Raw genomic sequence first — 112,279 nt, forward strand, 5'->3', positions numbered from 1 at the left:
CAGACCTTTCTTTCATTACTGTGTGAGACTTGATACTTTTGCCTGCAGGCAGATTCCTCGGAACCCGCCCACCGCATCGCGCATCAAGCGCCCACACTTATCGGCTGTTAGTTTTTAAAGATCGATCCGCCTCACGTGGCGCAGCACCTGCTTCGACTACCCGGCACCGCGTTCCATTCTGCGTCGCTGCATCTGCAGCAGAGAAACGAGATTATGCAGACTCTTTTTCTTCTCGTCAACGGAATTCTTTGCTTTCGCTTAAAACTTGCTGACGCTCCTCGGCGCGGGTTTCTGCCGCGGCCTCGGTCTAGACAAAAGGCCGAATACCAGGTGAGCTTTGCCTTTTGGGACAAGCGTTTGGCCAAACTTTTGGCAACTCACTTGCGGGTAGCCTGTACAACGGCATCCACCGGAACCGCCGCGGCCATTGCGGCATAGCCCGCATCGCTGGGATGGATATGGTCGCCGCTGTCGAATGTGCGTTGCAGGCGGCTGGGCTGCGTCCGATCCCGCAGCGCTGCGTCGAAATCCACTACGCCGTCGAACGCGTGGCTGGTACGAATCCATTGGTTGACGGCGAGCCGAATGCTTTCCCGCTCCGGCGGCAATGACGCCGGCGTTAATGTCGCGCCGAACACCTCCACGCCCGCGCGACGCGCGGCGGCGATCACCCGCTGGTAGCCAGCGATTAGTTCGGCGGCCGCCACCGGCGTATGCGGGAAGTCGCAGTCCAGACCGCTACGGGCCGGCATCGCCGCGAAGTTGATGTCGTTGATGCCGATCAAGAGGATCACCGTCTTCACGGCGGGGCGCCGAAGCACATCGCGCTCGAACCGGGTCACGAGCGCATCTCCGTAACATGGGGAATCGCTCAACAGCCGGTTGCCGCTGATGCCCAGATTGACGATCGCGATCGAACGATCGCCGGCGCCGGCCAACCGCCGGGCCAAGTCGTCCGGCCAGCGACGATTCTGATTCAAGCTGGAACGCATGCCGTCGGTGATGGAATCGCCGATCGCCGCAACTGCTGCTGATGAAGAAGACGCCTCCACCGATAAGCCGCTCACCCACAGATACTGCGTAAACCGACCGCGAAAAGCTTCCGCGGAGGCGTCCGCAGCATGATTGCCCGGGGCGGAAACGTAGTTGACCTGGTTCGACACCCGGTGCCACGCCGCAATTCGCTGCCCGGGTCCCATGAAGGCGCTGATTGCATACGGCGCCCCTTCTGCGACATCAATCGCGACGGGATCGCTGTCCATCTCTGCGCCGGCCGGAAGGCTGACGGCGCCCGTGCCACTGAAAGTCACGCGCGCCGCGTCGTCACTGGCCGCAGCCGTGCCGCCTGCGGAACGCGCAATGCGCAATTCCTCGATGACGAGCGGCACCTTACCGTATTCGTTGCTCAAGTGGATCCGCACAGACTTCCCGGACAGCGTCGGATAGACGATCTGCCGGACGGTGCGCCCCGCGACTTCCGGCGCACGATACAACGGCGGCAAGTCGGCTTTCTGCGGGAGGGGTTGCAGCGCCGTAGCCCAGGCGACGACCCAGTGCACCGGGGCGCCGGCAGCGACAACCGTCGGGGAAACAGAAAACTGGATAAGTAGCGCCGCGCCAGATGCTGCAGCCAGGTAGCGAATGCTCATTGGGGTGTTCGATTCGAAGCCAAACGCGCATTGTGCCCGATCACAACGCAACAGCCGACGGCGCCCCGACCGCCCATGCCCAGATCAAGCCGCCTGCGCGCCGGTCATTTTCAAGGCAACCGCTTCGGCAACTTCGATTCCGTCGATTGCGGCCGAATAAATCCCGCCGGCATATCCCGCCCCCTCGCCAGCCGGATATAAGCCCTCGACGTTCATGCTCTGATAGTCATCGCGCCGCCGCACGCGAATCGGCGACGACGTTCGGGTCTCGACGCCGGTGAGCACCGCGTCATGCATCGCAAAACCCGCGATTTTCTTGTCCATCTGCGGCAGCGCTTCGCGAATGGCCGCGATCACGTAGTCGGGCAGCGCGGTGCTGAGATCGGTGGGATGCACGCCCGGCTTGAAAGAAGGCACGACCGAGCCGAGCGACGTAGACGGCCGGCCGGCAATAAAGTCGCCGACGAGCTGCCCGGGCGCCATATAGTTGCCGCCGCCCAGCTCGAATGCCCGCGCCTCCCATTTGCGTTGAAAAGCGATGCCGGCCAGGGGGCCGCCGGGATAGTCGTCCGGCGTAATGCCAACCACGATGCCAGCATTCGCGTTGCGCTCCGCCCGCGAATACTGGCTCATCCCGTTAGTAACCACCCGTCCAGGCTCGGACGTCGCCGCCACCACCGTGCCGCCCGGGCACATGCAAAAGCTGTAGACCGCGCGTCCATTGCTGCAGTGATGCACCACTTTATAGTCCGCGGCGCCCAGCTGTTTGTGACCGGCAAATTTGCCAAAACGGCTGCGGTCGATCAAACCCTGCGGATGTTCGATCCGGAAACCAAGCGAAAACGGCTTCGCCTCGATAAATACGCCCCGGTGGTGCAGCATCTCGAATGTGTCCCGTGCGCTGTGGCCGACCGCCAGCACGACGTGATCGCAGCGCAGCGTCTCACCGGTCGAGAGTTGCAGACCGCGCACCTTGCCTGCGTCGATGTCGATGTCGTCGACGCGGGTTTCGAAACGCACTTCTCCGCCTAGTTCATGAATCGTCGCGCGCATCTTTTCGACCATGCTGACGAGGCGGAACGTGCCGATATGCGGCCGGCTCAGATACAAAATGTCCGCCGGCGCGCCGGCACGGACGAATTCGTCGAGCACCTTACGGCCGTAGTGTTTTGGGTCCTTGATCTGGCTGTACAGCTTGCCGTCCGAGAACGTGCCTGCGCCGCCCTCGCCGAACTGGACGTTCGACTCGGGATTGAGCACCGACTTGCGCCACAGCCCGAATGTGTCCTTGGTGCGCTCGCGTACGGCCTTGCCGCGCTCGAGGATGATGGGCCGAAAGCCCATCTGCGCGAGGATCAGTCCGGCGAACAGGCCGCAAGGTCCCATGCCGATTACCACCGGCCGGGGCATGGCCAATTGCGCCGGCGCCCGGGCGACGAACCGATACGCCATGTCAGGCGTCACGCCGCAATGCGGCACGTCCGCGACCCGCGCGAGCGCCGCCGGTTCATCGGTCACTTCCGCATCCACGATGTAGGTAAGTTTGATGTCGGCGCGTTTGCGCGCGTCGTGCGCGCGGCGAAATACGGTGTACCGGATAAGTCCGTCTTCGGCCACACCGAGATCCGCGAGGCGCGCGCGGACGGCGGCTTCGAGGGCGCTTTCGGGATGATCGAGCGGCAGTTTGATTTCGCTTAGACGTAACATGAGGACCGGGGATGCGGGGGCCGCAAATCGCGGCCAATTCGCAATTTTATAGGTTAAGCGTGGGCAGGTGGCGGCGACGCAAGTCGACCGCCGTCGCAATGCGTCCTGCCGAGCGCGAAAAATTTATTAACCGACCGGTCGGTTGGTTTATACTACGCAGACCCAGACAACTTCCGCAGAGAGCGTCCCATGTACACGCAATCCCTGGATATTCCCGGCAATGTCGCCACACTAGATGCGGGCGCCAGTTCGCCCGAACAGGCGCAGTTCGATGCAGTCATGGCCGCAGATGGCAAGATAGAGGCGCAGGACTGGATGCCGGACGCCTACCGCAAGACGCTGGTGCGGCAAATTTCGCAACACGCGCATTCGGAGATCGTCGGCATGCTGCCAGAGGGCAACTGGATCACGCGTGCGCCGAGCCTGAAACGCAAGGCGATTCTGCTCGCCAAGGTCCAGGACGAAGCCGGTCACGGTCTCTATCTGTACAGTGCGGCAGAAACGCTCGGCGTATCGCGGGATCAGCTGATCGCCGCGCTGCATGCGGGCAAGGCCAAATATTCGAGCATCTTCAATTACCCGACGCCCACGTGGGCCGACGTCGGCGTGATCGGCTGGCTGGTCGACGGCGCCGCGATCATGAACCAGATCCCGCTGTGCCGTTGCACCTACGGCCCGTACGCCCGCGCGATGATCCGAATTTGCAAGGAAGAATCGTTTCACCAGCGCCAGGGTTTCGATGCACTCATATCGATGATGTCCGGCACCCAGGCGCAGCGTGAACTGGTCCAGCAAGCCGTGAATCGCTGGTGGTGGCCGGTGCTGATGATGTTTGGTCCGAGCGACAAGGACTCGATCCATAGCAGTCAGTCGTCGAAATGGGGCATCAAGCGCATTTCCAACGACGACCTGCGGCAGAAATTCGTCGACGCTACCGTCGACCAGGCGAAGGTGCTCGGCGTTACGCTGCCCGACCCCGATCTCAAGTGGAACGAGGCGCGCGGCCACCACGACTACGGCGACATCGACTGGGAGGAATTCTGGCGTGTCGTGAATGGCGACGGTCCCTGCAATCGGGAACGCCTCGCCACCCGCGTCAAAGCCCACGACGACGGCGCCTGGGTACGCGAAGCCGCCCTCGCCCACGCCGAAAAGCAGCGCCAGCGCGCACAACAGCACGCCGCCTGACAACCAGGGCACGGCTTGACGAAACAGCAATCGTCTTTCAGGGGACCGGAGTAAGCGCTAAAGCGCTAGCTCCGGTCGACCGCAACGGTTTGCATGGGACCGGAGTAAGCGCTAAAGCGCTAGCTCCGGTCGACCGCAATAGTTTGCATGGGACCGGAGTAAGCGCTAAAGCGCTAGCTCCGGTCGACCGCAACGGTTTGCATGGGACCGGAGTAAGCGCTAAAGCGCTAACTCCGGTCGACACAGGAGATCTGCAATGAACAAGGAATGGCCGATTTGGGAAGTCTTCGTGCGCAGCAAGCAAGGACTCGACCATAAACACTGCGGCAGTCTGCACGCCGCCGACGCGCCGATGGCCCTGCGCATGGCGCGCGACGTCTACACGCGACGCCAGGAAGGTGTAAGCATCTGGGTGGTGCCGTCGTCGGCCATCACGGCATCCGCGCCGGAAGACAAGGCGGAACTGTTCGAACCGGCCGGCGACAAGATCTACCGCCATCCGACGTTCTATACGCTCCCCGACGAAGTCAACCACATGTAAGCGGCCATGGACATCACGCCCCAACATCTCCAATACGTGCTGCGCCTCGCCGATACCGCGCTGATCCTCGGTCAGCGTAATACCGAGTGGTGCGGCCACGGCCCGATCCTCGAAGAGGACATCGCACTCTCGAACATGAGCCTCGACCTGATCGGCCAGGCGCGCCTGCTGTACACGCACGCTGCGTCGCTCGAACAGCGGCTCACCGGCAAGAGCCGGACAGAAGACGACTACGCGTACTTCCGCGCCGAACGCGAGTTCGCCAACTACACGCTCGCCGAGTTGCCACACTACGGCCCGCTGTGCGGCACCGCGCAAGCGGAGAAGGACTACGCGGTCACCATCGTGCGCAATTTTCTGTATTCGACGTTGATGGCCCACCTGTGGACCGCGCTCACGACCTCCAGCGACGAGCAATTGGCGGCAATCGCGTCGAAGTCGATCAAGGAAACCAGCTATCACGTGCATCACGCAAGCGAATGGCTGATCCGCTTCGGCGACGGTACGGAGGAGTCGCACCGCCGCGCGCAACATGCGCTGAACTACCTGCTGCCGTACACGCGCGAGTTCTTCAGCACTGACAGCGTGGAAGAGTCGATTGCGGCGGCCGGCATCGGACCACGCACCTCCGATCTGGAAGCGGCATGGCTCGCCGACGTGCGCGCGACGCTCGACCAAGCCACGCTGACGCTGCCCGAAGCGGTCAAGCACATCACGACCGGCAAGCACGGCGAACATTCCGAGCACATGGGCTTCGTGCTCGCCGAAATGCAGAGCCTCGCGCGCCAGCATCCCGGCGCTACCTGGTAATCACACGATGACGACTTCGACTGCCCCACACACGGCCGACGCTACGCTGGAACGCGCATGGGCTGTACTCGAAACGGTGCCCGACCCGGAGATCCCGGTGGTCTCGATCCGTGAGCTCGGCATTCTGCGCGACGTGCGTCGCGACGCCGACGGCACGCTCGAAGTCGTGATTACGCCGACCTATTCCGGTTGTCCCGCGATGTCGCAGATTGCCGAGGACGTCGCACACGCGCTCGACGCCGCGGAGCTCAAGCCATATCGGATTGCCACGGTGCTCGCGCCGGCCTGGACAACGGACTGGATGACCGCCGACGCCCGCGAGAAGCTGCGCGCCTACGGCATCGCGCCGCCCACCGGCAATTGCGGATCGCCTGCGCCATCGCAGGAAAAAGTCCTGCGCTTCATGCCGCGGGCGCTTCCGGCACCATGCTGTCCCCGTTGCGGCTCGGCGCAAACCGAGCGTGTCGCGCAATTCGGCTCGACCGCCTGCAAGGCGTTGTACCGCTGTCTCGATTGCCACGAACCCTTCGACTACTTCAAACCATACTGATATGGCCACCCCGCAATTTCACCCGCTGCGTATCCGCGAAGTGCGGCCCGAAACCGCCGACGCGGTCTCGGTCGCGTTTGAAGTCCCGCTCGAGCTGCGCGCCCAGTATCGCTTCACGCAAGGCCAGTTCGTCACGTTGAAGACACACATCGACGGCGAGGAAACGCGTCGCTCCTATTCGATCTGCGTCGGCGTCACCGACTACGATCGCGACGGCGAACTGCGCATCGGCATCAAACGCGTGCGCGGCGGCCGCTTCTCGAATTTCGCATTCGATACGCTGCAGCCCGGCCACCTGATCGACGTGATGACGCCGGACGGCCGCTTCTTCACGCATCTGAACGCCGAGCAGGGGCAGCAGTACCTGGCGTTTTCGGGCGGCTCGGGAATTACGCCGGTGCTGGCGATCATCAAGACGACGCTCGAAGTCGAGCCGCGCAGCACCTTCACGCTGGTGTACGGCAACCGTAGCGTCGATCAGATCATGTTTGCCGAAGAGCTTGAAGATCTGAAGAACCGCTTCATGAACCGCTTCGTGCTTTATCACGTGCTGTCCGACGATCTGCAGGATGTGGAACTGTTCAACGGTGTGCTCGACCAGCAAAAGTGCGCGGAATTCATCGACACGCTGTTGCCGGCCGACGCGATCGACGAAGCCTTTATCTGTGGCCCCGGTCCCATGATGGACGCCGCGGAAGCCGCGTTGAAAGCCGCCGGCGTGCCGCCAGAAAAAGTGCACGTGGAGCGCTTCGGCTCCCCGCTGCCGCAGGCAGGCGTGCCGCCAGTCGAGATCACCGAGGACACACCGGCAGCCGACCTCGAAATCGTACTCGACGGAAAACGGCGCAGGCTTCGGCTGCCGTATCAGGGCGTGAGCGTGCTCGACGTCGGACTGCGAGCCGGGCTCGCGTTGCCTTATGCGTGCAAGGGGGGCGTTTGCTGCACTTGCCGTGCGAAGGTGCTCGAAGGCGAAGTGAAGATGGAAAAGAACTACACGCTCGAAGAACACGAAATCCGCGACGGTTTCGTGTTGACGTGCCAATGCCATCCGGTCAGCGACCGCGTGGTGGTGAGCTACGACGAACGCTGAGCCGCCCCCGGGTTGGCCTCGCGTCTCACCGGCAAACGCTTTCTGCAGCATCGCGATCCGCTTACACTAGGGGCCGCTCGCAATCGGACTGAGGTTCCGGTCGCCGAGCGGCCCCTTCTTTTTCGTCATCGCCACGCCAAGCCATCGCCAATGAGCACGATTCACCTCACCAACGGCGACGTCGCCGCCGAGTCCCTGCGCACGGCGCTCCGCGCAGCGGGCCGCGACGATCGCGTGCATGCGCTGCGGGAAGACCTTGCGGTCGGTCCGTTGCGCGGCATCGACGACGCGCCGGTCATCCGCGCCGACTTTTGGGATCGCGTCAGCACGGACACCCGCCGCGATTTCCTGCAGGAATTGCGCGACCAGGCGGCAGCGCTCGACAACATCGCAAACGGCGAATCCACGCTTGTTGTCTGGCACGGCGAAAGCGGCGCAGATCAGTTGACGCTGCGTCGCGTCTGCTATCACCTGCGCAACAGCCCGCAGCGCCTGAGTGAAGTACGCCTGTCGATTCGCGACCTCACCGATCCGGGCGCCTGGGCGCACAGCCGCAGAGATCGCGCAACATCGGTCGGCATGTTTGCGCCCGCGGTGCTGCAGAGCCATTTGTCGCACGCCGCGCCGATCGCCGTGCTGCGCATCAGCCGGCTCGCCCTTGAGTGGCAAGAAGTCAAACAGGCGAACGGCGAGACCCGGCGCTGGCGCGACAACACGTTCACGAGCGGCAGTTTTGCCGAGCTGGACGCGCTGCTGCTCGAACACGCGACCGGCAACTGGCAGCCCGCGGCGCGCGTTGCCGCCGAGCTAATGGCAGCCGACCTCGGCTTTCTGGTCAGCGACGTCATCGTGCTGTGGCGCCTGCGCGAACTAGCCGCGACCCGGCGCATCAGATTGCGCGGCGAGCTCAGCGCGTGGCGCACGCTGGAGCTATGCGCAGCGCTCACCCCCTGCACCCACTAATAGAACACGGCGAAACGACCACCATGGCCCGCACCCGAGCGCCCGATCACGAAACGCAACGCGAGCAGATTCTCGAGCTCGCCGCGGCGAAGTTCGCCCAGACCAGCTATCCGAGCACGTCGATGGCCGAGCTGGCCGCCGCTACCGGTACGTCGAAGGCGCGCCTGTACCACTACTATGCGAGCAAGGAAGCCATCCTGTTCGACCTGCTGGACCGCTACACCAAGCGGCTGATGCTCATCATCGCCGAGGTGGAAGGAGCCAGTCAGCGGCGCGGGCTCAGCGAGCGGGAAACCTTCGCGGAACTGATCCGGGCGTTTTTGTCGGAGTATGAAACATCGCATAGCCGGCACGTCGCGTTGTTGAATGACGTCAAGTATCTGGTCGACAACCAGCGCGAGGCGATTTTGAACCGCCAGCGCGACGTCGTAGCGGCTTTCGCGCGACAACTGGCGCGCGCCTATCCGGAACGCGCGACCCGCGACAATCAGACGGCCCTCACCATGATGGTATTCGGCATGATCAACTGGACGTTCACGTGGCTCAAGCCGGACGGCCGGATGGGTTACCGCGAATTCGCCGAACAGGTTGTCGACATGGTGGAACACGGCTTGAGCGCGGTGCGCCCGCAAGACGCAAACCAACGATAGCGAGACTCACAGCCTCCGCGCCCTCCGGCAGGCCATGCCGCATATAAGACGATCGTGCTTTTTCCCGGGGCGAGCACGGGGTCGCGGACAACGCGTGCACCGTTTAGACGGTCTCCTCTTATTGAGATACGGGTTTTCCCTAGTATGCAATTGCGGTTTCCGCTAGAATCGCGTTGCGGTGCACCAACGCCGCTCGACGATAAGGAGAAACCGACCATGAACCTGATGCACCCACGCGCCGCCCGGCCGATCGTCCCCCACGACGGCTTGTCGCAGCCAACTGGTCGCGCACCCGCTCTGGTCCGTGAGCTCACCGCCGTGGACCGTGAACGGCTGCTGGCCCACTTCCTCGCGCTCGACGAAGACGACCGCCTGCTGCGCTTCGGCCAGATCGTGCCGAACCATGTGATCGAAAACTACGTCCGCGCGATCGACTTCACCCGCGACACCGTTTTTGGCGTATTCAACAGCAAGCTGGAGCTGACGGGCGTCGGGCACCTGGCCTATCTGCCTGCTGAAGGCAACAAGCGCACTGCCGAGTTCGGCGTGTCGGTGCTGGAAAGCGCGCGCGGCCAAGGTATCGGCTCGAAGCTGTTCGAGCGCGCTGCTATCCGCAGCCGCAATACGCACATCACGATGCTTTATATCCACTGCCTGTCGCGCAACGCCACCATGATGCATATTGCGAAGAAGGCCGGCATGAAGATCGAGTACGCGTATGGCGAAGCCGACGCTTATCTGACGCTGCCGCCGGCGGACCAATCCAGCATCATCGCCGAGATGCTGCAGGAGCAAGCCGCCGTGTTCGATTACGCCCTCAAACGCCAGGCGCGCCAGGCATCGAAGCTATTCGAGTCGTTCATGCCGACGGCCGCCGCAGCCTGAAAAGCCGGCGCTCCGGCGAAGTGACAAAGGGCAGCCCGGCGGCTGCCCTTTTTGTTTGCCGTCGTGCGCCATCCGCCAGCTCGCCGTCGTGCGCGGCTCACAAGATCGGCAACGCGGTCGTTTCCTTGATTTTTTCCAGCGAGAAACTGGTCTTCACATCGATCACCGACGGATGGTGCAGCAACTGATTCTGCACGAAGCGCGAAAAGTGGGCCATGTCCTCCACCTGGACGCGCAGCAGGTAATCCATCTCGCCGGTCATCGCGTGGCATGCCACCACCTCCGGCCACGTCTGGACCGCCGCCCGAAACAGATCGGCGTGCGTGGCGTCGCCGCGCGAACTGAGCGCCTGGCCGCCGCGCTTCTCCAATCGCACATTCACGTAGGCAAGCAGGTCGAGCCCGAGGCGCTGCGCGTCGAGCAGCGCGACGTAGCCGCGAATCACCCCACTCTCTTCCAACCGGCGGATCCGCCGCAAACAGGGGCTCGGCGACAGATTAATGCGCTCCGCGATTTCCTGATTGGACAGCCGCCCATTCTCCTGAAGAATCGCGAGGATGCGTCTGTCTATCGCGTCGATCTCTAGGTTCGGCATGTTCTGTCGCCCGCTTCTCGATCTAAGCTAGAAAATAGCGCAAGCGTAGCGGCACGCGACTAACTTCGCAAGTTTTCGTCGCACAGGAGACTTTAAACTTAGCGTCACAGGCTGCAGTGAATTGGCACTCGGTTACGTGGCGCACGCCGCGTAGAAGATCAACTTACCCAGGAAACGTGGCCGCTAATAGGTTGCGAAGGTTGACACGCATGTGATGGCGGAACAGATAGGAGCGGGGGAAGCAAACCTTAAGTTCGTCTCGTCCTTCCAGGACAGACGAGATGAGGCCTTCCCAGGCAGATTCCATCATGCCCAGCGGGCTTGTCGTCCGCATGACAGGCCTGATAAATCCGCAGCCTTCTCCTCTTCGTCACCCATAAATGTCCACTTGGCAAACCGGAAGGCGTCCATAACACTGACATGCAGGTTCCAACTTGGGAAAATCCGCTCGGCACGGACGGCTTCGAATTCATCGAATACACTGCCCCGGACCCGAAAGCGCTCGGCAAGCTGTTCGAACAGATGGGCTTCACCGCCGTCGCGCGGCATCGTCATAAAGACGTGACGCTGTATCGCCAGGGCGAGATCAACTTCATCGTCAACGGCGAACAGGATTCGTTTGCGCAACGCTTCGCTCGGTTGCACGGCCCGTCGATCTGCGCGATTGCGTTCCGCGTCCAGGACGCGGCCAAGGCCTACAAGCAGGCGTTGGAGAAAGGCGCGTGGGGGTTCGACAACAAGACCGGGCCAATGGAACTGAACATTCCGGCGATCAAAGGCATCGGCGACTCGCTGATCTATTTCGTCGACCGCTGGCGCGGCAAGAACGGCGCCGAGCCTGGCAGCATCGGCAACATCGATATTTACGACGTCGACTTCGAACCGATTGCAGGCGCGAATCCGAATCCGGTCGGCCACGGCCTCACTTACATCGATCACCTGACGCATAACGTGCATCGCGGCCGCATGCAGGAATGGGCGGAGTTCTACGAACGTCTGTTCAACTTCCGCGAGGTGCGTTACTTCGACATCGAAGGCAAGGTGACGGGCGTAAAGTCGAAGGCAATGACCTCGCCCTGCGGAAAGATCCGCATTCCGATCAACGAAGAAGGTTCGGAGACCGCGGGTCAGATTCAGGAATATCTGGACGCGTATCACGGCGAGGGGATTCAGCACATCGCGCTCGGCACTCGGGACATCTATCGCACGGTGGACGGTTTGCGCGCGGCGAACATTTCGCTGCTGGACACGATCGACACCTATTACGAACTGGTCGACCGCCGCGTGCCCAATCACGGTGAGCCGCTCGACGAACTGCGCAAGCGCAAGATCCTGATCGACGGTGCCCCGGACGACCTGTTGCTGCAGATCTTCACGGAGAATCAGATCGGTCCGATCTTCTTCGAGATCATTCAACGCAAAGGTAACCAGGGCTTCGGCGAGGGCAACTTCAAGGCGCTGTTCGAATCGATTGAACTGGACCAGATTCGCCGCGGCGTGGTGCAAGACAAAGCCTGACGAGGGGCGGTCACCGGTTGCCCGGAAACTCAGACCCATCAACAAAAGTGAAAGGGCGAGGATCGCAAGATCCTCGCCCTTTTCCCTCGCGCCGTTGCTCGGGGACGAACAGAGGCGGGTTATCAACCGACGCACCGCCTCAGCGACGCGTCACGAATTCTGGCTTTCCCTGTCCGCCTTGGCGGCACGCGAGACGCGCCCGACAGCGATGCGTGCCGGCGCAATCTGCGCCGTTCGCCTGACCGCGTTCGAGAGCGCCCCTGCGCTACCCGGGTTGGCGCGCACCGGCGCGCTCATGGCGAAAAATGCGGCAGAGACCATCAGGAAGGTCTGGATGTTTCTGGTGTTCATGCGTACTCCTTTTCTAACTTCCCTGTTGTCGTGAAGCTCCGCCGAATGCGGAGTGTTGCGTAGACATTGCTCACAGGTGCCGGTTAGACAGGGATTCGCCCTACGGTTCCGCGACCGGATAGTTTTTACGGCTTGTTACATCGGCCAGGCTGCATGGAAACGCGTGCGGGCAGAAAGCTGCCGCGGGCGCAAGCTTTCGAACGCACTGCGGCGGGTTTCCACCAGTGCTACCATCACTTAAAACACGTCAATATGACGGCCCCGGCCCGGTGCATTCACAAGATGCCAGGGCCCAAAAGTAGTTTTGGCGATCCCAAACTGAGTGGAGGAGTACACATAATGAATGCCCCGCTAGACGCAGGTCAGCGAGCCTCGCTTGAAGCCGCGTTGTCTTCCGTCACGCTCGACGACAAATACACCCTCGAACGCGGCCGCGCGTACATGAGCGGCATCCAGGCGCTGGTGCGTCTGCCGATGCTGCAACAGGAACGCGATCAGGCAGCCGGACTCAATACCGCCGGCTTCATCTCCGGCTACCGCGGATCGCCGCTCGGCGGACTCGACCAGTCTCTGTGGAAGGCGAAGAAGCATCTCGCCGCACATCAGGTGGTGTTCCAGCCCGGCGTCAATGAAGACCTCGCGGCCACGGCCGTCTGGGGTTCGCAACAGGTCAATCTGTACCCCAGCGCCAAATACGACGGCGTGTTTTCGATGTGGTATGGCAAGGGCCCCGGCGTCGACCGTTCCAGCGACGTCTTCAAGCACGGCAATTCGGCCGGCTCGTCACGACATGGCGGCGTTCTGGTGCTTGCCGGCGACGACCACGCGGCCAAATCGTCGACGCTCGCACATCAGTCGGAGCACATCTTCAAGGCGTGTGGCCTGCCGGTGCTGTTCCCGTCGAACGTGCAGGAATATCTCGACTTCGGCCTGCACGGCTGGGCGATGAGCCGCTACTCCGGCCTCTGGGTCGCAATGAAGTGCGTGACCGACGTGGTCGAGTCGTCCGCCTCGGTGGACATCGACCCGCACCGCACGAAGATCATCCTGCCGGAAGACTTCGCTATGCCCGAGGGCGGCCTGAACATCCGCTGGCCCGATCCGCCGCTGGTGCAGGAAGCGCGTCTGCTCGACTACAAGTGGTACGCCGCGCTCGCGTACGTGCGCGCCAACAAGCTCGACCGCGTGGAAATCGATTCGCCGCAGGCGCGCTTCGGCATCATGACAGGCGGCAAGGCCTATCTCGACGTGCGCCAGGCGTTGACCGACCTCGGTCTCGACGACGACACGTGTGCGCGCATCGGTATCCGGCTGTACAAGGTCGGCTGCGTCTGGCCGCTCGAAGCGCAAGGCGCGCAGGCTTTCGCGCGCGGTCTCGACGAAATCCTGGTGGTCGAAGAAAAGCGCCAGATTCTCGAATACGCGATCAAGGAAGAGTTGTACAACTGGCCCGACGCGCAGCGTCCGCGCGTGTTCGGCAAGTTCGACGAGAAGGACGGCGCGGGCGGCGAATGGTCGGTGCCGATGGGCAACTGGCTGCTGCCGGCGCATTACGAGCTGTCGCCCGCGATCATCGCCAAGGCGATCGCCACGCGGCTCGACAAGTTCGATCTCCCGTCGGATGTGCGCGCGCGCATCGCGGCGCGCATCGCGGTGATCGAAGCGAAGGAGAAGGCGCTCGCCCGCCCGCGCGTGGAAGCGGAGCGCAAGCCGTGGTTCTGCTCGGGCTGCCCGCACAACACGTCGACCAATGTGCCAGAAGGCTCGCGTGCGATGGCCGGCATCGGCTGCCATTACATGACGGTCTGGATGGACCGCAACACCAGCACCTTCAGCCAGATGGGCGGCGAAGGCGTCGCGTGGATCGGCCAGGCGCCTTTCACCAACGACAAGCACGTATTCGCCAATCTTGGCGACGGCACCTACTTTCATTCGGGGCTGCTGGCCATTCGCGCAGCGATCGCCTCCAAGGCGAACATCACGTACAAGCTGCTCTATAACGACGCGGTCGCGATGACCGGCGGCCAGCCGGTCGACGGCGTGCTGACCGTGCCGCAGATCACTCATCAGCTGGCCGCCGAAGGCGCGTCGAAAATCGTGATCGTCACCGACGAGCCGGAAAAGTACTCGGCGAACGTCGGGCTCGCGCCTGGGATCGACATCCATCATCGGGACAAGCTCGACGAGGTACAGCGCCAACTGCGCGAAATAGCCGGCACCACGATCCTCATCTACGACCAGACGTGCGCGACCGAGAAGCGCCGTCGCAGGAAACGCGGCGCCTATCCGGACCCGGCGCGGCGCATCGTCATCAACGAGGCCGTGTGCGAAGGCTGCGGCGATTGCTCGGTGAAGTCCAATTGCCTGTCGGTGGAGCCGCTCGATACCGAATACGGCACCAAGCGGCAGATCAATCAGTCGACCTGCAACAAGGACTACTCGTGCGTGAACGGCTTCTGCCCGAGCTTCGTCTCCGTTGAGGGCGGTCAGTTGCGCAAGCCGAAGGCGGCCTCGGGCATCGTCGGCGACGCAATGCCGACAATCCCGGAACCGGAGCTGCCGTCGATCGAGCGTCCGTACGGCGTACTGGTCACGGGCGTCGGCGGCACGGGCGTCGTGACGATCGGCGCGCTGCTGGGCATGGCTGCGCATCTGGAGAACAAGGGCGTCACCGTGCTCGACGTCACCGGCCTCGCGCAAAAAGGGGGCGCCGTGATGAGCCACGTGCAGATCGCGACGCGTCCGGCCGACATCCATGCGACCCGTATCGCAATGGGCGAAGCCAGCCTCGTGATCGGCTGCGATGCGATCGTTACCGCGAGCGACGAATGCGTGTCGCGGATGCAGCCGGGCCGCACGCGCGTGGTGTTGAACAGCGCCCATACGCCGACCGCCGAACTCATCAAGAACCCGAACTGGCGCTTCCCGGGCAGCAGCACGGAGGCCGACGTGCGCGCCGGCGCAGGCGACGAGAATGTCGATACGGTCGACGCCAATCACTTCGCAGTCGCGCTGCTCGGCGACGCGATCTATACGAATCCGTTCGTGCTCGGCTACGCATGGCAGCGCGGCTGGGTGCCGTTGACGTATCAATCCCTGATGCGCGCGATCGAATTGAACAACGTGCAGATCGAGAAAAACCGCGCGGCATTCGAATGGGGCCGCCGCGCCGCGCACGATCTCCCCGCGGTACGCAAGCTCGCGCAGGCGCAGGCGCCGGGCCGCGTCGCCGCAGCGGAGGCCGCGGGCAGCAAGATCATCGCGCTCCACACGCCGAAGGCGCTCGACGCGCTGATCGACAAACGCGCCGACTACCTCGCCGCGTGGCAAAACCGCGCGTATGCGCAGCGTTACCAAGCGCTGGTCTCGCAAGTGCGTGCAGCCGAATCCGCGCTTGAATCGATCGACGGCCAGTTGCCGTTGACCGAAGCGGTCGCGAAAAACTTGCACAAGCTGATGGCATACAAGGACGAGTACGAAGTCGCCCGGCTGTATAGCGACCCGGCGTTCATGGAAAAGCTGAACGCGAGTTTCGAAGGCGACTGGAAACTGCACATCCACCTCGCACCGCCGACGTTCTCGAAGAAGGACGCTCAAGGCCATCTGGTCAAAAAGAAGTATGGCCCTTGGGTTTTCAGCGCCATGCATGTGCTCGCAAAACTGAAGTTCCTGCGCGGCACGGCGTTCGACATCTTCGGCAAGACCGAAGAGCGTCGTACCGAACGCGCGCTGATCGTCGAGTATGAAGCGCTGGTGCGCGAACTGATCGGCGGCCTCAGCACGCAAAACCACGAGTTGGCGCTGGAACTAGCGAATCTGCCGGATGGCATCCGCGGCTATGGGCACGTGAAGGAAAACAACCTGAAGGGCGTGCGGATCAAGTGGAACGAGCTGCTGACGCGCTGGCGTTCGCCGCAGGCTGGCAAGACGCAACACGCGGCGTAAAAAAGCGATAAAGCGGCAAGGCGGCAAGGCGGCGGTCCTCACGGATCGCCGCTTTTTTTTCAGCTATGAAAAAGCGCCACGGAATCGCTTCCGTGGCGCTCTCTGTTCTCCGGTGGGCTCGACGGGCGCACGCGGCGCCGCGTCAACCTCGAGCCGTCGCCGTTACTTCGCGTTCGCCGGCTTGCGTGCGTTTGCCGAAGCCACCGCCGTCATGTTGATGATCCGGCGCACGGTCGCCGCCGGCGTCAGAATGTGCACCGGCTTTTCCGCGCCGAGCAGGAACGGACCCACCGTCACGCCTTCGCCGCCGACCATCTTCAGCAGGTTGTACGCGATGTTCGCCGCTTCGACGTTCGGCATGATCAACAGGTTCGCTTCGCCGGAGAGCGTGGTGCCCGGGAACGCAGCCTTGCGGACCACTTCCGACAATGCCGCATCACCATGCATTTCACCGTCGATCTCGAGCGTCGGCGCGCGCTCGACTATGAGCTTGCGGGCCGCGGCCATCCGTTGCGACGACGACGACGGCGCGCTACCGAAGTTCGAATTCGACAGCAGCGCTACCTTCGGTGTGATGCCGAACTTCTCGATCTCGCGCGCCGCCAGCATCGTCATGTCGGAGAGCTGTTCGGCAGTCGGCGTTTCGTTCACATAGGTGTCGCAAATGAACAGGTTGCGGCCCGGCAGCATCAGCAGGTTCATCGCGGCAAAATTCCCCACGTTGTCCGCCTTGCCGAGCACCTGCTCGATGAAGTCCAGATGCGTATGGTACTGGCCGATCATCCCGCAGATCATGCCGTCGGCTTCGCCGAGACGCACGAGGATCGCGCCGATCAGCGTGTTGAACTTGCGCATGGCGGCCTTCGCGACGTCCGGCGTGACGCCTTCGCGCGCACCGAGTTCGTGATACGCCTGCCAGCACTTCTGATAGCGCGGATCGTCTTCAGGATCGACGATCTCGACGTCCTCGCCGCACTTGAGTTTCGAGCCCATCTTCTTCAGACGCATCTCGATCACCGACGGACGGCCGACCAGAATCGGCCTGGCGATCTTTTCCAGCAGCACGAATTGCGCGGCGCGCAGCACGCGCTCGTCTTCGCCTTCGGCGAACACGATGCGCGCCGGCTGCGACTTCGCCGCGGCGAACACCGGGCGCATCACCATGCCCGTGCGATACACCGTGGTGCCGAGTTCTTCGCGATACGCGTCCATGTCCTTGATCGGACGGGTCGCCACGCCCGAGTCCATCGCCGCCTGCGCGACGGCCGGCGCGATCTTGATGATCAGGCGCGGATCGAATGGCTTCGGAATCAGATATTCCGGACCGAATTCGAGCGAGTGGCCTTCATAGGCTTTCGCGACTTCGTCGCCCTGATCGGTCTCTTCGGCCAGCTCCGCAATCGCACGCACGCACGCGAGCTTCATCTCTTCGGTAATCGTGGTCGCCCCGACATCCAGCGCGCCGCGGAAGATGAACGGGAAGCACAGCACGTTGTTGACCTGGTTCGGGTAGTCCGAACGGCCGGTCGCGATGATGCAGTCCGGGCGAACCTTGCGTGCTTCTTCCGGGCGGATTTCAGGCTCCGGATTCGCGAGCGCCAGAATCAGCGGCTGTGTGCCCATCCCGGCGACCATTTCCGGCTTGAGCACGCCGGCGCTGGAGCAGCCCAGGAACACGTCGGCGCCGCGAATCGCGTCAGCGAGCGTGCGCGCTTCGGTGTTCGCCGCGTAGCGTTCTTTGGACGGATCCAGATTGCCGCGACCCTCGAAAATCACGCCCTTCGAGTCGACGACGAGAATGTTCTGCTTCGACAGACCCAGGTTCACCAGCAGGTCCAGACACGCGATTGCCGCTGCGCCCGCGCCCGAACACACCAGCTTCACTTGGTCGAGCTGTTTGCCGACCACTTTCAAACCGTTCAGAATCGCCGCCGACGCGATGATCGCAGTGCCGTGCTGATCGTCGTGGAAAACGGGAATCTTCATGCGCTCGCGCAGCTTCTTCTCGATGTAGAAGCACTCGGGCGCCTTGATGTCTTCGAGGTTGATGCCGCCCAGCGTGGGTTCCAACATCGCGATCGCTTCGACCAGCTTGTCCGGATCGGATTCGGAGAGTTCGATGTCGAACACGTCGATGCCGGCAAACTTCTTGAACAGACAACCCTTGCCTTCCATCACCGGCTTCGCCGCGAGCGGGCCGATGTTGCCGAGGCCCAGCACGGCCGTGCCGTTCGTGATCACGCCGACCAGGTTGCCGCGCGAGGTGTACTTCTGCGCGTCGAGCGGTTCGTCGTAGATCGCCATGCAGGCTGCCGCGACACCGGGCGAATACGCTAGCGACAGATCGAGCTGATTCGACAGCGGCTTGGTGGGCGTAACCGAAATCTTGCCGGGTTTCGGATTCTGGTGATATGCGAGAGCGCTTTGCTTGAGTTGTTCGTCCATTTTTTGGCCTGCGAGACATAAGTAATTGAGCCCGGCACACCGCACGGCTGGCGTCGCCTGACCAGGTCGAATGCATCACCGGCCGAGGCGGTTTGCGCATACACCGAGGGGGCGCGGCATTGAATCGCGACGACGAACAGGACGATGCGGAGTGCTTCGCGGGCCGGTTAGTGTACACCCCGGTGCGTCGATGCACTGAGTGGTTAACAGGACGAGCCATCGGCGAAACGCGGGCTGGCGATGCTGCATTGCCGCATCGCGGGGTGGTTGTGGCGGTCGTCAGAGGCGGGTTAGGCGCAAGCTATGTGCCGGCCTTGCGCGCTCATTGCAGCTCTGCGCCAGGGCGTGCGGGGATCAGAGACAGTGTCGCGAAGATGTCGAGCAGATAGGCGTGTAAGGTGCCGCAGTTTGCTCGCAAGCCAGGCAAAACGGCGTGCTCCGATGTCAGCCCGCTCCCGCCACGGGCGCGGTATGAAACCCGCCCTGCGCGAGCCCTACGTCCCGCGTTCGAGCGAGCCGAGTGCGACAGCCTCGTCCGAAGGGTTGGTTTCGGGTAAAATGTTGGCCTACGCGCGCAGCAAAAAGCAGCAAAAAGCGGCCTGCACTCCACTGACCGGCAGCGTATTCCGCCCAACATGGCGCGGCATACCCCGTTTGCTGCGCCACCGGGCTCGGCGCCCGCTTCTCCCCGCTCATACCCAAGGATCCGCCCATGACAGGCTTCGATCGCCAGACGATCTCCGATACGACCGCAAAAATGCTGCTGGAAGTACAGGCAGTGCACTTCAACGCGGAAAAGCCGTACATTTTCACGTCCGGCTGGGCGAGCCCGGTTTATATCGACTGCCGCAAGCTGATTTCGTATCCGCGCGTGCGCCGCGGCCTGATGGAAATGGCCGAGACCACCATCCTGCGCGATGTCGGCTATGAGCAGATCGACGCGGTCGCCGGTGGCGAAACGGCCGGCATTCCGTTCGCCGCATGGCTGTCCGACCGTCTGATGGTGCCGATGCAATATGTGCGCAAGAAGCCGAAGGGTTTCGGTCGTAACGCACAGATCGAAGGCTTGCTGACCGAAGGGCAGCGCGTGCTGCTGGTGGAAGACCTGACCACGGACAGCCGCAGCAAGATCAACTTCATCAACGCGCTTCGCACCGCCGGCGCCAACGTGAACCACTGCTTCGTGCTGTTCCATTACAACATCTTCAAGGAAAGCGTGTCGGTGCTGAAAGACATCAATGTCGATCTGCACGCGCTTGCCACCTGGTGGGACGTGCTGCGCGTCGCGAAGGAAAACAAGTACTTCGACACCAGGACGCTGGAGGAAGTGGAAAAATTCCTGCACGCACCGGCTGAATGGTCGGCGGCGCATGGAGGCGCAACGTCAGCGCCACAATAAGCACACAATCAGCGCAGCCGCTTCTAGCCGATTGAATTGGAAAAGCCGCCGTCGTAACGACAGGCGGCTTTTTTCTGCCCGCGCATTCGGGCAATAAGGGTGCAACAGAAAGTCAGCCCACGTCACGCGGGCCATCGGGCGAACGCGACGACAGGTTCAGCAAACCATTGCTCTGTGCGTACTGGAACAACTCTGAATCACGGTCCATGCCCAGCTTGCGCATCGCCGTATTCTTTTGTGTGCTGATGGTCTTGATGCTGCGGTTGAGCTGCTCCGAGATTTCCTTGATCGTCATGCCGGACACGAACAGTCGCACGACTTCCAGTTCGCGCCTGGACAACATCACTTCGTCGCCCTTGCCCCCCGAGTTCATGCGCAGCGCATCGAGCGACGCCTTCACCGACGGACTCATGTACTCGAGATTGCGGCTCACGTGCTGCACGGCAAGTCCGATATGGCTGAGATCGTCCGACTTATTGACGACTGAAGTCACGCCAAGCTCGCTCAGCCGCTTGAGCAATGCAGCGTTCTCCAGCATCGTGAGCACGACGATGCGAAGGTCGGGAAAATTGCGGCGCAAATAGCCAATCAGTTGCAGCCCGTCGCCGTACTGGCCGCCCGGCATTGCGAGATCCGTGACGAGCACGTCGCAAGAGGCGGTTTGCAGCATCTTGACCAGTTCAGTCGACTGCCGCGCGCGTCCGACGACCTGCACTCCGGGAAACTTGAGCAGCGCGTGTTCGGCGCCGAACAGAATCACCGGATGGTCGTCGGCGACGACGACCCTGAGTGGATCTTGCATCGCTCTCCTCTCGATTGATGAACCACTCTGCACAACTTCTACCATGGCTTCCTATGCTGGATGTTGAAACGAATGGGGCAAACGCGGGCTTGAGTCGCGCGGACTAATCATCCGACTATAGCCGATTTCTTACCCGTAAATCCTCGGCCATCGCAACAATGATGCATCGCACAGCTAATGTTAGACTGGGTCCGACCTTGGGGCTCAATTAAGGACAATAACCATCGCGAGGACCATCGCCTCGCGCCCTGACAGGAGAACCGGCACATGCGTTCGCGTTGCCTGGTCGTTGCGCTTCCTTTGCTGTCGTGCCGTAAGCCGTTGCTCGTCTGCGCGGTGCTCTCTTTTGCGTTATTCACCGCGCATGGTCCATATGCGTTTGCAGAAGGCGCTTTCACGGTGACCAGTGCCAGTTTCCGTGCGGACGGTACCGTGAATAACGCGCAAGTTTTTAATCAGGACGACTGTAAAGGCGGCAACCGCTCGCCGCAGTTGTCGTGGCACGACGCGCCGGCGGGCACGCGCAGCTTCGCCATCACCATGTTCGATCAGGATGCGCCCGGGCGAGGATGGTGGCACTGGGCGGTCGCCGGCATTCCGTCGAACGTCGACAGCTTGCCGGAAAACGCAAGCGCCTCTGGCTTCCTCACGAAACTCGGTGCAGTGCAGGCGCGCAACGACTTCGATACCGATGGCTACGGCGGCCCTTGCCCGCCGCCGGGCAAACCGCATCGGTACGTCATCACCGTGTATGCGCTCGGCACCACCGATCTGCGCCTCGCGCAAGGACGTCCCGCGCTGATGTTCGATCACGAGATCGGCACGGCCGCGCTCGGCAGCGCGAAAATGGTGGTCAATTACGGGCGCTAGTTCGCGCCGTCGAGCCGGTGGATCACAGGCGTCGGCGTGGCGTGCTGCTGGCATTCCATTGCAGTCTGCGGAATCCCTGAAGTGCGGCGCCGCGCTGCGCGCCATGTGAGTCGGTGCGGGCACCGCTGCCCGCGCGCCTGGCGCGCCGGAACTGTCCCGATTCGTGTTCTGCCGGAGAGTGTCATGTCGAAAATCGTCATCGTCTATCACAGCGGCTATGGCCACACGAAGAAAGTCGCCGAAGCGGTCCTCGCCGGTCTCCTCGAAGCCGGCGCCGAGGCGCGGCTGCTGCCGGTCGGCGACATCGACGACGCGGGCTGGTCCGAGCTCGCCGCGGCCGACGCAATCATCTTCGGCGCGCCGACGTACATGGGCGGCCCATCGGCCGACTTCAAGAAATTCGCTGATGCCAGTTCCAAGCCGTGGCTCGACCAAGTGTGGAAAGACAAGATCGCGGCCGGCTTCACCAACTCGGCGACTATGAACGGCGACAAGTTCTCGACGATCCAGTACTTCGTCACACTGGCGATGCAGCACAGCATGATCTGGGCGGGCACCGGCATGATGCCGTCGAATACCAAGGCGGCGATCCGCGACGATCTGAACTATGTCGGCGGCTTTACGGGGTTGCTCACGCAGTCGCCAGCCGATGCGTCACCCGAAGAAGCGCCGCCTGCGGGCGATCTTGAAACGGCGCGGATGTTCGGGGTGCGCGTCGCGGAGGTCACCGCACGGTGGGTTGCCGCGAGGGGTTAGCGCGTTAAGTGCTTCGCGCGGGGCTGCGCGGCTGCGGGGCTGCCGGGCTGCCGATTTGCCGATTTGCCGATTTGCCGATTTGCCGATTTGCCGAGTTGCCGAGTTGCCGAGTTGCCGAGTTGCCGAGTTGCCGAGTTGCGGATGTGCCGGTTTGCGGATCTGCCGGAAAGGAGACCGCGTCAGCTCGCATCGGCTGCGCATCAGGTCGGAGCCGGTGTCCTGTTGAGACCGTATCGTCGTTTTTTCGCGCCGTTTCGCACGCCGTCGACTATTGAGGTCTTAAAATAACGTTCCGGCGCGGCGTTGCGCCCCCGTTTTTGCAAGCGAGTGAGATCGAGATGAGCACGAAAGTTTTTGTCGACGGGCAGGAAGGCACGACCGGCCTGAAGATTTTCGAATACCTGTCGCAGCGCGCCGACGTGGCAATCCTGCGGATCGATGAAGCGAAGCGCAAAGACCTCGAAGAACGCCGCCGTCTCATCAATGCGTCGGACGTCACGTTCCTTTGCCTGCCGGATGTCGCTTCGCGCGAGTCCGCTTCGCTCGTCGACAACGATCGCACCGTGCTGATCGACGCGAGCACTGCGTTCCGCACTGCCGCCGACTGGGCATACGGTCTGCCCGAACTGGCGCGCGCGCAGCGCGAGCGGTTGCGCACGGCCAAACGCATCGCCGTGCCGGGCTGCCACGCGTCGGCGTTCGTGCTCGCCATGCGTCCGCTTGTCCAGGCTGGCGTGGTGACGCCCGACTTCGCCGCCCACGCTTATTCGATCACCGGCTACAGCGGCGGCGGCAAGAAAATGATCGGCGACTACGAAGCCGGCGGCAACGACAGGCTCAAGAGCCCGCGCCCTTATGCGCTCGGCCTCGCGCACAAACATCTGCCGGAAATGGCCGCGCATACGGGTCTGGTTTCGGCACCGGTGTTCACGCCCATCGTCGGCGATTTCTATAAGGGGCTCGCGGTCACCACCTTCTTCTCGCCCAAACAGCTGGCGAAGAAGGCGACGCCGCAAGACGTGCAGGCGCTCTTCGCCGAGTACTACGCGGGTGAAGCGTTCGTGCGCGTGGCGCCGTTCGACACCGACGCCAATCTCGACAGCGGTTTCTTCGACGTGCAGGCGAACAACGACACCAACCGCGTCGACCTCTTCGTGTTCGGCAACGAAGAGCGCTTCGTGACAGTCGCGCGCCTGGACAACCTGGGCAAGGGCGCATCGGGTGCGGCAATTCAGTGCATGAATCTCGCGGTCGGCGCCGCAGAAGACGTGGGCTTGAAACGCTAAATAAAACAGCGACGGAATTCGTCGTGAAAGCTGCGCAAAGCCGGTCGTTAGCGACCGGCTTTTTTGTCGGGCGCAGGTTTTAATTGCGCGCTGACTCGCACAAGGTTGGCGTGGCTGACGCGCCAGCAGGAGCGAGCCGGCGAGGGGACGCGGGGACCGCTGTTTTCTTTTCGCGAGCCGCGCCAAAAAACGTCTTATGCCGCGAAACGCAGGCAAAAAAAAGCCCGCCTATGTGGGCGGGCTGAATCCATATCAGAGGAGACATGGAGGAGACAGGGACTACTATAGCAAATAGTTTGGTGCGACGCAACATGCGAATTAGGGTTGACCCTGAGCGTTGCTTAGCCGCAACAGTGAGCCTGACATCCTTGGCAACCCGGTCCTTCCTATAGCTTTCTTCGTCAGTGGTGCGCCAAGGCCATCATCGCGCCGAACCCGACGAATACACCGCCCGTCAGACGATTGAACGCGCGCGCCACGCTACGGCTCTTCAGACGGGCGCCGATGCGCGCGCCGAAGCCCGCGTACACCAGATACCAGCTGACCTCGATCGCCGCGAAAGTCGCTACCAGTACGCCGAACTGCGGCAATTTCGGTTGCGCCGGATTGATGAATTGCGGCAACAACGCAGCAGCGAACAGGATCGCCTTGGGATTGCTGCCGGCCACCAGAAAGCCGTTGCGAAACAGCGCAAAGCGGGAACGCGCGGGCTTCGCGACGAGATCGTCGACTGTGCCGGCGGTGACTTCGTCAGCCGGCGCGCGCCACGCCTTGATGCCGAGGTACACGAGGTAAGCGGCGCCGATCATGCGCAGCCCGTTGAACATGGCCGGCCACGCGGCGAGGAACACACCCAGGCCCGCCACCGATACGGCCAACATCAGCACCAACGCCGACAGGCAGCCTGCCATCGTCGCGCTGGAGCGGCGCAAGCCGTGCTGCGCCCCATGAGTCATCACGAGCAGCATGTTCGGACCCGGAATCGCGGACACGACGAAAACAGTGGCGACGAATAGCCACCAAGTATGCAGAGTCATTGAGATCGAAAAGGGTCGCGATGGGTCGCTATTATGCCGGGCCTTGTCGATTCGCGCCGGGTACCGTTGCCGAATGCAATGGTCGCGACGCTTTAGGCCGAGGGCGAGCCGTAAGCCGTAAGCCGTAAGCCGTAAGCCGTAAGCCGTAAGCCGTAAGCCGTAAGCCGTAAGCCGTAAGCCGTAAGCCGTAAGCCGTAAGCCGTAAGCCGTAAGCCATTGTCAACGGCCGCCTTCCAGCCCGTCAATGTCAGCCGAACCGGCCCGCGCCCTTTACCTTCCGGCCCGCCGCGCAGCCACCTGCCCCAGCACCGCGAAATCCTTCTCGCCGTCGCCATGCGCCATCGCTTCGATCAAACTATCACGCACCACGCTGGCAATCGGCATGGGGGTCGTCACCGCGTCGGCTGCGGCCAGCGCGAGGCGCAGGTCCTTCAGTCCGAGACGCGCCTTGAACAGCGCCGGCTCGAAGCGCTGTTCCGCAATCATCTTGCCGTAGCCCGAATAGACCGGTCCCGTGAACAGCCCGCTCGTGATGACGTCGAGAAAATCCTGCATGGCGAGGCCATGCCCCGTAACCAGGGAAGCGGCTTCGCCGAGGGTCTCCACGGCGGCGCCCAACATGAAATTCGCGGCGAGCTTCATCACATTGGCCTGCTGCGGCAGCGAGCCGATGCGCCATGTCTTTTGTCCGATCGCGTCGAAAATCGGCTGAACCCGGTCGATCGACTCGGCCGGGCCGCCCGCCACGATCGTCAGCTTGCCTGCGGCCGCCACATCGGGGCGCCCCAACACCGGCGCGGCGACGTAGTGGATGCCGTGCGACGCATGCGCCGTCGCCAGTTCCTCGGCCAGCGCCACGGAGATGGTCGCCATATTCACGTGGATCAACCCGCGCGGAGCCTGTTCCACCAGCGACGCGGTAATAACCTCGCGCATCGCGCTATCGTCGGCCAGCATCGAGAACACCGCGTCGCCCGCAAACGCTTCGGCCGGCGTGCTGGCGACCCGCGCGCCGAGTGCGGCCAGCGGCTGCGCCCGTTCCGGCGAGCGGTTCCACACACGCACCTGATGCCCGGCTTTCAAAATGTTTGCAACCATCGCGGCGCCCATCTCGCCGAGACCGATAAAACCGATGTCCATCTGTCGCTCCGTCCTTTAAAGAACTCGCAGTAAAGCACACCCATGCGACATCTGCACCACAGCGCGCGACAAAGCACAGTGCGATACTGCTGCGATGGTCACCGCGACATTCCGGTTCTATGAGGAACTGAACGATTTTCTCGCCCGGCCGCTGCGCCGGCGGGCGTTCAGTTGCGCATGCCCGGCCGACGCCACAGCGAAGCACATGATCGAGGCGCTCGGCGTGCCGCATACCGAGGTCGAGCTGATTCTGGTGAACGGCGAGTCGGTCGGCTTTACTCACGCGTTGGCGGACGGCGATCGCGTCGCCGTCTATCCGAAGTTCGAAGCGCTCGACATCCGGCCGCTGCTGCGCGTGCGTGAGCGGCCCTTGCGTGTGGTGCGTTTCATCGCCGATGCGCACCTTGGCGGACTCGCACCGCTGCTACGGTTAGCCGGCTTCGATACCCTCTACGACAACCACTTTCCCGACGCCGATATCGAAGCGCTCGCCGTCGCGCAGCAGCGCATCGTGCTGACCCGCGATCGCGAACTGTTGAAACGCCGCAGCATCACGCACGGCTGCTATGTGCGCACGCTGCGCCCGCGCGAGCAATTGCGCGAAGTGTTCGAACGGCTGGATCTGGCCGGCAGCGCGCAGCCATTCCGTCTATGCCTGATGTGCAATGCGCCGCTGCGGCGCATCGACAAGCAGGAAGTCGGCGCCCGAGCGCCGGATGGCGTGCTCGAACGCCATAACCAGTTCGTCACCTGCGACGTGTGCCGGCGCGTGTTCTGGGAAGGCACGCATTGGCAGCGCATGCGCGCGCTGATGGACAGCGTGGCAGCCGCACCGGAGCGCTCGGGCTGAGCGTCGCTTGCCGCGCGGATTGCGGCCCGGATTGCCGCCGGTATGCCCGCTAGTTCGACGCGTACAATGCGGGATTACCTATCTGGCAGAGGCCTTCCGTATGTCGATGAAAAAAACCGACCTTGAAAAGAACAAGGCGCTGAAGCTGAATAACGCAATGAAGCATGCCACCGCGGAGCGCTTCGGCAAGGCCGCGGCCGCCGAGCCGAAGCTCGATCGCCGCGAACAGCGCAAGCTCGATCAGGCGCAGGGCCTGGTCGCGTTCGCATGCAAGCTGAACGCCGAACTGGTCGAACAATTGAAGGTGCGCGCCGCCTCGCATCCGGAAGGCATGACTGGACTGCTGAACGAAGTGATCAAGCGTGGCCTCGCCGGCTGATCCCGCAAGCCGCGGAAAACGCAGTTGCAAGCAAAAAGGCCAGAGCTGATGCTCTGGCCTTTTTGCTTGCAACCCTGCTTCCGCTGCCGGGCGCATTCGCAGTCTCGCGGCGAATGGCCGCCAACGGTGGCACGTCGGAACGGCTCACCCGATGAATCGGGCATCAGCTTAGTTCTTCTCGCCCTTGTCGTTCGTGCCAGCGGCCGAAGCTGCTGCCGAAACCGGAGCGCGCTTGCCGTGCGTCTTCAACTGCTTGATGTGATGCTTCTTCGGCGCGCTAGCAGCTGCGGCCGGCGCTGCAGCGTCCGATGCCTGAGCGAAAGCTTGAACGGAGACCAGCGCGATCGATGCGGCTGCGAGCGAGACAATAACTTTTTTCATGTGTTGTTCCCCAAACCTGGACGACTGAGTCAATGTGAATGAATAAGCTGCACGGTAAAGCAGGTGCGGCTTCACGCGCCGTCCCGCTCCCCGCGGGAGAGTATTACCCAGCGTAGGCGGTTTGTCATGCGTAAAACTCGATATGTATTTTCCGGGAGACAAACCGCTTTCGACGGGCTTTCAATCGTCGAGCGCCCACACCAGGTCATTCCCTGGGTCCGCATCAGACGAGATTGCGCAGCAGGCAGACGGTTTTCTGCAGGGTCGGCAGCACGCGCTGCAACGCGGACGCGCGTTGCTCCTTGGTGGGTTTGATCGTATGTCAGCTGACGAGGGGCGGGCGACGCAGACACGACCACGTCCTGACGACGTAGCGCACCGTTCCGCCGCAGGGACCGTGGTCGTCCGTGCGTGGCGTTACCGGTGCCCGCTATGCCGCACGGGGGTAGGCAAAGAAACTCGACGTTGCAGGGCTGTCGGCGGTTGGCGGAAACACGCACCAGCAACCGTCGTCGTGACGAAAGAAGAACAAACCGCGTGAGCCTGTAGCGATCGACGAAGTCTCGACGCGCACATACCGCCGGCCTCCGTGACGCGTGCGACTGAACTCAGTGACGTGCAGCGCATCGGACGGCGCCGGCGCGAGCCACTTCTCGACCAGAAAGCGTAGCGACTGCTCGCTCGCGACTCTCATGATTCGCTCCGCACCGGCTTGTCCTGTTGCGTGTCGCGCGCGGACTCGGCGTCGGTGTCGGGGTCGGCGGCTTCCGCTTCACCTTCAGCGCTCGCGAGCGCTATCGCCCGATTGGTAGCCGCCGCCCGCAACGTGCTGCAATGGGTAGCGTGCCGGATGTCCGAGAGAAGCCGGACGAGCTGTCGTGCTGATCTGCGTTTCATACATCCCCCGCACTGCACCAATAACCTCAGAAAACACTTTAACTCTATGCCTCTATGGGGCATTGCTGACACGACTTTGGCCAAAAAGCAACAGTTGCGCTTGCAAAAAGAGAGACGCAAACATCGTACCGTCCGTCCAAATGTGCGCGCCCGGCGGCGAGCGGTCTGTGCGCTGGCGAGCGCTTCGCGCATCGGGAAGTGGCCGCATCGCCGTGTACGGTTCCAGTTGCCGCACCGCTAATCCACCCCATCTTTGAATGCGCCGGGACAGCACAAATCACAGCCCTGCGCGGGATTCCCACAAGGCCGTGCGGCGGCTAGGCCGGTCCAAAGTAACCCCGGTTTGTACTTTTCCTTCGAACTCGCTCGGGCGGTTGTAGATTTTGCAAGACGTCGATGCGGCGGCAGAGATCACCGGGCCGGACCGGCTCCGCTCGCCGGCTGAACTGCGGCGGCCGCTTGATCGACTGCACCCGGCAGATCAGGAACGAGTGTCGGCGTAGTCACTTCCACCGGCCCCGGCAACAGCCGCGTTTCGATGCGATTGCTGGCGACCGGCTGCGTACGTACCACGGTTTGCAGGTAGTGATCAACCAGAGCAAAGAAACGGTCGTAGAACTTGCCCGACGGAATCGTCTCGCTCGAAATCTTGACCATCGCATCGCTGTTGGAGCGGATCGGCAGCGAGAGCGACCCCAGCACGCTGAGTCCGACGCTTGCCGAGGTATCGCTCTTCTTCAGCGCGAAGCCGTTCTGCACGGCGTTGACGTACACCATGCTGGTGTCGCTTGCCTCCTCGCCAGGGGTGCATACGACATGAAACTCCACCACGACGTGGGTATCGCCGGTCGGCTGAAAATTCTTCGTTCCGTCGACGGTGTCGGGGCGCAGCATGGTCGTCAGGTAGCCTTGGCTTAGTAACGCTCGGCGCGCAGCTTCGCAGCTATCGGTGGTGCTCGAGTTGAAGTTGCGGGCGTAAGGACTTGCGCCGGTTTCGAACAATTCCTGCTGGAATTTCGGCTGCGGCGTGCTGCTGCAGGCGGCGAGAGTCAGTAGCCCGAACAGGGCTGCGGTTGTAGTTCTGGAAAGCGTGTTCAACATGGTGGATCGCAAGGGGCGCTGCACGAGCGCGAAAGGAAATGCATTGTAGAGCGGGCCACCAGGCGTGCGTAAAAAGCATGCAGCGAACCCCCATGCGATATCACTGGAAATTACCGCGGCAGACATCGCCTGCGATAAAAGAGACGGATGCGTGCCGCGCTCAGTGCGCCGCCGCCGTCGAACCTGCCGACGCAGCGCCGCTCGCCGCAGCACCGTTGCCCGCGGGCACGCTAAGGGCGTTGGCCCAATCGGCGGGCGCGACGCAAGCGTCGCCTTCACAGGAAGCGTTGTGCGCATCCGGATGCGCGCCGGCGTCGCGTGGCGTCACTACTGGAGCGAAGTCTTCGACGCGCAAGCTCACCTTTTTGGCGTAAGCCTGGGAACCCCCATAACTCTTGAGCGCGGCGTTGAGGTCGCCGTTGGCAGAGCGCATGTAGCCGTACAGGATGGCGGAACCGGCTTCGATGTTGGCGGTCGGCTCGGTGAGGTCTTTGACGTTACGCAGCAGCCCGCGATGGGCTTGCGGCACTACCTGCATCAGCCCGGTGGCGCCGTTGGCGCCCTTGGCTTTTTCCTTGAAGCGGGATTCGATCGAGATGATGGCGAGCAGAAGCGCCGGCGGAAGGGAGTATCTGGAAGCGGCGGACTGGACCGCGTCGGATATCTTTTGAGCTTTTTCCTTTGCCACACCGAACTTGTGCGTGAGATACGCGGACATGCGGTCGGTGTTTTCGTCGGCGCTCGCAGTTTGCATCAGGCCGAGCGAAAGCACGATCAGGCAAAGTAATCGGCTCATAACGGACGGTGGAAAATAGGGAAGGTTCGCGCATTATAGCGCCGGCTCTGGACTACGCTGCCGCGGGCGGGAATTTGTGCTTTGAAATCAAGGAGACAGCGAATCCCGCGCAGCTTGCCTCTATCGCTTCGCGTTCAGGCGCAGACGCCGGTGAGCACGGTAACGAAGGCCGGTCATGCCTTGCGGACGACACCGCGCGAGTTCGTCTACCGCCCGAGGTAGCGCCGGGACGCCGGTTAAACTATCGCCTTGACTCGCTTTTCGCCGTCCGTGATTGAAGAGATCCATCGCACGAGGAGGACGAACGTCGGGTCTGCAATCATCGCGCTCCGGGCGGCAATCAGGCCCTTTTGTCGAAAGGCCAAGACGACCTGCTGGTAGTCGGCGACGTTGGAACCGTCACGAGCTGCTGAAAAGCGTCAAACATCGGCATGCGGCGCTTCGCTTCGACCAATTGGCCGTTCTGAGCCAACTTCGAGCGCGTCACACGCAGGTGTAACCCATTGAACAAGAGATGTTTCAACGTATGAGCAAGACGGCTTTTATTCCCAGCGTACCGGGCACGTCGGACGACGATTTTCAGGTATCGGCGACTTCGAAGCTGGCTGGCTACCGGCGGTTTTTCGGCGTCCTGAAAGTCGTGCGAACCACCGATGGCCGCGTGCTGTTTCCATTCGAGGGCGCACCGGAACTCGGTCCTTACGCGACCAAGCTCGAAGCGATCGCGGCGGCCCAAGTGTACGGTGAGTACATCGTCAGCAGCGATCTGGCGCGTCCAGAGTTGTAGATCCGCAACTGCGCGTAGCTGTTGGTCGATTGCGCCGCGCGATCGTTTCGCGTGAACCGCGGCATCGGCTAGTGCTGCGCGCGGCCAGCGACATTCCGCTCGATGAGTTGCATGTCGGCGAGAGCGTACGCGCCGAGGTCGCTTCGGCGGCGGCGGAGAGTCGGTGAGCGATTGAGCCCCCCAAAAAGACAGAGCCCGGTTTGTTGGACCGGGCTCTATTTGTTCCAGCGGTGAAGCGCTCGGGACGCGATGTCGGCGCGAACAGCGCTAGAGATAGCGAGGGCAAGCTATTCAGGCGAGCCACGCATCGCGGCCACGCTTCACTCCACCGTCACGGATTTGGCAAGATTGCGCGGCTTATCCACGTCCGTACCTCGCGCACACGCCGTGTGGTACGCGAGCAATTGCAGCGGCACCACGTGCAGAATCGGCGAGAGCAAGCCGTAGTGCTCCGGCATCCGTATCACGTGCAGCCCCTCGTCGTTGACGATCTTCGTATCCGCATCGGCGAATACATAAAGCTGACCGCCGCGCGCACGCACTTCCTGGATATTCGACTTCAGCTTTTCGAGCAACGCGTCATTCGGCGCGACCGTCACCACCGGCATCGCTTCCGTCACGAGCGCGAGCGGCCCGTGCTTCAGTTCGCCGGCCGGATACGCCTCGGCATGAATATACGAAATCTCCTTGAGCTTCAGCGCGCCCTCGAGCGCGATCGGATAATGCATGCCGCGCCCGAGGAACAGCGCATGTTCCTTGCGGGAAAACTCTTCCGACCACGCGATGATCTGCGGCTCCAGCGCCAACACGCTATTGAGTGCAGCCGGCAAATGGCGCAGCTGCTTCAAATAGCCGGATTCCTGCTCGCCCGTCAGATGTCCGCGCAGCTTGGCGAGCGTAGTCGCCAGCACGAACAGCGCAACCAGTTGCGTGGTGAACGCCTTGGTCGACGCCACGCCGATCTCGCGGCCCGCATGCGTGAGGAACGACAATTCCGTTTGACGCACCATCGCGCTCGTGCCGACGTTGCACACCGCCAGCGTGTGCTTGTGACCGAGCGATTGGGCATGCTTGAGCGCTGCGAGCGTGTCCGCCGTCTCGCCAGACTGCGAGATCACGACCACCAGCGACCTCGGATTCGGCACCGACTCCCGGTAGCGATACTCGCTGGCAATCTCCACCTGGGTCGGGATCTTCGCGATCGACTCCAGCCAGTACTTCGCAGTCAGACCCGAGTAATAGCTCGTGCCGCACGCGAGAATCAGCAGGCTGTCGATCTGTGCGAACACGTCGGCCGCGCCCTCGCCGAAAATCGACGTGTCGAACGAATCCGCTTGCGGGATCGTGTCGGTGATCGCGCGCGGCTGCTCGAAGATTTCCTTCTGCATGAAGTGACGGTACGGGCCGAGTTCGACCGCGCCGCCGTACGCAGCCACCTGACGCACGTCCCGTTGCGCCTCGTTGCCGTCGCGATCGGCGATCCGCACGCCGTCGAGCGACAGTTCGCACACGTCGCCTTCCTCGAGAAAGATGAAGCGCTCGGTACTACCCGCGAGCGCGAGCGCGTCCGACGCGAGGAAGTTCTCGCCGTTGCCGAGCCCGACCACGAGAGGCGAGCCCTGGCGGGCACCGACCACCGTGTTCGGCTGATCCTTGTGCAACACCGCGATCGCATACGCGCCGTGCAGTTGCGCGACGGTTTCACGCACGGCAGCGAACAGGTCGCCGCGATACACACTGTGGATCAGGTGGGCGATAACCTCGGTGTCGGTTTGCGAAACGAACCGGTAGCCCTTGCCCCGCAGCAATTCGCGCAGCGACTCGTAGTTCTCGATGATCCCGTTGTGTACCAACGCGACCGCATCTTTCGAGAAGATCGGATGCGCGTTGTCCGTCACCGGCGCGCCGTGCGTCGCCCAGCGCGTATGCGCGATACCCGTGCCGCCTTCGAGATGCCCCTCGTGCACCTGCGCGTCGAGATCGGCGACGCGCGCCACGCTGCGCGCGCGGTTGGGCCCGTTTTCGCCCAGCACTGCGACACCGCATGAATCGTAGCCACGGTACTCCAGACGCCGCAGTCCTTCGATAAGGATGGAAACAATATTACGTTGCGCGACCGCGCCGACAATGCCACACATGGCTCATTCCTTTTCAGTGCTAGATTTCAAGGAGCGCGCTGCGCGCGCGTCGTGTCCATCAGCCTTTTTTCTTGCTCGGGCGTACATAGCCCGTTCTGCTGGTTTGCGTCTTGTCATTCAGCACTAGTGAGTCGGCTTCGACGTCCTTCCATACCGTGGTGCCCGCCGCGATCGTCGCGCCGCGCTTCACCCGGACCGGCGCAACCAGTTGCGTGTCCGAGCCGACGAACACGTCGTCCTCGATGATCGTGCGGAATTTGTTCGCGCCGTCGTAGTTGCAGGTAATCGTGCCGGCGCCGATATTCACGCGGGCGCCGATCTCCGCATCGCCGAGGTACGTGAGGTGGTTAGCCTTCGAGCCGTGGCCCAGCACCGCGTTCTTCACCTCGACGAAGTTGCCCACATGCGACTCGTCCTGCAACGACGCGCCGGGCCGCAGCCGCGCATACGGCCCGAGCACGACGTTCGCGCCGACCTCGGCGCCTTCGATATGCGTGAACGCCTCGACGCGCGTGCCCGCGCCGAGGCTTGCATTGCGGATCACGCAGTTCGGGCCGATCGTGACGTTGTCGGCGAGCGTCACGCGGCCCTCGAACACGCAGTTCACGTCGATCGACACGTCGCGGCCACACTCGAGCGTGCCGCGCACGTCGATGCGCGCCGGATCGGCCAGCGTCACGCCGGCGACCAGCAATGTGTCGGCCACGTTGCCCTGATGGATTCGTTCGAGTTCGGCGAGTTGCTGCTTGCTGTTCACGCCGAGCGTTTCCCACTCGTCGTCCGGCTGCGTGGTGACGACTTCGAGCCCGGCCTCGATCGCCATCTCCACCGCATCGGTCAGATAGAACTCACCTTGCGCGTTGTCGTTTTTCAATGCCGCGAGCCAGCCCGCGAGGCGCTCGGTCGGCGCGACGATGATGCCGGTGTTGATCTCACCAATCAGCAACTGGTCGGCGTTTGCGTCTTTCTGTTCGACGATGCGCTGCACCTTGCCCTGCGCATCGCGCACGATGCGGCCGTAACCGGTCGGATCGGCCAACGTGACCGTGAGCACGCCATAGCCGCCCTTCCCCGCGCGTTCGGTCAACCGGTGCAGCGTGCTTGCGCGCGTGAGCGGCACATCGCCGTACAGCACCAGCGTGGGCACGGATGGATCGAGCAGCGGCAGCGCCTGCTGCACCGCGTGGCCCGTGCCGAGCTGTTGCTCCTGCACGGCGAACTGGACGTCCGGCGCCGACATTGCTTCGCGCACCGCTTCGGCGCCATGACCGATTACGACGACCAGACGCGCAGGCCCGAGCGCGCGAGCCGTGTCGATGACATGAGCAAGTAGCGGCCGGCCGGCCAGAGGATGGAGCACCTTGGGAAGCGCGGACCGCATACGCTTGCCGGTGCCTGCCGCCAAAATCACGATGTTCATGGCGTCGGCGAATTAGTCAGTTTGTGGCCGACGATTCTATCACGCACCCCCTGGCGACAAAGGCGCGCTGGCGCTCACTTCGCGCCAGTCCGGTCGCGCGCAAACGCCCGTTTTGCGGGCCTTTTCGTCACAGGTCGTCGAACTGGACGATCGAGATCGGCTTCGCCGCGCCGAGCGTTGCGGCGTCATCGTTGCCAGTCGAACACGGCTCCTCGTCGAACGCGATATCGCCTTGCGGATCGGCCTGGCCGGTCGCGCGCAGGTCCGCGAACGGAAACAGCTTGTGGTCCATCAGATGCGACGGCACGATGTTCGACAGCGCGTTGAACATGTTCTCGATGCGGCCCGGAAAACGCTTCTCCCAGTCACGGATCAGCGCCTTCATTTCGGCGCGCTTGAGGTTCGGTTGGCTACCGCACAGATTGCACGGGATGATCGGGAATTCGCGCAACTCCGCGTACTTTTCCAGATCGGTTTCCTTCACGTAGGCAAGCGGGCGGATCACGATGTTCTTGCCGTCGTCCGATTGCAGCTTGGGCGGCATGCCCTTCAACTTGCCGCCGTAGAACATGTTCAGCAGCAGCGTTTGAAGAATGTCGTCGCGATGATGGCCCAGCGCGATCTTCGTCGCGCCGAGTTCGCCCGCGACGCGGTACAGGATGCCGCGCCGCAGCCGCGAGCACAGCGAGCAGGTGGTCTTGCCTTCCGGCACGAGCCGCTTGACGATGCTGTAGGTGTCCTGATTCTCGATGTGAAACGGAATAGCGAGTTGCTTCAGATACTCGGGCAGCACATGCTCGGGAAAGCCCGGCTGCTTCTGGTCGAGGTTCACCGCGACGATGTCGAAGTTGATCGGCGCGCGCTCGCGCAACCGCATCAGGATGTCGAGCATCGCGTAGCTGTCCTTGCCGCCCGACAGGCAAACCATCACCTTGTCGCCTTCCTCGATCATGTTGAAGTCGCCAATCGCCTCGCCGACCTGGCGCGCGAGGCGCTTGAACAGCTTGTTGTTCTCGTACGCTTCCTTCTGTTCGCGGCGCGTGAGCGGCGACTTGGCCTGCGCGGCGGGCGCGGCGGCCAGCCTGGCGTCGATGGCGCCGGCACTCTGCACGGCCACGCGGTCATTCAGGATTTCCGGCGCGCTCATGGCTCAATCCTCTTTGATTCGGAACACTTCGACGCCCACTGCGTCGCAATCGGGATAGACGTCCGGCTTCTCGGTCGACACGCGCGCAGCCCGCACCTGCGGATGCTCCAGCATGGTCCTGACGAGATCGTCGCACAGCGTTTCCTGCAAGTGGATGTGGCCTTGTTCGACGCGCCGCGAAATGGTTGAGCGCATGAAGTCGTAGTCGACGACTTCGTTCAGCTTGTCCTGAACCGGCGTGGACAGCGCGAGCGGCACGAACAGTTCGACGTTGATCACGACACGCTGTTCGCCGCGCTTTTCGAAGTCATGCACGCCGATGTTGATGTTCACTTCGTAGTTGCGCAGAAAGAGCCGGCGGCAATCGCCGAGCCGGGGGTGCGAAAGAGCGGCAAACATGTTCGTTCCAGTGGAAAAAAGTGTGCGGAGCACGCAAAGAAGCGCTTCACTGCGCGGTGGCCGTCCCTGCAGGCAGGCCGCGCGCGTTTCAGGCGCCCGTCAAAAACATCACGTCGCGCGGCAGCGGCACGAGATGCTGCCCGCCGTCGACGACCAGCGTCGTTCCGGTGACTCCGGCTGCATCCGCGAGATACAGCGCGGCGGCCACGACGTCCTCGGGCCGCGACGCACGGCCCAAGGGCGTCATGCGGTGAGCGGCTACAAAGGCGTCCTCGGTCTGATCGCCGGATTGCATCGTCAGGCCGGGCGCGAGCCCGACCACGCGCACTTTCGGCGCGAGCGCCTGCGCCAGCGCGACCGTGGCGGTTTGCAGCGCCGCCTTCGAGAGCGTGTACGACAGGTAATCCGGATTCATGTTGTACAGCTTCTGATCCAGCACGTTGATGACCACCGCGCGCTGGCTTTCGTCGGTGCGCGCGGCCTCGGGCGTCGCGTCGAACAGCATGCGCGCGAGCACGAGCGGCGCGCCCAGATTCATCGCGGTCAGTCTCAGCAGCAGGTCGTAGCCGACATTGCGCGCCGTGTCTTCCTCGAAGCGTGACGCGTTGTTCACGATGCAGACCGGCCGGCCCAAAGCAGCGGTGCACGCCGGCAAAAGCCGCTCGACGTGGGCCTCGTCGCCCAATTCCGCGTGCAGCGCGACCGCCCGCCGGCCGAGCGCGGCGATTTGCGCGACCACCTGGTCGGCCTCTTCGCGCGACGCGCCGTAGTGCACCGCCACATCCCAGCCGCGCGCCGCAAAGCCGAGCGCAAGTGCGCGCCCGATGCGGCGGGCGGCGCCGGTAATCAGCACGACGCGGGACAGTTCAGGCGCGCGGGCAGCGGCGGTATCCAGAGAGGCGGTCATTTACAATGCGGGGATGAATCCGAAAGCTCACCAACCCGACAGTTTACCCGCTCCCGGCCCAAGCGCGCTCGCGCAGTCCGAAGCGCTGGTCGAGCGAATCCGCGCGGAGCTCGACGGCGCCGGCGGCTGGCTGCCGTTCGACCGCTATATGGAGCGCGCGCTTTACGCGCCCGGGCTCGGCTATTACAGCGGTGGCGCGCGCAAATTCGGTCTGCGCGGCGACGACGGCAGCGACTTCGTCACGGCTCCAGAACTGTCGCCGCTATTTGCCGCGACGCTGGCGCGCCCGGTCGCCGAAGCGCTGCAGGCGAGCGGCACGCGCGACGTGATAGAGTTCGGCGCGGGCACGGGCAAGCTGGCCGCCGGCTTGCTCAAAGCGCTGGATGCGTTGGGCGCCGGGTTCGACAGCTATTCGATCGTCGATCTGTCCGGCGAATTGCGCGAACGTCAACGGGAGACGATCGCGGACGCAGCGCCTGGGCTGCTTGCGAAGGTGCGCTGGCTGGACGCGTTGCCGGAACGCTTCGCGGGTGTGGTGATCGGCAACGAAGTGCTGGATGCAATGCCGGTGCGGCTCTTTGCAGCAAGCGGCGGGATCTGGCACGAGCGCGGCGTGGTATGGCGCGACGACGCGTTCGCGTTCGACGATCGGCCGGTGTCCGCGGCGGACGACCTCGCCTTGCTATCGGATATCGACATTGGCAGGGACCCCTACCTGACCGAAACCCACGAAGCCGCAAGCGCATTCACGCGCACCATTTGCACGATGCTCACGCGCGGCGCGGCGTTTCTGATCGACTACGGTTTTCCGCGTCACGAGTATTACCATGCACAGCGCGCACAAGGCACGTTGATGTGCCATTACCGGCATCGCGCACACGGCGATCCGTTCCTCTATCCGGGCTTGCAGGACATCACCGCGCACGTGGAATTCACCGGAATCGCCGAGGCCGGCGTCGAGACCGGCGCGGACTTGCTGGGCTTCACGTCGCAAGCGCGCTTTTTGCTGAATGCGGGCATTACCGAAGCATTGTCGGAAATCGATCCGGCCGACACCGCGAGGTTTCTGCCTGCGGCCAATGCGGTGCAGAAATTGTTGTCCGAGGCGGAGATGGGCGAACTGTTCAAGGTAATCGCGTTTTCGCGAGGACTGGACGACACGCTGCGAGCGTTTTCGAGCGGCGACCGCTCGCATACATTGTGATTTCGGCCGGGTTGGCCGTCAGGAAGTGGCGATGATTCGCTGGCTGTTGACTACGTTCGTTGCGGTGGCGGTGCTGTCGAGCTGCTGGCCGTGGCTCAGGAAGCTCGGCATTGGCCGCCTGCCTGGCGACGTCACCTTGCGCCTGTTCGGCCGCGAGTACCCGTTTCCTTTTATGTCGACGCTCGTGCTGTCGATGCTGTTGTCGCTTGTGGCGCGGCTGTTGTGAGTTGGTCAGGGGCGGCTCGCCACAGACCAAGGCGGCATGCGCCGCGCCAAAGCTAAGCACGCGAGCGTGCTCTACCCCAGCGCCGTTTCCACTGCGCGCACGCGCGCCTCATGCACGGCGTCCTTGATGCCGGCCGGCGCATCGGCCAGCCGCTTCGCCACCGCGCCCGCATCCACGGCGCGCGCCGCGACAAGCGCCACTCTGAGCCGCTCGGCTTGCGGATAGTCGCGCATCTCGAACCCGAGCCGCCCGCGCGCATCGGCCTCGCAGGCCTGCAACGCTTCGGCGAACCGCGCCGGCTTGCGAATCGCATCGCAGCGCTCGAACAACCTCACGAGCGCTGCCGCCCCCATCTCCATCACGCGATGAATGTTGCCGTGCTCGCGCGCCACCAGCAGCGCGAGGTCGCGGCAGTCGTTCGGCACGCGTAGCCGCTCGCACAGCGGTTTGAGCAGATCGACACTGCGTCCTTCGTGGCCGATGTGCCTGGGCAATACGTGCTCGGGTGTGGTTGCCTTGCCGAGGTCGTGCGCCAGTGCGGCAAACCGCACCGGCAACGCATAGCCCTGCTGCGCGGCGTGATCGACGACCATCATCACGTGCACGCCGGTGTCCACCTCGGGATGATAGTCGGCCCGCTGCGGCACGCCGAACAGCGCGTCGATCTCGGGCAGAATCCGCGCCAACGCTCCGCACTCACGCAGTACGTCGAACATACGCGACGGCTTCTTCTCCATCAGGCCGCGCGAGACTTCTTGCCACACGCGTTCGGCTACCAGCGCATCGACTTCACCGTCGGCGACCATCTTGCGCATCAGCATCAGCGTTTCAGGCGCAACCGTGAAGTCGACGAAGCGCGCGGCGAAGCGCGCAGTCCGCAAGATCCGCACAGGGTCTTCGAGGAACGCATCGCTCACATGCCGGAAGAGGCGCGCCTGCAAATCGGCTCGACCGTTGAACGGGTCGATGACCGGACCGATGAGCTCTCCGTCCGGGCGCACCTCGCGCGCCATCGCGTTGATCGTCAGATCGCGGCGCGCAAGGTCCTCCTCGAGCGTGACGTCCGGCGCATAGAAGAACTGGAAGCCGTGATAGCCGGCCGCCGTCTTGCGCTCGGTGCGTGCGAGCGCGTATTCCTCGTGCGTCTGTGGATGCAGGAACACCGGAAAATCCTTGCCCACCGGACGGTAGCCCTGCGCCACCATCTGCTCGGGCGTCGCGCCGACCACCACGTAATCGCGGTCCTGCACCGGCACGCCCAACAGCTCGTCGCGGATCGCGCCGCCTACCGCGTAGATATTCATGGGCATACGTCTTGGTACGGAATCGCGTAGGTGTCACTGCGCGCGGCGTCGATCCATGCCTGCACCGCGGGCAGCGCCGTAATCCGCTCGACGTAAGCCAACGAGGTGCCGGACAAGCTCGGCTGCCAGGTGTTCAAGCGCATCGCGACCGGCGCGTACATTGCGTCCGCAATACTGAACTCGCCGAACAGAAACGGGCCGCCATGCGCGTCGAGGCAGTCGCGCCAGATCGTCTCGATCCGCGCGATATCGGCCAGCGCGCCCGGCGTCGCGTTCTTGCCGGGAAACGATGCGCGGATGTTCATCCACATGTTCGAGCGCAAGTCGCCGAAACCCGAATGCATCTCCGCGCTGACGCTGCGAGCGCGGGCCCGCGCCGCCGCATCGCGCGGCCACAGCGCGTGCTGCGGGAAGCGCTCGGCCAGGGTTTCGGCAATCGCGAGCGAATCCCAGATGACCTGCCCCGCATCGTCGATCAGGCACGGAACCTTGCCCGGCCCTTGAGGCGCGTGAGCAAGGATCGCCGCAGTCGTGCCCGGTTGGTTCAGATGGATCAACACCTCTTCGAAGGGGATGCCGAAATGCTCGAGCAGCAGCCACGGCCGCATTGACCATGACGAATAGTTCTTGTCACCAATAAGCAGTTTCATGCGGGTTATCGACTGAGTGGAGAAAGAGGTTTAGCGGCGCATGTCAGCGTCCCGCGCTCGCGCGGAACGTGTCGAAGCGCGAACGCGCCGACGCGCCCGTCAGATAGGTGGGTGCAACCGTTTCGATGGCAACCGGCTCGATCCCGAGTTCAGGCGCGAGTGGGCCGCTCAAAACATTGTCGACTTTCATCGAATCCAGATTGTCGCGCGAGATCACCGGTTCGCCGGGCGCCATTTCGAAGGTGAGCGCCTGCAGCCGAGCGAGCGCCTGCGGCAAGCGGATGATGCGCGCATGCTTGCCGATCACGTCGCCGCAATACGTGACGAGGTCTTCGAGTGTGTAGACAGTGGGGCCGCCCAGTTCGTAGGTCCGCCCGTTCGCGGCATCGAGATCGAGCACGTTGACGATCGCCTTCGCGACATCGTCGACATACACTGGCTGGAATTTGGCGTCGGGCATTGCGAGCGGAAGCACCGGAAACATGCGCTGCAGGAATGCGAATTTGTTAAGAAAACGATCTTCGGGGCCGAACACAACCGACGGCCGGAAAATCGTCCACGCGACGTTGGCCGCATGCACCGCCTTTTCGCCGTCGCCCTTGGAGCGCGAGTACATGCTGGGCCCCTTCGGATTGGCGCCGAGCGCGCTGATGTGAATGAGCCGATGCACGCCTTTGCCTTCACAGGCCGCGACGATCCGGGTCGGCAGTTCGACGTGGGTGCGCGCGAACTCCGGGCCATACGGCGTGCCGCGTTTGCTGTTCAGGATGGCGACGAGATTGATCACGCAATCGGCGCCTTCGACGAAACGCGCGAGCTGCACCGGATCGAACACGTCGGTTTCGATCACGTCGATTGGCAGCATGGTGAGGTGGCGTGCGTTGTAGCGCCGCCTCGTAGCGACGCGCACGTCCTTGCCCATGTCGACGAGCGCGTTGACGAGGTGGCTGCCGATGAATCCGGAACCGCCGATGATCGCAATGGCTTGATGTCGCATTTTCGACTCCCTGGTGGAAGCCGCGGCAACGGCTGGCGTGGCGCACCGCAACCTCGGGACGAGGCCGCGGCGGCACGGCGCTTTACGGTGCGATGTATCCCAGACGCGCCTTCAGCGATTGCGGACGGCCTTCGAACAACGCCGCGTAGTAGACCGTGTTCGACAGCACATTCTTGACATAGTCGCGCGTTTCCTGGAAGGGAATCGCCTCGGCGAAGATCGCGCCTTCAACCGGATGCTGCAACGACTGGCGCCAGTTGCGCGGACGGCCCGGGCCCGCGTTATATCCGGCTGTGGCCAGCACGGCGGACCCGTCGAACTGATTGTAGATCATCGACAGGTAGTTCGTGCCGAGCAGGATGTTGGTGTTGATGTCGTTCATCTGCTCGCGCGAAATCGGGCCGAGGCCGATCTTTTTGGCGACCAGCTGCGCGGTGCCGGGCATCAATTGCATCAAGCCGCCTGCGCCGACATCCGAGCGCGCATTGATGATGAAGCGCGACTCCTGGCGAATCAGCCCGTAAGCCCATTCCACGTCCAGCCCGCTCGACTGCGCGTCGCGCTCGACGATGTCACGGAACGGCGACAGATAACGCAGCGAGAAGTCGTGTTCGCTTTTCGTGCGGTCCGCGGTGTTGACGGTGCGGTCATACAGCTGGATACGGCGCGCGTATTCGGCGGCGGCTAGCAGTTGGCGGTCGCTCATCGTACGCAGCGGCCAGTTCCATTCGCGATTGCCTTCGAGCCGCAGATTCAGCGCATAGAAACGCTGCGCCAGATCGAAGCCCGGCGTGTTGCCCGCTTGCTGAACTTCGGCGTCGGTCACGGTGGTTTTCGGCGGTACCGAGATTTTCTGGCCGAGTTCTTCGGCGGCCAGTTGGCCGTAGAAGTTGTAAGCCGGCGCGATCGATTCGAATTCCTGGTTGGCGGTGGTCGTGTCGCCCGCCTGCTTGAGTGCACGCGCATGCCAGTACACCCACGACGGCTGTTTGCGCAAGCTCTCCGGCATCTGTTCGATCGACCAGCGCACCATGTTCCAGTCGCCCGCGAGCAGCGCCGTGCGGGTGCGCCATTCATACGCGGGATTCGACAATGACGCGTTCGCCGACAACCGATACCAGTCCACCGCGCTCGGCATCTGCCTGGTCGCGGCCTGATAGGCAATCGTGCCCCAGCCGATCGCGCGCTCCGGCGAGTTCAGCGACGGCGCGACCGATGCGAAAGTAGCAGCGGCCATGGCCGGATCGTTGCGCGCCATGCGCGTGATCGCGAGCAGCGCCAACTGGTGCGACTGCGCCTCCGGACCGACGCCGCGCGCGAGCAGCAGCGGCGGCGTGTTCGCAGCCTGGCTGAACAGCACCGGATCGGGCGGCTGGTCGCCGAGCGCGTCGAGCAGCTTGCTGCCCGTGTTGGTGTAGTTCTGCTCGTAAGCAAGGCGGATTTGCTGCCAGACGTCGTCGGCGCTGAACTGGCGGCTCGCGGCCAGCGCGGTGATCAGATCGACGCAGCCGTCGCCGTACCACTTCGGATCGACCAGCAGCGCGCGCGCCGCGTCCGCGACGTTTTCGCCGCGCGAAGCCCGCGATTCGAGCGCGTAGCACTTGACCTGGGTGTCGTCGTTCAGCACGAAGCGTGCGTATTGCTGATCGAAGTTGTGCCAGTCGTGACGCGTGCCGAGCACCGTCAGGTAGTCGTTGCGCAGCCGGTCCGCGATGGCCTGGCCATCGTACTTCTGCAGGAACGCCAGCACCGGCGCATCGGGCGCGTCGACACGCGCGTGGCCGGTCGAATCGAACAGTTGCGGCTTGAGCTGGAAATATTCGAGATAAGAAGGCGCGGGGTAATCCGGGATCATGCTCGCCAACTGCGCCGCGCGTGCCGCGTCGTTGTTGCGGGCGGCCTCGCGAAGCTGGACGAAGATCTGGTCGTCGTTGGTGAGCTGCGAAAGCGCAATGGGTTTGACGGCGGAGGCTGTGCTGCACGCGACGAGTGCCGCTGCGGCAAGCGCCAGTCCGGCCGCGCGATATACTCGGTAAAGGCGTTTTGACATCGTTATTTCTGGAGCGCGAATTGGACCCAAGCATAGCATGCAACCCCCTCCCGGCAGCGAAAAAGGCGCTGCGGCGAATGCTATTGGAAGCAAGGCTGCAAGCGGCTTCCACGCCGGAACACAATGCCGCGCTGGGGGTTCGCCTGCTCGATGCGTTGAAGCACTACAGGGTGGGCAGTGTGGGCTTCTACTGGCCGCTCGGCGGCGAATTCGACGCGCGCCCCACGATCTCGCTGTGGCTCGCCGACGGCGAGCGGCGCGAAGCGAGTCTGCCCGTTATCAAAGAACGTGGCGTGCCGCTCGAATTCCATGCATGGACGCCCGATACGCCGATGAAAATGGGGCATCACAAGATCGCCGAGCCAACCACCGGGCGAAGGGTGCTGCCCGAACTACTTTTGGTCCCGTGCGTGGGTTTCGATATCGACGGTTACCGGCTCGGCTACGGCGGCGGCTATTACGATCGCACGCTCGCCGCATGGCCGGGTCCGAAGAAGCCGCTCACGGTCGGCGTTGCCTATGAAGCGTGCCGTACCCAGGCACTGCAACGAGAAGCCCACGACATCGCGCTCGACCTGATCGTCACCGAGGCGGGGACGTATCCCGGGCCGTTGAATTGAGTTGAGGCGGGTCGTCGTGCGGCTTCGCGGCAACTTCGCCTGAAGCCTCGTGCTCGGCGGACTCTGCGCTACAGGGACGCGGCCGCCCGCGCAGCGGTGTCGTACAGACCGGATGCGTTGCGCATCAGCTGCGCCGCGTCGCCGATCTGCTCATTGGTCAGCCCGCTTTCTTTGAGCGTCGAAATCAGACAGCTCTCACGCACCTCGCGATATTTCAGACACAACGCACGGCCGGCGTCGGTCGCCGAGAAGAACACTTCCTTGCCGGTCTTTTCACTTTTTACATACCCTCTAGCTACGAGCTTCTTCAACGCGTAGGTGGCGACGTGCGTGTCCTCGATGTTCAGCACGAAGCAGATGTCGGCCAGTTTCTTGCGGCGCTCCCGATGACTGACATGGTGCAGCAGCGACACTTCGATCGCGGTCATGTCCTTGTCCCCCGCCGCCGACATGCAACGCACCATCCACCGGTTGAAGGCGTTGCCGGCCATGATCAGCGCGTATTCGAGTTCGGACAGTTCCGCGCTGGTCTCGGAGACGAGATGTTCCGACGAGACGATCTTGGTGGGATGGCGCGGCATAACGAATAGTCCCGAGGGTCAGGATGAGAGAGTGTTCGGCAGTGTACGACGAGCCATCGTTCGGAGACGCCTGGCACAAACGCTTATTGATAAATTGTTGATGTTTTATTGATAATGTACGCTTCCAGGATCGCACGCCAATGCTGGAAGCGCGTCTGGGGATCCCGGTCCTCGAATCCTCCGACTCGACCTCGGCCGCCTGGGCCGTTAAGCCATTAGCCACATGAGCCAACCAAAAATCTTTTCGCTCGGCGATGCCGCGCTCGTTTGCGAAGCGCCGCCGCCAGCCACGCTGGCGTGCCAGCAGCGCGTATGGGCGGCCGCCGAGGCCGCGCGCGACTGGCCGCACGTGCTCGAAGTGGTGCCGGGCATGAACAATTTGACGCTCGTGTTCGATCCGCTCCAGGCGGACCGGGACGCGCTCGCCGAGCATTTGCTGGCTGCCTGGAACGCCGGGAACAAGGCGAGCGTGGCGGGCCGTGAGGTGCAGATTCCGGTGCAGTACGGCGGCGAGTTCGGCCCCGATCTGCAAGCGGTCGCCGATCACACAGGGCTGACCACGCGCGAGGTGGTGCAGCGTCACGCGGATGGCGAGTACGTGGTCTTTTTCGTCGGCTTCCAGCCGGGCTTTGCGTACATGGGCGGCCTCGACGCCGCCTTGCACACGCCGCGCCGCGCGTCGCCGCGGCTCGAAGTGCCTGCCGGATCGGTCGGCATCGGCGGCGAGCAGACCGGCATCTATCCGGCCACGTCGCCCGGCGGCTGGCAACTGATCGGCCGCACCGAGCTGCCGCTGTTCGACCCGGCGCGCCGCCCGCCCACGCTGCTTCAGCCGGGCGACCGGGTGCGCTTCACCATCGCGGGGATGCAGGCATGATCGACGTCATTCGCGCCGGTCTGTTGACCACGATTCAAGACCTCGGCCGTCACGGTCACCGGCATCTGGGTGTCGCGATGAGTGGGGCGCTCGACCGCCTTGCGCTCGAAGTCGGCAACCGGCTGGTCGGAAACCGGCCCGATGCAGCCGGCCTCGAAATCACCTTCGGCCCGACGGTGCTGCGCTTTCCGCGCGCGACCCGGGTCGCCGTCACCGGCACGGAATTCGGCGCGACGCTGGACGGCAAGCCGGTTCACTCGTGGTGGAGCCTGCCTGTGCAAGCCGGGCAGGAGTTGGTGCTGAACGCGGCCAAACGCGGCATGCGCGGCTACGTCTGCGTGGCGGGCGGCATCGACGTGCTGCCGGTGCTCGGCTCGCGCAGCACCGACCTCGCAGGCCATTTCGGCGGCCTGGGCGGGCGCGCGCTGCGCGACGGCGACCGCTTGCCGGTGGGCGCCCCACAGCAGCGCGGCCAGCTCGGCTTCGCGCCGCAGGCGCCGGAGTTCGGCGTGAAAGCGCCTGGCTGGTGCAAGTTCGTGCTGGTGCACGAGCCGCTGCGGCGCGGCCGTCATCCGTCGGGCGTGCCGTGGGCCGTGCCGATCCGCGTGCTGCGCGGCCCGGAGTACGACAGCTTCACCGAGGCGGCGCACGAAGCATTCTGGTCCGACGAATGGCTCGTCACGCCCAACAGCAACCGGATGGGTTATCGCCTCGCTGGCGCCGAACTGATGCGCACGCAGAAAACCGACCTGCTGTCGCACGCAGTGCTGCCCGGCACGATTCAGGTGCCGCCGAATGGCCAGCCGATCGTGCTGATGAGCGACGCGCAAACCACCGGCGGCTATCCGAAGATCGGCGCGGTGATCCAGGCCGATCTGTGGAAACTCGCGCAGGTGCGGCTCAACGCCTCGGTGCGCTTCATCCCGACGACGCTGTTCGAGGCCCGCCAGGCTTTGCTGGAAGAGCGCGCGTATTTGCGGCAGATCGATGCCGCCATCGCGCTGCATGAAGAACGCTGCGCACGCCGGCTGGCGCTCGCGGCGACGTAACACTCAGTAGGGGAATAGCATGGAAATCGATTTGAACGCCGATCTCGGCGAGGGCTGTGGCTCCGACGAGGCGCTGCTCGACCTCGTCAGTTCGGCCAATATCGCCTGCGGCTGGCATGCGGGCGGCCCGAATGCAATGCGCGAATGCGTGCGCTGGGCGGTGCAGAAGGGCGTGTCAATTGGCGCGCATCCTAGCTTCAACGATCCGCAGAATTTCGGCCGCAAGGAAATGGATCTGCCGGCCGGCGAGATATACGCGGGCGTGCTGTATCAGCTGGGCGCGCTGTCGGCGATTGCCCAGGCCGAGGGCGGACGCATCGCGCATGTCAAGCCGCACGGGGCGCTGTACAACCAGGCGGCGCGCGACGCCCGGATCGCCGACGCGATCGTGTCGGCGGTGCACGACTTCGATCCGTCGGTCGCCGTGTTCGCGCTCGCCAACAGTGGTCTCGTGACGGCGGCACGCAACGCGGGGCTGATCGCAATCGAAGAAGTGTTCGCCGACCGCGGCTATCGCGCCGACGGGTCGCTCGTGCCGCGCAACGAGCCCGGCGCGCTGCTCGACGATGAAAACCTGGTGCTGGAGCGCACGCTCGCGATGATCCGCGAGCAGCGGGTGCAAGCCGTCGATGGGCAGTGGGTGGCGTTGAACGCGCAAACCATTTGCCTGCACGGCGACGGTCCGCACGCGCTGGCATTCGCGCGGCGCATTCGCGGCGCGCTGGAGGCCGCCGGCATCGAAGTGCACGCGGCCAACGCCGCACGCGTCTGAGCGCGAGCTTCGGCGGCGAGCTAGACAGCGCGGACCGACTCTTGCGGCACCGCTAGCGCCCCGCTTTCGGGCGGGGCGTGGGCCAGGTGCGCCACGGATTGGACGAATCAGGGTAGCGGCGGCCAGGCAGTCCAGGCAAAAGCCGCCGCAACCTCAAATGCAGGTGCAGTGCAGTTGGAAACGACGCGGCCATCAAGAGCCGTGACAACAAGACGGCGCAGCGAAAGCCACGCGCCGGCCCACATCAGCCGCCACCAGCGGCGAGGTTGAAACTATGTTTGGAGATCCTGATGCAGACCACAGTCAGTCTATGGCCGCTCATTGGTGTAGCGGTCATCATCGCCGGCTTTTTATTGCGGTTCAATCCGATGCTGATCGTGGCGGTCGCCGCGATCGCCACCGGTCTGGCCGCGCAATTCCCGCCTGAAAAGATTCTCGCGGCCATCGGCACCGGCTTCATCAAGACGCGCAACATCCCGCTCATCATTCTGCTGCCGCTCGCGGTGATCGGGCTGCTCGAACGGCACGGGCTGCGCGAGCGCGCGCAAGCGTGGATCGCCGGCATCAAGGCGGCCACCTCGGGGCGTCTGCTCATCGTCTATCTGCTCGTGCGGGAACTCACTGCCGCGGTCGGCCTGACCGGACTCGGCGGCCATCCGCAGATGGTGCGTCCGCTGATCGCGCCGATGACCGAAGGCGCGGCCGAAACCCGCTTTGGCAAGATCAGCGACGAAGTGCGCTTCAAACTGCGCGCCTTTGCAGCGGCGACCGACAACGTGGGCCTCTTCTTCGGCGAGGACATCTTCGTCGCGTTCGGCGCGATCGTGCTGATGACGACCTTCCTGAAGGAAGCGGGCATCGTCGTCGAACCGATTCACGTCGCGGTGTGGGGCATTCCGACCGCGATCTCCGCGTTCATCGTGCACGGCTTCCGGCTGTATCTGCTCGACCGCAAGCTCGAACGCGAACTGCGCGGCAAGGCCCCCGCGTCGCCGGTGCGCTCCGCCGCGGGAGACAAAGCATGACGTTCACCATTACCTATCTGTTCTGGCTGCTGGGCGTGGTGCTGTTGATCGTCGGCGGCATGATCGTCACGGACAAGGCGCACCCGCGCCGTTTCACCGCGGGCGGCTTCTGGATCCTCTACGCGCTGATCTTCCTGATTGGCGACCGGCTGCCGCCCGCGGTGGTCGGCGTCGCGGTGATCGTGATGGCGGTGATCGCGGGCTTCGGCGGCGTCACCGCCGCCAAGCCGAAAACGCTGTCGCTGGAAGCGCGCAAGGCAAGCGCCGCGCGTCTGGGCAACAAGCTGTTCGTGCCTGCGCTGACGATTCCGGTCATCACCGTGATCATTACGCTGTCGGCGAGCCAACTGGTGTTCGGCGGCATGCCGCTGATCGAGAAGGCCAACGTCACGCTGATCGGCTTTGGCATCGGCTGCGTGATCGCGCTCGCAGTGGCCTGCGTGATGACGCGCGACACCGTCGGCCAGTCGATGAAGGAAGCGCGCCGGCTGGTCGACGCGCTATCCTGGGCCGCGGTGCTCCCGCAGATGCTCGGCATGCTCGGCCTCGTGTTTTCGGACGCGGGCGTCGGCAAGGCGGTCGCGCACGTCACCACTGCCTATATCAGCCTCGACTACCGCTTCGTCGCGGTAGCCGTGTACTGCATCGGCATGGCGCTCTTCACGATGGTGATGGGCAACGGCTTCGCCGCGTTCCCGGTAATGACGGGCGGCGTCGGCGTGCCGATCCTGGTGGGCGTGTTTCACGGCAATCCCGCGGTGATGGTCGCGATCGGCATGTTCTCCGGCTACTGCGGCACGCTGATGACGCCGATGGCCGCGAACTTCAACATCGTGCCCGCGGCGCTGCTGGAACTGCCGGATAAAAACGCGGTGATCAAGGTTCAGATTCCGACCGCGCTGACCTTGCTGGTCATCAACATCTTGCTGTTGAATTTCCTGATGTTCCGGTAAGAGCGCCACTATCGTTGCTGGCCTTATCCGATGCGTCGCAGTGGGCCACTGGGATGCATCGGTGCAGTCAAGCCATTTCGTCTTGCGCAGCGAATCAAGATGGCATCGGGGGATGCGCCGCTTGCCGCAAACGACGTTCGGAGCCTGACAGATGGTGGTGGCTTAGGCGCTGGCGGCTCTGGAGCTCACCCCGGCTCGACCACGAACCCATGTTTGCGCAAAAGCTGCAGCACGCCTTTCGGCCCGCCCAGGTGCAACGCCCCTATCGCGACGAATACCGGCTTGTTCGGCGCGGCGAGCTGCAGCATCCGCGCGACGAAGCGGCGGTTGCGTTCGTAGACGATCTTGTTGTCGATCTGATTCGAAACGCGTTTGTCGCGCGCCAGGTTTTCCGACTTGGCGGCCTGCCATGCGGCGATTGCATCGGCATCGCCGACCCGCCACAGGCGGTGCAGCGTACGCACGTCGGCGACGTTCTGCGCGGGTGTCTGCACGAGGTCCTGCGCCAGCATTTCGCGCTGCTGCGCGAGCGAAAGCCCCGTGAACGCGTGCATCTGTTGCGGCAAGCTTTCAAGGCCGACGATCTTGCCGCGCGTCTTCAGATACACGTTCTGCAATTGCGCTTCCGTGCCGTACTCGGTTTGCAGACCGGCGCTCAGCGAATCATAGGTTTCCACCACTAGCGACGCGAGCCACGGCCGCATCTTCTTGATCGCATCGAGCGCGGCGGGGTTGCCGCGCAAACGCATCGCCAGCTTGTGCCATAAAGGCTCCGGCAGCAGACCGGGCAGGCAGTCGCGCCGACACACGCCGTACTTCGACACGTCGTCTTCCGAGACCAGCAGTTCGTCGGGGGATAGTTCGAGCGCCAGTGTCGGCGACGCGGCGAGAGCCGCCAGGATCGGGGCGCGGAACGGCTGATTGACGGGATAGTCGGCGGGATCGCCAACATGCAGCGTGCCCAGCACATAGAGGGTGGTGGTGCCGCGCGTCGCGACGTAGAACGGCATGTGCGCCGGTTGGGCGCGCACCGGGCCGCTCGCGGTGGTGCCCGGCGGCGCGGGGGGTGAGTTCAAGCCCGGCAAGCCGGCGCGCGACGGCGCCGGCACGCCGGGCACCGGCGCCGCCGGACGCCCCGCCTGGCCGGGCGCAGTGGCCGCCGCGCCCGCCGCCCGCGCGACATTGAGCGCTCCCACGCCCAGAACCAGCACGCAACCCACGACGAGCAGCGCGGCGCCATTCAGTGCGCGCGCGCTCGCGCGCCGCGCGAAAGCCGCAGCACGGCCGCCATCACGCAAGCGGCGCGCATGACGACGCGCCGCCGCCACATCAGGCATCCATGTCCCCCACCTCCTCGGCGCGGTGACACGACACCTGACGGCCATCCACTTCACGCAGCTTCGGTTCTTCACTGCGGCAGCGGTCGATCGCGTACGGGCAGCGCAGATGAAACGTGCAGCCTGAAGGCGGATTCAATGGCGACGGCATTTCACCTTGCAACTTGATCTTGATGCTTCGGTCTTCCTCGAAGATCGAAGGCGTCGCCGACATCAGCGCGCGCGTGTACGGATGCCTCGGCTTCGAGAAAATCCGCTTCTTGTCGCCAAGCTCCGCCACGCCGCCGAAGTACATGACCATCACATCGTCGGCGATATGCTCGACCACCGACAGGTTGTGCGAGATGAACACGTAGCTGGTCCCGAACTCTTCCTGCAGATCCATGAACAGATTCAGGATCTGCGCCTGGATCGACACGTCGAGCGCCGATACGGGTTCGTCGGCGACCACGATCTGCGGGTCGAGGATCATTGCGCGCGCAATCGCCACACGCTGACGCTGACCACCGGAGAACATATGCGGATAGCGCTTCGCATGCTCGGGGCGCAGGCCGACGGTGCGCATGATCCGCGCGATCCGTTCGGTGCGTTCGACGGCACTAAGCGGCGTGTTGATCGCGAGCGGTTCGCCGAGCGTCTGTTCGACGGTCTTGCGCGGATTGAGCGACGCGAACGGGTTCTGAAACACCATCTGCACGCGCCGCCGCAGCGCGGCGATTTTCGCGTGGTCGGCGCCGGCCACGTCCTCACCGTCGATCAGCAAACGGCCCGCGCTGGGCGTTTCGATCATGGTCAACTGACGCGCGAGCGTGGATTTGCCACAGCCGGATTCGCCGACCACCGCGAGCGTTTTGCCGCGCTCCAGCGCGAACGACACGCCGTTGAGCGCCTTCACCGTGCCGGAGGCGAACATGCCGCGCTTGACCGTGTAGTAACGCGCGAGCTTGTCGGCGACGAGCACGTGATCGCCAGCATGCTGCGGATGGCGCCGCGTTTCGTGTACTGCGTTCATCGTGCGCCTCCGTGCGTATGAACGTTGGCGTCGCCGCTCAGGTTCAGGGGTTTGATGCAGCGCACGCGCGCCACTTCGGCGTGACCTTGCATGGGTGCCAGCGCGGGCCGCGCTTTCAGGCAATCGTCGACCACGTACTTGCAGCGCGGTGCGAACAGACACCCGCGCGGCCGGTCGTCGCGCCCCGGCACCATGCCCGGCAATGCGGCGAGCCGCACCGCGCCGACGTTATGCTCGGGGATCGCCGCCAGCAACGCTTCCGTGTACGGATGATGGGGCGCCGCGAAGATGTCTGGCACCTTGTTGGTCTCGATCACTTCGCCAGCGTACATGACCGCGACGCGCTGCGCGACCTCGGACACCACCGCGAGATCGTGAGAGATCAGCACGAGCGCCATCCCGCGTTCCTTCTGCAGCTTCATCAGCAATTCCATGATCTGCGCCTGGATCGTCACGTCGAGCGCGGTGGTCGGCTCGTCGGCGATCAGCAGCTTCGGGTTGCAGGCAATCGCCATCGCGATCATCACGCGCTGGTTCATGCCGCCCGACATCTGGTGCGGAAACGACGTGATGCGATTCTTCGCGTCGGGAATGCCGACCTGGTCGAGCAGTTCGAGCGCGCGTCTGTCGAGCGCGCTGCCGCGCAGGCCTTCGTGGAGCTTGAGCACTTCCTTGATCTGATAGCCGACCGTGTAGCTCGGATTCAGACTCGTGAGCGCGTCCTGAAACACCATCGCGATGTCTTTGCCGATGATCTTGCGGCGCTCTTTCGGGGAAGCGTTCAGCAGGCTTTTGCCGTTGAAGGTGATCTCGTCCGCCGTGACCTTGCCCGGCGCGTCGATCAGGCCCATCAGCGCCATCATCGTCACGCTCTTGCCCGAGCCCGATTCGCCGACCACGCCGACTACTTCGCCGGGCGCGACGTCGAGGTCGATCCGGTCGACCGCGGGCAGATCGTTGAAACTCACCGCCAGATTGCGGATGGTCAATAAGTTAGCCATGTCATGCCATCCGTTTGAGTTTGGGATCGAGCGCGTCGCGCAGCCCGTCGCCGAGCAGATTGATCGCGAGCACCGAGATCAGGATGGACAGACCCGGCATCGTGACGATCCACCAGGCGCTGTCGATGTAGTCGCGCGCCGAGGCCAACATCGCGCCCCACTCCGCCGACGGCGGTTGCACGCCGAGGCCGAGAAAGCCGAGCGCGGCGGCGTCGAGAATCGCCGACGAGAAACCCAGCGTGGCCTGAACAATCAGCGGTGCGGTGCAGTTCGGCAGCACTTGCGAGAACATCAGGCGCAATGTGCCGGCGCCCGCCACGCGCGACGCCGTGACGTATTCCTTCTGCAACTCGCCTTGCGCCGACGCGCGCGTCAAACGCACATAGCCCGGCAGCGCGACAATTGCGATCGCCAGCATCGTGTTGACGAGGCCGGGGCCGATGATCGCGACTACAGCGACCGCGAGCAGCAGCGACGGCAACGCGAGCAGCACGTCCATGATGCGCATGATCGGCGTGTCGGCCCACTTCTCGAAAAACGCCGCGATAAGCCCCAGCACGATGCCCGGAATCAGCGCGAGCACGACCGATACGAAGCCGATCCAGAACGACAGCCGCGCGCCGTACATCAGGCGCGAGAGGATGTCGCGGCCGGCTTCGTCCGTGCCGAGAATGAACTTCCAGTTGCCGCCGTCGAGCCATGCCGGCGGAATCTTCACGAAGTCGCGGTATTGCTCGATCGGGCTGTGCGGCGCAATCAATGGCGCGAAGATCGCTACAAAAACCAGCATCAGCACGACGATGCCGGCACCGACCGCGCCACGGTTGCGCGAGAAGTTCGCCCAGAATTCACGGGCGGCAATGGCGCGGCCGCTGGGTGGCGTGACCGCCTGGGGAACGGTGTTTTGAATGTCTGCCATGGTGGTGTTACCTCGTATGGCGGATGCGTGGGTTCAACACGCCGTACAACAGATCGACGACGAGGTTCACGACGATCACCAGCGTGGCGATCATCAGGATACCGCCCTGCACGACCGGATAGTCGCGCCGGCCGATCGCGTCGATCAGCCATTTACCGATGCCCGGCCACGAAAACAGCGTTTCGGTGAGCACCGCGCCCGCGAGCAGCGTGCCGACCTGCAAACCGATCACCGTCACGACCGGGATCAGCGCATTGCGCAACGCGTGCACGACGATCACGCGCCCCGGCGAGAGTCCCTTCGCGCGCGCGGTGCGTATGTAGTCCTCGCGCAACACTTCGAGCATCGACGAACGCGTCATCCGCGCGACGACCGCGAGCGGGATCGTGCCGAGCACGATGGCCGGCAGGATCAGATGGCTCAGCGCCGATCTGAACGCGCCTTCGTCGGTGGACATCAGCGCGTCGATCAGCATGAAGCCGGTCACGTGCGGAATGTCGTACTCGACCGCGATGCGGCCCGACACCGGCGTCCAGCCGAGCTTGACCGAGAACACCATGATGAGGATCAAGCCCCACCAGAAGATCGGCATCGAGTAGCCGGTCAGGGCCGTGCCCATGACGCCGTGATCGACCACCGTGCCGCGCCTGAGCGCGGCGAACACGCCCGCCGGCAGGCCGACGATCAGCGCGAACAGCATCGCGCAGAGCGACAGTTCGACGGTGGCGGGAAAGCGGGCGAGGAATTCGCCCATCACGCTGGTGTTGGTGATGATCGAGGTGCCGAGGTTGCCGTGCAGCGCGCGTCCGATGTAGTGGACGTACTGCATCGGCAGAGGCTCGTCGAGTCCGAGCCGGTGCATCGCGGCTGCGTGCATCGCGGGATCGACGCCGCGCTCGCCCATCATGACTTCGATGGGATCGCCCGGTATCAGGTGGATCAGCGCGAATGCAAGGATCGTGATGCCGATGAAAGTCGGTATCACCATGCCGATGCGGCGCAAAACAAAGCGGAACATGGTTCGTCCCTATGGTCTTGGTGAAGAGAAAACGCAACCGGCGACAAGGGCTCGTGACCCCGGTCGCCGGACCATTTCGACCAGTTTTCTAACCGTGCGAAAAGCGTACTGCGCGAATTGTACGGCTGGCTTGCCGGATTACTTCATGCTCACGCCATCGAAGCGCGCGTAGCCGAGCGGTTCGATGCGCATGTCGACCACCTTCTTGCTGACCGGCTGGTAGACGGTCGAGTGGGCGATCGGCGAGAACGGCAACTGCTGCGCGAAGATCTGCTGCGCTTCTACATAAACCTTGGTGCGCGCGGCCACGTCGGAGGTCACCCGGCCCTTCTGGATCAGGTCGTCGAACGGCTTGTAGCACCATTTCGAGAAGTTGTTGCCGTTGACTGCGTCGCAGCCAAGCAGCGTGCCCAGCCAGTTGTCCGGGTCGCCGTTGTCGCCGGTCCAGCCGATCAGCATCGTGTCGTCCTCGCCAGCGTGCGCGCGCTTGATGTACTCGCCCCACTCGTACGTGACGATCTTCGCCTTAACGCCGATCTTGGCCCAGTCAGCCTGGATCATTTCCGCCATCAGGCGGGCGTTCGGGTTGTACGCGCGCTGCACCGGCATCGCCCACAGCGTCAGCTCGAAGCCGTTCGGATAGCCGGCCTTGGCGAGCAATGCCTTGGCCTTGGCCGAATCGTAAGGTGCCGCTTTCAGATCCTTGTAGAACGACCATTGGGTTGGCGGCATCGGGTTGGTGGCCAGCTCGCCCGCGCCCTGGTACACCGATTCGATGATCGCCTTCTTGTTGATCGCCATGTCGAGCGCCTGCCGCACTTCGACCTTGTCGACCGGCTTGTGCGTCACGTTGTACGCGAGGTAGCCCAGATTGAAGCCGGGTTGCGACGGCATGTCGATGTTCGGATCGGCCTTCAGGGGCGCGATGTCGGCCGGACGCGGATAGCTCATCACCTGGCATTCGTCGCGCTTGATCTTCTGCACGCGCACGCCGGCGTCAGGCGTGATCGAGAAGATCAGCTTCGAGATCTTCACCGCGTTCGGCTTCCAGTATTCGGGATTGCCGTCGAAGCGGATCGTTGCGTCCTTCGTATAGCTGCGGAAGATGAACGGGCCGGTGCCGACCGGGAACTGGTTGATGTCGGCGGCCTTGCCGGCCTTGAGCAGCTTGTCCGCGTACTCGGCCGAGAGGATCGACGCGTATTCCATCGCCAGATTCTGGATGAACGGCGCGTTGACTTCCTTCAGCGTGAACTTGACCGTGTATGGGTCGACCTTTTCGACGCCGGTGATCAGCTTGTCCAGACCCATGTCGGTGAAGTACGGGAACTGCACCGGGTAGGCCTTGCGGAACGGCTGGTTGGTGTCCAGCATGCGCTGGAACGTGAACACGACGTCGTCCGCGTCGAATTCCCGCGTGGGCTTGAAGAAGGGCGTGGTCTGGAATTTGACGCCGTGGCGTAGATGAAACGTATAGGTCTTGCCGTCGGGCGAGACATCCCACTTTTCCGCGAGACCCGGCTCGACCTTGGTGCCGCCGCGTTCGAATTCGACGAGACGGTTATAAACGGTGAACGTGTTGGCCGTGAAGTCGACACCCGTCGTGTATTGAGCCGGATCGAAACCTGCCGGGCTGCCTTCTGAGCAGTAGACGAGGGTCTTGTTCGGAATCTCGGCGCGCGCGCTGTTCGCGCCCGCCAGTGATGCCGCTGCAGCTGCGACGAGCGTCGTAACACGCGCGGCGCGCAACAGATTGTTTTGCTTCATGTTTCCTCCAGGTTCAAGGCTGGCTCCCGCCAGCGTAGCGCGATATTACTTGAGCTTGGCTCGCGGCAACAAGCGGAGGAAATTCCTTCTGCCCACGATCGGAAACGGTTCGGGCATGACGCAGACGCGCTCCCGGCGGGGGTCGGGAGCGCGTCTGCGGCGGTTGGGTCAAGCAAAAGCGCCGCCCGCTGCGCTTATTTCAGACCGACGTTCATGAATTGCGTCGGGCCGAACGGGTCGATCTTGAACCCCGTCACGTTCTTGCTGATCGGCTGATACACCGTGGAATGGGCGATCGGCGTGAACGGCACCTGATCCTTGAAGATTTCCTGAGCTTCCGTATAAGCCTTGGTGCGCTCGGCCATATCGGTGGTGCTGCGGCCTTTTTTGATCAGATCGTCGTAAGGCTTGTAGCACCATTTGGAGAAGTTACTGCCGTTCACCGCGTCGCAGCCCAGCAAGACGCCAAGCCAGTTATCGGGATCGCCGTAATCGCCAGTCCAGCCAATCAGCATCGCTTGATGCTCGCCCGCATGGGCGCGGCGAATGTACTCGCCCCACTCGTAGGTGCCGATGTTCACCTTCACGCCGATTTTCGCCCAGTCGGCCTGCAGCATTTCCGCCATCAGACGCGCGTTCGGGTTATACGGCCGTTGAACCGGCATCGCCCACAGCGACAGTTCGAAGCCGTCCGGATAGCCGGCCTGCTTCAGCAGCGCTTTGGCCTTCTCGACGTCGTATGGCGCGTCTTTCAGGTTCTTGTCGTAGCCCCATTGCGTCGGCGGCATCGGGTTGGTCGCGGCCTGTCCGGCGCCCTGATAGACCGATTCGATGATCGCTTTCTTGTTGATCGACATGTCGAGCGCGCGGCGCACCAGCGCGTTATCGAGCGGCTTCTTCGTGGTGTTGTAGGCGATATAGCCGAGATTGAAACCCACCTCGCTTGGCATAGCGAGCGACGAGTCGGCTTTGACCGCGGCAATGTCAGCGGGCCGCGGATACGACATCACCTGACATTCGCCGCGCTTGAGCTTTTGCAGGCGCACGGCCGGATCGACGGTGATCGCGAAGATCAGCTTGCCGAGCCTCACCACGCCCGGCTTCCAGTAATCGGGGTTGCCGTCGAAGCGGATCGTGTCGTCCTTCGTGTAGCTGCGGAAAATGAACGGGCCGGTCCCGACCGGGTATTGATTGATATCCGACGCCTTACCCGCCTTGAGGAGCTGGTCGCCATATTGGGCCGACAGGATCGATGCGAACGGCATGGCGATTTGCTGCAGGAACGGCGCATCGACTTCCTTGAGCGTGAACCGCACGGTGTATGGATCGACCTTGTCGATCTTCGCGATGTTCTTGGCGAGGCCCAGATCGTTGAAATACGGGAACGGCACCGGGTATGCCTTGCGGAACGGCTGCTCGGGGTCCAGCATCCGCTCGTAAGTGAAGACGACGTCGTCCGCATTGAATTCGCGGGTCGGCTTGAAGAACGACGTGGTCTGGAATTTCACGCCGTGGCGCAGATGGAAGGTATAGGTCAGGCCGTCCGGCGAGACATCCCATTTTTCTGCGAGGCCGGGTTCGATATCGGTGCTGCCGTGCGCGAACTCGATCAAGCGGTTATAGACCGTGTACGAGCCGGCGCTGAACTCGACGCTCGTCGTGTATTGCGCGGAATCGAAGCCCGCCGGACTGCCTTCGGAGCAAAACACGAGGGTTTTGTCGGGCAGCGTGGCAGCCGGTGCCGCAGTCGGCGCCATGCCGCTCGCGGCGACCGCGAGCGCGGCGAGCGCAGGCAGGCAGTACTGGGAAACCGCAAACAGCCTTGTTGTCACTGTCATATCGTCCTCCGCACAGCAGCCGGGTCAGCTGCGCTTCGATCATAGACAGCACAAAAATGGGCTTCAACAGGGACTTACCACGCTATGCGGCGCGATGCCGGGCGTCGGCGGCAAGCTTTTTTGAAATAGCCGGCGCGCCATAATGAGCGATTTAGGCAAATCCTTAACTCGCGCGATGACTTCCTATCAATTCACCAACAACTGGTTCGACACACTGGCCCGAGGGGTGTGGGACGAGTTGATGACGCACCACGCTCCCGCCAGGATAGTCGAAATCGGTTCGTACGAAGGCGCGAGCGCCTGCTATCTGATCGACACGCTGACGCCGCGGCACTCCATCGAGCTGCATTGCATCGACACGTGGGAAGGCGGCGTTGAACATCAGGCAGGCGGCGTCGCGCAGACCGACATGAGCGCGGTCGAACGGCGCTTTCACCACAACATGGCGCTGGCCACAGGCACACATCCTGGACGCGCGCGGCTCAGCGTGCATAAAGGTTACTCGGACGAATGTCTCGCGCGTTTGATCGCCGAGGGCAAGAAGGGATATTTCGACTTCGTCTATGTCGACGGCTCGCACCAGGCCGCAGACGTGCTGGCCGATGCCGTGCTCGGTTTCAAGCTGTTAAAGCGAGGCGGGATCATCGCGTTCGACGACTATCTGTGGGCCGAACAGTTGCCGTCAGGAAAGGACCCGTTGCGATGCCCGAAGCCGGCCATCGACGCGTTCGTCAATCTGAACTTCCGCAAGCTCGAAGTGCTGTCGGCGCCGCTGTATCAGCTCTACGTGCGCAAGTTGTCGGACTAGGCCGCGCGGCTGTTGCAGCCGCGCGGGATTGCATGGCCCGGGCTCGTGTAGCGCTAATTTTCTGTGAGCCCGCGCACTTTATTCAACGCAATCAACGGCCCAGCCGTTCGCAGATCGCCCTTGTCGCGGCGGCGCCGTTCAACGTGTAGAAATGCAAACCCGGCACCTTGGCGTCGACCAGCCGCTGGCACAAGTCCGTCACCACGTCGAGCCCGAACGCGCGAATCGACTCGCGGTCGTCGCCGAAACTCTCCAGCCGGCGCGCGATCCAGCGCGGCACTTCGGCGCCGCACATTTCGGAGAAACGCATCAGTTGCGAGAAGTTCGTGATTGGCATGATGCCTGGCACGATCGGCACCTCGACGCCGAGCTTGCGCGCGTCGTCGACGAAACGAAAGTACGCGTCCGCGTTGAAGAAGTACTGCGTGATCGCGGAATTGGCGCCGGCCTTCACCTTGTTGGCGAAGTTTTGCAGATCGTGACGCGGCGAGCGCGACTGCGGGTGGTATTCCGGATAACCGGCCACCTCGATCCAGAACCAGTCGCCGAACTCGGCGCGGATGAAGCTCACCAGTTCCGACGCATAGCGCAGTTCGCCGACTTCGCCCATGCCGGACGGCAAGTCGCCGCGCAGCGCGACGATGTGGCGAATGCCATGCGCGCGGTACTCGTTGAGGATGGCGCGCAGGCTCTCTTTCGACGAGCCGATGCACGACAGGTGCGGCGCCGCCTCGAGCCCCTCCTTCGCCATCTCGACGACGGTATCGAGCGTGCCCTGTTGCGTCGAGCCGCCGGCGCCGAAGGTGACGGACACGAACTGGGGCTTGAGCAACGCGAGCTGCTTACGGCTGGCGCGCAGCTTGTCGACGCCTTCCTGCGTTTTTGGTGGGAAGAATTCGAATGAAAGTTCGATCGGGTTCATGTTGAGTAGGTCAACCCAAACTGCGGTTGCCGAAAATAAGCGCGGACAGCAGCCACGAGACGATGCTGTACAGAATCGAGCCGAAGAACGCCGACCAGAAGCCCGACACTTCGAAGCCCTTGAGCAGCGACGCGCACAGCCAGAAGCACAGCGCGTTGACCACCAGAATGAAGAGCCCAAGCGTGACGATGGTGACGGGCAACGTCAACAGTATCAGCACCGGGCGCAGGATCGTGTTGATCAGTCCGAGCACCACGGCGACGATCAGCGCGGTGCCGAAGCTGCGGATATGGATCGAAGGAACGATATACGTGATGATCAGAAGCGCGAGCGCATTGATCAGCCAGGTCAATAGCACGGTCATGTACAGCTCCTTTGGCCGGATGTCCGGTAACGGGGAAAGACGCGGCAAAAAGCGCGAGAACAGCGGGCATCGCAAAACGGAGCGGCGCATTGCGCGCCGCTGCGTTTCAGACCGTCATGTGTTCGAAGCGCCCGCGTGCTTAGTAGCGGTAGTGGTTCGGCTTGAACGGACCGTTCTTGTCGACGCCGATGTAGCCGGCCTGCTCGTCCGACAGCACGGTCAGGTTGGCACCGATGCGCGCCAGATGCAGGCGCGCGACCTTCTCGTCCAGATGCTTCGGCAACACGTACACCTTGTTCTCGTACTGATTGCCTTGCGTGAACAATTCGATCTGCGCGAGCGTCTGGTTGGTGAACGAGTTCGACATCACGAACGAGGGGTGGCCCGTCGCGCAGCCCAGGTTCACAAGGCGGCCTTCAGCGAGCAGGATCACGCGCTTGCCGTCGGGGAAAATGATGTGGTCGACTTGCGGCTTGATGTTGTCCCACTGGTACTGACGGGTCGACGCCACGTCGATTTCCGAATCGAAGTGACCGATGTTGCAGACGATCGCGTTGTGACGCATCGCCTTCATGTGGTCGTGGCCGATCACGTGGTAATTGCCGGTTGCCGTCACGAAGATGTCGGCCTTGTCGGCGGCATATTCCATCGTCACGACGCGATAGCCTTCCATCGCGGCCTGCAGCGCGCAGATCGGATCGATTTCGGTGACCCACACGGTTGCGCCCAGACCGCGCAGCGATTGCGCGCAGCCCTTGCCCACGTCGCCATAACCGGCGACCACCGCGATCTTGCCCGCGATCATCACGTCGGTCGCGCGCTTGATGCCGTCCACCAGCGACTCGCGGCAGCCGTAAAGGTTGTCGAACTTCGACTTGGTGACCGAGTCGTTGACGTTGATCGCCGGGAACGGCAGGCGGCCTTCCTTTTCCATCTGGTACAGACGGTGCACACCGGTGGTGGTCTCTTCCGTCACGCCCTGGATGTGCGAAAGGCGCGTGGAGTACCAGTTCGGGTGGGCGTCGAGGTGCTTCGCGATCGACTTGTAAAGCGCAACTTCTTCCTCGTTGGTCGGCTTGGCGATCACCGAACGGTCCTTCTCCGCCTTCGAGCCGAGGATCAGCAGCAACGTGGCGTCGCCGCCGTCGTCGAGGATCATGTTGGCGAATTCGCCGTTCGGCCATTCGAAGATGCGGTGCGAGAACTCCCAGTATTCGTCGAGCGATTCGCCCTTGAACGCGAACACCGGCGTGCCCGCTTTGGCAATCGCGGCGGCCGCGTGATCCTGGGTCGAGAAGATGTTGCACGAAGCCCAGCGGACATCGGCGCCGAGCGCGGTGAGCGTCTCGATCAGCACGCCGGTCTGGATGGTCATGTGCAGCGAACCGGCGATGCGCGCACCCTTCAGCGGCTGCTGCGCCTTGTACTCGTCACGCGTTTGCATGAGGCCGGGCATTTCGGTCTCGGCGATCGTGAGTTCCTTGCGGCCCCAGTCGGCGAGCGACATGTCGGCAACGATGTAATCCTGGGAAGCTTGCGAGTCGATAACTGCGGCGTTCATCACGCCCTCCTTTCTAAGAAATTGACTAGAAATTTGACGTGAGCGCGGTTCGATGCGGTGGACCGGACAGCGCAATGCGCATCCGAGCCTTCCGATTGAAGCCTTCGAGCCTGGCGGGCGGCCGGCGAATATGCTGATTCGCGGTACCCGTCGCAACGCTCCTCGAAGACGAACGGCGATTGTAGCAAATCGAGATGGCTTCGGGGCGCGGGGGCGCGGTGCCGAGTGCCCTGATCTGCGGCCGTGGGCGGCCGCGTCAGGCTTCAGCTGTCGATCACGCTCGCCGCGCGCAATTGCCTGATTTGCGCACGCGCAGTGTCGACGAAGCGTCGGGAGAAGCGAAACGCGTCCGCCACGTCGGCGGGACTGGGGACCTGCAGCCCGAGCGCGACGCGGAAGTACCGCTCGGCGTGGATGCCCGCGTGGTAATGCATGCGCACGCGCTTCACGCCGTCCAGACGCCGGTTGCCGAAAATCTCCCGTAGCGCCCACGAGAATGCGCCGTCTTCTCCGCCCAGGCGTCGAAACGCGTCGTCCATCGGAAAACCGCCGAGCGCCGCGTACACCGAACGGCGGATGATCAGACTGCTCGGCACCGTATTGCTGAGCGTTGCCGCATGCGTGGCGAAGTCCGGGTGAACGGTGAGCTCGGCGGGAAAATCCGTGTACTCGACGTCGAGCCGCACCGACACTTCCGTCGGATTTTGCGTCAGATACGCGCTGGCGGCGGCCAGCGCACCGGGCAGGTATTCGTCGTCGGCGTCGAGGAAGGCGAGCAGTTCCTGCGACGCATGCAGCGCGCCCCAGTTGCGCGCGCGCGCCGCACCGCCGTTGTATGGCATGCGCAGCAGGCCCACGCGCGGGTCGCGGCGGCCGAACTGGGCGACGATGTCGGCGGATGCATCGGTGGAACCGTCGTCGATCACGACGATTTGCGCCGCCTCGGGTTGGATTACGCAGCTTTGCAGCGCACGCGCGAGCGTGGCCGCGCCGTTGAAGCACGGAATGAGGATCGAAATGGGCGTCATGGATCGAAGCGCGCGGCCGAGCGGTGAGAGACCGTCGATGTTATCCGCCTTCTGGCGGTCATCATCTTGAAATCGGGGACGGTGGGACGCCGGGTGCGGGCGGTTAGCAGCGCGACAGACCGGACGGACACCAGCCGCAATTCCGCGCAGGTATCACTGACCCATGAATGAGCTGCCCTACAATCGCGTAGATCATTCCAGTTTGGAATCACGGAGCCGAGATCGTGGAACTACGTGCGCTGCGGTATTTCGTCGAGGTCGTTCGTCAACAGAGCTTCACCGGCGCCGCCGAACGGATGTTCGTCACCCAGCCGACCATCAGCAAGATGGTCAAGTCGCTGGAAGACGAAATCGGCTCGCCGCTACTGCTGCGCGACGGGCGTCAGATGGTGTTGACGGACGTCGGCCGCATCGTCTTCCAGCGCGGCCAGGAGGTGCTGGCCGCGCACGCGCAATTGCAGGCCGAACTGAGCGACCTGGACACGCTCGGCCGCGGCGAGCTGACCATCGGCATTCCGCCGATGGGCGGCTCGCTATTCACGCCCGCCATCGCCGCGTTCCGCCAGCGCTTTCCGAAGATCGAGCTGAAGCTGTTCGAGCAGGGTTCACGCGCAATCGAAACCGCGCTGATCAACGGTGAGCTCGAACTGGGCGGGGTTTTACAACCCGTCGACCCCGACACTATCGACGTACTGCCCATCACGCGCCAACTGCTATGGCTCGTCGCGCGCAGCGGTTCGCGTTGGGATCATCTGCACGAGGTGCCGCTCGGCCAGCTCGCCAAAGAACCGTTCGTGTTCTACGGCGAGAGCCTCGCGCTCAACGATGTGGTGTTGAACGCGTGCCGCTCGGCTGGCTTTGCGCCGACTATCGTCGGGCGCAGCGGGCATTGGGATTTCATGGCGGCGCTGGTGCTGGCCGGCGTCGGCATCGCGCTGCTGCCGGCGCCATATTGCCGGCGGCTCGACCCTGTGCAATTCACCTGTCTGCCGGTGGTGGATCCGGAAATTCCGTGGGAAATGGCGATCGGCTGGCGGCGCAATGGTTATCTGTCGCATGCCGCCCGTGCGTGGCTCCAGGTCGCGCGCGACACGTTGCCCGGCCAGGCCGGTGACGATTTCATGCTGGGGCCGGGAATTGGCATCTCTGCGAGCGCTGCGGGCGGGACGGAGCCAACCGCGCCGTCGGCGGCGTCAACCAAGCCACCACTGCCCGGGTAACGATGCCTTCGCGCATAGATCGTGGCGTTCACCGCCCGCGGCCTGTCGAAGCCGCGCCTGCGCGTGAAGCTGAAACCCTTGGGCTGGCGAGCCCGGCTCCGGTGTCATCCGGGGGCCGGAATCGGTGCTGGGCCTGTTCCCGCGGAAGCCGCGCCCGCGCGGCTGCTACCGTTGGCGGCTGGCGAGCCCGCTTCGCGAGACGGCTCGCGAGCGCACCGCCGCCCGAACTCGCACGGACGATGATGTAGTCTTATTCAATGCAGCTGCGGCCGGTGCGCCGCGTTGCTCGCGAAGCCCGTCTCGTGCACACTGGTCTACGTGGGTTCGTCCGGGACTGCAGGCCAACTGGCGGTGCCGCGGCGGCTTCATGCGAGAGCGCCTGCTCTAAACACAGCGCGGCAGCGACCCAATCGTGCAGGACAAGCGACTGGCCGCCCGCCGGCCGTGCGCGGCAAGCCATCAGCGCGCGGGGCGGGTCATCCTCATCGCGCGCGGCGCCGCAGGCGGCGCTCAGAGAGCACCTCGCACCAGCCCGTCGATCAGCGCCGGCAAGCCCCTGGTGAACGGAGACAGCAAATGGAACGGCATCATTTCGGCCAGACCCACGAGGTGACCAATCAGGTCCCGCCGCTGACGGACTACAACCTGTTTGCCAGCGACACCGCATTGTCCGCCGCTCTCGAACGCAACGGCGCCAGCTGGCATCGCGACGGGTTGCTGCGGCACGGCGCGGCGCTCACCACACCCGAGACGCTCGCGCTCGCCGAACTCGCCAACCGTCACACGCCCGAGCTGTTCACGCATAGTCCGCGAGGCGAGCGCATCGACGCGCTGGAATTTCATCCCGCGTGGCATTCGCTGCTCTCCTTATTGCGCCGCGAGGGGCTGCACGCGCTGCCGTTTTCCGATCCGCAACGCGGCGCGATGGTCGCCCGTTGCGCCGGTTATTTTCTGCACGCGCAAATCGAATCCGGCTCGCTGTGTCCGCTGACGATGACCTTCGCCAGCATTCCCGTGCTGCAGCGCGAGCCCGCGCTATTCGATACCCTGCGCGACAAGCTGTATGCCCGCGAGCACGATCCGCGCGACGTGCCGCTGCCGCAAAAGCGCTCGGCGATGATCGGCATGGGCATGACCGAAAAGCAAGGCGGCTCGGACGTGCGCAGCAATCAGACCCATGCGCACGCGCTCGCCGCCGGTGGCCGCGACGGCGCGTATCGGCTGGTCGGTCACAAGTGGTTTTTCTCGGCGCCGCAATGCGATGCCCACCTCGTGCTCGCGCGCACCGACGCTCATGCGAGCCTGTCGTGCTTTTACGTGCCGCGCTTCGCACCCGACGGCAGCAAGAACGCCGTGCAGATCCAGCGTCTGAAAGACAAGCTCGGCAACCGCTCGAATGCGAGCAGCGAAGTGGAGTTCCTCGACGCGTTCGGCATCATGATCGGCGACGAAGGGCGCGGCGTGCCGACCATCATCGAAATGGCGAGCTATACGCGGCTCGATTGCGTGATCGGCAGCGCGGGGTTGATGCGCGCCGCGCTGGTACAGGCGATCCATCATGCGCGTCATCGCAGCGCGTTCGGGCGGCAGTTGGCCGATCAGCCGCTGATGCGCAACGTGCTAGCCGATCTGGCGTTGGAATCGGAAGCCGCGACGGTGCTGTTCATGCGCCTCGCGCGCGCTTTCGAGGAAGCTGCCGATGTGTCGTCCGCCTCGCCCACCTCTTCTGCCGCTTTCGTCGAACGCGCGTGGCGGCGCATCGTCACGCCGGCGGCGAAGTACTGGGTCTGCAAGCGAACGCTGGAGTTCACCGGCGAGGCGATGGAGGTATGGGGCGGCAACGGTTACGTCGAAACGGGTCCGATGGCGCGCTTCTACCGCGAAGCACCGGTCAATTCGATCTGGGAAGGCTCCGGCAACGTGATGTGCCTCGACGTGCTGCGCGCGATGGAGCGCGAGCCGGAAGCGGCGCAAGCATTGTTTGCGGCGTGGCAATCGGAGGCGCACGCGCATCCAGCGCTGAATGCCGCGCTCGGAAAGCTGGGCGCGACGCTCAACGGACCGGCCGAAGAGCGCGAAGCGTCGGCGCGGCGCATTGCGCAGCAGATCGTATTGATCGCGCAGGCCACGCTGCTTGTCAGGCACGCGCCTGCCGCCGTCGCCGATGCGTTCATCGCCACGCGTCTGGCCGACGGTTGCGGCGAAAGCGGTCGCGTGTACGGCACGCTGCCCGCTGCGTTCGATCACGCGGCGATCATCGAGCGGGCGTTTCCCGCGTGAAGTTCAGGCAAAGGCCAACGCCAACGCGGCAGCCATCGCGCCAACGGTAGCCGTGCGATCCGACGCTTACCGCTAGCTATCGGGACTGGACATCGCTGAGAAACGATCAGCCAGAGCTCGCCGCGCTCGAATCGCTGCTGCGTCCAGCGCCGCCAGCCGACGCTCAGCGCGCGGCCGGCCCGTCTGCGACGTCGGTGGCGACCACATCGGTCACGTCCCCGGCGACGGCGTGGGCACCATGCACCGGCTCCTCGTGCGCACCGCTTTCGAGCCGATGCAGCCACGCGAGCAATTCCGCGACCGCCTGATAAAGCTGCGGCGGAATCCGCGCGTCGAGGTCCACCTGCATCAGCAGCGACACCATTTCGGGCGCCTCGTGGACATAGAGGCCCGCTTCCTTGGCCCGTTGCACGATCATCTCGGCCAGCAGCCCGTAGCCTTTGGCGATCACGCGCGGCGCCGGATCACTGCTTTGCGCGTCGTACACGAGTGCGGCCGCGCTGCGGCGATGCTTGCGGCTCATCAGATATCCCAGTCGAAATCGTCGCGCTGCCCGGCTGACGCGCGGCTGCCGCGCGCGCCGACAGCACCGTTAGCCGCCGAGGAGGCAGTCGAGGGCGGCCCCGTCCCAGCCGTAGCCGAGCGCGCGTACGCCGAAGCCGCCGCCCGGGCGCCCGCCTCGGCCGCCACCGTAGCCGGCGCGCCCCCGCCGATCTCGCGGATCGTCAAGCCGTTCAGTTCGATGCCTGCCGCCGCCAGCCGCTGCCGGAAGCTCTCACCCTGCATCGCCAGCCGCGCCGCGCCGCCCGGACTCGCCTGCACACGGGCGACGAGGCGCATGCCGGTCAACGTCAGTTCGGCGTCGACGGTGCCGAGGGTCGGCAACGACAGCGTCAGACGCGTGCGCCAAGGCTGATCGTCTTCGCTCGCCGTGCCGCCGCCGCTGCGATTCCATTCGTCGCCGTCCTGCTCGATGGTCCAGTCGAGCCGCGCGCCCGGCCACGCTTCCCCGCTCCAGCGAAACTGCCCGGTGGCGAGCAGATCCAGTTGCTGCCGCACCAGCGGCACGGTGGCGGGATGCACTGCGGCCGCCATTGATTGCGAATTCTGCGACGCGCCGGCACTTGCCGTTTGCGCGCTCGTGCTGTGCGGGCCCGCATGCGCGGGGTCTGCGTTCAGCTCGGGCAGCGAACTGGCCAGCACTTCGGCAGCCACGAAGCGTGCCGCCTGCGCGGTCAGGATCGTCGGCGCGGTGCGGGGCGCGCCGCTATTGTCGGGCGCGCCGGTTTGCGCGCCGACGTTGGGCGCCGTCCCCGTAGCCTGCCTCAGCACACCGTTGGGAACCGACGCGGCGCCGTCATCGCTCGACCAGCCGAGCGGCGGTTGAGCGGCGGCCACCAGCCTGTTTTGCGACTCGCCCGCAAGCTGGTCCGGCGAGCGCTGACCGGCCAGCCATTGCGCGAGATGCGACTCGTAGAAAAGACCGCTGTCGCCGACCGTCTGCTTCAGCGCGGCCGCGAGCGCTGCCACGGGCACCGGGGTGGCCGCGACGTTGGCAGTCGCAGCCGCGATCGAGCCTGCGGCGGTTGGGTTCGCATTGGGAGCACCGGGAGCATTAGGAGCGCCGGCGGAAGGCGTAGCGGACAGCGGCCAGCCGGCGACCTCGACATCGAGCGCGGGGGCGGCCGGCCAGATTGGCGACTGCCCGAGTACGGCGGGGGTTGCCTCACCGCCCGAGCTCGCGATCGCGTTGAGCGTCAGTGCCACGGCCGACAGCGCGGTTTGTGCGGAAGGCGGCGGCGCAACGGGAGCGACGGGAGGCGCGGTGGTCGGCGCAATATCGACGTTCGCCGCGCCGGTCTGCGACGTGGCCGCGCTGCCCGGTGCGATGTTGAGCAGGCTGTCGACCCGGCTCGCAAGCACCGAAGCGATGGCCGTGTCGATTCCGATCATGCCGATTCCTTGGTCAGATTGGCGGTAGTGCGCTCGAATCTCGTCGACACCCGTCGGAAGCGACGACGCGAACGCCGCACACGCGGTCCAGTTCAGCGGGCGCCGTACAGTTCCTTGAGCACGCGGGTCTGCCGTCCGGCGAACAGCGCCGACAGGTTGGCCATGCGCGGATTCGCCAGATCGCGAATGGCGGCGTCGTCCGCGAGAATCTGTCGGATCAGCGCGTATTTGCGCAGCCGCTCAGCGTCGTCGAGCTTCACGTCGCAGTCGGCATCGCGCAATGCTTCCACCAGATGCCGGTATTCCTCCTGCAAGTGGGCCAGATCGTTCCACAGTGCGCGCCGCGCAGCCATCAGCATGCGGCAGGAAATCGCGGCGACCGCCTCGTAGCGGGCAAAATATTCTGCGTTGGATGTCATCTCATGCTTTCCGCGGCCGGCTGGGTTCCGATCCGCGCCATCTCCGGGGCAATCCCGAGCCAAGCCTCTTCGAGCGTCGCCAACGGGCCGTCGACCTCGACCTGCATGGCCTCGCTTTGCTCGGGATTGGCGTGGAGCAGCCGGCGCAACATATAGCTATAAAGCGCGTTCAACCGCTGCGCGATCTCCCCGCCTGCTTCGACGTCGAGCGACTGCTGCAGTCCGTTTTCGATAATGCGAGTCGCCTTGCCGATTGCCGTGCCGCGCTCGGACACATCGCCTCGTTGCAAATGCATGCGTGCCTGCGCGATGGCCTGCGTTGCGCCCTGATACGACAAGACGCTCAGACGATGCGGACTTGCGCCCATCACGCCTGTCTCGACGCCGACGCGTGCATAGGCATTGGCTCCAGCGTGTCCTGGCGAAAACATCGGCGCTCCTCCTGTCATACGGGCTGCGATTGGGTCGTGGCATGGCCGTGCGCGGCGTCAGCGCGCCGAAGCAGCCTTGTATCAGTGTTATCGGATATGCAACGACAAAGCTTTAGGCCGATGTAAGGAGGTTCGAGGGTGCGCTGCGCGCAGGCGGACGGTGCATCACCCTCTGGCGCGGCGCTGCGGGCATCGTGCGGGTTAATGCCAGGCCGGCTTCGCGGACGGCGCCTTCGCCCCATCCACGGGCCGCCTGCCGCCCGCTCAGACCGCCATCTGCGAAATTTCGTTGTAGGCGGCAACCAGCTTGTTGCGCACCTGCAAGCCGAACTGGAAGCCGATGCCGGCCTTCTGCATGTCCACCATGACGTCGTTCAGCGACACGTTCGACGACCCCAGCTCGAACGCCTGCGACTCGCCGACCGCCGTTTTCTGGTCGGTGCTGATCTTGTCGAGCGACGCCTTGAGCGCCGACGCGAAGCCGCCGGCCGTGGCCGCGCCGGACCCTGCGGATGCCGCCGGGCCGGTGCCGCCGGCCGCCTGCGCCGCCATCGACTGCATCTGTTGCAGCGCCGACGAAAGCGCGTTCACGGGCATGGTCATGTTCTCTCCGTTAAATGAGCGAGCGGTGCGTCACAGCCGCACGGCGGCCGTACCGATCTGAGCGAAAGCATAGCAAGCGCGTTCGGCCGGAAAGCCCCGAAAGTAGAGGCGAAACCCGGCTCTATTCAAGCAATCGGGTTGAGCGGCGCTGCGGATAATTTCAAGGGTGAAAGTTTCTGTCCGTACGCCCGCCGACCCTGGTGCGGCGGCAGGCGGCAGAACGCCAAGGCATCCCGGAGATACCCGACGCATGGATTCGTCAGCCAACTCATTGATCAACCCCGACGCCCGCATGGGGCTGACTGGCGCGCAGCCCGGCGTGGGCGCGGCCGGCGGCGGCCAGCCAGGCGGCGCGGCCGACCTGGGCGGGCTCGGCGGCATGGGCGGCAACTTCACCCAGCGGCTCTCGGGGCTCGCGCAGATGCGCGGCAATCCGCGCGCGCCGCTGATTTTCGCGGTCGCGCTGCTGGTGGCGATCGTGGCGGCCCTGTTCCTGTGGTCGCGCGCGCCGGACTACAAGGTGCTCTACAGCAATCTGTCCGACCGCGACGGCGGCTCGATCATCACGGCGCTTCAGCAGGCCAACATCCCCTACAAGCTGTCCGAGAACGGCGGCGCGATCCTGGTGCCGTCCGAGCAGGTGCACGAGATGCGTCTGCGCCTCGCGTCGCAAGGCTTGCCCAAAAGCGGCTCGGTCGGCTTCGAGCTGATGGACAACCAGAAGTTCGGCATCAGCCAGTTCGACGAGCAGGTCAACTATCAGCGTGCGCTCGAAGGCGAACTGGAGCGCACCATCGAGTCGATTTCGACGGTGAAGTCCGCGCGCGTGCATCTGGCGATTCCCAAGCCCTCGGTGTTCGTGCGCGACAAGGAAGCGCCGTCGGCGGCCGTGCTGGTCAACCTCTATCCGGGCCGCGTGCTCGACGAAGGCCAGGTGGTCGCGATCACGCACATGGTGTCGTCCGCGGTGCCGGAAATGCCGGTGCACGGCGTGACGATCCTCGATCAGGACGGCAATCTGCTGACCCAGCCGACCACCGGCAGCGGTCTCGATGCGTCGCAACTGAAGTTTCGCCAGCAGATCGAACGCAACACGCAGCAGCGCATCGACGCGATCCTCGCGCCGCTGTTCGGTCCCGGCAACGCGCACTCGCAGGTCAGCGCCGACATCGACTTCTCGCACACCGAACAAACTTCGGAAAACTACGGCCCGAACGGCAATCCGCAGCAGGCGGCAATCCGCAGCCAGCAAAGCAGCAGCGCCACCGAAATGTCGCAAGGCGGTGCCTCGGGCGTGCCCGGCGCGCTGTCGAACCAGCCGCCGCAGCCGGCTTCCGCGCCGATCACGGCGGGCAACGGCAGCACGAGCGGCCAGACCACCACGCCGGTCAGCGACCGCAAGGATTCCACCACCAACTACGAGCTCGACAAGACCGTGCGCCACACCGACCAGCCGATGGGCGGCATCCGGCGTCTGTCGGTGGCGGTGGTGGTGAACTACATGAAGGTGGTGGACGCGAAGGGTCACGCGAGCATGGTGCCCGTCACAGCGGACAAACTCACGCAGGTCACCCAGCTGGTGAAGGACGCGATGGGCTTCGATTCGGCGCGCGGCGACTCGGTCAACGTGGTCAACAGCGCGTTCACCACCGAAGCCGATCCGAACGCGAACCTGCCGTGGTGGCGCACCCCTGAAATGCTGGCGCTCGCCAAACAGATCGCGACCTACCTCGGCATCGGCGCCGTCGCCCTGTTCGTCTACTTCGTGATGGTCAAGCCGGCGCTGCGCCGCGCGTTCCCGCCGCCGCAGCCCGCCGCCGCCGCACTCACGTCGCCCGAAGAGCCGCTGCTGCTCGACGGTATTCCGGCTGCGGAGCGCGAAGGCGCCCTGGTCGAGATCGAGACCGACGTCGAGACGCTGGCGCTGGAAAACGCGAAACACAAATATGAGCGGAACCTGGAATTCGCGCGCAATATCGCGCGCCAGGATCCGAAGATCGTTGCAACCGTCGTGAAAAACTGGGTGTCCGATGAGCGCTGAAGGCGTAATGAAAAGCGCGCTCCTGCTGATGTCGATCGGCGAGGAAGAAGCCGCGCAGGTGTTCAAGTTCCTCGGGCCGCGCGAAGTCCAGAAGATCGGCGTCGCGATGGCCGCGCTGAAGAACGTGACCCGCGAGCAGGTCGACGACGTCCTGCAGGAGTTCGTGCGCGAGGCGGAGCAGCACACGGGCATGTCGCTGGACTCCAACGAGTACATCCGTTCGGTACTGACCAAGGCGCTCGGCGACGACAAGGCCGGCGTGATCATCGACCGGATCCTGCAGGGCAGCGACACCAGCGGCATAGAAGGCCTGAAGTGGATGGATTCCGCAGCGGTCGCCGAGCTGATCAAGAACGAGCATCCCCAGATCATCGCGACCATTCTGGTTCACCTGGACCGCGATCAGGCGTCGGAGATCGTCGCCTGCTTCACCGAACGGCTGCGCAACGACGTGCTGCTGCGCATCGCGACGCTCGACGGCATTCAGCCGGCCGCGCTGCGCGAACTCGACGACGTGCTGACGGGCCTGCTGTCGGGCAGCGACAACCTGAAGCGCAGCCCGATGGGCGGCATCCGCACGGCGGCCGAGATTCTCAACTTCATGTCGAGCAACCATGAAGAAGGCGTGATCGAGAACGTGCGCCAGTACGACGCAGAACTCGCGCAGAAGATCATCGACCAGATGTTCGTGTTCGAGAACCTGCTGGATCTGGAAGACCGCGCGATCCAGTTGCTGCTCAAGGAAGTCGAGTCGGAAGCGCTGATCATTTCCCTGAAGGGTGCGCCGCCCGCGCTGCGCCAGAAGTTTCTGTCGAACATGTCGCAGCGCGCGGCAGAACTGCTCGCCGAAGACCTCGACGCACGCGGGCCGGTGCGCGTCTCCGAAGTGGAAACGCAGCAGCGCCGCATCCTGCAAATCGTGCGCAATCTCGCCGAGAGCGGGCAAATCGTTCTAGGCGGCAAGGCCGAAGATGCGTATGTCTGATCAACGCTCCACGGCGAAGGAAAGCCTCTCGGCCTACCAGCGCTGGGAGATGGCCTCGTTCGATCCCGCGCCGCCGGCCCCGCCGCCCGAAGCGGAAGTCGACGAGGGCGCATTCGAAGCCGAGTTGGAACGCCTGCGCGACGCGGCGCATGCCCGGGGTATCGCGTCCGGCCACGTGGCCGGTCAGGCGCTCGGTTATCAGGCCGGTTACGAGCAAGGGCATGCGCAGGGGTTCGAGCAGGGCCAAAGCGAAGCGCGCGAAGAAGCGGCGCGGCTCGCCGCGCTGGCGGCCACGTTCAAGAGTGCGCTCGACGGCGCGCAGGCCGCCATCTCGGACACGCTGGCCGCGCTTGCGCTGGACATCGCGCAACAGGTGGTGCGCCAGCACGTTCAGCATGACCCGACCGCGCTGATCGCCGCCGCGCGCGAGGTGCTCGCCGCCGAGCCCGCGCTGGTCGGCGCGCCGGCGCTGATCGTGAGTCCTGCCGATCTGCCGGTCGTCGAAGCCTATCTGATGGAAGAACTGCAGACGCGCGGCTGGACCGTGCGTACGGATGCGTCGATCGAGCGCGGCGGCTGCCGCGCGCAGGCCGGCAGCGGCGAAGTCGACGCCGGCATCGACACGCGCTGGCAGCGCGTCGCGGCCGCACTCGGCAAGGTCAGCACGTGGTGAAGCCGACCCTCGACGAAATTCGCGCCAGCGATCTGACGCCGCTCGAACGCGAACTGGCGCTGGCATCGTTCGGCGCCGAGGCGCTCGCGGGGGCGGCCGACGCGCTGCCGCCTGAAGCGGGGTCCGCCGTGACATCCGCGGCAGCCGCGGTTGCGGCCATCGAAGCCGCCCTGCGCGATCCGGCGAACGCGCATCCCGCCATGGCGGCGACCGCGCGCCGCGATTACCCTCCCGCCAGCGCCGCCGCGCTCGCCCCGGCCCCCTATGACCCCGCGCTGGACAGCAATCCGCATATGCAGGCCTGGCGCGGCCGGCTCGACGCGCTGCGCGCGCGCAACGCGATCGCGAGGCCGCTGCGCGCGTGCGGACGGCTGACGCGCGCCGCCGGCCTGGTGCTCGAAGCCGTCGGGCTGCGCCTGTCGGTGGGCGCCGAAGTGATGATCGAACTGCCGCTGGGCAGTGCGCTGCCGATGGCCGAAGCGGAAGTCGTCGGCTTCTCTGGCGACAAGCTGTTCCTGATGCCCACCACCGAAGTGATCGGCCTGCTGCCCGGCGCGCGCGTCTATCCGCTCGAAAGCGCGCCGATCGCCGACCCGCTGGCGGGCGCGAAACGTCTGCCGGTCGGCTGGGAACTGCTCGGGCGCGTGCTGGACGCATCCGGCCGCCCGCTCGACGGCCTCGGGCCGCTCGGCGCGCAGGCCGATGCGCCGCTGTCCGCGCCGGTCATCAATCCGCTCAATCGCGAGCCGATTCACAAGGTGCTCGACGTGGGCGTGCGCGCGATCAACGCGCTGTTGACCGTCGGCCGAGGTCAGCGCATGGGCCTGTTCGCCGGTTCCGGCGTCGGTAAGTCGGTGCTGCTCGGCACCATGGCGCGCTATACGAGTGCGGAAGTGATCGTGATCGGCCTGATCGGCGAGCGCGGCCGGGAAGTGAAGGAGTTCATCGAACAGATTCTCGGCGAGGAAGGCCTGGCGCGCTCGGTGGTGATCGCCGCGCCGGCCGACGTGTCGCCGCTGCTGCGGATGCAGGCGGCCGCGTATTCCACGTCGCTCGCCGAATATTTCCGCGACCAGGGCAAGCACGTGCTGCTGCTGATGGATTCGCTGACCCGTTACGCGATGGCCCAGCGCGAAATCGCGCTGGCCGTGGGCGAGCCGCCCGCCACCAAGGGCTATCCGCCGTCGGTGTTCGCCAAGCTGCCGGCGCTGGTCGAGCGGACCGGCAACGGCCCGGCGGGCGGCGGCTCGATCACCGCGTTCTATACCGTGCTGACCGAAGGCGACGATCAGCAGGACCCGATTGCCGACTCCGCGCGGGCGATTCTCGACGGCCACATCGTGCTGTCTCGCTCGCTCGCCGAGGCCGGCCACTATCCGGCGATCGATATCGAAGCGTCGATTAGCCGGGCAATGACCGCGTTGATCGACGAAAACCATTTGAACAGAACGCGTATGTTCAAGCAGATGTTGTCGCGCTATCAGCGCAACCGCGATCTGATCAACGTCGGCGCGTATTCGAGCGGACGCGATGCGGTGCTCGATCGCGCGATCGCGCTATATCCGCGCATGGAAGCATTTTTGCAGCAGGGTTTTCGTGAATGCGCGAACTTTGAACCGAGTGTCGACATGCTGAACGCGCTGTTTGCCCAAGGAGGCTGACGATGGCGAAACACTTTCCGATTCAGACACTTATCGGCCTCGCCAAAGAGGACGTGGACGCCGCGGCGCAACGTCTTGGCCGCGCGCAGCGTGAACGCAACGACGTACAGACGCAGCTCGACTCGCTCGTGCAATACCGCGACGAATACCATGCGCGCTTCACGGCGAGCGCGCAGAGCGGCATGCCGGCCGGCAACATGCGCAATTTCCAGGCGTTCATCGACACGCTCGACGCGGCCATCGAACAGCAGCGCAATCTGCTCGTGACGGCCACCGCGCGCGTCGAGGCGGCCAAGCCCGACTGGCAGCGCCAGAAACAAAAGCTCGGGTCGTACGAAGTGCTGCAGGCGCGCGGCGCAGCGGCCGAAGCGAAAACTGTCGCGCGGCGCGATCAGCGCGACGCGGACGAACACGCGGCGCGCATTCTGCGCACGCGCGCCGAAGGCGTTTGAGCGGCGCGAGCGCGCCACGCTTGACCGACACCACACCGTTTGATGGATTGACAGGATTCCTTATGTCGCTTCTTTCACAGATCGGCCCGCTGCTCGGCTCCGCCGGCAGCACCTCGACCAGCGCGGCGATGGCCGCCGCGGCGAGCGCGAACGCGTTTTCGCAGACTTTGCAGCAGAGCATCGATCAGCAAAACAGTGCGGCTGCGCAGAGCGCGAGTCAGCAGCAGGCTTCGGCGGCTTCGGCTTCTGGCTCGGCCGCTTCATCTGCGGGGGCTTCTGCATCTTCCGCGTCTTCGTCGAGCGTGCACGATGCGCCCCCGGCTCACACTGCGTCGAACAACGCGGATGCCGATGCAAGCAGCAGCGCGAACAGCAGCAGTTCGACGAACACGGCGCAGTCCACTGCGCCAGCGGGGCATCCGCAGCAGGTTTCGACGGGCAAGACGGCCGCGACTTCCGCGAACGGCGGCCAAGCGGCGACTCAGCCCGACGCGGGAACTGCGGCCACGGCGGCGGCAGCCGCAGCCGCAGCCGCGGTTCAGGCTCAGGCTCAGGCTCAGGCTGAAGCACAGAGCGGCGCCAACGGCGCCACGACCACGACCGTCGACCCCGCCACCGCCTTGACCGATGCCGTGACGACATTGGCCGGCACGGCGGCAACGCCGGCGAACGGCAGCGCGCCGTCGAAGAAAATCCCGGGCGCGGACCCGAAGTCGGTGCAAGACGCGCTCCAGGCGGCGCTCGCCGCGCTCGCGAGCGGCCAGGGCGTGGTGCCGGCGCAGACTTTGGCAAGCGCCGCCGCAGCGTCTGCCACGACGTCGGCCAAAGGGATGGCCCTGACCGGCGCGGCGGACGGCAAGCCGGCGGCGAGTAGCCTGCTCGGCGACGGCAAGGGGTCGGGCGCGAGCAAGGGCACAGCGATCGCATCGACTGCCACGCCGGCGACACCGACCGACCCGGCGGCGGCGAAATCGACACTCGACACGCTCGCTGCGACGGCAGCCAGCAGCGGCCAGGCCGACGACGTGGCATCGTTCAAGAATGCAGCCGACGCGGCGAACGCCGCACTGGCCGCTACCCAGGCCGCGGCGAATGCGGCGAGCACGACGGCAGCCGCGCAAACCACCGGCAACGCAAGCGCCGCGTCGGTCGCGAACGCGTTGACGCCGCAAGTTGGCACGACCGACTGGGAGGACGCGCTGAGCCAGAAGGTCGTGTTCCTGTCGAACGCGCATTCGCAGAGTGCCGAACTGACGCTCAATCCGAAGGACCTTGGTCCGTTACAGGTGGTCTTGCAGGTTGCCGATAACCATGCACACGCGTTGTTCGTCTCTCAGCATCAGTCGGTCCGCGAGGCCGTCGAGGCCGCGCTGCCGAAGTTGCGCGAGGCGATGGAATCGAACGGAATTGGTTTGGGCAGTGCCAGCGTGAGCGACGGCTTCGCCCGGCAGAACAGCGGCCAGCAGAACGGGGACTCGGGCAGTTCCGGCGGAAGATCCGGCCGCAGCGGCGGCTCATCTGCCAGCAGCGGTGCAGCCAATTCGGTCGACACGGTCGCCAACGTCGCCGTACAGCGGAAGGTTGGCCTGGTGGATACGTTCGCCTGACGGATCGCGGACCGCAATTCTTCGCCTGACGGTTTGCAGTCTTGCCTTCACCGCGGGAAGAGAGCTTGTAGGCGACCGGTAGACCTTCCACAGCCCTTCGGAACCGCCACGTGCTCCATACTCGCGGGGGCTCGGCGGAAGCCAACTTGGGCCACGTCCGCAAATCGTCCATTGCGCGCGACCCACCTTCTCCACCTTCTGTAAGCGCAAGCCAACACCCTGCCCAGCGGTCACTTACTGCTTGCCCGAAGCGAGCTGCTGGTTGCGCTCAGCGAGAAACTGGATCAGACCGTCAACGCCGCTTTCCTGGATCTTGCCGCTGAACTGCTGCCGATACGTCTGGATTAGCCAGACGCCGAGCACGTTCAGGTCGTACAACCGCCAGCCCTGCGGCGTGCTGTACAGCCGGTAGTCGATCTCTGCTGGCTCGCCGTTCCTTATTGCAACCGTGCGCACCACCACGTCCGTATCGGTCGGTGCGATGTGTATCGGCGGGTAGTCGATCCGTTGGTCCGGACGTAGCTGACCGATTGCGCCCGAATACGTGTGAATCAGGAGCATCTCGAACTGTTCGATCAGTTGCTGCTGCTGCGCGGGCGTTGCGGTCCGCCAGTAACGGCCCATCGCCAGCGACGTGGTGCGGCGAAAATCGGTGTAGGGAATAATGTCCCGGTTTACGATATCCATGATGCGGGGAATATCGTCGGGCGCGATCGCTCGAGTGCGCACCTCGTCAAGTATCTGTTGCGTCGCGGTCTTGATCAGAACCTGAGGCTCGGATTGGTCGACTTGCGCGTACGCCGCTCCGCCGAACGAGAACAACGCAGTGCAAAGAGTCAGTAGCGGAAGTGTCTTCATGTGCGGAATCCTGGGCTGGATATGTTGGCTCGCTGCTACACGAGTATCCTCCATCTACGCCCGAACGCGTCGCGGCAGCGTTCGGCGCTGTCGCAAGTGCGAAACTGGCCGGGCGAGGACCGATGCTCGATCGGCGAGTCGTTGCAGGGTCGCCGGTCCGGGTACGGGCACCGGTCAACCCGCTCAGGCCCTGCAGTCAGTTTTTGTGGACGCAACTATGTTTGCCGATCGAGACTCATCTGCGAACACGCCAAGGTTGAGTCGAGCGACGTTGAGCCGGACCGGACGAGCATCCCGCATTGACCCGACGCAGGTTTGTAAGGATGCGTGCTGTTATAGGACGGCCGGACGATGCATGCGAATCGCCCGCACGGGGCAACGCGAGCAAACCACCACGAAAGCGAGCAAACGCCAACACAGCTTGCAAATAGCCACCAGCATGCCCACCCCATCCAGTCAAAAAACCCCAAAAACCAGAGATAGCCCGCAATAACCCTTCTTTTCGACCCATCGCGGCGCGGGCAAATCAACAACAATCACCATCACCAGTACTAACGGCAAGCAAAGCAAACCTCATGGCAACCACGACCGCACCGCAGCCAGCCGCGCCCGCCTCCCCGGGCCCGTTCAAGCGCATCATTGTGATCGCCCTCATCGCGATCGTCGCGGCAGGCGCAGCCGGGGCAGGCGTGTGGTTCTTCATGTCCAAACGCGCACCCGCCGCCGCTTCCGTGGAAGTCGCGCCGCCGCCGCCCGCCGTGCCGCTCTTCTTCCCGCTCGAATCGATGACCGTCAACCTGCAATCGGACGACGGCCAGCAGCACTTCCTGCGCATCGGCCTCACGCTCAAGCTCGGCGACGCCCGCACCCAGCAGGAGCTGACCGAGCACATGCCGGAGGTCCGCAGCCACATCCTGCTCGCGCTGTCGAACAAGCATCCGGATCAGCTCGCGCCGCTCGAGGGCAAGCGCGCGCTCGCCGACGAACTGAAGACGCTGATCGAGCAGCCGACCGACAAGGGCGCCGCACCGATCAACGTGCGCGACGTCTTGTTCACCGAATTCGTCGTCCAGTGACGTTCAGTGACGTTATCTAGCGCTGCCATCATCCACCGCCGCGGGGCGCACGAGGAATAAAGGAATGGGCCACGAAGAGTTCATGTCCCAGGAGGAGGTCGATGCCCTGCTCAAGGGCGTCACCGGCGAATCCGACACCGAGGCCGAGCAAAGCGACCGCACGGGCGTACGCCCGTACAACATCGCGACGCAGGAACGCATCGTCCGCGGCCGGATGCCTGGCCTCGAAATCATCAACGACCGCTTCGCGCGGCTGTTGCGCGTCGGCATTTTCAACTTCATGCGGCGTTCGGCGGAAATCTCCGTCGGTCCGGTGAAAGTGCAGAAGTACAGCGAGTTCACCCGCAACCTGCCGATCCCGACCAACCTGAATCTGGTCCACGTGAAGCCGTTGCGCGGCACGTCGCTGTTCGTGTTCGATCCGAACCTCGTGTTCTTCGTGGTCGACAACCTGTTCGGCGGCGACGGGCGCTTCCATACCCGCGTCGAAGGGCGCGACTTCACGCAGACCGAGCAGCGCATCATCATGAAGCTGCTCAACATGACGTTCGACCACTACACGGCGTCGTGGAAAAGCGTGCGCCCACTGCAGTTCGAATTCGTGCGCTCTGAAATGCACACGCAGTTTGCCAACGTCGCGACACCCAACGAGATCGTCATCGTCACGCAGTTCTCGATCGAGTTCGGCACGACCGGCGGCACGCTGCACATTTGCATGCCGTATTCGATGATCGAGCCGATCCGCGACGTGCTGTCCTCGCCGATCCAGGGCGAGGCGCTCGAAGTCGACCGCCGCTGGGTCCGCGTGCTCTCGCAGCAGGTCCAGGCCGCCGAAGTGGAAGTGACCGCCGACCTCGTGCAGGTGCCGGTGACGTTCGAACAGATCCTGAACATGCGCAAAGGCGATGTTCTGCCGATCAACATCCCCGAGCACATCACGGCGAAAGTCGACGGCGTGCCGGTGATGGAATGCGGCTACGGGATTTTCAATGGTCAGTACGCGTTGCGGGTCCAGAAGATGATCAGCGCAGCCGACACAATGAAGGATGGTGGATATGAGTGACCTGAACGCAATGCCCGAGGGTGTACCGGCGATGGGCGAGTCGCAACTGGCCGCCGGCGCCGTGACGTCCGAGGACGATGACGCGATGGCCGACTGGGCCAGCGCGCTGGCCGAGCAGAACGACAACGCAGAAGTCAGCGCGACGGCGGCCGGTGTGTTCCAACCGCTGTCCAAAGTCGAGCCGACCTCGACGCGCAACGACATCGACATGATCCTGGACATTCCCGTCCAGATGACGGTCGAACTGGGCCGCACCAAGATCGCGATCCGCAACCTGCTGCAACTCGCGCAGGGTTCGGTGGTGGAGCTCGACGGCATGGCCGGCGAGCCGATGGATGTGCTGGTGAACGGCTGCCTGATCGCGCAGGGTGAAGTGGTGGTGGTGAACGACAAGTTCGGCATCCGTCTGACGGACATCATTACGCCGTCCGAACGCATCCGGAAGTTGAATCGATGAACCGTATCGCCGGTCGCGCCTTGCTGCCCGCTTCGCGCGATGCGCTGCTGCGCGCCGCCCGGTTCGCCGCCTCGACGGCGGCGCTGGGCGCGCCGTTCTCCGCGCCCTTTTCCGCGCACGCCGCCGACATGAACGCGGTCAATCACGCCGCGAGCATCGCATCCGCAGTCGGCGCGGGCACGGCTGTTCCCGCGCTGGGCGTCGGCGCGGTATTGCAGACGATCGTCGGCTTGCTGGTCGTGATCGGCCTCGTGTTCGGCTGCGCCTGGCTCGCGCGCCGCTTCGGGCTGCAGCCGGGCCATCGCGGCGGGCTCGTGAAGACCGTCGGCGGCGCGTCGCTCGGCGGCAAGGAACGCGTCGCGGTGGTCGAGGTCGGCGACACGTGGCTAGTTCTCGGCGCGGCGCCAGGCAATGTGCGTTTGCTCCATACGATGCCGGCCGGCTCCGCTGCGCCCGATGCACTCGCCGGCACGCCTGCGCAGAACCCGGGCGCTCGCGCGCCCCTACCGGGCACCTTCGGTCAACGCTTTCGCGACGCGTTGAAAGGCGAGGTAGGCAAACGTTTCAACGCGCAAGGCGGCGGGGATCGGTAATGCAGTTCAGTTCCATGCAAGTCAGCCTGCGGCCGGCGCGTAGCGCCGTGGCTGCTTCGCAAGCGCCTGCGCCCTGCTCGTCGCAAGCCGTGCTCGCCCTGCTGCGCCGCTATGTGCCGCTCCTGCTGCCGGTGCTGATGCTCGCGCTGCCCACGCTCTGTTTCGCACAGAGCGCGGGTTTGCCCGCGTTCAACACGAGCCCGGGCCCGAACGGCGGCACGACCTACTCGCTGAGCGTGCAGACGATGCTGCTGCTCACGATGCTGTCGTTCCTCCCCGCGATGGTGCTGATGATGACGAGCTTCACGCGCATCATCATCGTGTTGTCGCTGCTGCGCCAGGCGCTCGGCACGAGCACCACGCCGCCCAATCAGGTGCTGGTCGGGCTTGCGATGTTTCTCACGCTTTTCGTGATGTCGCCGGTGCTCGACAAAGCCTATAACGAGGGATACAAGCCGTTCTCCGACGGCACGATCACGATGGACCAGGCCGTCTCGCGCGGTGTGGCGCCGTTCAAGACCTTCATGCTGCGCCAGACCCGCGAAAGCGATCTCGCGCTGTTCGCGCGCATCTCGCACGCGGCGCCGATGCAAGGCCCGGAGGACGTGCCGCTGTCGCTGCTGGTGCCGTCGTTTGTAACGAGCGAGTTGAAGACCGGTTTCACGATCGGCTTCACGATCTTCATCCCGTTCCTGATCATCGACATGGTGGTGGCGAGCGTGCTGATGTCGATGGGCATGATGATGGTCTCACCCGCGACAATTTCGCTGCCGTTCAAGCTGATGCTGTTCGTGCTGGTGGACGGCTGGCAACTGCTGCTCGGCTCGCTGGCGCAAAGCTTCGTTTGACTCGATCGCCCGGCTCAGTCACTTAACCGCACCGCTCAACCGCTCACGCTTCAGGTCGACTCGCCATGAATCAAGAATCCGTCATGACACTCGCGCACCAGGCCATGTATGTCGGCCTGCTGCTTGCGTCGCCCTTGCTACTGGTGGCGCTGGTGGTCGGTCTGATCGTGAGCCTGTTCCAGGCCGCGACGCAGATCAACGAAACCACGCTGTCCTTCATTCCGAAACTGCTCGCAATCGTCGTCACCATGGTGATCGCCGGTCCGTGGATGCTGACGACGATGCTCGACTATCTGCGCCATACGCTCACCAACATCCCGTCGCTCGTCAACTGAGCGCTCTCTTTCTCCGTCATGTTTTCCGTCACGTACGCACAACTGAATGCCTGGCTCACGGCGTTCCTGTGGCCGTTCGTGCGGATTCTCGCGTTGGTGGCGAGCGCACCGGTGTTCGGCAACCGCTCATTGCCAACGCGCGTGAAAATCGGCCTCGCGGCCTTCACCACGATCATCGTCGCGCCCACGCTCGGGCCGCTGCCGCAGGTCACCGTGTTTTCGGCCGAAGGCGTGTGGATCATCGTCAATCAATTCCTGATCGGCATCGCGCTCGGCGTGACGATGCAGATCGTCTTTCAGGCGATCAGCGCGACCGGCGACTTTGTGGGCCTGGGCATGGGCCTCGGCTTCGCGACCTTCTTCGACATGCAGGCGAGCAGTTCGAGCCAGGTGCTGTCGAGCTACACGAACACCATTGCGATGCTCGTGTTTCTCGTCATCGACGGGCATTTGCAGATGATCAGCGCACTGCTGGCCACCTTCCAGTCGGTCCCGGTGTCCGCGAACATCCTGCGCGCGCCCGGCTGGCGCACGCTGGTGAATTTCGGTAGCACGGTGTTTTCGGCAGGGCTGTTGCTGTCGTTGCCGGTGGTCGTCGCGCTGCTGATCACCAACATCTCGCTCGGGATCCTGAATCGCGCCGCGCCGCAAATCGGCGTATTTCAGATTGGCTTTCCGCTCACGATGCTGATCGGCCTGCTGCTGCTGCAACTGATGATCCCCAACATGATCCCTTTCTTCGCGCGCCTGTTCGACATCGGCATCGATCAAATGGGACGCGTGGCAGCTGGGTTGAAGTAGCGCGGTCCGCGCCATACGTTGGCCGCACAAAACGAACAAGGGCGGACCCGGCTCGCGCCGGTTTCCGCCCTTTCGTATTTCAGACGACGCGCCCGCTCAGTTCAGGTACTGGAACAGCGACACGTTCTGGATTTTCACAAAGGCCTGCTGCGCCGCTTGCAGTGCGGTCTGGGTCAGCGTGTACTGGCTGATTGTCTTGACCATGTCGGTTTGCGTCAGCGCGGTCAGGTTGGTCGACGTCTGCAAGCTGTTGGCTTGCGTAACCGTCTGCAACGCCTGGACTTCCTGTTCGCGTCCACCCACGTTCGCTCGCGCGGTGACCACGTTGTTGATCGTGTTCTCGAGCTGGGTCGCACTGGTAGTGAGCGCGCTCTGGAAACTGGCCGTCGAGGCCGTGCCCGAGACCGGCGTTTGCAGCGTGGCAATGAGCTGGTTCAGATTGGCGAACACGTCCATGCTGCCTTGCGTGGCCGGCGTTACCGTGAAGCTGTCGTTCGTGTTCGGCGCGCCCGTGATGCTCACCTGCTGGCCGCCGAGCGTGATGGCCGAGCCGGCGGTGAACGTCTGCGGCGCGCCGGGTACGCCGGGCACGCCCGGCGCGCTCGGACTGGTCTGGCTCACCGTGTAGGTGGTCGGCGACGTGAACGTGATGGTGTACGTATCCGCATTGGCCGGATTGATTGGATTGGTCAAGCTGACGCTGCCTATCACGCCGCTGCCCGTATTCGTCGCCGCCGCGGCCGGCACCGCGCTCGTGCCGATCGGCGCGACGCTGCCAAAGATCGAGAGGCCGTTGTCGGCGGTCTGGATGGTGCTCGAGTCGGTGACCTGCACGGTGCGCGTGCCGGTGTCGCCCGAATAGGTCACCACGCCGGCGGAATTGATGCTGTACGGCTGCGCAGTGCTCTGAAAGCCGGCGAACAGGTAGTTGCCCTGCGGGTCGGTCGAGTTGGCCAGCGTCATCAACTGGCTGCTCAAGCCTTGCAACTGCGTGGCGATCGCGCCACGGTTGGTATTGTTCAGCGTACCGTCGCCGGCTTTCAGTATGAGCGTCTGAATGCTCTGCAATACAGTATTGACGCTGCCGAGCGTGGAGTCTTCCTGTTGCAGCGACGCAAGTGCAGTCGTCTGGTTGCTCGTGTACTGCGACAACGTTGTCGCCGTCGAGCTCAACTGAACCGCTTGCGCCGCGCCGAGCGGATTGTCCGCCGGCGTGGACAGGCTGGAGCCGCTCGAAATCTGTGCGTAGAGCTGCGACAACTGAGCTTGCTGATCGCTCATCGTCGCCACGTTCATGGCGAAGTACTGCGAACTGGAGATGCGCATCTTCAACGCCTCACTGGAAAACGCCGAGCAACGTCTGGAACAGGGTCTGCGCGGTCTGAATGACCTTGCTGTTGGCCTGATAGAGCTGCTGATACTGAAGCAGGTTGGCTGCTTCCTCGTTGAGGTTCACGCCGGACACCGACTGCTGCGCGGCGGTGATCTGCGTCGTCACCGCGGTCTGGGCTGTGCTCGAAGTCTGGATCTGGTTGGTCTGGTTGCCGACCTGGTTGACGTAGCTCGCATACGCGCCCACCAGCGTAACCGTGCCGCCCGACATCGACTTCGCGGCGGACAGCCTGGACAACGCGAGCGCGTTGCTGCCGTCGTTCGTCGCGCCGGTGTTCGGGCCGATGGTGAAGGTGTCGCCGGCGGCAGGTGCGCCGCTGATCGTCACCGTCACGCCGTTCATGCTGCCGGGGGTAGCGTTGGTGATCGTCAGCGTCGCGCCTGTGGCCGCCGAGTAAGGCACGCTCGGCGCAAGGGCGGTGATGTTGTAGGCGGTTTGGGTCGGCGGTGTGCCAGCTGTCACCGTCACCGTTGAGCCGATTGGAAATCCGGACAGGGACCCGACCCCCGCCGCGACCGCATACGACAGCGTAGTGGTCGCGTTCGGCATCGTGTAGCCCGCCGTCACCGTACCCGGCGAAATGGTGCCCGTACCGGTGTTGGACGCGGCGGCCGCGCCCAGCACCGGAGAAGCGGCGGCAATCGCCGAAGGAGCCGTGGTCGCAGCGGCGAAGCTGTTCAGCGCGCCACGCGTCGGTTCGATCGTGAACGAGTCGCCCGGGTTCATCGCCGTGCCGACGGGGAGCGAGAAGTTCAGGCCGTTGATCGGCTGGGACAGATTGGGCGCCGACCCCACCACGGCGCCGCTCGAATTGTCGGTCAGCGTGTAGGCGCTGCCATTGAAGGTAAGCGTGTAATCGCCGCTGGTCGGTTGCGCGGGATTTGCGAACGACACTGTCAGCGTCGACGCATTACCCGTGTTCTGCGTATTCGCATAGACCGTCGGGCCGCCTACCGAGAACAGCGCGCCGCCCTGGGCGCCGGTGAGCGTGATGCCGAGCGCGTTCTGCGCATTAACCTGCGAGGCGAAGCTCACCGCAATCGCGCCGAGTTGTGCTTCCGACGGATCGAGCGTCTGGCTGCGGAACGCGGTGAGGCCGCCAAGCGTGCCGCCCGTGATGTTGCTGTCGGGTATGTTTTGCGGAACGATGGGCTGGCTCGCGCCGGCCTGGCCGAGATACTGCACCGACAGTTCGCTGGTGTCGCCCGTCGCAGGTGCGGTGCCGAGGTTGAAGCTATTGCCGGCGGACACGAGCGGCTGGCCGTCGGCCATGAACACGCTATAGCCGCCGTTGCTGTTGACAACGCTCACGCCGACCAATTGCGAAAGATTCGACACGGCGAGGTCGCGCTGATCCATCAGCTGGTTCGGCGGCTGACCCTGAGCACTGGCCGCTTCGATCTGTCCGTTCAGCTGGGCAATCTGCTGCGTGTAGCCGTTGATCTGCGATACGGTGTTGGTCAGCTGCGTGTTGACGCTTTGGCGCAGCGCGTCGTATTGCTGACCGGCGGCATTGATCTGGTTCACGAGGGTCTGCGCGCCGCTCATCGCGGTCTGGCGCGTGGCGAGGCTCGAGGCGTTGTTCGAGACGTTCTGCAAACCGGTGAAATAGCTGGTGATCGCGCTCGCAATCCCGCCGGTCGGACTGCCGATCAGATTGTTCAGCTGCGAGATCATCGTGCTGTACGTCGACAGTGAACTGTTCGTCGACTGTGCGTTGTTCAGCTCAGTGGTCAGATACTGGCTGTACTGGCGCGTCACGGTGACAGTCGAGACACCCTGCGGCAAAAAACCTGTACCCGTGTACTGCCCACCCGTTTCTGCGTAGACCGGGGTTTCGATCGTATAGCCCGGCGTCGACGCATTGCTGATGTTCTGGCCGGTCGTCGTGAGTCCCCACTGGGCTGCGGTCAGTCCACTGAGGCCGATATTGATGAGATTGGACATGCGCAATCCTGAAGGGCGGCACTGACCACATGCCGCCGCGTTACTTGAACATCCTGTTTAACGGCCGCCACGAAGAAAAATTGAGGATCATCCCGCATCAACGCACTAGCGAACGGCGCTTCATCTCCAGCTGCGTGATCAGCCGTTGAAGCGTGTTTTCAGCGCTGCCCGGCAGCGTCAAGAAACGAAAACCGAGCTGATAGCGCTGCGTGCCGTTGGGCAGCGAGGTCGAGCGGTGCGACACCAGTTGCAGATCGAGCGTGAGCCGGCCGAGGCTGCCGAACGACAGCTCGCAATCCATCAGACGCGTGCCCATCGGCAATTCGGCTACGCGTTCGTCGGCGGTGCGCATGCCAACGCCGCCGAGCGACAGGTCGTGCATTTCGAAGCGGAACGTGTCGCCTTCCGGCAATCGGCCGCTGCACACGTACGGATCGAGAAGCGGCGCGTTGACGCGGAAATACTCGCGGCGCTGTACGTAAAACAGCACCTCGGGGAAATCGGCCTCGAACGCGGGCAGTCCTTCGAAACGGGTCTCGCGCGGCGTTCTCGTGGCGAACTCGACGCGCACGCCGTCCGGCGAGGCGTGGAACTGACAGCGCGGCGCGGCCAGCAAGACTTTGTTCTGCTCGGCCAGCGCGCCCCAGTCGAAAGTGAAGGTGCGCTCGCGCACGTCGACGTCGAGCAAACGCGTCACCAGTTGGCCGCCCGCGTATTCGGCGGTGAGGAAATCACCGCGATTGACGAGATTGCGCAGCTGGACGCCGATCTCCAGCGGATTGCGACGGCCGAAATCGGGCGCGCTTTCGTCTTGCGAGGCGTGCGGCTGACCGTGCGTGTCGGTGTGGCCGTTCGACTGGTTCATATCCATGGGCTTGCCGGTATGCTTTGTTCTTGCGGGCGCGTGCCTGGGTTCCGGGGGCCTTCGCGAGGCCTTCGCCGAAGCCACGGCACGTGCATTGAACCGGACGTTATGTCGCGTTCCGGTATCGGGTCTAACTCTTTAGCGGCATCATCCAGCCAAAATTTAGGGCTCTGAACGAAATATTTGCCGCAAACGTTAAATCGCAGTCCGCCTTTCACGGCTGAACCGGACACCCGCGGCGGCCGGTCTCCCGCCTTGTCGTGCTGTTGGCCCGCTCGCGTGCAGGGTTCTTAGTGAGGTCGATCAACTTGCGCGGGGCCTCGCTCCGCTACGCCGTTCAGTACTGCCGGACCAGTCTTTCACCGCACTGCCGGATCAACTGCCGGTCAGCCCATCTTCTGCATGATCGACATCAGTTTCCTTGCGTAATGCGGATCGGTCGCATAACCCGCGCGCTGCATGCCGTTGGCAAAGCCGTTCACGTCGTGCGAGGAATTGATCACCTGCGCGTAGCGCGGGTTGCCCTTGAGCATGCTCGCGTAGTCGGTCATCGCTTCCTGATACGAATCGTATGCCCGGAATTTCTCGACCATGCGATGCGGCTTGCCGTTCACATACTCGGTCGTGACAGTCGACACGGTCTTGCCCGTCCAGTCCTTGGTCGCCTTGATGCCGAACACGTTGTGGCTGGTAGAGCCGTCCGCTTTCCTGATCTCGCTCTTGCCCCAGCCCGATTCGAGCGCGGCCTGACCGATGATGAAGCGCGCCGGAATGCCGGTCGCGGCGCTCGCCGCCTGCGCGGGCGCGGCCAGCTTGTCGACGAAGGCGTCGACCTTGGGCGAGCTGCCGTCGCCGCGCAACGGCGGCGTCAACGCGCTGTTCGCCGAGTAGCCCTTGCCCATCGCCAACCGGCCGTTGGCCTGTGCGTTGCCATAGGCTTTCGCGAGCGCGTTGAGCGCGGCCGTCTGGCCCTCGTCACCACCGCTGCCGCCGCCCAGCGCGTTCGCCATGCCGCCGAGGCCGCCCGCGCCGCCGGTGCCGCCCGTGCCATTGCCAACCTGCATGCCCTGATTGCGCATCAACTGCGTGAGCATCGCGTCCGCCACGCCGATGCCCTTCTTCGACAACTGCTGCGACATCTGCTGATCCATCATCGACGTGAAGGTGGCGCTGTCGTGCGAATCGAACGGACCGTCCTGCGGCGTCGCGTCGCGCATGCTCTTTAGCATCATCTGCGTGAAGACGGCGTCGAACTGCTGCGCCGCCATCTTCATGCCGGCTTGCGGCGACGCCTTGGCTTGCGCGCTCAGACTGGCGAAGCCCTGCACATCGAGCGCGAACCGCTGGGTCAGGTCGTTCGCGGTATTGGTCGTATCCGAATTCATCCGGCGTTTCCCTTAGATGATTTCCAGGTCGGCGCGCAAAGCGCCGGCCGCCTTCATGGCCTGCAGGATCGACATCAGATCCGCCGGCGTTGCACCGAGTGCGTTGAGCGCCTTCACCACATCGGCGAGGCTCGCGCCGGCGTTCACCAGCTTCAGTGCGCCGTTGTCCTGCTTCATCTGGATTTGCGACTGCTGCGCGACCACCGTGCGGCCGTTCGAGAATGCGCCGGGCTGGCTCACGACCGGCTGCGTGTTGATCACCACCGACAGATTGCCGTGCGCCACGGCGCAGTTCTGCAGCGTGACCATCTGGTTCATCACGATCGAGCCGGTGCGCGCGTTCAGGATCACCTTCGCGGCGGCCTGCGCCGGCCTCACGTCGAGGTTCTGCAATTGCGCCATGAACGAGACCTGCTGCTGCGGATCGGCCGGCGCGCGCAACTGGATGGTGCGGCCGTCGAGCGCCATGGCGGTGCCGCTGCCGAACGCATTGTTGACCGCGGCGACGACGCGCTGCGTAGTGTCGTAGTCCATGTCGTTCAGGTCGAGCTGCATGGTGCCCGCTTGCGACACCGACGTCGGCACCGCGCGTTCGACGATCGCGCCGCCTGCGATGCGGCCCGCAGCCAGCGTGTTGACCTGCACCCTGCTGCCGTTGGCGCTTGCTCCGGCGCCGCCGACCGCCAGGTTGCCCTGGCCGAGCGCGTACACCTGGCCGTCGGCGCCCTTGAGCGGCGTGAGCAGCAAGGTGCCGCCACGCAGGCTCTTCGCATTGCCGAGCGAGGACACCGTGACGTCGATCGCTTCACCGGGACGCGCGAACGGCGGCAGCACCGCCGTCACCATCACGGCGGCGACGTTCTTCAACTGGATGTTCGACAGCGACGACTGCGAGTTGCTCGACCCCGCCGCCTGGTTGTTGATCGAGATGCCGAGGTTCGCCAGCATGTTGGCAAGCGTCTGCGTGGTGAAAGGCGTCTGGGTGGTCTGGTCGCCGGTGCCGTCGAGACCGACCACGAGGCCGTAGCCGATCAGCGGGTTGTCGCGCACGCCCTGGATCTGCGCAAGATCTTTCAGCCGCTCTGCATGCGCGGGCGTGGCGGCCGGCAGCGCCGCGCAAGCGAGCGCGATAAACGCGAGCGCCCGGCCGGCGCGCGAGGCCGCCGCGCGGACAGCGGCGAAACTCGCGTTGCGGACGACGCCGGCCGCGCGGCGCGGGAATACGGTGCGCATGATCACCACGGCGACACGTTGAGGAAGAAGCGTTGCAGCCAACCCATGTTCTCGGCCTCATCGAGATAGCCCTTGGCGGAATACTCGATTTTCGCGTCGGCCACCTGAGTGGAATACACCGCGTTCAGGCTGGAGATCGTGTTCGGATTGACCACGCCGGAGAAGCGCACGAATTCGTTGCCCTGGTTGATCAGCATTTGCTTTTCGCCGCTGACGACCAGGTTGCCGTTGGCCTGCACGCCCGTCACGGTGACGGTGATCGTGCCGTTGAACGTATTCGACGCATTGGCGCCGCCCGTGCCGGAAAACACGTTCGCGCCGTTGGCGCTGAGATTGGTCTTGGCGAACAGGCCGCCGAGAAAGCCCGCGGTCGGCACGGTGAAACTCGTGTTGCCGTTGCGATTGGCATTCGCGCCCGACGATTTGGTCGCGTTGATGTTTTCGGCAATCACGATGGTGATGATGTCGCCGACATTGCGCGGCCGCTGATCTTCGAACAGCGGTCGGCCCGCGTAGCCCGGGTTGTAGATCGAACCCGGCGCCTGCGATTGCGGCGGAAGCGGCGGCAATGCCGTCATCGGCTGCTGGGTGATCGGCTGCTTGGGCACGAGGCCGCAGCCACCAAGGGCTGCGAGCAGCGTGAGCTGCGCGAGCGCCTGAGCGGTGCGCGAATGAACCGGAATGCGAGTGAAGTACGACATCGAGATTACCTTCTTCCGTTCCCAGCCTCTAGACCTGCATCTGGCTGAGCGTCTGCAGCATCTGGTCGGAGGTGGTCACGGCCTTGCTGTTGATTTCGTAGGCGCGCTGGGTCTGAATCATGTTCACCAGTTCCTGCACCACGTTGACGTTCGACGCTTCGACATAGCCCTGATTGAGCGTGCCCGAGCCGTTCAGGCCGGGCTGCGCGATGTTGGGCGCGCCCGACGAAGCCGTCTCCGAGAACAGGTTCTCGCCCTTCGCATCGAGACCGGCCGGGTTGATGAACGTGGCGATCTGCATCGAGCCGAGCTGCTGCGTATTGGACGACCCGGAGACCGTGACCGACACCACGCCGTCGCTGCCGATCGTCATGGAAGTGGCGTTGGTCGGGATCGTGATGGCCGGGATGACCTGATATCCGCTCGACGTGACGAGTTGCCCCTGGGCGTTGGTCTGGAACGAGCCGTCGCGGGTGTAGGCGGTCGTGCCGTCGGGCATCTGCACCTGGAAGAAACCCGCGCCGTTGATCGCGACGTCCTTGGAGTTGCCGGTCTGCTGCAGATTGCCCTGGGTGTACAGACGCTCGGTTGCGACCTGTTGCACGCCCGTGCCGAGCTGGATACCGGACGGCAGTTCGGTTTGCTGCGTCGAGTTCGCGCCCGGCTGGCGGATCGTCTGATACAGCAGGTCCTCGAACACTGCTCGCGAGCCTTTGAAGCCGTTGGTACTGACGTTCGCGAGGTTGTTCGAGATCACGTCCATCTGCGCCTGTTGCGCATTCATGCCGGTTGCGGCGATATAAAGCGAGCGATTCATCGTTGTTCTCCTTTGTCGACCGGACTTAGCGCTTCAGCGCTTAGTCCGGTCCCATGCACCTGTTGCGGTCGACCGGACTTAGCGCTTCAGCGCTTACTCCGGTCCCATGCAACCTGTTGCGGTCGACCGGACTTAGCGCTTCAGCGCCGACTCCTGTCCCACTAGCTAAAAGTCAGCAACTGGTTCGCAGACTGATCGTTCTTGTCAGCGTTTTCGAGCAGCTTGGTCTGCATCTGGAACTGGCGCGCGTTGGTGATCATCGACACCATCGCGCTGACCGGATTCACGTTGCTGCCCTCGAGCGAAGCCGGCGCCAGCGTGACGGCCGGATCGGCGTCGGCGGGATTGCCGTCGGCAGTGCGAAACAGGCCGTCGTCGCCGCGCGTCAGGGTTTGCGGGTCGGGATTGACCAGCTTCAGCTGATCGACCGTCACCACGGCCGTCGGCGGATCGCCCGGCGTCAACGCGGATACCGTGCCGTCCTTGCCGATCGTGATCTGCGCACCCGGCGGCACCGACACCGGACCGCCGTTGCCAAGCACCACCTGATTCGTGGCGTTCACCAGTTGACCGTTCTCGTCGACATGCAGATTGCCGGCGCGCGTATAGGCCTCGTTGCCGTCGGCGGTCTGCACCGACAGCCAGCCCGGACCCTGGATCGCTACGTCGAGCGGATTGCCGGTCTGCTGGATCGGCCCAGGCGTATAGTCGGCGCCCGGCGTGGACGACAGCACGAAGGTGCGGGTGGTGTTGTCGTTGATCGAGCTGCCATCGCCGAACGACATCGGCACGGCACGGAAAGTCTCCAGTTGCGCCCGAAAGCCCGTGGTCGATGCATTCGCGAGGTTGTTCGCGACGACCGCCTGCTGTTCGAGCGCCTGGGCGCTGCCCGACATCGCGGTGTAGATCAGCCGATCCATGATGGGTCCCGGTCGCTTACAGGTTGATCAGGGTTTGATCGACGGTCTGCTGGGTCTTGATCGTCTGCGCGTTCGCCTGATAGTTGCGTTGCGCGGTGATCAGGTTCACCAGTTCGCTCGTCAGATCGACGTTCGAGTTTTCTACCGAGCCGCCTTGCAGCACGCCGTGGTTTGTCGAGCCCGGCGTGGAAATCTGCGCCACGCCCGACGCCGACGTCGCGCCGTACTCGTTGTTGCCCAGATCGACGAGGCCGTTCTGATTCGCGAAGTTCGCCAGCACGATCTGCCCGAGCGCCGAGGTTTGGCCGTTCGAGTAGTTGCCGGTCAGCGTGCCGTCGCTCGCGACCGTGAAGCCGGTCAGCGTGCCCGCAGCAAAGCCGTCCGGCTGCAGGTTGTTCACGCCGTCCTTGCCGCCGAACTGCGTGGTGCCGCCAATGTTCAGTGTGAGGTTCTGCGGCGTCGCCGATCCGTCGCTCGTGGGGACTGAGAGGTTGAACTGGAACGGCGTGGCGGTTGCGGCGAACGTGAACGGGGACGCGGGCGGGGCGGGCGGAGGAACGATGGGGGTGGCCTGCGTCGTGCCGGTCAGCGTACCCGACGAATTGAAGCTCGCCTGACCGACCAGCGTTGCAGCACCGGTCGACACGCCCGCGTAGACATTCCACGTACCGGCGCTGGACTTGGCGAAGTACATGTTGAGCTGCTGCGAGCCGCCAAGCGTGTCGTAGACCGTCGTGCTGGTCGAAAAGTTGTAGGTTGTCGAACTGTTCTGATTGAACGCGATCGGCGCGGGGGTGACGTTGAAGCTCTCGCCGCCCACCGCTGCGCCGGTGAAACTGATGGTTTGCCCGTTGCCGAGCGGGATCGCGGTGCCCGCGGTGTAGTTTCCGGTGACCGGAGGAGTGCCGGCCGTAGTGTCCGCAACCGTGTAAGTCGGGATGGTGCTCGGGGCCACCGGAGCGGTGAAGCTGATCGTGTAGTTGTCGGCGTTCGTGCCGGAGGCGCCGTTAGTGATTGACACGCCGCTGGAGGTCAGCGCAGCGATCGCGGCGGGCGTTACCGTCGGCGTGCCCAGCATCAGATTGTCCTGCGCATTCAGGTTCAGCGCGGCGGCAATCTTGGTGGTCGGCGAGGGCGCGATATTCGCGGTCGGCACCTGCAGCGGCACGGTTTGCGCGGTGTTGATCACGCCGCCGTTGCTCGCCCCATAGCCCATCAGCTGCAGGCCTTGCGCATTGGTGATGAAGCCGTTCTTGTCGAGCTGGAACACGCCGTTACGCGAATAGGTCAGCGTGCCGTTGTTGCTCATCTGGTAGAAGCCATTGCCGTTGATCGCAACATTGAGCGCCTGGTCGGTCGTGGTGATCGTGCCTTGCGAGAACTGCTGCTGGACTTCCGCGAGCCTCGTGCCGATGCCGACCTGCTGGCTCACGGTGGTCGCCACCGAATTGGCGTACATGTCGGCGAATTGCGCAGTGCCGCTCTTGAAGCCGACCGTGTTGGCATTGGCGATGTTGTTGCCGATCACGTCGAGATCGCTCGACGACGCCGACAAACCACTCAAACCTTGTTGGTAACCCATGACGTTCTCCGTATCGGGATAGTCGTAATCGATTGATCGTGAATCAGAGGATCGCGGCGACGCTGGTCAAGCCGACCGTCGAACCATTCGACAGCACGAGGCCCGCACTGCCGGTGCTCTGTGTGACGACGCCTTGCACCGTAGCGCCGGTCAGCGTGGCGGCCGTCGCCGGCTGTCCGTTGATCGTGCCCGCGGCGGTGATCGTGTAGTTGCCATCGGGGAGCGTGTTGCCCGCCGTGTCGGTCGGCGTCCAGCCCACGGGAATCGTGCCGGCCGACTGCTTGCCGAGATCGATCGTGTTGACGATGGTGCCGGCCGAGTTCTTGACGACGACCTGCAGGTCGCTCACGTCGCTCGCCAACTGCACGCCGAAACTGCCGGTTTTGCCGCTCGCCACCGAGATCGAGTTGCCCGGCGCGAGCACGGTCGAGCCGATCAGCAGCGCGGCCTGCGATTGCTGGCCGGCGGAAAGCTGCGTCGACAGGGAGGTGAGCGACGTGTTCAACTGGCTGATGCCCTGCACCGTGCTGATCTGCGCGAGCTGCGAGGTCATCTGCGAGCTGTCCATCGGGTTGGTCGGGTCCTGGTTTTTCAACTGCGCGACCAGCAGTTGCAGGAAGGTGTTCTGCAGATCGGCGGGCGACGTGCCGCCGGTCGAGCCGGTCGAGCCGGTCGAACTCGTGCTGCTGCTCGCGCCGTTCATGGTGTCGAGCAGCGTTTGCGAAACGGTCGTGCCGCTGCCGCCGATGGTGGTGTTGGTGGTCAAGGCGGTCTCCTCAGGTTCCGATCGTCAGCGTTTTGAGCATCAGTGCTTTGGCCGTATTCAGCGTCTCGACGTTGGCCTGATAGGAACGCGAGGCCGAGATCATGTTGACCATTTCCTGCACCGGGTCGACGTTGGGCAGCGTCACATAGCCGTCACCATTGGCAGCCGGATTGCCCGGCTCGTAGGCCGTTTTCATCGGCGAAGGGTCGTCGACCACGCCGGTGACCTGCACGCCGCCGACCTGCTGCCCCGAGGCCGAGCGCGCACCGCCCAGCGGGTCCACCGCGAACACGACCTGCTTGGCCCTGTACGGCTGGCCGTCGGGCCCCGTGGTACTGTCCGCGTTGGCGAGATTCGACGCCGTCACGTTGAGCCGCTGCGACTGCGCGGACATCGCGGAGCCTGCAACACTAAAAATGTTCATCAGGGATGGCATGGTTTCCTGACCTCTCCTGCCGGCGCGAACCGGCTTCAATTAAGTCCCGTAGCGATTTGTTCGTGCGTGCTGCGCCGTCTGCGGTTGGATCTGCTGCCGCATGCCCGCATGTCCTGTTACTAGCCGCCCGACGTGATCGCCGCGAGCATCGTTTTGATCTGGTTGGACAACACCGTCATGCCCGATTCGAAGTGCAGCGTGTTGTCGGCGAACTGGACGCGCTCGGTGTCGATGTCCACCGTGTTGCCGTCGAGCGCAGGCTGCGTCGGAACCCGGTAGGCGAGGTTGCCGTAGTCGTCGGGCGAGCCGCCCGTCGCGGCGAGCGTGGCCTTGCCGGCCATGTGGCCCGGCTCGGTCGAAGCCATCGACATACCGCTCGTCACGCCGGCCGGCTGGGTCATGGGGAGCGTCGCGTGGTTCGCTGCGCCTTGGCCGGCGGTGCTGGCGCCCGTCTTCTTCAGCGCCCCGGCCAGCGAGGAAGCGAAATCGACGTCGCGCGCCTTGTAGCCCGGCGTATCGGCGTTGGCGATATTCGACGACAGCAGCTCCTGCCGGTAAGCGCGCACATCCAGCGCCTGGCGGCCGAAAGCGAATTCGGCATCGAGTTTGTCCAGCATGGAAATCTCCCGAGACGGTTCCCCGAGGCTTCCCGTGACTGCCTCGCTCGAACACTGCAGCGACCAGGAAGGCCTTTTTGCATGAAGTGCATCTTATGGGCCGAACGCAAGCGGCAATCGGACGAATAACCGGGAAAGGGGGCTTCTATTCAACGTTTGCGCAGGGGGGGTGCTCACTAGAATGCAAGGCGTACCGATGCATTCCATGGAGAACCGTGATGGACCAGCCCACTTCCGATTTGCCGCAGCGTGCGAGCCGCGCGGCGGCAAATCGTGCGGGCTTGCGCGCCGGCCGGCCGGCGCGTGCCATGCGGCTGGCTCCGCGCTTCGCGCCGCGCCCCACGTCGCGCCTTTTGACGCGGCGGGTGGTGAGCGTCGCGCTGTGGCTCGCGGGCGCCATCGTGCTGCCGGGCGCGAGCCAGGCGCAGGAAAGCGGCGGTCCGATCGTGATTGCGGGCCCGGCTGAAAAGAACCCCGGCGCGCTCGCCGAAATCGCACAGCAGATGCAGACGCCGTCGCAGCGTGCGGCGTCGGCCGCAACGCTGGCGGCCGCCACCGCGCAGTCGATCGGACGCGGGCCGGCGCCACGCGATGCCGATCCGTTCGCGCGCGCTGCGGGCATGAACGGCGCGATCGTGATTGCGGGCGCGAATGAACCCGCCGCCGCACCGGCGATGATTCGCAGCAGCTTCCAACCGGACGCCAACGGGGTCGTCACGATTCCCGCGCCGCGCAGTGCCGGCGCATCGGCCGATGGCGCGCGCGGGAACGCCGCGCCGGCCTCGCGCGCCGTCGTGCCCGTGTTGGTGGCAACGCCCGCGCCGGCGAATCCCGCCGGCGTGCAGCCGGTCGCCGCCAGCGCCGCGGGTGCCGCGGGCGCCGCGCAAAGCAGCGCTATCGACAGCCTCGCGTCGCGCGGCGAGCCGCCGCAATTCGGCGCGAATGGCAAGCCGGTCGCGAGCGCGGCCACGATGCAAAGCCGTCCCACGATCGCCGTAACGCCGACCGTGCGTCAGCCTGCGCCCGCGGTCGCAATCGCGCAGAAGAACATGCAGGCCGCCGCCGTCGCTCAGGCCGCCCCGCTGCCCGGCCAGCAGGACCCCGAGGCGATTCACGCGGCCGCCCTCGCCTTCCTGCAGCAGCAGTCCGCCGGCTTGCCCGGCAAGATCGAGATCACCGTCGCGCCGGCCTTTCCGCGCGGCCTGAGCGCCTGCACCGCGCTGGAAGCGTTCCTCCCGAGCGGCGCGCGCCTCTGGGGCCGCACGACCGTCGGCGTGCGCTGTGCAGGCGAGCGGCCGTGGACCATTTACCTGCAGGCGCGCGTCTCGCTGCACGCCACCTACTATCTGGCTGCGCGCGCGATGGCGCCAGGCGAAGTGCTCAGCGCAGCCGACCTCGTCGCGCGCGACGGTGACCTGACCGGCTTGCCTCAAGCGATCGTCACCGACCCGTCGCAGGCGATCGGCTCGGTCTCGCTCGCGCGGATTGCGGGCGGCATGCCGCTGCGCCGCGACATGCTCAAGAGCGCGTCGGCGATCGCGATCGGCCAGACCGTGCGGGTTGTGGCAGCTGGCGACGGCTTCTCGATCTCGTCCGAGGGCAGCGCGATGAACAACGCGTCACCGGGGCAACAGGTGCGCGTGAAGACCGCGAATGGACAGATCGTCTCAGGCATCGCCAAGGACGGCGCGACGGTGGAGATTGCGCTGTGAACCGGCTGCCCGGCCTTGCGGTCGCGCCGCTAGAGGCCGTGGTGGCGGCTGCGGCGGAACGTGTGTCGATGGAGCCAGATCACTCGGACAAGCAAGGTCCGGCGTGGGGCGATTGCGCTAAAGTTTTGAACGACGGTTGCCGTTATCAGGATCAAATCGTTCAGGAAGCTCATCGTGAAAGTCGATTCCACAACCAGTTCCAATCCCCCGACGTTGAAAGACGGCTTATCCCGCTCGCAGCAAGGCGAGGCTCAGCCCGCGGCCAGCACCGGGCCGGGCGCGAGCGCGGCCGCGCCGGCCTCCGCCGGCGCGTCGGGCGACGCGAGCGTGAGCCTGTCCGGACTGTCGCAGCACTTGCACAGCCTGGCGACATCCGGCTCGGCGGACATCGACACGGCAAGCGTCGAGTCGATCAAGCAGGCCATCAAGGACGGCACGCTGCAAATCGACTCGGGCAAGATCGCGGACGGCGTCTTGCAGACGGCACGCGATCTGCTCCAGACCCAAAGCTCCTCGACCGGCAATTAATCGGCACTTCGCAGTGCGGTGCAGTGCCGATCGGCGGTCGACAAATCCGGCTTGCGAGTCATGCGCGAGCCGCAGTGCCTAGCGAGTTGTTGAAATGAAAGACGCCCTGCTTGCCACCTTGATCGAGGAATATTCGACCGTCGAGGCGTTCGCCTCCGTTCTGACGCTCGAATCGAAGGCGCTGACCGCGCTGTCGCCGCTGGAGCAGTTGCCTGCGGTCGTCGAGAAGAAGACCCAACTGATCGGCGTGCTCGCCACGCTCGAAGCCGCGCGCGACGCGCAGTTGGCGGAACTGGGCTTTCCGGCCGGCTGGCCCGGCATGGAGCTGGTGGCCAGCACCGATGCGCGGATCGCCGAGCAATGGACCCTGCTGCAAAAAGCGGCGGAGCGCGCCCGCCGCGCCAACACCAGCAACGGTGAACTGATCCGCGTGCGCATGAGCTACAACCAGCGGGCGCTGGCCGCCCTGCAGGTGAACGTGCCGCCGCGCGAAGCCGGCTTCTACGGGCCCGATGGCCGCGTTCCGGCGCATTCGGCGCTCTGAAGATTAGCGCTTGGTGATTGCCGGCCACGTGGACCGGCGTGTAACCCAGCATGACCGAAAGGCCCGTCGATGACGGGCCTTTCGCGTTCTTGCTGCCGCGACTTCTTCGCTTTATCTCCGCTCGCGTCGCTCCGACGACCTCAACGTTAGCCATCTGGCTGACTGACGCATAACGCCGCGCCGCGTTGAAATGACAACCCCCTATCGAGCTTTGCCCATTGCCGTTGCGGCAGTGTCTCGGCGCGTCCATAAGCAAAGCTCCACCTCTAGCGGCGTTGTGTAATTGTGTGTACAGTCCAAGGCGTGCAATATGAACAGCGCCGAGGTCGTCAACCTGATCCACACCGAAGGCTGGCGGCTCGTCCGGATATCGGGCAGCCACCATCATTTCCGGCACGCGGTAAAGCCCGGTCTCGTGACCATCCCGCATCCGAAAAAGGATCTGCCGCCCGGCACCCTGAACAGCATTCTCAAACAGGCAGGCCTGAAATGAAGAACCTGATTTACCCGATCGCAATCGAGCCCGGAGACGAGCAGCACGCGTTCGGCGTGGTCGTGCCCGACATTCCTGGTTGCCACTCTGCGGGCAACACGCTGGAAGAAGCCTACGCAAACGCCAAAGAAGCCATCGAAGCGCATCTCGAGACGCTGATCGACGAAGGCATGCCGCTGCCCGAGCGGCGCTCGCTCGACGAGCATCGGCTCAATCCTGAGCTCGCGGGCTTCACATGGGGTTTCGTGACAACGCGCAACATTCCGGCGTTGAAGAAGGCGATCCGCATCAACATCTCGCTGCCGGAGGTGCTGGTGCACGAGATCGACGCGTACGCGCAGGCGCGCGGCATGTCGCGCTCGGCATTTCTCGCGCTGGCCGCCGAACACGAGATGGCCAACGCATGAGCAAAGCCGCGCGCAGCGCGCACCGCCTGTCTAACGCTGCCCGACGGTTCAGTTGGCCTCGGCGTTCGCCCAGGTCATTTCCCTTAGCCGCGTGCGCAGCCGCGCGACGGCCTGGCTGTGCAACTGGCACACCCGCGACTCGCTGACTTCCATCACCGCGCCGATTTCGCGCAGGTTCATGCCGCGCTCGTAGTACAGCGACATCAGCAGTTTCTCGCGTTCCGGCAGCCGGTCTATCGCTTCCACCAGCGCCGAGCGCAGGCTGTCGTCGAGCAGCGCCGAAAGCGGATCGGAATGGTCCACGCAGTAGCGGTCGAGAAACGGTTCGTCGTCGGCGGAACGGTCGAAGTCTTCGTAGTAGATCAACTGGCTGCCGTGCAGGTCCTGCAGCATCGACTGATATTCGTCGAGCGGCATTTGCAGATGCTCGGCGATCTCGGTTTCGCTTGCCGAGCGGCCCAGGCTCTGTTCTACCTTGTGCACCGCCGTTTCCACTTCGCGCGAAGTGCGCCGCAAGCTGCGCGGCAACCAGTCGTTGCTACGCAACTCGTCGAGCATCGCGCCGCGAATCCGCTGGCTGGCATAGGTCTCGAACTGCGCGCCCTGATCTTCCTTGTAGCGGCCGGCGGCATCCAGCAAACCGATCATGCCGGCCTGAATAAGATCGTCGAGATCGACGCTCGCCGGCATCTTGGCGACGAGCTGCAAGCCGAGGCGACGCACGAGCGGTGCGTACTTCGTCAGAACTTCGGCTTGGGAAATCTTTCCCTGGGCGTTATACATCGTGCTTCCCCTTGTCCTTATGCCGCCTCTCAGGCGTGCTGCGCGGACGGTTGGTCGGCGTGCTGCGCCGCTGTGACTGTCGCTGGCGCCATCCGTGGCGTTTTCGACGACATCGCCGGCCGCATCGGCCAGTACTGCAATTCGGCGGCGAGCTGCCGCAGATCGCGCGCAGCCGGCGTCGACGGGAAGGCATCCACGACGCAACGCGACAACTCCACGGCTCGCGCTATCCGGGCGTCGGCGGCAACGCAGCCGGCGTCTCCCAGCGCGACCGTCAGGTAGCGCCCGGCCACGCCGGCCAGATTGGTGAACGTCTTATGCGCGTCGCTTGCGCTTTGGACGTAGTTGGTCAGCACGCGAAACTGCGCGATCGCGTGCGCGTAGTGCAGGCGTTTCATGCACGCGTAGGCGTCGGTGATCGCTTGCGCCGACACGCGCGTGACGATCATCACGTCGTGCGCCTGCCGTGCGAATGACGACAGATGGCCTTGCTCGTCGAGTTGCGCGTCGATCAGCACGATGTCCGTCGAAGCGCCGAGCAACGCGTTGAACTGCTGGAGCGTGTGGCTTTCGCATGTCTCGCGCGACGCGGCCAGCACCGAAAACCCCAGCGCGTGCCGTGCGGCGGCGTCCTCGAGTGTCATTTCGCCGCGCACCACGGCGGAGAGATTGCCCGCGCCGCGCAAGCCGCCGAGCATCGCGCTCACCGATCTGTTGCCTGCGCACTCGTCGATCACGAGGACGTCCTTGCCCTGCTGGGCGAGCGCGGCGGCGAGGTTGACCACCACGGTCGTGCATCCCACGCCGTCTGGTCCCCCCGTCACGGCGATCACGCGAGCGCCGCTGCGGGCGAGCAGCCGCCGCAGGCCTTCGGCTTGATCGGAGACGAGCTTATCCAAAGCGAACCTCGTGCAGCTCGGCGGTCGAACGCGCTGACAATGCCGACAGCAACGCCGGGATGTCGTCGTCGTGCGGAACGAACGGCGAGTTATCGCGCGGAATGCAGAAGGCGCTCTTGATCAAAAATTTCCTGGTGGCAACGTACAGGTTTTCCGGCACCTTCTGCCCGGTCGACACGTAGTGCACCGGCAGCTTGTAGCGGATCACCGCATCGAGCACGCCGCCCAGATTGGTCGCTTCGTCGAGCTTGGTCAGAATGCAGCCGGCGAGCGGCTGCTGGTCGGGCGCACGCTGATAGGCCTGCACGACTTCGTTGAGCGTGTCGCCGTGGCTCGTCGCGTTGAGCAGCAGCAGGCGCTGCACCGGCTGACCGGCGCGGCACAGCATCGCGATCTGCTCCGACACGAGTCGATCGCGCTGACTCATGCCAATCGTGTCGATCAGCACGATGTGCTTGTTGCGCAGCTCGGACAGTGCGAGTTGCAGGTCGGCGCTGTCTTTCACCGCGTGCACCGACACACCGAGAATCTTGCCGAAGATGCGTAGCTGCTCGTGGCCGCCAATTCGGTAGCTGTCAGTCGTGAGCAGCGCGACCTTGCTGGCGCCAAAGCGCATCACGCAGCGCGCGGCGAGCTTGGCGGTGGTGGTCGTCTTGCCGACGCCCGTCGGGCCCATCAGCGCAAAGACGCCGCCGCGTTCCATCAGCGCGTCTTCGTCTTCCATCACCGGCAGGTTCGATTCGAGGACGGAGCGCACCCAGTCCATCCCGCCGTCCTTCGTGTCGATGTCCTCGGGCAGGTTGTCGATCATCATCTGCACGAGCTGCGCGGAAAAGCCCGCGGCGAACAAATGCTTGGTGAGCGCGGCGCGCGACGGGTTGCGGCGTTGACGCTCGCCCCACAGCAGGCCGGCGAAATGCTCTTCCATCATCCCGCGCATCGACGACAGCTCGTTCATCACGGTGTCGTTGACCAACTGTTCCATGCGCGACTTGATCGCGTCGGCGACCGACGCGGACGGGCGGGTGTCCGCGCCACCGGCCTGCACGGGCGCTTGCTTCTGTGCGCTGCGGCGTGCGGCGACTTGCGCGGCTTCGCGGGCCCATTCGTGGGTCTCGGTCGCGGGCACGGCACGCGACGGTTGCGCGGCGGGTCGGGCGAGCTCGACGGCGCCGAGCCCCTTGGCGGTCGCGACCGACGGCGTCATTGCGGCGGCGCGTGCGCTGTATTCGCCTTGCTCCTGCTGTTCGGCCGCCACGCGGCGCGCGTGGTCGATCAGCCACGGGTTCGATTCGGCCATCGTGCGCGATGCCGCGCCATCGGCCCTGGAATCGGCCCGGGAATCGGCCCTCGAATCGGGCGCGACCGGCGCGCCGGATGCTTTGAGCGGGTCTATGCGGATGTCGTCGGACAGACGCGCCGCTGCTGCACGCGCGCTCGTGGCCGCGGAGACGGGCTCGGCGAGCGCTTGTCCAACCGGTCGACGAGCTTGCTGGCCGTGCGCCGGCGCGGGCTTTGCTGCGGCAGTCGGCAACGCCGCCGGGTGTGTCGAGGCGGCCCCTGCCTGGGGCATCGCTTTGGGCGCGGCGGCTTTGAGCGCGGTGCCCGGCGTTTCATCCGCCGGAGCGCGCACCGACGTGCTCGCGGACGTCGTCCCGGCACCCGCTTCCGGGCTCGCGCCGAACACCGACGAAAACACATCGGGCATGCCGCTCGCGTAGGGATTCGCCTGCATGGTCGGCAGTGCGCGAGGGGCGGCGAGGGGCGACTGTCCAACGTTCGCACCCGTCGACGCGGCGCTTGCCGCGTTTGCGCCACCGCGAGCCTTCGGCGTGATGGCTGCGAGATCGCTGTCGGCCAGCGCTACGATCTCGACGCTGCCGTCGTCCATCGTGCGATTGGACAACACGACCGCATCCGGGCCAAGCGCCTCACGAACCAGGCGCAGAGCATCGCGACTGGTGGCACCGACAAATTTACGAATGTTCAAGCTGGACCCCCAACGAGGTGGACGGACTGACGGACCGGCAACACACCGCTTCCACATTGAGAGCAATTATTGCGAAAGGCGTCGAGCGACGATCGATGGATAAAGACCGTTAAAGGTAGGCAATTCGCACGATGGAACGCCGGTGCAGGCGATGCGCAGACGGGGTGGGGGCGGCTCGCTGAGCGGTGGCGTGCGGCGCTTTCTGTGGGATCGGATGCAGCGGCGGACGCGCACAGCGGTGGCCAGTCAGGCGGCGGAATGACAAGCGGCGCCCAAACGGGGCGCCCGCAGAAGCCGCGATGGCGGTTTGCGGTTTGCGGTTTGCGGTTTGCGGTTTGCGGTTTGCGGTTTGCGGTTTGCGGTTTGCGGTTTGCGGCTTGCGGCTTGCGGTTTGCGGTTTGCGGTTTGCGGGCTGCGTTTGCCGATTCTCAACCGCAACGACCCTTACCGCGCCTCACCCCTGCGCGCCGATCAGATTCGCCACCTTGACGTTGCGCGTGTCGGGCACTTCCGCATACGACAGCACCTTCAACTGCGGCAGGCTGCGGCGCAGGAAGCGCGCGAGCATCGGCCGCAACGCGTGCTGCACGAGCAGCACCGGCGCGAGGCCGAGGTTCTGTTGACGCGTCATCGCCTTCTGTGTTTCGTTGAGCAGCGTGTTCGCGAGCCCCGGCTCCAACCCAGGGTTCGGACCGGTTGCGAGCGCCTGGGACAATACCCGCTCCAGATTCGAATCGAGGCCCATCACCTGCATGTCGCCGGTGCCGGGGAACCATTGCTGCGTGATCGCGCGGCCCAGCGCGAGGCGCACGGCGGCGGTGAGATCGTGGGCGTCGGTGATCTTCGGCGTGTGCTCGGAGAGCGCCTCCAGAATGGTGCGCAGGTCGCGGATCGGCACGCCCTCTTCCAGCAGGTTCTGCAGCACCTTTTGCAAGGTGGTGAGCGGCAGCGTCTTCGGCACCAGATCGTCGACCAGCGAGGGCGTGTCTTTCTGCATCCGTTCGAGCAACGCCTGCACTTCGCGCCGGCCGAGCAGTTCCGACGCGTGCGTCACCACGAGGTGATTCAGATGCGTGGCGACTACCGTGCTCGAATCGACCACAGTGTAGCCATAGACCTGCGCCTGCTCGCGCAGATTCGTGTCGATCCAGATCGCAGGCAGCCCGAACGCCGGGTCTTGCGTCGGCGTGCCCGGCAGCGCGGCGGACACCTGGCCTGGATTGATCGCCAGCCATTGCCCCGGGTACGCTTCGCCCGAGCCCACTTCGACCCCCTTGAGCGCGATGCGATAGCCGTTGGGCCGCAATTCGAGGTTGTCGCGGATATGAATGACGGGCGGCAGGAAGCCGATCTCCTGTGCGAACTTCTTGCGGATGCTCTTGATCCGCTTGAGCAGTTCGCCGTCCGAGTTTTTGTCGACCAGCGGAATCAGCCGGTAGCCGACTTCGAGGCCGAGCGCGTCGATCATCGTCACGTCGTCCCAGCTCGCCTCGGTGTTCTCCACCGGGGCCATCGCAGCCGGCGCAACGTCGACGCGCGCCGCGCTGGTCTTGCGTTCCACGGCGCGCTTTCTCATCGTGCGGCCGAGCTGGATGAGCCCGCCGCCGAGCAGCAGAAACGCCAAGTGCGGCATGCCGGGAATCAGGCCCATCAGCACCAGAATACAGCCCGTGATCATCAGCACGCGCGGGTTCGTGAACAGCTGGCCGGTGAGCTGGGTGCCGATGTCCTCGTTGGTCGCGACGCGCGACACGATCACGCCCGCCGCAGTCGAAATCACCAGCGAAGGAATCTGTGCGACGAGGCCGTCGCCGATCGTCAGCAGCGTGTAGTTCTTGCCCGCCGCCGCGAAGTCCATGTTGTGCTGAACCATCCCGACGATCAGGCCGCCGACGATGTTGATCACCATGATCAGCAGACCCGCGATCGCATCGCCGCGCACGAACTTGCTCGCGCCGTCCATCGAGCCGTAGAACTCGGCTTCCTGCGAGACTTCCGCGCGCCGCTTGCGGGCCTGATCTTCGTTGATGAGCCCGGCGTTCAGATCGGCGTCGATCGCCATCTGCTTGCCGGGCATCGCGTCGAGCGTGAAGCGCGCGGACACTTCCGCGATCCGCCCCGCGCCCTTGGTGATGACCATGAAGTTGATCACCATCAGGATGATGAAGACGACGATACCCACCGCGAAGTTGCCGCCCACCAGGAAGTGGCCGAACGACTCGATCACCTGGCCGGCCGCGTCCGGACCCGTGTGGCCCTCAAGCAGCACGACCCGCGTGGACGCCACGTTCAGCGACAGGCGCAGCAGCGTCGAAAACAGCAGCACGCTCGGGAACGCGGCGAAGTCGAGCGGCTTCATCGTGTACATGCTGACGAGCAGCACCATCACCGAAAGCGCGATGTTGAAAGTGAACAGCAGATCCAGCAGGAACGGCGGCAACGGCAGAATCATCATGCCGAGGATCATGCAGATCAGCACCGGCCCGGCGAGGGCGCGCAAATTGGTGCTGCTCAAAGCTTCCGGCCGTCGGGCGAGGAAACCGGCGCGAGCGTTCATGCGGAGGCTCCTCTAGCGTCGTCGTCAGCGGAATTGACGGGGTTCAATGTATCGGCGGCTTCCTGATCGGCTTCGTCATCCGATACGCTGCCCTTGTCGAGTTCCGCCGGCACGTCGAGTTCGGTCGGCGCGACCGGCACGGCGCCGCCTTCGGTTTTGAACCGTCGCAACTGATACACCCACGCGAGCACCTCGGCGACCGCGCCGTACAGCGGGCCGGGAATCTCGCGATCCAGATCGACGTTGTGGTACAGCGCGCGCGCGAGCGGCGGCGCTTCGAGCAGCGGCACGTTGTGCTCGGCGGCCAGTTCGCGAATCCGCGCGGCCACCAGGTTCACGCCCTTGGCGATCACCTTCGGCGCGCGCATCTCGCCGTCGGCGTATTGCAGCGCGACCGCGAAGTGCGTCGGGTTGGTCACCACGACATCGGCCTTCGGGATCTGCGACATCATCCGGCGACGTGCAATGGCGCGCTGCTGCTGGCGAATCTTGCCCTTGATGTGCGGATCGCCTTCGCTTTCGCGATGCTCGCGCTTCACTTCTTCCTTCGTCATGCGCAACTTCTTGTGGAACTGCCACAGTTGATACGGCACATCCAGTGCCGCCACCGCGAACATGCCGGCTACCGTCATTGCGCAGCACACGGCGATCAGATGCATGGAATTGGCGAGCGCGATGTTCAGCGGCTCGGTGGCGAGCGCGAGGATCTGCTCGCGGCGGTTCCAGACCGCCGTGCCGCCGATGATCCCCACCACCAGCGTCTTCGCGAGCGACATGCCGAGCTGGATCGGCCCGTTGATCGAAAACATCCGGCCGAAGCCTTCAATCGGATTGAGCCGGCTGAACTTCGGCTCGAAGCCTTTCGTCGACAATTGCCACCCGCCCAGCGCGAGCGGCGCGAGCAACGCGGCGAGGCCGGTGAAGCCGAGTATCGGCAGCAGCGCGTAGAGGCCTTCGCGGCCCACCGCGCCCGCGCCGGTCAGCATGCGGCCGGTCTCGAAACTGCTGGCGTGGTCGAACGTGAGCGACGCGCGCAGCATCTTCTGCAAGTGCTCGCCGATACTGCCGGACATCCCCCACGCACCGTAGAACCCCGCGGCCAGCAGCGCGAACGTCGACAGTTCGCGCGAGCGCACGATCTGCCCTTCCTCGCGCGCCTTTTCCAGGCGCCGGGGAGTGGCTGATTCGGTTTTTTCGAGGTCGCTGTCCTCTGCCACGCAAGCTCTCCAGTCGGCCGAGGCACGGCGCCTCTTTCCAGTGAGAGCGATTATTCCCGCTGGACGCAAGCGGCGATTGGCAGATAAGGGCGGACAAAGGGGGGTATTTCGACGGATGACGCGAGGCGCCCGCGCGGTTCTCGCGCGGGCGCCTCGCATTGGCTTGCGCCGTGGCGCTACGCGTCAGAAGGCGACGAAAGGCGACTGGCTGCCGTTGTCGAAGCCGTAGTACACGTGACGGCCGTAGAAGAACGGCAGACCGAGGTCGAAGCTGGTGCTGCCGCCAATCTGTCCGGCGACGTGGTTGAACGCGTAGTTGCCGGTGTTGCCGAGCAGCGTGGCCGCACTGAGAATGCCGATGCTCGCGCTCGTGCTCGCCTTGTTGAGGCCGACCAGTTTGATCGAGCGGGTTTGCGCGGACGTCGGGCAATAAAAGCCGGCGAAATTGCCGTTGCACTGCGGCAGGGAGCCATCGGTGAAGAAGTACGCGTTCGAGCCCGAATCGAGGAACGCCTGCACCGTCGTGCCGTTGAAGGTGCTGTTGTTGAGGTCGCCGAAGGCGTCGGTGGTGAACACCTGCGCCCCGCCGAGCCCATTGTTGGACTGGGTGTTGATCCCGAACACCAGCGTGCCGGTGGCCGACGGCGCACCGGTATCCGGCACCGGCTGCATCTGCACGATCACGCCGTTGTTGTCGCCCGCGAACTTAGCGACCGGGTTGGCGATCTGCTGCGCGATCGGAACCGCGGTACGCGCGCATGACGTTCCGCCCGGGCACGCGAAGTAGTTGCTGTAGGTCGCGGCGGTGCCCTGGTCCGCGCAAGTTGCGCCGCAATCGGTGAGCGCGGTGCCGACGCCGAGCACGCCGTTGGCGCCGAGATCGGCAACCGTGTTTTCCGCCGGACCGCTGCCGCAACCGTTCGCAGGCACCGTGCTCGCGGGCTTGTCGCCGATGATCTGCATCGGGACAGCGATGCTCGTCGTCTTGCCGCCGATCGTGATAGTGGCGGTGCGCACGCTGCCCCAGGTGAAACCGTCGGCGAAGGTTGCGCACTCGGCGAGCTGCGCGTTGCTATTGCCCACGGTGCTGACCGGCAGCGCACCGAGCAGCGACGTGTTCAGCGCCGTGCTCGCCACCCGCAGTCCGAACGAACCGGTGTCGAGCTGGATGTTGTCGATGGTCTGGCAGTTCGACGTCGAGTTGGGCGCGCAAATAGTCACACTGACCGACGGAATGTTGAAGACCCCGCTCAAGCCTTTGCCGACCGTGATCGGCACGGTGTTCGCAGCGGTCGGGCTGACCGGCTGCTGGGTCGGGCTGGACGGCAACGAGCCGCCGTTCGACACGTTCGACGAATTGTTCGAGTTGCCGTTATTCGAGTTGTCGCCGTCTCCGCCGCCACCGCAAGCGGCGAGTGTTGCCAGCAGCGCGATGGCCAACACCGCCCGCAGCCGGTCTTTGAGATTCATACCGATAGAGATAGGTCGCATGGTCGTCCTCGCCATTACTGGATGTCGGAGCCGCTGACGCCAGCGGGCAATGCGGGCGGCAGCCACGCCTGACCGCTGAACGCGCCCATATGGCCGCCGGAATGCACCACCAGACCGCTCTGATCGACGGTGACGGGGCCGTGGCCCCCGCCGCGCGCCGCGCGCACGGCCTTCACGCCCGACACGTATTGCGGAAAATAGGTGCCGAGCAGATCGTTCAGATCCGGCATTTGCGGACCGCGCCACGCGATGCCGAACACGGCGCCGTCAGCGGCGACATATTCGCGGACCACCGTGCCGTTGCCGAGCGTGGTTTCACGCACGGTATAAGACGCGGACGGGGCGGACGACGACGCGGCGCTCGACGCCGAGCGCATCACGCCCTGCGCGGAACCGGCCGCGCTTGCCGCAGGCTGGACGACGTGGGAAGAAACCGACGCGTCCGTGGGCGGCGTCATCGGTGCGCCGCCCAGTCCCGCGTGAGCGGGCTGCACGGCCGACAGCGAACCAAAAAAAGCGAGCGCCGAAACGATCCCGGCGCGACGTACACGACTCCACATGACAATGCTCCTCCCAAACTAGGGCCAGGCTCGCGAGGCGCGCGAACCGGCTGCGTGTACGCAGATGATACGGCACTGTTGCGATCGCACTGGGGAAGGAGCCTGGTCGGCGTGCCGCCGGCCGGCGATATTCATGGCCGGAAGGGGTGCCGTTGGTCGAGTTTCTTAGTATCCCTGTGGTTCGTGTCGGGAGGCAGCAAGCGCACGCGCGGACGCGGCTTGACATGTATCCGGGCCGCGCGCGGCGTCCGCATGGCTGTCGGATAGAACCGCGCGCGGGCGGTGTCGAAAGCTGCGCGCGGCAAGCTCGAGCGACGAAGCGCCCGCCGCCTCAGAAGCCGAGGCTGGCAAGGAGATCGTCGACCTGCGACTGGTCCTGCATCACATCCGCCTTGCCTTCCGGATTGATTTGCGGACCGTTCAGCAGATGCTCGGGGCTGCCGGTCGGCGATGCCTCGGCTGCCAGCGCCGCCGCGTTCGCCGCGAACTGCTCGCGCCGTTCCAGCGCGATGTTCTCGACCAGCACGCCGAGCAATTGCTGCTCGATCAGGTACACGACGTCCGTGATCTTCTTGATGACCTGACCGGTCAGATCCTGGAAGTCCTGCGCCAGCATGATCTCCATCAGTTGCGCATTGGTCGCGCTGGTCGCCTCGGGCACGCCGCGCAGGAAGCTGCGCGTGTCGTTCATCAGTGCGCGCACTTCCTCGCGCTCGATCGGCGCCGCGTACCACTGCTCCCAGCGCGCGTCGAGTTCGCCCGCGTCCTTTTGCAGCTGCTCCTGCACCGGCTTGGCGACGTCGATCGCGGAGAGCACGCGCTCGGCCGCCTGCTCGGTCATGTCCGCGATGTACTTCAGACGGTCGCGAGCATCGGGAACGGCTTCCGCGGCGCGCTCGACATGCTTGTCGAGCCCGAGCTCGCGCATGGAATCGCGCAGCGTGCGGGTCAGTTGTCCGATGCGGGCCAGAATGCGGTCGGACGCGAAGTCGCTGCTCTCGCTGACCGCTTCAGTGTGAGGCGCATGGGTCGGCACAGTCACATCAGCTCCCGGCTTTCGCCATCTTCTCGAGAATCTTGTTGAGCTTCTCGTCGAGCGTCGCAGCCGTGAACGGCTTGACGACATAACCGCTCGCGCCGGCTTGCGCCGCAGCGATGATGTTTTCCTTCTTCGACTCGGCCGTCACCATCAGCACCGGCAAATGCGTGAGGGTGGCGTCGGCGCGGATTTCCTTGAGCATTGCCAGACCGTCGAGGTTCGGCATGTTCCAGTCGGATATCACGAAGTCGTAGGTGCCCCCGCGCAAACGCGAGAGACCGGCCTGCCCGTCTTCCGCTTCGTCGACGTTCGAGTAGCCCAGTTCCTTGAGCAGGTTGCGGACGATCCGGCGCATCGTCGGAAAGTCGTCAACCACCAGAATCTTCATTCCCTTATCCATTTCATTCCCTTTGCTTGTTCCATGTCGCGGCGCTTGAGCGCCTCAAACTGTCTGGCCGGCATCATACCCGCTGGACACGATCACCCATCGACGACAAACGCGCCATCACGCGCCGGCTCATTTCCGGCAGCGCGGCGATTTCGTCCGCCGCGCCGAGCGCAATCGCTTCGCGCGGCATACCGAACACGATGCAAGTCGCCTCGTCCTGGGCAAGCGTATACGCGCCTGCTTTTTTCATCTCTAGCAGTCCCTGGGCGCCGTCGCGTCCCATCCCGGTCAAAATCACGCCGAGCGCATTCTTGCCCGCATGCTGCGCGGCTGAACGGAACAGCACGTCGACCGACGGACGGTGCCGGTTGACCGGCGGCTCGTCCGACAGATGCGCGATGTAGTTCGCGCCGCTGCGCGCCAGCAGCAAATGCGCGTGGCCGGGCGCGATGTACGCGTGACCAGGCAGCACACGTTCGCCGTGCTCTGCTTCTTTAACGGTAATCCGGCACAAACCATTGAGGCGTTGCGCAAAAGATTTCGTAAAGCCCGGCGGCATGTGCTGCGCGATCAGCACCGCCGGTGCGTCGGGCGGCAGCGGCACCAGCACTTCGCGGATCGCTTCGGTGCCCCCCGTCGACGCGCCGACGATAATCAGCTTCTCGGTACTGAGCAGCGGATTGTTGAAAAGCGGCGCGGCCCCGACCGGCGCATGCGCGGCCTGCGCTGCCGCATGCTGGGCCGGCGCCGCCTGCCGCACTCGCGCGCGAGCCGCTGCGCGAATCTTGTCGGCGAGCTTTTCCGAGTAGTCGAGCATGCCGTCGCGAATGCCGACCTTCGGCTTGGTGACGAAGTCGACCGCGCCCAGCTCCAGCGCACGCAGCGTGATTTCGTTGCCGCGCTCGGTCAGCGACGACACCATGACGACCGGCATCGGCCGCAGGCGCATCAGCTTTTCGAGGAAGTCGAGGCCGTCCATGCGCGGCATTTCCACGTCGAGCGTCAGCACGTCCGGGTTGTGCTGCTTGATGAGGTCGCGCGCGACCAGCGGATCCGGTGCGGTCGCCACGACGGTCATGTCCGGCTGGCCGTTGATGATCTCGGTCATCAGGCTGCGGATCAGCGCCGAATCGTCGACACACAGTACTTTGATCTTTTGCACAGCGCTCACGCCTCCTCTCTGGTTCTGGCGTTGTTTGATTCAAGGGGCCGCGGACTCGCGCCGAAGAGTTCGATCTTCGGCCGCGCCGCGGCCGGCGCCGCGAACAGTTCGACGCGCTGGCGCGCCGCCGCCAGCCGCTCGGCGCGCGCTTCCGCGCTCTGCCGCACGAGCGCACGCTCGCGTTCGGCCACACCCGCTTCCTGCTGCAGACGCAACTTCTTTACCATCA

Annotated in this window: 109 protein-coding genes and 1 riboswitch (1 of these 110 cut by a window edge); of the genes, 46 read left to right on the top strand and 63 right to left on the bottom strand. The window is 64.3% G+C overall.

From position 1 onward, the window contains the following. Positions 1-377 precede the first annotated feature (377 nt). Together ABQJ48_RS05480 and ABQJ48_RS05485 are read right to left on the bottom strand one after the other, a co-directional pair. Positions 378-1,649: an SGNH/GDSL hydrolase family protein gene (locus ABQJ48_RS05480; protein WP_367836544.1), complete on the bottom strand. Its 1,272-nt coding sequence runs from the start codon at positions 1,647-1,649 to the stop codon at positions 378-380. A gap of 84 nt (positions 1,650-1,733) precedes the next feature. Beyond that, positions 1,734-3,356, bottom strand: coding sequence for an NAD(P)/FAD-dependent oxidoreductase (locus ABQJ48_RS05485; RefSeq protein WP_367836546.1), 1,623 nt, complete (start codon positions 3,354-3,356; stop codon positions 1,734-1,736). Positions 3,357-3,545: 189 nt separating this feature from the next. On the opposite strand from ABQJ48_RS05485, the gene paaA reads away from it, so the two are divergent. The 8 genes from paaA to ABQJ48_RS05525 all read left to right on the top strand — a co-directional run bounded on the left by paaA (position 3,546) and on the right by ABQJ48_RS05525 (position 10,033). Beyond that, complete coding sequence (gene paaA / locus ABQJ48_RS05490; RefSeq protein WP_367836548.1) at positions 3,546-4,544, top strand: 1,2-phenylacetyl-CoA epoxidase subunit PaaA; 999 nt, start codon at positions 3,546-3,548, stop codon at positions 4,542-4,544. A gap of 256 nt (positions 4,545-4,800) precedes the next feature. Continuing rightward, positions 4,801-5,085 (top strand): 1,2-phenylacetyl-CoA epoxidase subunit PaaB, encoded by a 285-nt coding sequence (gene paaB, locus ABQJ48_RS05495; protein ID WP_007179854.1) that lies wholly within the window; start codon positions 4,801-4,803, stop codon positions 5,083-5,085. Between the two features lie 6 nt (positions 5,086-5,091). After that, a complete protein-coding gene (gene paaC, locus ABQJ48_RS05500; RefSeq protein ID WP_367836549.1) occupies positions 5,092-5,895 on the top strand; it encodes a 1,2-phenylacetyl-CoA epoxidase subunit PaaC in 804 nt (267 codons plus the stop codon). Between the two features lie 7 nt (positions 5,896-5,902). Continuing rightward, positions 5,903-6,445: a 1,2-phenylacetyl-CoA epoxidase subunit PaaD gene (paaD, locus tag ABQJ48_RS05505; RefSeq protein WP_367836550.1), complete on the top strand. Its 543-nt coding sequence runs from the start codon at positions 5,903-5,905 to the stop codon at positions 6,443-6,445. A gap of 1 nt (position 6,446) precedes the next feature. Next, on the top strand, positions 6,447-7,535 hold the full coding sequence (gene paaE, locus ABQJ48_RS05510) for a 1,2-phenylacetyl-CoA epoxidase subunit PaaE (protein WP_367836552.1): 1,089 nt from the start codon (positions 6,447-6,449) through the stop codon (positions 7,533-7,535). A 150-nt stretch (positions 7,536-7,685) separates the two neighbouring features. Then, on the top strand, positions 7,686-8,498 hold the full coding sequence (locus tag ABQJ48_RS05515; RefSeq protein WP_367836553.1) for a DUF1835 domain-containing protein: 813 nt from the start codon (positions 7,686-7,688) through the stop codon (positions 8,496-8,498). Between the two features lie 23 nt (positions 8,499-8,521). Continuing rightward, positions 8,522-9,148, top strand: a complete 627-nt coding sequence (locus tag ABQJ48_RS05520; protein WP_367836555.1) for a TetR/AcrR family transcriptional regulator — start codon at positions 8,522-8,524, stop codon at positions 9,146-9,148. A gap of 216 nt (positions 9,149-9,364) precedes the next feature. Then, positions 9,365-10,033 carry a GNAT family N-acetyltransferase gene (locus ABQJ48_RS05525; RefSeq protein ID WP_367836556.1) on the top strand — a complete coding sequence of 223 codons (669 nt, stop codon included), beginning with the start codon at positions 9,365-9,367 and terminating at the stop codon, positions 10,031-10,033. A gap of 97 nt (positions 10,034-10,130) precedes the next feature. Here ABQJ48_RS05525 and ABQJ48_RS05530 read toward each other — a convergent pair whose 3' ends face one another. After that, complete coding sequence (locus ABQJ48_RS05530) at positions 10,131-10,628, bottom strand: Lrp/AsnC family transcriptional regulator (protein WP_367836557.1); 498 nt, start codon at positions 10,626-10,628, stop codon at positions 10,131-10,133. Positions 10,629-11,048: 420 nt separating this feature from the next. Here ABQJ48_RS05530 and hppD point away from each other — a divergent pair, with 420 nt between their 5' ends. Continuing rightward, the gene (gene hppD, locus ABQJ48_RS05535) at positions 11,049-12,146 is read left to right on the top strand and encodes a 4-hydroxyphenylpyruvate dioxygenase (RefSeq protein WP_367836558.1); all 1,098 of its coding nucleotides are present in this window, start codon (positions 11,049-11,051) and stop codon (positions 12,144-12,146) included. A gap of 150 nt (positions 12,147-12,296) precedes the next feature. Here the strand turns inward: hppD and ABQJ48_RS05540 are convergent, their stop codons facing one another. After that, positions 12,297-12,497, bottom strand: a complete 201-nt coding sequence (locus ABQJ48_RS05540; RefSeq protein WP_367836559.1) for a hypothetical protein — start codon at positions 12,495-12,497, stop codon at positions 12,297-12,299. Between the two features lie 339 nt (positions 12,498-12,836). On the opposite strand from ABQJ48_RS05540, the gene ABQJ48_RS05545 reads away from it, so the two are divergent. Continuing rightward, a complete protein-coding gene (locus ABQJ48_RS05545) occupies positions 12,837-16,442 on the top strand; it encodes an indolepyruvate ferredoxin oxidoreductase family protein (protein ID WP_367836560.1) in 3,606 nt (1,201 codons plus the stop codon). 162 nt (positions 16,443-16,604) lie between these two features. On the opposite strand, the gene ABQJ48_RS05550 is transcribed toward ABQJ48_RS05545, so the two are convergent. Continuing rightward, positions 16,605-18,887 carry an NADP-dependent malic enzyme gene (locus ABQJ48_RS05550; protein ID WP_367836562.1) on the bottom strand — a complete coding sequence of 761 codons (2,283 nt, stop codon included), beginning with the start codon at positions 18,885-18,887 and terminating at the stop codon, positions 16,605-16,607. 712 nt (positions 18,888-19,599) lie between these two features. Here ABQJ48_RS05550 and ABQJ48_RS05555 point away from each other — a divergent pair. Further along, the gene (locus ABQJ48_RS05555) at positions 19,600-20,286 is read left to right on the top strand and encodes an orotate phosphoribosyltransferase (protein ID WP_367836563.1); all 687 of its coding nucleotides are present in this window, start codon (positions 19,600-19,602) and stop codon (positions 20,284-20,286) included. Positions 20,287-20,398: 112 nt separating this feature from the next. Here the strand turns inward: ABQJ48_RS05555 and ABQJ48_RS05560 are convergent, their stop codons facing one another. Continuing rightward, the gene (locus tag ABQJ48_RS05560) at positions 20,399-21,088 is read right to left on the bottom strand and encodes a response regulator (protein ID WP_367836564.1); all 690 of its coding nucleotides are present in this window, start codon (positions 21,086-21,088) and stop codon (positions 20,399-20,401) included. A 267-nt stretch (positions 21,089-21,355) separates the two neighbouring features. Between ABQJ48_RS05560 and ABQJ48_RS05565 the strand changes: the two genes are divergently transcribed. From ABQJ48_RS05565 to argC, 3 genes are all read left to right on the top strand, one after another. Beyond that, positions 21,356-21,958 carry a YbhB/YbcL family Raf kinase inhibitor-like protein gene (locus ABQJ48_RS05565; protein ID WP_367836565.1) on the top strand — a complete coding sequence of 201 codons (603 nt, stop codon included), beginning with the start codon at positions 21,356-21,358 and terminating at the stop codon, positions 21,956-21,958. A gap of 183 nt (positions 21,959-22,141) precedes the next feature. Continuing rightward, complete coding sequence (locus ABQJ48_RS05570) at positions 22,142-22,714, top strand: flavodoxin family protein (RefSeq protein ID WP_367836566.1); 573 nt, start codon at positions 22,142-22,144, stop codon at positions 22,712-22,714. Positions 22,715-23,052: 338 nt separating this feature from the next. Further along, entirely contained in the window at positions 23,053-24,000 is a 948-nt protein-coding gene (gene argC / locus ABQJ48_RS05575; protein ID WP_367836568.1) for an N-acetyl-gamma-glutamyl-phosphate reductase, read from the top strand. Positions 24,001-24,401: 401 nt separating this feature from the next. Here the strand turns inward: argC and ABQJ48_RS05580 are convergent, their stop codons facing one another. Both ABQJ48_RS05580 and ABQJ48_RS05585 read right to left on the bottom strand, forming a co-directional pair. After that, positions 24,402-25,037 (bottom strand): LysE family translocator, encoded by a 636-nt coding sequence (locus ABQJ48_RS05580; protein ID WP_367836569.1) that lies wholly within the window; start codon positions 25,035-25,037, stop codon positions 24,402-24,404. Positions 25,038-25,307: 270 nt separating this feature from the next. Beyond that, positions 25,308-26,177, bottom strand: coding sequence for an NAD(P)-dependent oxidoreductase (locus ABQJ48_RS05585; RefSeq protein ID WP_367836571.1), 870 nt, complete (start codon positions 26,175-26,177; stop codon positions 25,308-25,310). A gap of 94 nt (positions 26,178-26,271) precedes the next feature. Here ABQJ48_RS05585 and ABQJ48_RS05590 point away from each other — a divergent pair, with 94 nt between their 5' ends. Continuing rightward, positions 26,272-27,027: a Mut7-C RNAse domain-containing protein gene (locus ABQJ48_RS05590; RefSeq protein ID WP_367836573.1), complete on the top strand. Its 756-nt coding sequence runs from the start codon at positions 26,272-26,274 to the stop codon at positions 27,025-27,027. Between the two features lie 100 nt (positions 27,028-27,127). After that, entirely contained in the window at positions 27,128-27,406 is a 279-nt protein-coding gene (locus tag ABQJ48_RS05595; protein WP_367836575.1) for a hypothetical protein, read from the top strand. Between the two features lie 168 nt (positions 27,407-27,574). On the opposite strand, the gene ABQJ48_RS05600 is transcribed toward ABQJ48_RS05595, so the two are convergent. From ABQJ48_RS05600 to ABQJ48_RS05620, 5 genes are all read right to left on the bottom strand, one after another. Further along, positions 27,575-27,787 (bottom strand): hypothetical protein, encoded by a 213-nt coding sequence (locus ABQJ48_RS05600; RefSeq protein ID WP_367836576.1) that lies wholly within the window; start codon positions 27,785-27,787, stop codon positions 27,575-27,577. Between the two features lie 430 nt (positions 27,788-28,217). Continuing rightward, on the bottom strand, positions 28,218-28,481 hold the full coding sequence (locus ABQJ48_RS05605; protein ID WP_367836577.1) for a hypothetical protein: 264 nt from the start codon (positions 28,479-28,481) through the stop codon (positions 28,218-28,220). Then, the gene (locus ABQJ48_RS05610) at positions 28,478-28,684 is read right to left on the bottom strand and encodes a hypothetical protein (protein WP_367836579.1); all 207 of its coding nucleotides are present in this window, start codon (positions 28,682-28,684) and stop codon (positions 28,478-28,480) included. Before ABQJ48_RS05610 ends, ABQJ48_RS05605 begins: the two co-directional genes overlap by 4 nt. Before the next feature lie 411 nt (positions 28,685-29,095). Then, complete coding sequence (locus ABQJ48_RS05615; protein WP_367836580.1) at positions 29,096-29,785, bottom strand: DUF2242 domain-containing protein; 690 nt, start codon at positions 29,783-29,785, stop codon at positions 29,096-29,098. 160 nt (positions 29,786-29,945) lie between these two features. Then, complete coding sequence (locus ABQJ48_RS05620) at positions 29,946-30,581, bottom strand: lytic transglycosylase domain-containing protein (RefSeq protein ID WP_367836581.1); 636 nt, start codon at positions 30,579-30,581, stop codon at positions 29,946-29,948. A gap of 526 nt (positions 30,582-31,107) precedes the next feature. Here ABQJ48_RS05620 and ABQJ48_RS05625 point away from each other — a divergent pair. After that, a complete protein-coding gene (locus tag ABQJ48_RS05625) occupies positions 31,108-31,368 on the top strand; it encodes a DUF6723 family protein (protein WP_367837006.1) in 261 nt (86 codons plus the stop codon). Between the two features lie 320 nt (positions 31,369-31,688). On the opposite strand, the gene glmS is transcribed toward ABQJ48_RS05625, so the two are convergent. From glmS to ABQJ48_RS05650, 5 genes are all read right to left on the bottom strand, one after another. Continuing rightward, on the bottom strand, positions 31,689-33,506 hold the full coding sequence (gene glmS, locus ABQJ48_RS05630; protein WP_367836583.1) for a glutamine--fructose-6-phosphate transaminase (isomerizing): 1,818 nt from the start codon (positions 33,504-33,506) through the stop codon (positions 31,689-31,691). A 58-nt stretch (positions 33,507-33,564) separates the two neighbouring features. Further along, a complete protein-coding gene (glmU, locus tag ABQJ48_RS05635; RefSeq protein WP_367836585.1) occupies positions 33,565-34,926 on the bottom strand; it encodes a bifunctional UDP-N-acetylglucosamine diphosphorylase/glucosamine-1-phosphate N-acetyltransferase GlmU in 1,362 nt (453 codons plus the stop codon). Between the two features lie 127 nt (positions 34,927-35,053). After that, a complete protein-coding gene (gene ttcA, locus ABQJ48_RS05640; protein WP_367836586.1) occupies positions 35,054-36,073 on the bottom strand; it encodes a tRNA 2-thiocytidine(32) synthetase TtcA in 1,020 nt (339 codons plus the stop codon). A gap of 3 nt (positions 36,074-36,076) precedes the next feature. Then, a complete protein-coding gene (locus tag ABQJ48_RS05645; RefSeq protein ID WP_367836588.1) occupies positions 36,077-36,472 on the bottom strand; it encodes a dihydroneopterin aldolase in 396 nt (131 codons plus the stop codon). 88 nt (positions 36,473-36,560) lie between these two features. Continuing rightward, the gene (locus ABQJ48_RS05650) at positions 36,561-37,379 is read right to left on the bottom strand and encodes an SDR family oxidoreductase (RefSeq protein ID WP_367836589.1); all 819 of its coding nucleotides are present in this window, start codon (positions 37,377-37,379) and stop codon (positions 36,561-36,563) included. A 13-nt stretch (positions 37,380-37,392) separates the two neighbouring features. Here ABQJ48_RS05650 and ABQJ48_RS05655 point away from each other — a divergent pair, with 13 nt between their 5' ends. Together ABQJ48_RS05655 and ABQJ48_RS05660 are read left to right on the top strand one after the other, a co-directional pair. After that, entirely contained in the window at positions 37,393-38,583 is a 1,191-nt protein-coding gene (locus ABQJ48_RS05655; protein ID WP_367836590.1) for a class I SAM-dependent methyltransferase, read from the top strand. A gap of 31 nt (positions 38,584-38,614) precedes the next feature. Next, positions 38,615-38,809 (top strand): DUF2905 domain-containing protein, encoded by a 195-nt coding sequence (locus ABQJ48_RS05660; RefSeq protein WP_367836591.1) that lies wholly within the window; start codon positions 38,615-38,617, stop codon positions 38,807-38,809. Between the two features lie 71 nt (positions 38,810-38,880). Here the strand turns inward: ABQJ48_RS05660 and ABQJ48_RS05665 are convergent, their stop codons facing one another. The 4 genes from ABQJ48_RS05665 to ABQJ48_RS05680 all read right to left on the bottom strand — a co-directional run bounded on the left by ABQJ48_RS05665 (position 38,881) and on the right by ABQJ48_RS05680 (position 43,810). Then, positions 38,881-40,113: a multifunctional CCA addition/repair protein gene (locus tag ABQJ48_RS05665; protein ID WP_367836592.1), complete on the bottom strand. Its 1,233-nt coding sequence runs from the start codon at positions 40,111-40,113 to the stop codon at positions 38,881-38,883. Further along, positions 40,110-40,763 (bottom strand): glutathione S-transferase family protein, encoded by a 654-nt coding sequence (locus ABQJ48_RS05670; protein ID WP_367836594.1) that lies wholly within the window; start codon positions 40,761-40,763, stop codon positions 40,110-40,112. The genes ABQJ48_RS05665 and ABQJ48_RS05670 overlap by 4 nt, the downstream gene beginning before the upstream one ends. Positions 40,764-40,806: 43 nt before the next feature. Further along, positions 40,807-41,760, bottom strand: a complete 954-nt coding sequence (locus ABQJ48_RS05675) for a complex I NDUFA9 subunit family protein (RefSeq protein WP_367836596.1) — start codon at positions 41,758-41,760, stop codon at positions 40,807-40,809. 82 nt (positions 41,761-41,842) lie between these two features. Next, positions 41,843-43,810 carry a lytic transglycosylase domain-containing protein gene (locus tag ABQJ48_RS05680; protein WP_367836597.1) on the bottom strand — a complete coding sequence of 656 codons (1,968 nt, stop codon included), beginning with the start codon at positions 43,808-43,810 and terminating at the stop codon, positions 41,843-41,845. 77 nt (positions 43,811-43,887) lie between these two features. Here ABQJ48_RS05680 and ABQJ48_RS05685 point away from each other — a divergent pair, with 77 nt between their 5' ends. Then, positions 43,888-44,430 (top strand): 5-formyltetrahydrofolate cyclo-ligase, encoded by a 543-nt coding sequence (locus ABQJ48_RS05685; RefSeq protein ID WP_367836599.1) that lies wholly within the window; start codon positions 43,888-43,890, stop codon positions 44,428-44,430. A gap of 68 nt (positions 44,431-44,498) precedes the next feature. On the opposite strand, the gene ABQJ48_RS05690 is transcribed toward ABQJ48_RS05685, so the two are convergent. Next, entirely contained in the window at positions 44,499-45,011 is a 513-nt protein-coding gene (locus tag ABQJ48_RS05690; RefSeq protein ID WP_367836600.1) for a winged helix DNA-binding protein, read from the bottom strand. A gap of 223 nt (positions 45,012-45,234) precedes the next feature. On the opposite strand from ABQJ48_RS05690, the gene pxpB reads away from it, so the two are divergent. The 5 genes from pxpB to ABQJ48_RS05715 all read left to right on the top strand — a co-directional run bounded on the left by pxpB (position 45,235) and on the right by ABQJ48_RS05715 (position 49,687). Beyond that, positions 45,235-45,888 carry a 5-oxoprolinase subunit PxpB gene (pxpB, locus tag ABQJ48_RS05695; RefSeq protein WP_367836601.1) on the top strand — a complete coding sequence of 218 codons (654 nt, stop codon included), beginning with the start codon at positions 45,235-45,237 and terminating at the stop codon, positions 45,886-45,888. Next, the gene (locus ABQJ48_RS05700; RefSeq protein WP_367836602.1) at positions 45,885-46,937 is read left to right on the top strand and encodes a 5-oxoprolinase subunit C family protein; all 1,053 of its coding nucleotides are present in this window, start codon (positions 45,885-45,887) and stop codon (positions 46,935-46,937) included. The genes pxpB and ABQJ48_RS05700 overlap by 4 nt, the downstream gene beginning before the upstream one ends. A gap of 19 nt (positions 46,938-46,956) precedes the next feature. Continuing rightward, positions 46,957-47,709 (top strand): 5-oxoprolinase subunit PxpA, encoded by a 753-nt coding sequence (gene pxpA / locus ABQJ48_RS05705; RefSeq protein WP_367836603.1) that lies wholly within the window; start codon positions 46,957-46,959, stop codon positions 47,707-47,709. Between the two features lie 290 nt (positions 47,710-47,999). Beyond that, a complete protein-coding gene (locus ABQJ48_RS05710; protein WP_367836604.1) occupies positions 48,000-48,734 on the top strand; it encodes a DUF969 domain-containing protein in 735 nt (244 codons plus the stop codon). Then, positions 48,731-49,687, top strand: a complete 957-nt coding sequence (locus tag ABQJ48_RS05715) for a DUF979 domain-containing protein (RefSeq protein WP_367836606.1) — start codon at positions 48,731-48,733, stop codon at positions 49,685-49,687. The genes ABQJ48_RS05710 and ABQJ48_RS05715 overlap by 4 nt, the downstream gene beginning before the upstream one ends. Positions 49,688-49,872: 185 nt before the next feature. Here the strand turns inward: ABQJ48_RS05715 and ABQJ48_RS05720 are convergent, their stop codons facing one another. The 7 genes from ABQJ48_RS05720 to ABQJ48_RS05750 form a co-directional block, all read right to left on the bottom strand. Further along, complete coding sequence (locus ABQJ48_RS05720; RefSeq protein WP_367836607.1) at positions 49,873-51,024, bottom strand: TraB/GumN family protein; 1,152 nt, start codon at positions 51,022-51,024, stop codon at positions 49,873-49,875. Beyond that, complete coding sequence (locus ABQJ48_RS05725) at positions 51,017-52,036, bottom strand: peptide ABC transporter ATP-binding protein (protein ID WP_367836609.1); 1,020 nt, start codon at positions 52,034-52,036, stop codon at positions 51,017-51,019. Before ABQJ48_RS05725 ends, ABQJ48_RS05720 begins: the two co-directional genes overlap by 8 nt. Beyond that, positions 52,033-53,037, bottom strand: a complete 1,005-nt coding sequence (locus ABQJ48_RS05730) for an ABC transporter ATP-binding protein (RefSeq protein WP_367836610.1) — start codon at positions 53,035-53,037, stop codon at positions 52,033-52,035. The genes ABQJ48_RS05725 and ABQJ48_RS05730 overlap by 4 nt, the downstream gene beginning before the upstream one ends. Position 53,038: 1 nt before the next feature. Further along, entirely contained in the window at positions 53,039-53,956 is a 918-nt protein-coding gene (locus ABQJ48_RS05735; RefSeq protein WP_367836612.1) for an ABC transporter permease subunit, read from the bottom strand. A gap of 7 nt (positions 53,957-53,963) precedes the next feature. Further along, positions 53,964-54,974: an ABC transporter permease subunit gene (locus tag ABQJ48_RS05740; RefSeq protein ID WP_367836613.1), complete on the bottom strand. Its 1,011-nt coding sequence runs from the start codon at positions 54,972-54,974 to the stop codon at positions 53,964-53,966. A 138-nt stretch (positions 54,975-55,112) separates the two neighbouring features. After that, positions 55,113-56,741, bottom strand: a complete 1,629-nt coding sequence (locus ABQJ48_RS05745) for an ABC transporter substrate-binding protein (RefSeq protein ID WP_367836615.1) — start codon at positions 56,739-56,741, stop codon at positions 55,113-55,115. A gap of 194 nt (positions 56,742-56,935) precedes the next feature. Next, complete coding sequence (locus ABQJ48_RS05750; protein ID WP_367836617.1) at positions 56,936-58,579, bottom strand: ABC transporter substrate-binding protein; 1,644 nt, start codon at positions 58,577-58,579, stop codon at positions 56,936-56,938. A 175-nt stretch (positions 58,580-58,754) separates the two neighbouring features. Between ABQJ48_RS05750 and ABQJ48_RS05755 the strand changes: the two genes are divergently transcribed. Beyond that, positions 58,755-59,387, top strand: a complete 633-nt coding sequence (locus ABQJ48_RS05755; RefSeq protein ID WP_367836618.1) for a class I SAM-dependent methyltransferase — start codon at positions 58,755-58,757, stop codon at positions 59,385-59,387. A gap of 91 nt (positions 59,388-59,478) precedes the next feature. Here the strand turns inward: ABQJ48_RS05755 and metF are convergent, their stop codons facing one another. The 4 genes from metF to ABQJ48_RS05775 form a co-directional block, all read right to left on the bottom strand. Next, positions 59,479-60,309, bottom strand: coding sequence for a methylenetetrahydrofolate reductase [NAD(P)H] (gene metF / locus ABQJ48_RS05760; RefSeq protein WP_367836620.1), 831 nt, complete (start codon positions 60,307-60,309; stop codon positions 59,479-59,481). A 10-nt stretch (positions 60,310-60,319) separates the two neighbouring features. After that, on the bottom strand, positions 60,320-60,673 hold the full coding sequence (locus ABQJ48_RS05765) for a phage holin family protein (RefSeq protein WP_367836622.1): 354 nt from the start codon (positions 60,671-60,673) through the stop codon (positions 60,320-60,322). A gap of 139 nt (positions 60,674-60,812) precedes the next feature. Next, complete coding sequence (gene ahcY, locus ABQJ48_RS05770) at positions 60,813-62,234, bottom strand: adenosylhomocysteinase (protein ID WP_367836623.1); 1,422 nt, start codon at positions 62,232-62,234, stop codon at positions 60,813-60,815. A 33-nt stretch (positions 62,235-62,267) separates the two neighbouring features. After that, positions 62,268-62,404, bottom strand: a riboswitch (S-adenosyl-L-homocysteine riboswitch). A gap of 93 nt (positions 62,405-62,497) precedes the next feature. Next, positions 62,498-63,262 carry a glycosyltransferase family 2 protein gene (locus ABQJ48_RS05775; RefSeq protein ID WP_367836624.1) on the bottom strand — a complete coding sequence of 255 codons (765 nt, stop codon included), beginning with the start codon at positions 63,260-63,262 and terminating at the stop codon, positions 62,498-62,500. A 224-nt stretch (positions 63,263-63,486) separates the two neighbouring features. Between ABQJ48_RS05775 and ABQJ48_RS05780 the strand changes: the two genes are divergently transcribed. Then, positions 63,487-64,482: a LysR family transcriptional regulator gene (locus tag ABQJ48_RS05780; RefSeq protein ID WP_367836626.1), complete on the top strand. Its 996-nt coding sequence runs from the start codon at positions 63,487-63,489 to the stop codon at positions 64,480-64,482. A gap of 576 nt (positions 64,483-65,058) precedes the next feature. After that, positions 65,059-66,762 (top strand): isovaleryl-CoA dehydrogenase, encoded by a 1,704-nt coding sequence (locus ABQJ48_RS05785; RefSeq protein ID WP_367836627.1) that lies wholly within the window; start codon positions 65,059-65,061, stop codon positions 66,760-66,762. 163 nt (positions 66,763-66,925) lie between these two features. On the opposite strand, the gene ABQJ48_RS05790 is transcribed toward ABQJ48_RS05785, so the two are convergent. From ABQJ48_RS05790 to fliE, 5 genes are all read right to left on the bottom strand, one after another. Next, positions 66,926-67,285 (bottom strand): EscU/YscU/HrcU family type III secretion system export apparatus switch protein, encoded by a 360-nt coding sequence (locus tag ABQJ48_RS05790; RefSeq protein WP_367836628.1) that lies wholly within the window; start codon positions 67,283-67,285, stop codon positions 66,926-66,928. Further along, positions 67,285-68,715 (bottom strand): flagellar hook-length control protein FliK, encoded by a 1,431-nt coding sequence (gene fliK / locus ABQJ48_RS05795; protein WP_367836629.1) that lies wholly within the window; start codon positions 68,713-68,715, stop codon positions 67,285-67,287. The genes ABQJ48_RS05790 and fliK overlap by 1 nt, the downstream gene beginning before the upstream one ends. Before the next feature lie 92 nt (positions 68,716-68,807). Beyond that, positions 68,808-69,134 (bottom strand): flagellar protein FliT, encoded by a 327-nt coding sequence (locus ABQJ48_RS05800; RefSeq protein WP_367836630.1) that lies wholly within the window; start codon positions 69,132-69,134, stop codon positions 68,808-68,810. After that, positions 69,131-69,565, bottom strand: coding sequence for a flagellar export chaperone FliS (gene fliS / locus ABQJ48_RS05805; RefSeq protein ID WP_367836631.1), 435 nt, complete (start codon positions 69,563-69,565; stop codon positions 69,131-69,133). The genes ABQJ48_RS05800 and fliS overlap by 4 nt, the downstream gene beginning before the upstream one ends. Before the next feature lie 264 nt (positions 69,566-69,829). Continuing rightward, on the bottom strand, positions 69,830-70,168 hold the full coding sequence (fliE, locus tag ABQJ48_RS05810) for a flagellar hook-basal body complex protein FliE (protein ID WP_367836633.1): 339 nt from the start codon (positions 70,166-70,168) through the stop codon (positions 69,830-69,832). A gap of 250 nt (positions 70,169-70,418) precedes the next feature. On the opposite strand from fliE, the gene fliF reads away from it, so the two are divergent. The 6 genes from fliF (at position 70,419) to ABQJ48_RS05840 (ending at position 77,587) form a co-directional block, all read left to right on the top strand. Then, positions 70,419-72,209 (top strand): flagellar basal-body MS-ring/collar protein FliF, encoded by a 1,791-nt coding sequence (gene fliF / locus ABQJ48_RS05815; protein ID WP_367836634.1) that lies wholly within the window; start codon positions 70,419-70,421, stop codon positions 72,207-72,209. Next, positions 72,199-73,194 (top strand): flagellar motor switch protein FliG, encoded by a 996-nt coding sequence (fliG, locus tag ABQJ48_RS05820; RefSeq protein WP_367836635.1) that lies wholly within the window; start codon positions 72,199-72,201, stop codon positions 73,192-73,194. Before fliF ends, fliG begins: the two co-directional genes overlap by 11 nt. Continuing rightward, entirely contained in the window at positions 73,181-73,867 is a 687-nt protein-coding gene (gene fliH, locus ABQJ48_RS05825; RefSeq protein WP_367836636.1) for a flagellar assembly protein FliH, read from the top strand. The genes fliG and fliH overlap by 14 nt, the downstream gene beginning before the upstream one ends. After that, positions 73,861-75,528 carry a flagellar protein export ATPase FliI gene (gene fliI, locus ABQJ48_RS05830; protein ID WP_367836638.1) on the top strand — a complete coding sequence of 556 codons (1,668 nt, stop codon included), beginning with the start codon at positions 73,861-73,863 and terminating at the stop codon, positions 75,526-75,528. The genes fliH and fliI overlap by 7 nt, the downstream gene beginning before the upstream one ends. Positions 75,529-75,530: 2 nt before the next feature. Then, entirely contained in the window at positions 75,531-75,980 is a 450-nt protein-coding gene (fliJ, locus tag ABQJ48_RS05835; RefSeq protein ID WP_367836640.1) for a flagellar export protein FliJ, read from the top strand. 62 nt (positions 75,981-76,042) lie between these two features. Then, positions 76,043-77,587, top strand: coding sequence for a flagellar hook-length control protein FliK (locus ABQJ48_RS05840; RefSeq protein ID WP_367836642.1), 1,545 nt, complete (start codon positions 76,043-76,045; stop codon positions 77,585-77,587). 234 nt (positions 77,588-77,821) lie between these two features. Here the strand turns inward: ABQJ48_RS05840 and ABQJ48_RS05845 are convergent, their stop codons facing one another. After that, positions 77,822-78,445, bottom strand: coding sequence for an MlaC/ttg2D family ABC transporter substrate-binding protein (locus tag ABQJ48_RS05845; RefSeq protein WP_367836643.1), 624 nt, complete (start codon positions 78,443-78,445; stop codon positions 77,822-77,824). Positions 78,446-79,020: 575 nt separating this feature from the next. Between ABQJ48_RS05845 and fliL the strand changes: the two genes are divergently transcribed. The 7 genes from fliL (at position 79,021) to fliR (ending at position 83,618) form a co-directional block, all read left to right on the top strand. Next, the gene (gene fliL, locus ABQJ48_RS05850) at positions 79,021-79,521 is read left to right on the top strand and encodes a flagellar basal body-associated protein FliL (protein ID WP_367836645.1); all 501 of its coding nucleotides are present in this window, start codon (positions 79,021-79,023) and stop codon (positions 79,519-79,521) included. Positions 79,522-79,585: 64 nt separating this feature from the next. After that, entirely contained in the window at positions 79,586-80,584 is a 999-nt protein-coding gene (gene fliM, locus ABQJ48_RS05855) for a flagellar motor switch protein FliM (protein ID WP_367836646.1), read from the top strand. Beyond that, a complete protein-coding gene (gene fliN / locus ABQJ48_RS05860; protein WP_367836647.1) occupies positions 80,577-81,041 on the top strand; it encodes a flagellar motor switch protein FliN in 465 nt (154 codons plus the stop codon). Before fliM ends, fliN begins: the two co-directional genes overlap by 8 nt. Then, positions 81,038-81,634, top strand: coding sequence for a flagellar biosynthetic protein FliO (gene fliO, locus ABQJ48_RS05865; RefSeq protein ID WP_367836648.1), 597 nt, complete (start codon positions 81,038-81,040; stop codon positions 81,632-81,634). Before fliN ends, fliO begins: the two co-directional genes overlap by 4 nt. 14 nt (positions 81,635-81,648) lie before the next feature. Beyond that, positions 81,649-82,482, top strand: coding sequence for a flagellar type III secretion system pore protein FliP (fliP, locus tag ABQJ48_RS05870; RefSeq protein ID WP_367836649.1), 834 nt, complete (start codon positions 81,649-81,651; stop codon positions 82,480-82,482). Positions 82,483-82,547: 65 nt separating this feature from the next. Next, on the top strand, positions 82,548-82,817 hold the full coding sequence (fliQ, locus tag ABQJ48_RS05875) for a flagellar biosynthesis protein FliQ (protein ID WP_367836650.1): 270 nt from the start codon (positions 82,548-82,550) through the stop codon (positions 82,815-82,817). 18 nt (positions 82,818-82,835) lie between these two features. Next, on the top strand, positions 82,836-83,618 hold the full coding sequence (fliR, locus tag ABQJ48_RS05880; protein ID WP_367836651.1) for a flagellar biosynthetic protein FliR: 783 nt from the start codon (positions 82,836-82,838) through the stop codon (positions 83,616-83,618). A gap of 96 nt (positions 83,619-83,714) precedes the next feature. Here fliR and flgL read toward each other — a convergent pair whose 3' ends face one another. The 12 genes from flgL to flgB form a co-directional block, all read right to left on the bottom strand. Continuing rightward, a complete protein-coding gene (flgL, locus tag ABQJ48_RS05885) occupies positions 83,715-84,944 on the bottom strand; it encodes a flagellar hook-associated protein FlgL (RefSeq protein WP_367836653.1) in 1,230 nt (409 codons plus the stop codon). Between the two features lie 10 nt (positions 84,945-84,954). After that, positions 84,955-86,958 (bottom strand): flagellar hook-associated protein FlgK, encoded by a 2,004-nt coding sequence (gene flgK / locus ABQJ48_RS05890; protein WP_367836654.1) that lies wholly within the window; start codon positions 86,956-86,958, stop codon positions 84,955-84,957. 97 nt (positions 86,959-87,055) lie between these two features. Further along, positions 87,056-87,829 (bottom strand): flagellar brake protein, encoded by a 774-nt coding sequence (locus ABQJ48_RS05895; RefSeq protein ID WP_367836655.1) that lies wholly within the window; start codon positions 87,827-87,829, stop codon positions 87,056-87,058. Between the two features lie 380 nt (positions 87,830-88,209). Continuing rightward, a complete protein-coding gene (gene flgJ, locus ABQJ48_RS05900; protein WP_367836656.1) occupies positions 88,210-89,208 on the bottom strand; it encodes a flagellar assembly peptidoglycan hydrolase FlgJ in 999 nt (332 codons plus the stop codon). Positions 89,209-89,220: 12 nt separating this feature from the next. After that, positions 89,221-90,441, bottom strand: coding sequence for a flagellar basal body P-ring protein FlgI (locus tag ABQJ48_RS05905; RefSeq protein WP_367836657.1), 1,221 nt, complete (start codon positions 90,439-90,441; stop codon positions 89,221-89,223). A gap of 2 nt (positions 90,442-90,443) precedes the next feature. Continuing rightward, on the bottom strand, positions 90,444-91,142 hold the full coding sequence (flgH, locus tag ABQJ48_RS05910; RefSeq protein WP_367836659.1) for a flagellar basal body L-ring protein FlgH: 699 nt from the start codon (positions 91,140-91,142) through the stop codon (positions 90,444-90,446). Positions 91,143-91,170: 28 nt separating this feature from the next. After that, complete coding sequence (flgG, locus tag ABQJ48_RS05915; RefSeq protein ID WP_367836660.1) at positions 91,171-91,959, bottom strand: flagellar basal-body rod protein FlgG; 789 nt, start codon at positions 91,957-91,959, stop codon at positions 91,171-91,173. Between the two features lie 161 nt (positions 91,960-92,120). Continuing rightward, on the bottom strand, positions 92,121-92,879 hold the full coding sequence (flgF, locus tag ABQJ48_RS05920) for a flagellar basal-body rod protein FlgF (RefSeq protein ID WP_367836661.1): 759 nt from the start codon (positions 92,877-92,879) through the stop codon (positions 92,121-92,123). A gap of 16 nt (positions 92,880-92,895) precedes the next feature. Beyond that, a complete protein-coding gene (locus tag ABQJ48_RS05925) occupies positions 92,896-94,461 on the bottom strand; it encodes a flagellar hook-basal body complex protein (RefSeq protein ID WP_367836663.1) in 1,566 nt (521 codons plus the stop codon). Between the two features lie 43 nt (positions 94,462-94,504). Further along, positions 94,505-95,227, bottom strand: a complete 723-nt coding sequence (locus tag ABQJ48_RS05930; protein WP_367836665.1) for a flagellar hook assembly protein FlgD — start codon at positions 95,225-95,227, stop codon at positions 94,505-94,507. 10 nt (positions 95,228-95,237) lie between these two features. Beyond that, complete coding sequence (flgC, locus tag ABQJ48_RS05935; RefSeq protein ID WP_367836667.1) at positions 95,238-95,663, bottom strand: flagellar basal body rod protein FlgC; 426 nt, start codon at positions 95,661-95,663, stop codon at positions 95,238-95,240. A gap of 119 nt (positions 95,664-95,782) precedes the next feature. Further along, positions 95,783-96,280 (bottom strand): flagellar basal body rod protein FlgB, encoded by a 498-nt coding sequence (gene flgB, locus ABQJ48_RS05940; protein ID WP_367836668.1) that lies wholly within the window; start codon positions 96,278-96,280, stop codon positions 95,783-95,785. A 218-nt stretch (positions 96,281-96,498) separates the two neighbouring features. Between flgB and flgA the strand changes: the two genes are divergently transcribed. The 5 genes from flgA (at position 96,499) to ABQJ48_RS05965 (ending at position 99,964) form a co-directional block, all read left to right on the top strand. After that, complete coding sequence (flgA, locus tag ABQJ48_RS05945; protein ID WP_367836669.1) at positions 96,499-97,992, top strand: flagellar basal body P-ring formation chaperone FlgA; 1,494 nt, start codon at positions 96,499-96,501, stop codon at positions 97,990-97,992. A gap of 174 nt (positions 97,993-98,166) precedes the next feature. Then, positions 98,167-98,520, top strand: coding sequence for a flagellar biosynthesis anti-sigma factor FlgM (gene flgM, locus ABQJ48_RS05950; protein WP_367836670.1), 354 nt, complete (start codon positions 98,167-98,169; stop codon positions 98,518-98,520). A gap of 94 nt (positions 98,521-98,614) precedes the next feature. Next, entirely contained in the window at positions 98,615-99,064 is a 450-nt protein-coding gene (locus tag ABQJ48_RS05955; protein WP_367836671.1) for a flagella synthesis protein FlgN, read from the top strand. A 310-nt stretch (positions 99,065-99,374) separates the two neighbouring features. Further along, positions 99,375-99,557, top strand: a complete 183-nt coding sequence (locus ABQJ48_RS05960; RefSeq protein ID WP_367836672.1) for a type II toxin-antitoxin system HicA family toxin — start codon at positions 99,375-99,377, stop codon at positions 99,555-99,557. Further along, positions 99,554-99,964, top strand: a complete 411-nt coding sequence (locus ABQJ48_RS05965; protein WP_367836673.1) for a type II toxin-antitoxin system HicB family antitoxin — start codon at positions 99,554-99,556, stop codon at positions 99,962-99,964. Before ABQJ48_RS05960 ends, ABQJ48_RS05965 begins: the two co-directional genes overlap by 4 nt. 48 nt (positions 99,965-100,012) lie before the next feature. Here ABQJ48_RS05965 and ABQJ48_RS05970 read toward each other — a convergent pair whose 3' ends face one another. The 11 genes from ABQJ48_RS05970 to cheD form a co-directional block, all read right to left on the bottom strand. Further along, a complete protein-coding gene (locus ABQJ48_RS05970) occupies positions 100,013-100,747 on the bottom strand; it encodes an RNA polymerase sigma factor FliA (RefSeq protein WP_367836674.1) in 735 nt (244 codons plus the stop codon). A 29-nt stretch (positions 100,748-100,776) separates the two neighbouring features. After that, complete coding sequence (locus tag ABQJ48_RS05975) at positions 100,777-101,646, bottom strand: MinD/ParA family ATP-binding protein (RefSeq protein WP_367836675.1); 870 nt, start codon at positions 101,644-101,646, stop codon at positions 100,777-100,779. Beyond that, the gene (gene flhF / locus ABQJ48_RS05980; RefSeq protein WP_367836676.1) at positions 101,639-103,636 is read right to left on the bottom strand and encodes a flagellar biosynthesis GTPase FlhF; all 1,998 of its coding nucleotides are present in this window, start codon (positions 103,634-103,636) and stop codon (positions 101,639-101,641) included. The genes ABQJ48_RS05975 and flhF overlap by 8 nt, the downstream gene beginning before the upstream one ends. Before the next feature lie 454 nt (positions 103,637-104,090). Then, positions 104,091-106,193: a flagellar biosynthesis protein FlhA gene (gene flhA / locus ABQJ48_RS05985; protein ID WP_367836678.1), complete on the bottom strand. Its 2,103-nt coding sequence runs from the start codon at positions 106,191-106,193 to the stop codon at positions 104,091-104,093. Continuing rightward, a complete protein-coding gene (flhB, locus tag ABQJ48_RS05990; protein WP_367836679.1) occupies positions 106,190-107,410 on the bottom strand; it encodes a flagellar biosynthesis protein FlhB in 1,221 nt (406 codons plus the stop codon). The genes flhA and flhB overlap by 4 nt, the downstream gene beginning before the upstream one ends. Positions 107,411-107,593: 183 nt before the next feature. Continuing rightward, positions 107,594-108,901: a DUF3443 domain-containing protein gene (locus tag ABQJ48_RS05995; protein WP_367836680.1), complete on the bottom strand. Its 1,308-nt coding sequence runs from the start codon at positions 108,899-108,901 to the stop codon at positions 107,594-107,596. 14 nt (positions 108,902-108,915) lie between these two features. Continuing rightward, on the bottom strand, positions 108,916-109,461 hold the full coding sequence (locus tag ABQJ48_RS06000; protein ID WP_367836681.1) for a DUF2844 domain-containing protein: 546 nt from the start codon (positions 109,459-109,461) through the stop codon (positions 108,916-108,918). A 331-nt stretch (positions 109,462-109,792) separates the two neighbouring features. Then, a complete protein-coding gene (cheZ, locus tag ABQJ48_RS06005) occupies positions 109,793-110,503 on the bottom strand; it encodes a protein phosphatase CheZ (RefSeq protein WP_367836682.1) in 711 nt (236 codons plus the stop codon). A gap of 1 nt (position 110,504) precedes the next feature. After that, positions 110,505-110,900, bottom strand: a complete 396-nt coding sequence (gene cheY, locus ABQJ48_RS06010; protein ID WP_367836684.1) for a chemotaxis response regulator CheY — start codon at positions 110,898-110,900, stop codon at positions 110,505-110,507. 61 nt (positions 110,901-110,961) lie between these two features. Beyond that, positions 110,962-112,050 carry a protein-glutamate methylesterase/protein-glutamine glutaminase gene (locus ABQJ48_RS06015; protein WP_367836685.1) on the bottom strand — a complete coding sequence of 363 codons (1,089 nt, stop codon included), beginning with the start codon at positions 112,048-112,050 and terminating at the stop codon, positions 110,962-110,964. A gap of 5 nt (positions 112,051-112,055) precedes the next feature. Further along, positions 112,056-112,279: the 3' portion of a chemoreceptor glutamine deamidase CheD gene (gene cheD, locus ABQJ48_RS06020; RefSeq protein WP_367836686.1), read on the bottom strand. It continues 490 nt past the right edge of the window; only the last 224 of its 714 coding nucleotides appear in the window; its start codon lies beyond the right edge, outside the window; the stop codon is at positions 112,056-112,058.

Source organism: Paraburkholderia suaedae (assembly GCF_040812055.1).
Lineage (GTDB): Bacteria > Pseudomonadota > Gammaproteobacteria > Burkholderiales > Burkholderiaceae > Paraburkholderia.

Excerpts from the sequence above, each read along its gene's own strand:
- fliF (WP_367836634.1), top strand. The coding sequence starts at position 70,419 with ATGGATTCGTCAGCCAACTCATTGATCAACCCCGACGCCCGCATGGGG.
- ABQJ48_RS05720 (WP_367836607.1), bottom strand. The coding sequence starts at position 51,024 with ATGCCTGATGTGGCGGCGGCGCGTCGTCATGCGCGCCGCTTGCGTGAT.
- ABQJ48_RS05960 (WP_367836672.1), top strand. The coding sequence starts at position 99,375 with ATGAACAGCGCCGAGGTCGTCAACCTGATCCACACCGAAGGCTGGCGG.
- ABQJ48_RS05730 (WP_367836610.1), bottom strand. The coding sequence starts at position 53,037 with ATGGCTAACTTATTGACCATCCGCAATCTGGCGGTGAGTTTCAACGAT.
- ABQJ48_RS05750 (WP_367836617.1), bottom strand. The coding sequence starts at position 58,579 with ATGACAGTGACAACAAGGCTGTTTGCGGTTTCCCAGTACTGCCTGCCT.
- ABQJ48_RS05955 (WP_367836671.1), top strand. The coding sequence starts at position 98,615 with ATGAAAGACGCCCTGCTTGCCACCTTGATCGAGGAATATTCGACCGTC.
- flgC (WP_367836667.1), bottom strand. The coding sequence starts at position 95,663 with ATGCCATCCCTGATGAACATTTTTAGTGTTGCAGGCTCCGCGATGTCC.
- flgG (WP_367836660.1), bottom strand. The coding sequence starts at position 91,959 with ATGAATCGCTCGCTTTATATCGCCGCAACCGGCATGAATGCGCAACAG.
- ABQJ48_RS05540 (WP_367836559.1), bottom strand. The coding sequence starts at position 12,497 with ATGAACACCAGAAACATCCAGACCTTCCTGATGGTCTCTGCCGCATTT.
- ABQJ48_RS05995 (WP_367836680.1), bottom strand. The coding sequence starts at position 108,901 with ATGCGACCTATCTCTATCGGTATGAATCTCAAAGACCGGCTGCGGGCG.
- ABQJ48_RS05660 (WP_367836591.1), top strand. The coding sequence starts at position 38,615 with ATGATTCGCTGGCTGTTGACTACGTTCGTTGCGGTGGCGGTGCTGTCG.
- paaB (WP_007179854.1), top strand. The coding sequence starts at position 4,801 with ATGAACAAGGAATGGCCGATTTGGGAAGTCTTCGTGCGCAGCAAGCAA.
- fliS (WP_367836631.1), bottom strand. The coding sequence starts at position 69,565 with ATGTTTTCGCCAGGACACGCTGGAGCCAATGCCTATGCACGCGTCGGC.
- ABQJ48_RS05610 (WP_367836579.1), bottom strand. The coding sequence starts at position 28,684 with ATGAAACGCAGATCAGCACGACAGCTCGTCCGGCTTCTCTCGGACATC.
- glmU (WP_367836585.1), bottom strand. The coding sequence starts at position 34,926 with ATGAACATCGTGATTTTGGCGGCAGGCACCGGCAAGCGTATGCGGTCC.
- ABQJ48_RS05765 (WP_367836622.1), bottom strand. The coding sequence starts at position 60,673 with ATGACCGTGCTATTGACCTGGCTGATCAATGCGCTCGCGCTTCTGATC.
- ABQJ48_RS05755 (WP_367836618.1), top strand. The coding sequence starts at position 58,755 with ATGACTTCCTATCAATTCACCAACAACTGGTTCGACACACTGGCCCGA.
- ABQJ48_RS05530 (WP_367836557.1), bottom strand. The coding sequence starts at position 10,628 with ATGCCGAACCTAGAGATCGACGCGATAGACAGACGCATCCTCGCGATT.
- ABQJ48_RS05800 (WP_367836630.1), bottom strand. The coding sequence starts at position 69,134 with ATGACATCCAACGCAGAATATTTTGCCCGCTACGAGGCGGTCGCCGCG.
- ABQJ48_RS05735 (WP_367836612.1), bottom strand. The coding sequence starts at position 53,956 with ATGGCAGACATTCAAAACACCGTTCCCCAGGCGGTCACGCCACCCAGC.
- paaD (WP_367836550.1), top strand. The coding sequence starts at position 5,903 with ATGACGACTTCGACTGCCCCACACACGGCCGACGCTACGCTGGAACGC.
- ABQJ48_RS05650 (WP_367836589.1), bottom strand. The coding sequence starts at position 37,379 with ATGACCGCCTCTCTGGATACCGCCGCTGCCCGCGCGCCTGAACTGTCC.
- ABQJ48_RS05655 (WP_367836590.1), top strand. The coding sequence starts at position 37,393 with ATGAATCCGAAAGCTCACCAACCCGACAGTTTACCCGCTCCCGGCCCA.
- flgL (WP_367836653.1), bottom strand. The coding sequence starts at position 84,944 with ATGCGCATCTCCAGTTCGCAGTACTTCGCCATGAACGTGGCGACGATG.
- ABQJ48_RS05895 (WP_367836655.1), bottom strand. The coding sequence starts at position 87,829 with ATGGATATGAACCAGTCGAACGGCCACACCGACACGCACGGTCAGCCG.
- ABQJ48_RS05665 (WP_367836592.1), bottom strand. The coding sequence starts at position 40,113 with ATGAATATCTACGCGGTAGGCGGCGCGATCCGCGACGAGCTGTTGGGC.
- ABQJ48_RS05675 (WP_367836596.1), bottom strand. The coding sequence starts at position 41,760 with ATGCGACATCAAGCCATTGCGATCATCGGCGGTTCCGGATTCATCGGC.
- flgF (WP_367836661.1), bottom strand. The coding sequence starts at position 92,879 with ATGGATCGGCTGATCTACACCGCGATGTCGGGCAGCGCCCAGGCGCTC.
- ABQJ48_RS05845 (WP_367836643.1), bottom strand. The coding sequence starts at position 78,445 with ATGAAGACACTTCCGCTACTGACTCTTTGCACTGCGTTGTTCTCGTTC.
- ABQJ48_RS05555 (WP_367836563.1), top strand. The coding sequence starts at position 19,600 with ATGACAGGCTTCGATCGCCAGACGATCTCCGATACGACCGCAAAAATG.
- ABQJ48_RS05690 (WP_367836600.1), bottom strand. The coding sequence starts at position 45,011 with ATGCCGCGCCATCCCACCAAGATCGTCTCGTCGGAACATCTCGTCTCC.
- ABQJ48_RS05670 (WP_367836594.1), bottom strand. The coding sequence starts at position 40,763 with ATGAAACTGCTTATTGGTGACAAGAACTATTCGTCATGGTCAATGCGG.
- hppD (WP_367836558.1), top strand. The coding sequence starts at position 11,049 with ATGCAGGTTCCAACTTGGGAAAATCCGCTCGGCACGGACGGCTTCGAA.
- ABQJ48_RS05595 (WP_367836575.1), top strand. The coding sequence starts at position 27,128 with ATGTCGATGAAAAAAACCGACCTTGAAAAGAACAAGGCGCTGAAGCTG.
- ABQJ48_RS05605 (WP_367836577.1), bottom strand. The coding sequence starts at position 28,481 with ATGAGAGTCGCGAGCGAGCAGTCGCTACGCTTTCTGGTCGAGAAGTGG.
- fliL (WP_367836645.1), top strand. The coding sequence starts at position 79,021 with ATGGCAACCACGACCGCACCGCAGCCAGCCGCGCCCGCCTCCCCGGGC.
- fliK (WP_367836629.1), bottom strand. The coding sequence starts at position 68,715 with ATGATCGGAATCGACACGGCCATCGCTTCGGTGCTTGCGAGCCGGGTC.
- fliR (WP_367836651.1), top strand. The coding sequence starts at position 82,836 with ATGTTTTCCGTCACGTACGCACAACTGAATGCCTGGCTCACGGCGTTC.
- ABQJ48_RS05590 (WP_367836573.1), top strand. The coding sequence starts at position 26,272 with ATGGTCACCGCGACATTCCGGTTCTATGAGGAACTGAACGATTTTCTC.
- ABQJ48_RS05550 (WP_367836562.1), bottom strand. The coding sequence starts at position 18,887 with ATGGACGAACAACTCAAGCAAAGCGCTCTCGCATATCACCAGAATCCG.
- paaE (WP_367836552.1), top strand. The coding sequence starts at position 6,447 with ATGGCCACCCCGCAATTTCACCCGCTGCGTATCCGCGAAGTGCGGCCC.
- ABQJ48_RS05710 (WP_367836604.1), top strand. The coding sequence starts at position 48,000 with ATGCAGACCACAGTCAGTCTATGGCCGCTCATTGGTGTAGCGGTCATC.
- metF (WP_367836620.1), bottom strand. The coding sequence starts at position 60,309 with ATGAACCCGATCGAACTTTCATTCGAATTCTTCCCACCAAAAACGCAG.
- ABQJ48_RS05700 (WP_367836602.1), top strand. The coding sequence starts at position 45,885 with ATGATCGACGTCATTCGCGCCGGTCTGTTGACCACGATTCAAGACCTC.
- cheY (WP_367836684.1), bottom strand. The coding sequence starts at position 110,900 with ATGGATAAGGGAATGAAGATTCTGGTGGTTGACGACTTTCCGACGATG.
- ABQJ48_RS05715 (WP_367836606.1), top strand. The coding sequence starts at position 48,731 with ATGACGTTCACCATTACCTATCTGTTCTGGCTGCTGGGCGTGGTGCTG.
- ABQJ48_RS05615 (WP_367836580.1), bottom strand. The coding sequence starts at position 29,785 with ATGTTGAACACGCTTTCCAGAACTACAACCGCAGCCCTGTTCGGGCTA.
- ABQJ48_RS05565 (WP_367836565.1), top strand. The coding sequence starts at position 21,356 with ATGCGTTCGCGTTGCCTGGTCGTTGCGCTTCCTTTGCTGTCGTGCCGT.
- ABQJ48_RS05480 (WP_367836544.1), bottom strand. The coding sequence starts at position 1,649 with ATGAGCATTCGCTACCTGGCTGCAGCATCTGGCGCGGCGCTACTTATC.
- flhA (WP_367836678.1), bottom strand. The coding sequence starts at position 106,193 with ATGAACGCTCGCGCCGGTTTCCTCGCCCGACGGCCGGAAGCTTTGAGC.
- ABQJ48_RS05925 (WP_367836663.1), bottom strand. The coding sequence starts at position 94,461 with ATGGGTTACCAACAAGGTTTGAGTGGTTTGTCGGCGTCGTCGAGCGAT.
- fliJ (WP_367836640.1), top strand. The coding sequence starts at position 75,531 with ATGGCGAAACACTTTCCGATTCAGACACTTATCGGCCTCGCCAAAGAG.
- ABQJ48_RS05965 (WP_367836673.1), top strand. The coding sequence starts at position 99,554 with ATGAAGAACCTGATTTACCCGATCGCAATCGAGCCCGGAGACGAGCAG.
- ABQJ48_RS05775 (WP_367836624.1), bottom strand. The coding sequence starts at position 63,262 with ATGACGCCCATTTCGATCCTCATTCCGTGCTTCAACGGCGCGGCCACG.
- ABQJ48_RS05970 (WP_367836674.1), bottom strand. The coding sequence starts at position 100,747 with ATGTATAACGCCCAGGGAAAGATTTCCCAAGCCGAAGTTCTGACGAAG.
- ABQJ48_RS05745 (WP_367836615.1), bottom strand. The coding sequence starts at position 56,741 with ATGAAGCAAAACAATCTGTTGCGCGCCGCGCGTGTTACGACGCTCGTC.
- ABQJ48_RS05485 (WP_367836546.1), bottom strand. The coding sequence starts at position 3,356 with ATGTTACGTCTAAGCGAAATCAAACTGCCGCTCGATCATCCCGAAAGC.
- fliQ (WP_367836650.1), top strand. The coding sequence starts at position 82,548 with ATGAATCAAGAATCCGTCATGACACTCGCGCACCAGGCCATGTATGTC.
- fliO (WP_367836648.1), top strand. The coding sequence starts at position 81,038 with ATGAACCGTATCGCCGGTCGCGCCTTGCTGCCCGCTTCGCGCGATGCG.
- ABQJ48_RS05620 (WP_367836581.1), bottom strand. The coding sequence starts at position 30,581 with ATGAGCCGATTACTTTGCCTGATCGTGCTTTCGCTCGGCCTGATGCAA.
- ABQJ48_RS05525 (WP_367836556.1), top strand. The coding sequence starts at position 9,365 with ATGAACCTGATGCACCCACGCGCCGCCCGGCCGATCGTCCCCCACGAC.
- ABQJ48_RS05840 (WP_367836642.1), top strand. The coding sequence starts at position 76,043 with ATGTCGCTTCTTTCACAGATCGGCCCGCTGCTCGGCTCCGCCGGCAGC.
- flgB (WP_367836668.1), bottom strand. The coding sequence starts at position 96,280 with ATGCTGGACAAACTCGATGCCGAATTCGCTTTCGGCCGCCAGGCGCTG.
- ABQJ48_RS05685 (WP_367836599.1), top strand. The coding sequence starts at position 43,888 with ATGCTATTGGAAGCAAGGCTGCAAGCGGCTTCCACGCCGGAACACAAT.
- ttcA (WP_367836586.1), bottom strand. The coding sequence starts at position 36,073 with ATGAGCGCGCCGGAAATCCTGAATGACCGCGTGGCCGTGCAGAGTGCC.
- ABQJ48_RS05520 (WP_367836555.1), top strand. The coding sequence starts at position 8,522 with ATGGCCCGCACCCGAGCGCCCGATCACGAAACGCAACGCGAGCAGATT.
- ahcY (WP_367836623.1), bottom strand. The coding sequence starts at position 62,234 with ATGAACGCCGCAGTTATCGACTCGCAAGCTTCCCAGGATTACATCGTT.
- paaC (WP_367836549.1), top strand. The coding sequence starts at position 5,092 with ATGGACATCACGCCCCAACATCTCCAATACGTGCTGCGCCTCGCCGAT.
- flgH (WP_367836659.1), bottom strand. The coding sequence starts at position 91,142 with ATGTCGTACTTCACTCGCATTCCGGTTCATTCGCGCACCGCTCAGGCG.
- ABQJ48_RS05570 (WP_367836566.1), top strand. The coding sequence starts at position 22,142 with ATGTCGAAAATCGTCATCGTCTATCACAGCGGCTATGGCCACACGAAG.
- pxpA (WP_367836603.1), top strand. The coding sequence starts at position 46,957 with ATGGAAATCGATTTGAACGCCGATCTCGGCGAGGGCTGTGGCTCCGAC.
- fliN (WP_367836647.1), top strand. The coding sequence starts at position 80,577 with ATGAGTGACCTGAACGCAATGCCCGAGGGTGTACCGGCGATGGGCGAG.
- ABQJ48_RS05785 (WP_367836627.1), top strand. The coding sequence starts at position 65,059 with ATGGAACGGCATCATTTCGGCCAGACCCACGAGGTGACCAATCAGGTC.
- ABQJ48_RS06000 (WP_367836681.1), bottom strand. The coding sequence starts at position 109,461 with ATGTGGAGTCGTGTACGTCGCGCCGGGATCGTTTCGGCGCTCGCTTTT.
- ABQJ48_RS05790 (WP_367836628.1), bottom strand. The coding sequence starts at position 67,285 with ATGAGCCGCAAGCATCGCCGCAGCGCGGCCGCACTCGTGTACGACGCG.
- ABQJ48_RS05585 (WP_367836571.1), bottom strand. The coding sequence starts at position 26,177 with ATGGACATCGGTTTTATCGGTCTCGGCGAGATGGGCGCCGCGATGGTT.
- ABQJ48_RS05645 (WP_367836588.1), bottom strand. The coding sequence starts at position 36,472 with ATGTTTGCCGCTCTTTCGCACCCCCGGCTCGGCGATTGCCGCCGGCTC.
- ABQJ48_RS05680 (WP_367836597.1), bottom strand. The coding sequence starts at position 43,810 with ATGTCAAAACGCCTTTACCGAGTATATCGCGCGGCCGGACTGGCGCTT.
- ABQJ48_RS05545 (WP_367836560.1), top strand. The coding sequence starts at position 12,837 with ATGAATGCCCCGCTAGACGCAGGTCAGCGAGCCTCGCTTGAAGCCGCG.
- paaA (WP_367836548.1), top strand. The coding sequence starts at position 3,546 with ATGTACACGCAATCCCTGGATATTCCCGGCAATGTCGCCACACTAGAT.
- glmS (WP_367836583.1), bottom strand. The coding sequence starts at position 33,506 with ATGTGTGGCATTGTCGGCGCGGTCGCGCAACGTAATATTGTTTCCATC.
- flgJ (WP_367836656.1), bottom strand. The coding sequence starts at position 89,208 with ATGAATTCGGATACGACCAATACCGCGAACGACCTGACCCAGCGGTTC.
- ABQJ48_RS05625 (WP_367837006.1), top strand. The coding sequence starts at position 31,108 with ATGAGCAAGACGGCTTTTATTCCCAGCGTACCGGGCACGTCGGACGAC.
- ABQJ48_RS05580 (WP_367836569.1), bottom strand. The coding sequence starts at position 25,037 with ATGACTCTGCATACTTGGTGGCTATTCGTCGCCACTGTTTTCGTCGTG.
- fliM (WP_367836646.1), top strand. The coding sequence starts at position 79,586 with ATGGGCCACGAAGAGTTCATGTCCCAGGAGGAGGTCGATGCCCTGCTC.
- ABQJ48_RS05740 (WP_367836613.1), bottom strand. The coding sequence starts at position 54,974 with ATGTTCCGCTTTGTTTTGCGCCGCATCGGCATGGTGATACCGACTTTC.
- ABQJ48_RS05905 (WP_367836657.1), bottom strand. The coding sequence starts at position 90,441 with ATGCGCACCGTATTCCCGCGCCGCGCGGCCGGCGTCGTCCGCAACGCG.
- pxpB (WP_367836601.1), top strand. The coding sequence starts at position 45,235 with ATGAGCCAACCAAAAATCTTTTCGCTCGGCGATGCCGCGCTCGTTTGC.
- ABQJ48_RS05600 (WP_367836576.1), bottom strand. The coding sequence starts at position 27,787 with ATGAAAAAAGTTATTGTCTCGCTCGCAGCCGCATCGATCGCGCTGGTC.
- ABQJ48_RS05560 (WP_367836564.1), bottom strand. The coding sequence starts at position 21,088 with ATGCAAGATCCACTCAGGGTCGTCGTCGCCGACGACCATCCGGTGATT.
- ABQJ48_RS05515 (WP_367836553.1), top strand. The coding sequence starts at position 7,686 with ATGAGCACGATTCACCTCACCAACGGCGACGTCGCCGCCGAGTCCCTG.
- ABQJ48_RS05725 (WP_367836609.1), bottom strand. The coding sequence starts at position 52,036 with ATGAACGCAGTACACGAAACGCGGCGCCATCCGCAGCATGCTGGCGAT.
- flgA (WP_367836669.1), top strand. The coding sequence starts at position 96,499 with ATGGACCAGCCCACTTCCGATTTGCCGCAGCGTGCGAGCCGCGCGGCG.
- fliE (WP_367836633.1), bottom strand. The coding sequence starts at position 70,168 with ATGACCATGCCCGTGAACGCGCTTTCGTCGGCGCTGCAACAGATGCAG.
- fliP (WP_367836649.1), top strand. The coding sequence starts at position 81,649 with ATGCAAGTCAGCCTGCGGCCGGCGCGTAGCGCCGTGGCTGCTTCGCAA.
- argC (WP_367836568.1), top strand. The coding sequence starts at position 23,053 with ATGAGCACGAAAGTTTTTGTCGACGGGCAGGAAGGCACGACCGGCCTG.
- fliH (WP_367836636.1), top strand. The coding sequence starts at position 73,181 with ATGCGTATGTCTGATCAACGCTCCACGGCGAAGGAAAGCCTCTCGGCC.
- flgK (WP_367836654.1), bottom strand. The coding sequence starts at position 86,958 with ATGTCCAATCTCATCAATATCGGCCTCAGTGGACTGACCGCAGCCCAG.
- fliG (WP_367836635.1), top strand. The coding sequence starts at position 72,199 with ATGAGCGCTGAAGGCGTAATGAAAAGCGCGCTCCTGCTGATGTCGATC.